Genomic DNA, 111902 nt, shown 5'->3' on the forward strand with positions numbered 1-111902 from the left:
ACGCTATCTCTGCGGCATCACAACCATCACAACAAGGAGACACGTGATGCAAACCCGCAAGCTTGGCAATGAACTTGACGTCTACCCGGTCGGCCTCGGCTGCATGGGGATGAGCTTTGCCTATGGTGGCCAGCCGGAGGCGGAGGCGATTGCCACGCTGCGCCATGCCGTCGAGATTGGGGTCAATTTCTTCGACACGGCCGAGGTCTATGGCCCTTTCGAGAACGAGATCCTGGTCGGCAAGGCGCTGAAGCCGGTGCGTGACAAGGTGACGATCGCAACCAAATTCGGCTTCAAAATCCTCGAAGAAGGCAGCGGCATGGAGCGCATGGCCGGTGTCGATAGCCGCCCGGAGCATGTCAAGGCCGTGGCCGAAGCGTCATTGAAGCGGTTGGATACGGAGGTGATCGATCTCTATTACCAGCACCGCGTCGACCCCAACGTGCCGATCGAGGATACGGTCGGCGCCATGGCCGAGCTGGTGCGCGAGGGCAAGGTGCGGGCGCTCGGCCTGTCGGAGGCAAGTGCGGCGACCATTCGTCGGGCGCATGCCGTGCATCCGATCGCCGCCGTGCAGAGCGAGTATTCACTGTGGAGCCGCGATCCGGAGGAGGAGGTGTTTGCTGTCTGCCGTGAGCTCGGCATCGGCTTTGTCCCCTATAGCCCGCTCGGCCGCGGCCTGCTCACCGGCACGATCGCCAAGCCCGATGTTCTCGGCGCCGACGACTGGCGCCGTGGGTTGCCGCGCTTCCAGGCCGACGCCATGGCGGCCAATGCGGCGGTCGTCGCCGTGCTGGAAAAGATGGCCGCCGGGAAGGGCGTGACGCCGGCGCAGCTGGCGCTCGCCTGGGTGCTGCATCAGGGCGACTTCATTGTGCCGATCCCTGGTGCGCGAAAAATGCGCCATCTGGAGCAGAATACGGCGGCAGCCGATATCGTGCTGAGCCAGCCCGAGGTGGCATCCATCGGCGACGCCCTGTCGCCGGAAAAGGTGGTCGGCAAGCGCTATACCGAGGAGCTGCTGGCGCTGGTTAACGGGTGAACGGCAATCGACGGCCTAATCGAAACGGGGCGTTTCGGCACCCCTTTTCGACTAATACGGTGCGATGCAAAGCGTTGTGAGACCTCGGCGCGAGGCACCCCCCTCTGTCCTGCCGGACATCTCCCCCTCAAGGGGGGAGATTGGCAGTTCCCGCGCCCTGCCCGCCCTTCCGGCGCCGGTGATTGGCGAAAGCCGAGGCGACATCCGATCTCCCCCCTTGAGGGGGAGATGCCCGGCAGGGCAGAGGGGGTGCCTCGCGCCGACATTTCCTACCAAGGCACGACACTGATCTCCGGCCAGTTCTCCCTGGCACGTGCGCCCTTCATCTCGTGCGTCTGCCGATTATCCAGTGCACGGTTCGGGGTAACGCGAAACGAGAAGATGTCGTCGAGCCCGAACGGCGCCACGATCGCGAGTTGCCCATCGGTGCCGAATCTAACGCCGACCGCATGGGTTTTCGAAGCGAAATAGGACAGCGCCTCGGCGGACGACGACAGTCTGGGATAGGAACCGCCAAAGCGCGCCTCAAACCACAGATGCACCCGCGCCTGGTTGCGCACTTCGACCGGCAGCGTCAGTCCTTCGAACTGCCTCGCCGCCCGGCGGATGACCGTGTCCTCGGCTTCATAGGACAGATCGCTCTCATCGAAATAGAAAAGGTCGACATCCCGGATGCCGTACCCCGAGGGCTTTCCGGTCAGATGATTCCAGACGCTGTTGTAAAGCGCGCCGGAAACGACCAGCCAGTCCGGCAGGCCTAGCACCCGTACCCGCGACAGCGTCTCACTGACCAGCGGATCGGCTGAGACGATATCGAGAAAGACTGCACGCTGTTCCTCGAAGGGCAGCCCTGAATAGCGCAAATGGTCCATCGCCCTTTGGACGGCGATTCGCCAGGCGCTCGCAACCCCTCAGCCGCGCAGCACGCCGCCGGTCTGCTTGCCGACATTCTCGACGATGCGCTTGGCCAGCGCCTCGAAATCCTCGTCGGTCAGCGTCTTTTCGACCGGCTGGATCGACACTTCGATGGCGATCGATTTCTTCGCCGCGCCGAGCGCTGCACCCTCGAAAACATCGAACACCGAGACGCCGGAAATCAGCTTTCGGTCGGCGGCAAGGGCGGCGCGAACGAGTGTGCCGGCTTCGACCGCCTTGTCGACGACGAAGGCGAAATCGCGCTTGATTGCCTGGAAGGCGGACAGATCCAGTCTCGGCTTTGTCCGCGTCGGCTTGGTCTTCGGCTCAGGCACGGCATCGATGAACACTTCGAAGCCGCAAAGCGGGCCGGAGACGTCAAGCCCCTCCAGCGTCTTCGGGTGGAACTCGCCAAACGTGCCAAGGATTACCTTCGGCCCGAGCTTGATCGTGCCGGAGCGGCCGGGGTGATACCAGGCCGGGCCGCCGGCCTCGATCTGCAGCCGCTCGACCGGCGCGCCGCAGGCTTCGAGTGCGGCGATCGCGTCGGCCTTGGCATCGAAGACGCCGACGGCGCCGGCGTTGCCGGCCCAATGGCGGCCGGAGCCTTCGAGCTTGGCGGTGCCGCGCCGCACGCCGGCGGCAACACGCCGCTGCTGGTCGGCGCCGTCGCCTTCATAGGTGCCCGACACTTCGAACAGCGCGACATCGCCGATGCCCCTGTCGGCATTGCGTTGCGCTGCCGCGATCAGCCCCGGCAGCAGCGACGGCCGCATGTCCGACATATCGGCGGCGATCGGGTTGGCAAGCTTCAGCGCCTGCTGGCCGCCGCCGAACAATTCGGCGTGTTTTGCCGGAATGAACGACCAGGTGACGGCCTCCATCATGCCGCGCACGGCAAGTGCCCGCTTGGCGGCGCGGGTGCGGATCTGCAGCACAGTCAGGATCCTGGCGTTGACCGCATCGTGCGAACCGAGCGGCTGCGGCGCGATGTTGTCGACGCCGTGGATGCGCATGACCTCCTCGACCAGGTCGGCCTTGCCGTCGACATCCGGCCGCCAGGACGGGACCGCCACATTGACGACATCGCCCGTGCCCTCCGGCCTGAAGCCGAGGCGGGCAAGAATGTCGAGGCTTGTCGAGCGCGGCACTTCGATGCCGGTCAGCCGCTTCACTTCCGACAATGGGAACGAGACGATCTTCGGCTGATGGCCGGCATAGCCGACGACTTCGGTTTGCGCCGGCGTACCGCCGCAGAAGTCGAGCACCAGCTTCGTTGCCAGCTCCAAGCCGGGAACCATCATTTCCGGGTCGACGCCGCGCTCGAAGCGGTAGCGTGCATCCGTAATGATGCCGAGCGTGCGGCCGGTGCGGGCGGTGGTGATCGGGTCCCAAAGCGCCGACTCGATCAGCACGTCGGTGGTGTTCTCGTCGCAGCCGGAATGCTCGCCGCCCATGATGCCGGCAATCGATTCGATGCCGTCCTGGTCGGCGATGACGCACATCTCCGGCGTCAGCGTGTATTCGCGGCCGTCGAGCGACAGCACCTTTTCGCCATCACGCGCCCGGCGCACGGCGAGATTGCCGGTGACCTTCGCAGCGTCGAAGACATGCAGCGGCCGGCCGCGGTCGAAGGTGACGTAATTGGTGATATCGACGAGCGCGCTGATCGGCCTCAAGCCGATGGCGAGAAGCCTTTGCTGCAGCCATTTCGGCGACGGTCCGTTCTTGACGCCGCGCACCAGGCGCAGCGCAAAGCCGGGACAGAGCTCCGGCGCTTCGATCGTCACCTTGACCGGCGTCTCGCCCTTGCCGGGGATCGGCTCTATCGGCGCGCTCTTCAGCCTGCCGAGCCCGCTCGCCGCCAGATCGCGGGCGATGCCATGGACACTGGTCGCATCCGGCCGGTTCGGCGTCAGATTGATCTCGATCAGCGGGTCGTCGAGATGGGCATAGGCGGCGAAGCTGGTACCGACCGGCGCATCGGCCGGAAGGTCGATGATGCCGTCATGCTCCTCGGACAATTCGAGCTCGCGCTCGGAGCACATCATGCCGTGGCTTTCAACGCCGCGGATCTTGCCGACGGTCAGCGTCACGTCGATGCCGGGAATATAGGTGCCCGGTGCTGCGAAGGCGCCGACCAAGCCCGCGCGGGCGTTCGGCGCTCCACACACGACCTGCACCGGCGGCTTGCCGTCGCCGGTGTCGACGGTCAGCACGCGAAGCCGGTCGGCGTCGGGATGCTGGACCGCCGTCACCACCTTGGCGATGACGAAGGGGGCCAGGCTCGCCCGGTCGTCGACATGCTCGACCTCGAGGCCGATCGAGGTGAGACGCTCGACGATTTCCGCCAGCGAGGCGTCTGTCTCGAGATGATCCTTGAGCCAGGAGAGGGTGAGTTTCATGACTGTGTTCCGTCTGGTCTGGGCACGTTGCACTTGAAGCTATGCGGCCGCGCGTCGGACATGTGCAGGAAGGCGAGCTGCCCGCGGATTTGCTGCGGCCCGGTCGTCACGCGCTCAAGCCCCCGAACAGCGTCGGCATGTCGAGCGGCCTAAAACCGTAATGCGACAGCCAGCGCACATCGGCGTCGAAGAAGGCGCGCAGATCCGGCATGCCGTATTTCAGCATGGCGATACGGTCGATGCCCATGCCCCAGGCGAAGCCCTGGTATTCGTCGGGATCGAGCCCACCGTAACGGAGCACATTGGGGTGGACCATGCCGCAGCCGAGGATCTCCATCCAGTCCGAGCCCTCGCCGAAGCGCACCTCGCCGGGCCGCGAACGGTCGCACTGGATGTCGACCTCGAGGCTGGGCTCGGTAAACGGGAAGAAAGACGGCCGGAAGCGCATCTTGACGCTCGGCACCTCGAAGAAGGCTTTGCAGAACTCCTCCAGCACCCATTTCATGTTGGCGACGTTGGCTGATTTGTCGATCACCAGCCCCTCGACCTGATGGAACATCGGCGAGTGGGTGGCATCGGAATCCTGCCGGTAGGTCTTGCCGGGGATGACGATGCGGATCGGCGGCTTCTGCATCTCCATGGTGCGGATCTGCACCGGCGAGGTGTGGGTGCGCAAAAGCTTGCGCTCGCCCTGCTCGTCCGGCTGGAAGAAGAACGTGTCGTGCATCTCGCGCGCCGGGTGGCCTTCCGGGAAGTTCAGCGAGGTGAAATTGTAATAGTCGGTCTCGATGTCCGGACCTTCGGCGATGGCAAAGCCGAGATCGCCGAAAATCGCCGCGATCTCGTCGATAACCTGGCTGATCGGATGGATGCGGCCGCGCTCGGCCGGCGATTGCCTGACCGGCAAGCTGACGTCGACGTTCTCGGCGGCAAGCCGTGCTGTGATCGCCACATCTTTCAGCTCGGCGCGGCGCGCCGAAAGTGCCTCGGTGACGCGGTTCTTGAGGCCGTTGATTGCCGGGCCTTTGACCTGTCGCTCCTCGGCGCTCATCGAGCCGAGTGTCTTCAGCATCTCGGAAACCGAGCCCTTCTTGCCAAGGGCAGAGACACGCACCGCCTCGATCGCCTGCTCGTCGGCGGCCGAGGCGATCTCGGCCATCAGGGAATTTTCGAGAGTTTCCATGTCACTCATGTTCCAGATCCGATCGGAAGCAAAGAAAAACCCGCGCCAGCCCTGCCAGCGCGGGTTTCCCAAATCAAGTATCGAATAGCTTGGGAAGCGCTGGTCTTAAGCGACAGCGCTTTCAAAAGCATTCGGCGTGGTGTTCTTCAGGTATTCGAGCGCGACTTTGGCCTTGGCCACGAGTGCGGCGAAGGCCTGCGGCTCGTGGATGGCCATGTCCGACAGGATCTTGCGATCGATCTCGATCCCGGCCTTGTTGAGACCGTCGATGAAACGGCCATAGGTCAGGCCATGCTCATGCGTCGCCGCATTGATGCGCTGGATCCACAGCGCGCGGAACGAGCGCTTGCGGTTCTTGCGGTCGCGATAGGCGTACTGCAGCGACTTTTCCACCGCCTGCTTGGCGATGCGGATGGTGTTCTTGCGGCGGCCGTAAAAACCCTTGGCGGCTTTCAGGACCTTCTTGTGCTTGGCGTGCGAGGTGACGCCTCTCTTTACGCGTGCCATGTCATAATCTCCTTAACGCTGTCCAGACCGAATGCTCAGAGGCCGTTCGGCAGAAAATTCTTGATGACCTTCTTGCCATCCGGTTCAGCCAGAACCATCGTGCCGCGGGCATTTCGAATGAACTTGTTGGACCGCTTGATCATGCCGTGACGCTTGCCGGCCGCAGCCGACAGAACTTTACCCGTACCTGTGATCTTGAACCGCTTCTTGGCGGCCGATTTGGTCTTCATCTTGGGCATTTTGCTACTCCGTTTATATGCGCACCAATGCGCTTTTTGTTCGCTTCAGGCCGACCAAAGCCCGAAAAGCAAATGAAACCGCCACGGCATGCCCTGCCGGGCGGTTTTTTGGGAACGGCGGTCCTATACGTCAAAGCGGGGGCGCGCGCAACACCCCGTGCCCAGCAACACTGTACTCAGCAACACCGTACTCAGGGGAAACGGAACAGCACCGGCAATATGCCGGACTGCTGGGCGCCGTCGATCAGTTCGAAAGCCGGCAAGGCAACCAGGAAGACCAGACCGTCGAGCAGCGTGGTTCGCAGCAGGCGCGGCTTGAAGCCGCCGGTGTCGCCTTCCTGATACAGCGACAGTTTCGGGAAGAAGCGCGGCACTTTCAACAGGTAGGCCTGGTATGGCGCGCCAAGAACCTGCCTGAGGAATTTCTCCTCGCGCAGGATAACGATGTAAAATGCACCCGCGCAGAGCGCTCCAAAGCCGATCGTGGCGGTGATGGAGCCGATCTGTGCGCCGACACCGGCGGCAGCTAAAGTAGAGAAGACATAGAGCGGGTTGCGGGTGATCGAATAGGGTCCGCCGGTCACCACTTCGGAGGATTTGCGTCCACCAATATAGAGCGTCGACCACAAGCGTCCGACAACGCCGAGAAAGATCAGCAGGACGCCGACCATTTCGATCGTTTCATGCACAGGCGTATCGGGCGGAAAAACCGACTGCCCGAACAAAAGCATCGCGAAAAGGACGACGACGACGACGGCAAGCACCATCCTGCGCGTGTGCTGGTAGCTGCCCAGCCCATATTTGGCTTCCGAATGCTTGACGTCATTGACCATGTCGGGAATCCGATCGTCGAGGGAACCAGAGCGTCTTTGCTCTCGCCGGCGATCGCAGCGTCTGGCCAAGAAACAGGCGCCCCGCCGATCGCCGGGACGCCTTGCAACATGATTCAGGCGGATTTAATGCACGTCGCCCAAAAGTGCGCAGCGGTTTTGCGACAACGACATGCACAAACAGAACTAAAGCGCACAACGCGCTTTAGCGGGGCGCCAGCACCATCATCATCTGGCGGCCTTCGAGCTTCGGTTCGGCTTCGACCTTGGCGATGGGCGCCACTTCCTCGCGAACCTTGTTCAGAAGCTGCATGCCGAGTTCCATATGCGCCATCTCGCGACCGCGGAAGCGCAATGTCAGCTTGACCTTGTCGCCTTCCTCGAAAAAGCGCCGGACGGCCTTCATCTTGGTCTCGTAGTCGTGGCTGTCGATGTTCGGGCGCATCTTGATCTCCTTGATCTCGATGACCTTCTGGTTCTTGCGCGCCTCGGCCGCCTTCTTCTGGTTGGCGTATTTCAGCTTGCCGAGATCGAGGATCTTTACGACGGGCGGCACTGCATTGGGCGATATCTCGACCAGATCGAGCCCAGCCTCTTCGGCGAGCAGCAATGCGTCGTTGATGGAGACATCGCCGCGGTTCTGGCCTTCGGCGTCGATTAGCTGGACCCGGGGAACCCGGATGTCACGGTTGGAGCGCGGGCCTTCCTTGGTGGGCGCCGCTGCTTTGAAAGGTCTGCGAATGGTCGTGGTCTCCTTGAGCCGTTTCGTTAAGGGGTTCTTCGGTTCAGAATTGCGAACGCGCAATGTGGTGAGCGCGCGGTCGGAGTCAATAGCACAGCATTCTCAGGAAATCACCTGCTCGATGGAATGCTCCTCTGCACCAAGCGAAGAAAGTGGCGGAGCACTTTTCGTTGAATGCCTTGCTGTGCCAAAAGACCGGCGTGAGGGAATACACCATGAGCACCACCCCGATCTTCCTGGACGTCGACGGGACGAGCATCGCCGTCAGGCATGCGGCAGGTGCCGAGCCCGGCATCGTCTGGCTTGGCGGCTACAAATCCGACATGCTGGGCACCAAGGCCGAAACCTTGTCGGAATGGGCGCTCGGGGAAGGCCGCGCCTTCCTGCGCCACGATTATTCCGGTCACGGCGAATCGGGCGGCGCCTTTGCCGACGGCACCATCTCGAAATGGCTGGGCGAGAGCCTGGCGGTTTTCCGCCGTTTCACCCAGGGCAGGCAAATCCTGGTCGGTTCGTCGATGGGCGCCTGGATCGCGCTGCGCATAGTGCAGGAGTTGCGCAAGGCGGGCGAGAACAGCGTCGCCGGCCTTGTGCTGCTGGCGCCGGCGCCCGATTTCACATTCGAACTGGTGGAGCCGGTGCTGACCGGGGCGCAGAAGCGCAACCTCAGGAAAAAGGGCTTTTTCGAGGAGCCGTCGGACTATTCAGCCGAACCGTACATCTACACGCGCGCACTGATCGAGGACGGCCGCAACAACCGGGTGATGACCGGGCCGATCGACACGCACTGTCCGGTCCATATCCTGCAAGGGCTGGCCGATCCCGACGTGCCGTCGAGCCATGCGCTGAAGCTGGTCAGCCTGCTGCCGGCCGACGACGTCACGCTGTCGCTCATTCCCGACGGCGACCACCGCCTGTCGCGGCCGCAGGATCTCGACATGCTGGTGCGGGCGGTGGACGCGATGGTGCGGCAGGCGGGATAGAGACATGCGCATTTCCATTCCGGTGTCCGCCTTCGTGGCGGCGATCGTCGGCTTCGGCGGTACGCTGGCCATCGTCATTGCCGCCGCCAAGGCGGTCGGCGCAACGCAGGTCGAGACCGCAAGCTGGGTGACGGCGCTTTGCCTGGCGATGGCGATCGAGAGCCTGTGGCTGTCCTGGCGTACGAAAATGCCGGTCATCACCGCCTGGTCGACGCCAGGCTTGGCGCTGATCGCCGCGTCGACCGGCTTTTCGATGGGTGAGGCGGTTGGTGCCTTCGTCGTCACCGCGGTCCTGCTGATCACCACAGGCCTGTTCGGGCCCTTGACCAAGCTGATCGCCAGAATACCGGCGTCCGTCGCGTCCGGAATGCTGGCCGGCATCGTCGTCACCTTCGCCATCAATGCGGTGAAAACCGTTCCCGTCGACCCCTGGCTGATCCTGCCGCTGGTTGCGGCGTTCTTCGTCATCCGCCTGTTCAACCCGGCCCTGTCGGTGCTGCTGGTGCTGATCGGCGGCGGTCTCGCCGCCTTCCTCACCGGCCGGGTCGGCGGTCTGCCGGCACCGGAACTCTCGAGCTTGACGCTGGTGATGCCGCAGTTCACCGCCACTGCGATCATCGGCCTCGCCTTGCCGCTCTACCTCGTCACCATGGCCTCGCAGAACCTGTCCGGCCTCGCCGTGCTGAGGGCAGCCGGCTATCATCCCGAACCCGGGCCGCTGATCGGCGTCACCGGCCTGTTTTCGCTGCTGACGGCGCCGTTCGGCGCTTCGACCACCAATCTGGCGGCAATCTCGGCGGCGATCTGCACCGGGCCCGACGTGCATCCCGATCCGGCCGAGCGCTGGAAGACCGGGCCGTTCTATGCGTTGGCCTATCTCGTCTTTGCCCTGTTCGGCGCCTCGCTGGTGGCGATCTTCGCCGTATTGCCGCAGAGCCTGATCGCGCTGGTCGCCGGCCTGGCGCTGATGGCGCCGCTCGCCAATGCACTGTCGATCGCCTTGAAAGACGAGGACGAGCGGATGGCCGCCACCGTCACCTTCGCCGTCACCGCATCGGGGCTGACGCTGTTCGGCGTCGGTGCGGCGTTCTGGGGCCTGATCGCCGGATTGGTCGTGCTTTTTCTTGAAATGCTCAAAAAGCGATAATCATTTCAGCCGCTTGTCCGGTTTTGGCGGTTGCTGTCTTGAATCGCCGTTTTCTTCATCCCATTTCGATTCCACGCAGCCGGATTTGGCTGTCTCCAACTGAAGGATTGGAAGAAATGAACACATCTGCATTGATCCGTCCGGCCTGGACGCCGGCGACCATCGCGTTGATGGTGATCGGGTTCATGGTGTTCTGGCCGCTCGGCTTCGCCATGCTCGCCTACATCATCTGGGGCGATCGGCTCGAGGGCTTCAAGCGCGACGTCAACCGCGCCACCGACGGCATCTTCGCCGGCTGCCGCCGCGGCTCCGACAGGGCCGCGCGCTGGGGCCATGGCTCCGCACGCACCGGCAACGTCGCTTTCGACGACTGGCGCGAAAAGGAACTCGAGCGGCTTGCCGAGGAACGCCGCAAGCTCGACGAGATGCTGAGCGAGTTCGATGAATATGCCCGCGAATTGCGCCGCGCCAAGGACCAGGAAGAGTTCGATCGCTTCATGGCCAACCGCAACAAGTCGACGTCGCCCACGACAGGTGGGTCAACTGGCTCGACGACGAATAACAAACGCGGCGGCAACTCCACGCCAGGCCTGCTCGACGAGTAAGGTCCCGTGCCCAGATAGATAATCCAACGGCGTCGCGTCAGCGGCGCCGTTTCTTTTTTGTTCTAGTCGTTTCCCTCGAATCACGTATCGTCCCGGAATGTCCTTCGGCTTCTTCCGCACCCCGACGAAACCCAAGCCCACGCCCGTCGTGGAGCGCGAGCATTGCGTTGCCGGCCGCACGCTGCCGCTCAAGATCGTCGAGAACGACCGGGCGCGGCGCCTGACGCTGCGCATCGATTCCGGCGGCCGTGGTCTGCGCATCACCGTGCCGCCGGGGCTGCGCCGCGGCGAGGTGGAAAAATTTCTCGACCGCCATCAGGACTGGCTGGAGCAAAGGCTGGCCAAAGTGCCCAACCGGCCGCAGGTGCGTCCCGGCATCAAGGTGCCGGTGCGCGGCGTGCCGCATCGCATCGTCCATGAACCGTCGAAACGCGGCACCGTCACGCTGTCGCGCGACGAGCGCGGGCCGCTGATGATCGTGCATGGCGAACGCGTGCATCTGCCGCGCCGCATCGCCGATTTCCTGAAGCGCGAAGCCAAGCGCGAGATCGAAGCGCTGGTGACCAAGCACAGTGCTGCGGTCGGCAAGCGCGCCAAGGCGATCCGCTTCAAGGATACGTCGAGCCGCTGGGGATCGTGCACGTCGGACGGCAATCTGTCGTTTTCCTGGCGCATCATGATGGCGCCGCGGCCGGTGATAAACTACCTCGTCGCGCATGAGGTGGCGCATCTCAAGGAGATGAACCACGGCCCGAAATTCTGGAAACTATGCGAGCAGCTTTGCCCGGATACCGAGCGCTGCAAGGACTGGCTCAAGCGCAATGGCGGCGCGCTGCAGGCGATCGCGTTCGAGTAGGATGCTTGTAGGGGAACGAAATGGAAACTGTAGCGATCCTTCGCGCCGGCCTCAATAGATTCTGCACTGCCGATCAATCGTCATTGGCCGCGTTCAACTCCTCCGGCCGCAACCCCTCATCGACATGGCGCGGCCAGGGCAGGAAATCCTTCTCGAAGGTCTCGTTGCTGAAATAAGCCAGCGCCCGGTGCGCCTCGGCGCCGTTGAAGGCTGCCTTGTCCATCAAATGAGCGATGACCTCATGGGCCTGCGCCAGCTTTTGCCTGAGTTCCGCGACGGTCTTTTCCGACATGATCTTTGTTCTCCCGCCTCTGTGCCTGAGCAAGTAGCGTTGCGCTTATATTAGCAAGGTAGCGCGTTCCGCTCTTACATTAGCAAGGTAGCGCGTTCCGCGCTGGCGGCAAACAGGATGCTTTTTCTCGACTCTTTGGCCGTTTCATGCCAATCCCGCGCCATGGCGCTGGACATCAAGATATGCGGGTTGAAGACCGACAAGGCACTGGCTGCGGCATTGGCCGGCGGCGCCAGCCATGTCGGCTTCATTTTCTTTGCCAAAAGCCCGCGCTATGTCGAGCCGGCGGAAGCCGGCCGCCTGCGCGAAGCGGCGCGCGGCAAGGCCAAGGCGGTTGCCGTGACGGTCGACGCCAGCGATGCGTTCCTGGATGACATCGTCGAAAAGATGCAGCCCGATATGCTGCAGCTTCACGGCGCCGAGCCTCCCGAGCGGGTGGCCGAGGTGAAGGCCCGCTACGGCTTGCCGGTGATGAAGGCGCTGCCGGTCAGCGAGGCCGCCGATCTCGGGCGAGTCAAGCCCTTCATCGGCATTGCCGACCGCTTCCTGTTCGATGCCAAGCCGCCTAAGGGTTCGGAATTGCCGGGCGGCAACGGTCTTGCCTTCGACTGGCGCATTCTGGCTGGCCTTGACGCCGGCGTCGATTACATGCTTTCCGGAGGGCTCAATGCCGGCAATATCGGCGACGCCTTTCGGCTGGCGAACCCGCCCGGAATAGATGTTTCCTCGGGCGTGGAGAGCGCGCCGGGCGTCAAGGAACCGGCGCTGATCGAACAATTTTTCCGCGCCGTCGGGGCAGCACGCGACAACCGCGCCGCCTGACCACGCTTCAAACCACAGACCAGGAGATCGGCGATGGACAAGCCGGCGATACCGAATTCCTTCCGCACCGGCCCCGACGAGCAGGGCATGTTCGGCATTTTTGGCGGTCGTTTCGTTGCCGAAACGCTGATGCCGCTGATCCTTGAGCTGGAGCGGCACTGGAACGAGGTCAAGAACGACCCGGATTTCAAGGCCGAACTGACCGATCTCTCGACGCATTACGCCGGGCGGCCGTCGAAGCTCTATTTCGCCGAAGGCCTGACCAGGCATCTTCGTGAGGTGTCCTCGGCGAAGGGCCTAGGCGGCGGCGCAAAGGTCTATTTCAAGCGCGAGGACCTGAACCACACCGGCTCGCACAAGATCAACAACTGCCTCGGCCAGATCCTGCTCGCCAAGCGCATGGGCAAGACGAGGATCATCGCAGAGACCGGTGCCGGCCAGCATGGCGTCGCTTCCGCCACGGTCGCGGCGCGCTTCGGGCTTCCTTGTATCGTCTATATGGGCGCGACCGATGTCGCCCGGCAAAGCCCCAACGTATTTCGCATGAAGCTTCTGGGCGCCGAGGTGCGGCCGGTGACGGCCGGCCACGGGACGCTGAAGGACGCCATGAACGAGGCCCTGCGCGACTGGGTGACCAATGTCGAGGATACCTATTATCTGATCGGCACCGCCGCCGGCCCGCACCCCTATCCGGAGCTGGTGCGCGACTTCCAGTCGGTGATCGGCACCGAGGCGCGCGCCCAGATCCTCGAGCAGGAAGGCCGGCTGCCGGACACCATCATCGCTTGTGTCGGCGGCGGTTCCAACGCTATCGGCCTGTTCCATCCCTTCCTCGACGACAGTGAGGTGCGCATCATCGGCGTCGAAGCCGGCGGCCGCGGGCTCGACGGCATCGAGCATTGCGCCTCGATGAGTGCCGGCGCGCCCGGCGTGCTGCATGGCAACCGTACCTACCTTCTGCAGAACGCCGACGGCCAGATCATGGACGGTCACTCGATCTCGGCGGGCCTCGACTATCCGGGCGTCGGTCCCGAGCACTCATGGCTGCGCGATTCCGGCCGCGTCGACTATGTGCCGATCCTCGACAGCGAGGCGCTGGAGGCGTTCCAGTTGACGACACGCGTCGAGGGCATCATTCCGGCGCTTGAATCGGCCCATGCCATCGCACAGGCGGTGAAGATCGTGCCTGACATGGACAAGGACCAGATCGTCATCGTCAACCTGTCCGGCCGCGGCGACAAGGACGTGCATACGGTGGCCAATATGCTGGGCATGGAGATCTGATCATGGCCACCCGTATCGACCGCCGCATGGCAAAGCTGAAGGCCGAGGGGCGACCGGCACTCGTCACCTATTTCATGGGCGGCGATCCGGACTACGACACGTCCCTGTCGATCATGAAGGCGCTGCCCCGCGCCGGCAGCGACATCATCGAGTTAGGCATGCCGTTTTCCGATCCAATGGCCGACGGCCCGGCGATCCAGGCGGCCGGCCTGCGGGCGCTGAAGGGCGGCCAGACCTTGGTCAAGACGCTGAAGATGGCCTCGGAATTCCGCGCCGGCGACAGTGAAACGCCGATCGTCTTGATGGGCTATTACAATCCGATCTACATCTACGGCGTCGAGCGCTTCCTGAGCGACGCGCTGGCCAGCGGCATAGACGGGCTGATCGTCGTCGACCTGCCGCCTGAGATGGACGAGGAGCTTTGCATCCCGGCACTCAAGGCCGGCATCAATTTCATCCGGCTGGCGACGCCGACCACCGACGACAAGCGCCTGCCCAAGGTGCTGCAGAACACGTCGGGTTTCGTCTACTACGTCTCGATGACCGGCATCACCGGTTCGGCGCTGGCCGACACCGGCAAGGTGGCGGCAGCGGTCAAGCGCATCAAGAGCCATACCGACCTGCCGGTCTGTGTCGGCTTCGGCGTCAAGACCGCCGAGCAGGCGCGCACCATCGGCGCGTCGGCCGACGGCGTCGTTGTAGGCACCGCGATTGTCAATGCAGTCGCCAACGTGCTGGGGCCGAAGGGCGAAAAGACCGCCGATCCGGCCGAGGCCGTCGCCACGCTGGTCAGCGGGCTTTCGCAAGGGGTTCGGGCGGCTCGCCTTGCTGCCGCCGAATAATCTTGATCTTCTGGTTGGCCATGATCTCCAGCGAAAACCGATTTCCACTTTTCGGGATCATGGTCTAACTCTTCGTAAGGACAGGAGCCGAAGCGATGAACTGGATCACCAATTACGTCCGTCCGAAGATCAATTCGATGCTCGGCCGCCGCACCGACATGCCGGAAAACCTGTGGATCAAGGATCCCGAGACCGGCGAAATGGTGTTCCATAAGGATCTGGAGCAGAACCAGTTCGTCATCCCGTCCTCCGGCCACCATATGAAGATATCAGCCAAGGAACGGCTGAAATTCTTCCTCGACGACGGCAAATACGAGACGCTGGAAAACCCCAAGGTCGTTCAGGATCCGCTCAAGTTCCGCGACGAGAAGCGCTACGCAGACCGGCTGAGGGATGCCAAGGCCAAGACCGGCATGGAAGACGCCATCATCAATGCGCTGGGCACGGTCGAGGGCGTGCCGGTGATGGTGACGGTGCAGGATTTTGCCTTCATGGGCGGCTCGCTCGGCATGGCGGCAGGTGACGCCATCGTGCATGGTTTCGAGGTCGCCTTGCAGCGCAAGCGGCCGCTGATCCTGTTTGCGGCCTCCGGCGGCGCCCGTATGCAGGAAGGCATCCTGTCGCTGATGCAGTTGCCACGGACCACGGTCGGCGTCGACAGGCTGAAGGAGGCCGGCCTGCCCTACATCGTCGTCCTGACCAACCCGACGACCGGCGGCGTCACCGCCTCCTATGCCATGCTGGGCGACGTGCATATTGCCGAGCCCGGCGCCCTGATCGGCTTTGCCGGCCCGCGCGTCATCGAGCAGACCATCAGGGAAAAGCTGCCTGACGGCTTCCAGCGCGCCGAATATCTGATGGAACACGGCATGGTCGACATGGTGGTGTCACGGCTGGAGATGCGCCAGACCATTGCACGGCTACTGAGAATGCTGCTCAAGCTGCCGGAGGAGCAAAAATCTCAGGAACCGGAAATCTTGCCGCCGTCGGTGATTCCGGCCGAAGCCCGGCCGCACGCCTGACGCATTCGCCACGAACTGCGATTGCGCGCCGTCCGTGGCGCGCCTAGGATTCGCCATGACCACGCTTGCCGCCGACCGCGAAATCGAAAGCCTGATGGCGCTTCATCCGAAGGGCTTCGACCTTTCGCTCGACCGCATTTCGCGGCTGCTCGAGCGGCTCGGCAATCCGCAGGACCAGCTGCCGCCGGTCATCCACATCGCCGGCACCAACGGCAAGGGCTCCTGTGCTGCTTTTTCACGGGCGCTGCTCGAAGCCGCCGGCTACCGCGTCCACGTCCACACCTCGCCACATCTGGTGAACTGGCACGAGCGCTACCGGCTGGCCGCGGATGGCGGCGGCAGGCTGGTGGACGACAAGGTCTTCGCCGAAGCCATCGCCCGCGTCGCCAAAGCCAATCAAGGCCAGAAGATCACCGTCTTCGAAATCCTCACCGCCGTCACCTTCCTGCTGTTTTCCGAACATCCGGCCGATGCCGTCATCCTCGAGGTTGGCCTTGGCGGCCGCTTCGACGCCACCAATGTCATCGCCGAGCCGGCCGTGTCGGTGATCATGCCGGTGTCGCTCGACCACGAAGCCTATCTCGGCGACCGCGTCGAGCTGATCGCCGCCGAAAAGGCCGGTATCATCAAGCGCGGATGCCCGGTCGTCATCGGCGCGCAGGAAAGCGAGACGGCCCAGCAGGTGCTCATCGAAACCGCCGAGCGGCTCGACTGCCCCGCCTTCGTCTATGGCCAGGATTTCCTTGCCTATGAGGAAAACGGGCGCATGGTCTATCAGGACGAAGACGGATTGATGGACCTGCCGCCGCCGCGCCTGCCGGGGCGCCATCAATTCGCCAATGCGGCGGCGGCGATCGCGGCGGTCAAGGCGGCGGGCTTCGAGATCAGCCACCGCGCTGCCGAGAAGGCGATGGCGAATGTTGCCTGGCCGGGCCGCATGCAAAAGCTGCCGCAAGGACGGCTGAGCGAACTGGCGCCGAAGGGCGCCGACATCTGGCTCGACGGCGGCCACAATCCCGGCGCTGGCGTGGTCGTCGCCGAGGCGCTGGCCGAGCAGGAGGAAAAGAACCCGCGTCCGCTGTTCCTGATCTCGGGTATGATCAACACCAAGGACCAGAGCGGCTATTTCCGCGCCTTCAAAGGGCTGGTCCGGCATGTCTACACCGTGCCGGTGAGCCTGAGCGACGCGGGCGTGCCGAACGACGAGCTGGCGACCCGCGCCATCGAGGCCGGCCTGTCGGCCGAACCGGTCAGTTCCGTCGCCAATGCGCTGATGCTGCTGCGCGACACGTGGGACGGACCGCCGCCGCGCATCCTGATCGGCGGGTCACTTTACCTGGCCGGCGCGGTGTTGGCCGAAAACGGCACGCCGCCGGTTTGAGGCGTGCTTCAGCCGGGCCACGGTGACGCCAAACTTGTCAGACCACCGCGAGGAGCCAATCATGATCAAGGTAAAGCAGCTCGCACACGTTTGCATTTTCGCGAATGACCTGGAGATGACGCGAAGCTTCTATCGGGACGTCCTCGGCATGGACACCCAGTTCAATTTCCTGCGCGACGGGAAGATTTTTGGCTTCTACCTCAATTGCGGCAGCCGTAGCCATGTCGAGGTGTTCCAGAAAGACGACGCCAGCTATGGCGACTTGAACCAGATCAACCACTTCTGCCTCGAAGTGGAAAACATCGACGCCGCGATCGCCCATCTGAGGTCAAAGGGGGTTGATGTCACTTCCAAGAAACGCGCGTGCGATGACACCTACCAGGCTTGGATCCGCGACCCCAACGGCGTGAGGATAGAACTGTTCGAATACACTGAAAAAAGCGCACAATTCGTCGGCGGCGATCGTGTCGCGGATTGGTGATCGCGCCTCGCCGGGACAATTGTAGCGGCGCAGCCGATGATTGGTGGACTACTTCAGCTCGACCTCGATGAAGGCGAATTCGCCATCGTTTGCACTGATGACGTCATGTTCGACGCCCTCGTTGCGGAAATACGGGGCGCCCTTCTTCATCTCGGCAAAGGATTCGCCATCCTTGGTCAGGAGCTTCACCTTGCCGTCGGTCAACGGCACGATCACATAGTCGTGGCCATGGCGGTGCCAGCCGGTGTTGTCGCCCGGGGCGAAGCGGTATTCGGTGACGATGACGCGCTCATTGTCGATGAAGACGGTGGCCTTGGCGGATCCGGTCATATCGCTTCTCCTTTGAATTCAGAAGAGAAGAATACCGGGCGGCAAGCCGCGAGTGCCAGAGCGGCCCACCAATGACGCCAGCAAAAGAAGGCCCGGCGCGAGGCCGGGCTTTTCTGCAAAATTTTGATCGGATCAGGCGAGGCTGCCGTTGATCCAGTGCGACAATGCCGTTTTCGGCGCAGCACCGACCTTCATGTCGGCGACTTCGCCGCCCTTGAAGATCATCAGCGTCGGGATCGAGCGCACGCCGAACTGCGCGGCCAGCTCAGGATTCTCGTCGATGTTGAGCTTGGCGATCTTTATCTTGCTGCCGAGTTCGATGGCGATGTCCTCGAGCGCCGGGGCGATCATCTTGCACGGGCCGCACCATTCCGCCCAGAAATCGACCACGACCGGCTCCTTGGCGTTGAGCACGTCGGCCTGGAAATTGCTCTTGTCGACCTTGACGGTGGCCATGCTGAGATCCTTTCGATTTATTCGTCCCACCAAATGTGGTGGTGATCGTGTCCGTCTTCAAGCAAGTGTTGTGTCACGCTCCCGTGAGTCTAGCAAGCGCGTCGTCCATGGCCGCTGCCGGCAGCTCGATCAGCCGCGGCGCTTCGGTGAACAGCAGCGCCGCCGAGACCTCGCGTCCCGGATAGAGCGGCTGAAGCAGCGCGCGATAAAGTGCGAGCTGCAGAACATAGGCTTGCGGCACTTCGGCGAGCGTAGCTGGCGCTGGCCGATTGGTCTTGTAGTCGACGATCGAAACCTTGTCCGGCGTTACTGCCAACCGGTCGATCTTGCCGGAAATCGAGCGCAGTTTGCCCCTCACCTCCAGGCTGCCCATGATGGCGACTTCGGCGCGCGAGTTTGGCGCAAACAGCGGCGCGAAGCGGCTGTCGGCAAGAATTCTGAAAACGCCAGCCAAGGCCTTGTCGTGCTCGTCGTCGGGCCATGCCGCGCCGGCTCTTGCCAGATAGCGTTCGGCGGCATCCCGGCGTGTTCCCTCGGCGATGCCGGGCAGCATCTGCAGCAATTTGTGCAGCGCCAGCCCGCGCACGACGGCAAGGCCGGGCTCGGCGTCGGCATCCAGCACCGGCGAACGCGTGTCGGCCACCGCTTGCCGCGCCTCGTCGATCAGCACCGAGGCGCCGGACGGCGAGAGCGGCCGCGGCAATTCTTCGAAGGGCGGCAGCGGCCGGAACAGGGTTTCAGGCAGTGGTGCAAAGCGTCCCGCCTGTCGTGCCTCATCCACTGACGCCGGTGGCATGGGCGGCAGTTTCGTCACCTGGAAACGATGCACGGTCTCGCCAGTGGCGGGATGCCGGCGTTCTTCGCTCTCTGCGGCACCGACCAGTGCGCGGCTGACGATCGAATGCCAGGTACCGATATTCGGCGCCCGCTTGCCGTGGTAGCCGCAGACGATCAGCCGATCCTCGGCGCGGGTCATGCCGACATAGAGCAGCCGGCGGTATTCGTCGTCGGCGAGCTCGCGGGCGCGGGCCGATGCGGCGCGTGAAAACCCATTTGCGACATCGCTGGCCGAACGCCAGAGATAGCCCTTGCCCTCCCAGCAGTCGCCCGAGCCTTCGAACGGCATCAATCTCGGCAGATGCTGGTCACTGAACGGCGCGGAGCCGCCATCGACAAGGAATACCACCGGCGCCTCCAGGCCTTTGGCGGCATGCACGGTCATGACGCGAACCTCGTCGCGGGTCTGGTCCATTTCGCGCTTGATCTCGGGGCCGGCGTTTTCCAACGTCGACAGGAAGGATTCCAGTCCCGGCAGGCCGGTCCGCTCCTCGGCCAGGCAGAAATTCAGGAATTCGTCGAGGACGTCGCCGGCCTCCGGCCCGAGCCGCGCGATCATCTTCTTGCGCAGGCCGTCGCGGGCGAGAGCTGCAGCATAGAATTCGAACACCGGCTTGAATGCGGCCTCGTTCGACCATGTGCCGAGCCGGCTGACGACGGCGGCCAACGCCTCGCTTTCGCCGGCATGCCGGCGCAGCGAGGCGATCAGCGAGACGCTCGATGGCCTCTCCGCAGCAAGCGCGAAAAGCTGCTCTTCCGAGACATCGAAGATCGGGCTGCGCAGCACGGCGGCCAGCGACAGATCGTCCTCGGGCTGGATGAGAAAGTGACCGAGTGCGATCAGGTCCTTCACCGCGATATGGCCAGGCAGGCTGAGCCGGTCGGCGCCGGCCACCGGGATGTGGCGGCGCTTCAACGCCCGTGTCAGCGCATGGACGAAGCGGTCGCGCTTGCGCACCAGCACCAGCACGTCGCCGGGCCGGAGTTTCTTGCCGCGGCCTTCGATGACCTCACCGTTGCCGATCCAGCCGGCAATCGTTGCGGCGACGTTTTCAGCGACGCGGACTGCCGGCGCGTGGGCATGGTCGACCGCTTGCGTCCAATCGTCTGGTTCGTCGACGACGTTGGCGCCGAGCGACGGCCAGACCTCGACATGACCCGGCGCATCGGTGCGGATCGCCTTGTGGTCGAGCGGATCGGGGTCGTGGCTGATGCCGCGCCGCACGTTCGGGTCGGCAAAGACCCGGTCGACGGCGGCAAGAACATCTTCGGTCGAGCGAAACGACCAGGTTAGCTTGAGATCGGCGAAGGCGGCGGCGGCGGATCTGACTTTGCCGGCAAACAAAAGCCGGCTGTCGGCAAAGGAGTCCGGGGCGGCGCCCTGGAAGGAATAGATCGACTGCTTTTCGTCGCCGACAGCAAAGATGGTGCGGTGGACGGCGTCGCGTGCGCCGAGCCCGGCAAAGAACTCCTCCGCCAGCCGCTTGACCACCTCCCACTGGTCGGGACTGGTGTCCTGCGCCTCGTCGAGGAGGATGTGGTCGATGCCCTGGTCGAGCTTGTACTGCACCCATGGACCGGCGTCGGGCCGCGCCAGTAGATGGACCGTGCGGGTGATCAGGTCGTTGAAGTCGAGGAAGCCCCGGGCGCGCTTCAATTGCTCGTAGCGGGCGATCAGCCAGTCGGCGATGGTCAGCGCCGCACGCGTGCCTTCCAGCATCCTGAACAAGGCCAGCCGGTCGGAGATTTCGAGAATGGCGTCGACCGCCGCCAGATATCGTTCGGCAAGATCTGGCAACCGGTCCAGCAATGCCCTCTTAAACGTCTTTGCCGGATCGTAAGGCTCGCCGTCGGCCCTCAGGAAAGCCTTGGAGAGCAAATTCAGGCGACGTACCGGATCCTCCTCGGCAAAGGCAAGGCGGGCGTATGGCAGCAGATTGTTCAGCACGATGCGCGCATCGGCGGCCTCGGCTGCCCGTGAAAAGGTGACGAGATAATCCGGCAGGAAGCCGGGCAGCGGCCAGACCGAGGCGGCTATACCTTCGGCCGTCTGGCCGGCGCGGAAATGGAACTCGTCGAACAGCGCCTGAAAACCATCGCCGCCGGCCGCGGCGATGAACGCACGCAAACCATCGCGCTTGCGCACGATCTCGGCCAGCAGTGCGTCGAGCCCATGCTCGCCGCCGCGCTCCAGCACGGTTGCGAAGGCCTCGGACAATGCCGCATCGCCTGCAACGCCGCCCGAAATCATGTCGCGGCGGGCGGCGGCGAACAGCGAAGCCTCCATTTGCGGATCGAGCATTTCGAAATGCGCAGGGATATTGGCTTCCAGCGGGAACTGATGCAGCACCGATTCGCAGAAGGCGTGGATGGTCTGGATCTTCAGCCCGCCCGGTGTTTCCAGCGCCTCGGCGAACAACCGCCGCGCCCGGCGCATGGTTTCGCGGTCGGGCTGGCGGCCGTCCAGCGCCTCTATCCGTGTCGAGAGCTCGGCATCGCCCAGGGCCGTCCATTGCGACAGCGTCGAAAACACCCGGTTCGACATGTTGGCGGCGGCGGCACGCGTATAGGTCAGGCACAGGATCTTGGACGGATCGGTGCCGCGCAGCAACAGCCGGATAACGCGCTGGGCGAGTACGTGGGTCTTGCCGGATCCGGCGTTGGCCGACACCCAGGCGGAATTGCGCGGATCGGACGCGCTTGCCTGGCTCGCGGCAGTGTCGCTTGGAATGGGGTAGGCCTTTTTCATGCCTCCCCTCCCTCGTCATCGGCGTCGCCGCCGGCGGACCATTCGTGCACGCGGGCGAGATGGTCGTAGTCGCCGTCGGTCTCGCCCTCGCGGAACGGCAGCGCCCGCGACAGATAGCCGGTCGCCGGGTCGGCGTAGTGGATCAGCAGTTTTTCCAGCCGCGCCCACGCTTCTTCGGCGAGATCGGCGGCGGTTCGCGGCTTGCGGTTGTATTCGAGGATGGATTCCTCGAACACTTCGCCATTCGGCCTCAGCCGCACGAAGGCCAGTTGCGACGGCTCGCATGCGCCAAGCTCCTTGAAAGCGCCGCGCCTGAGCAGCGCGCCCTCGAGTGCCAGTTGCGGCGCGAGCAGCGTGTGTGCCTGTGCTTTGGATGGCGAGGAGCCGGTCTTGTAATCGAGGATGTCGGCCATGCCGCCGGCCAGCAGATCGATGCGATCGGCATAGCCGGACAGGGTCACACCGGATCGGCCCACACCGGTCTTTTCGGCGCGTTCCTCGGCGTGCCGCCGTGCCACGGCTGCGGCCCGGCCGCGCTCCCATTCGATGATGCCGGCGGCAAGCTTTTCGAAGCGTGGCCACCACACCGCCTCGACATCGGCCGGCAGCGCCGCCTCGGCAAAGCAGGAGCGGCCTGCGGCGATGAGCCCGTCCAGCGCCTCCGGCGCGCGCGGGTCGGCCACCCTCGCCGAGAAGAGGTGCAGAATTGCGTGAAACAGCGTGCCACGCTCTGCAGCGCCCGGATCGCGAATGACCGGATCGAGCGGCATCAGGCCGAGTATCCTTCTGGCATAGACCGCATAGGGATCGCGGCGCAGCGTTTCGATCTCGGTGACCGAGAAGTGGTGCGGCCGCGCGGCGAGCGGCGGTTTCGGCTGCGGCCGCGGCGCAAAGTCCTGCTTTTCGCCGGCATCGAGCACACGCGCCCAGGCAAGCAGTTCGTCGCCGCGTCGGCGAAGTGCAGCAGCGTGGTCCTCGCCGACGAATGTAAGGATGCGCTGCAGCCAGCGCGAAGGTACCGACGGTGCATCGCCGGAGCGGCCGGAGCGAGCCAGCACCACTTTTTTGACGCCCATGGCCATCTGGAAATCATGGGCGGCAAGGCCGATGCGCCGCTCGGGCGGTTCAAGATCGATGCCGGTCTTCATCAGCCGCGACATGAAGCGGTCGCTCTCCGGCTTGCGCGGCCACACGCCTTCGTTGAGGCCGCCGACGACCAGCGTGTCGACATCCTGAAGCCGCGCTTCCAGCACACCCCAGATGGCGATGTTCCTGTCGGTGCCCTGCGCCGGCTTGACCGTCTCGGGCGCGATCAGCGCCTCCATCACGTCAGGCCATTCGTCAGCGGCGAAGGAGAACGACACCGAGGCCGCGACCAGCCCGCGCAAGAGCTCGGCGAGCTTTTCGCCGGCATCGCCCGCATAGAGTTCGCTCGGGCTGCCGTCAGCGGCGCGGCCGAGGCTTTCGAGCGCAACGACGCTGGCGCGCACAAGAGTGGCAAGATCGGCATTCTCGTCGCCGCGAAAAGCAACCAGCGGCGCCAGCACGGCCGTTAGCCGGATCAGCAGGTCGCGCGCCTGTTCGATGCGCCTGACCGAAAGCCGCGGCCACCAGAAGGGTGGGCGGCGATTGCCGCTGCCGTCGAATTCGAGGAGCCGGGTGTCGAAGAGCTGCGCCAGCGACGCCACGTCCGGACGCCCTGTGCCACCGCGCAGCGCCACAAGTTCGACGATTTCGGCCGCATGGCGCACGCTTGCCCGCTCCAGGCCGAGGCCAAGCAGGGGATGCTTGAGCAGCGACAGCAGGGCAACGGGGTCGCCCGGGCGGAAGGCTGCCTGAAGCGCCAGCCTGAGCAGGCTGGCGGCTGGTGTGTTGATCAGCGGCGTGCCGCCGGAATCGTCGGCGGCAACGCCGAAGCGCAGCAGCTCGACTGAGACGCGCCGCGCCAGAGCGCGGTCGCCGGTGACGAGTGCGGCGCGCTGGCCGGGCCGTTCGACAGCCTGTTTGAGCGCGACGGCGATCGCCACGGCTTCGTCGCGTTCGCTGGCGGCTTCGAGAAGCGTCACCTCGGCGAAGGCCTCGGCAATATCGCCGGCCCTAAAGCGGGCGCGCGTCTCGGCCCAGAGCTCGGTGGTCTCCGCCGGGCGCAGCGCTTCGCCGACAAGTGCGGCGCGCAGCGCAAGCGGTCGCGGCGCAACAGCAATCTCCTCGACATCGGCGAGCGGCACGCCGATCTTGCCGATCAACTTTGCCAGGCCGTATTGCGGGTGGCCAAGCACGGCTGGGCGCGCGCCCGGTGTGGTGATCGCGGCAAAGGATGGCTCGTCCAATGCCCGGTCGAGCCCGGGCAGCACAACGGCGCCATTGGGCAGACCGGCGATCACGGCAAGCAGCTCGGCCGTGGCGGGAATGGAGCCGGTGGAACCGGCGGCGATCACCGGTCCGGCTGGCGGATTACGCTTCAGCCGCGCCGCCTCCAGCCTTATCAGGGCATTACGATGCGCGGCCGGATTGGAACGATGGTGTTCCTCGAGCAGGTTCGGCCAGTTCTCCGTCACGATGGTCAGGAAGTCGAGTGTCACCTGCCACCAGCCTGCAAGATTGCCGGTTACAAGGTCGGCGAGCCTTGCCCAATCCGTGCCTTCGGTGTCGATCTCATCCATCAGGCGTGCAAGGTCGCGCGCCAGCCAGATGGCGTCGGCGGCGGAGGCCGGTATGACGATCTCCTCGTCGAACAATGCCGCGACATGTGCCGGCAGGCGGCGTTTCCACGCCCGCACCAGCGGCGCAAGCAGCAGAAGACGCTCGACCGCGGCGATCGGCGGCGCAAGGTCGATGGCGGCCGAACCTCCTGCCTCGAAGGCGGCTTCATCCTCATCGAACTCACCAAGCGGGCGGATGACCGGCAGGATCGCCGAGCGGCTTCCCGAGCGCGAGAGAGCATCGACGAAGACGCCGCGAAGCGCCCGCGCCGCACGGCGCGTCGGCACATAGATGGTAAGATCGGCCAGCGCCAGCGGATCGCCGTCATAGGCGAAGCCGGGAACCAAGCGCCCCGCAAGCAGCGCCTCGGCCAGCGTCGGCAGGAACGGCGCTCCGGGCGGGATCGAGAAAACGCGGCGGGAGCCGCTCATTTCGACTCGGGAAGAGCGCCGGGTGCCTCACCGACAGCATTGGGCGTGCCGGCAAAAGCGGCGGCGACCGCTGCTTCCGCCCGCGGGATCGCGTCAGGTGTGCCGACAGTAATCCAGTGACCCTGCATTTTCAGGCCGAACAGGCGGCCGGCGGCGATTGCCGCATCGAAATAGGCGTTGAGAGAGTGTGGACCGGCCGGCGCATCCTTGAAGATGCGCGGATGGACGATTGCGGCGCCGGCATAGATCAGGCCGGCCGGATCGTTGTTCGCACGCCGCAAGGCGCCGTCCGGCGCCATCAGGAAATCGGTGCCGCCGCTATGTCCGGTTGCCGACTGGAGATCCGCAAGCATCAGCAGAATGTCCATTGTCGCGCCCTCCCATGCAAGGGCAAGTCGCCTGAGACTGGAAACGCCGCTGTCGATCCAGAAGGTGTCGGCGTTGAGCACATAGAAGGGCGCCCCTAACCTGGGCAATGCCTTGACGATACCACCGCCGGAGTCAAGCAAGCCCCTACTCTCATCCGAGATGACGATTCTCGGCGCACTGCGGCGGGCTACATGGTCCACGATCTGTTGCGGGAGGTAATGGACGTTGACGACGGCCTTGGCGACGCCGGCTCCGGCTAGGCAGTCCAGCCCCCAGTCGAGCAATGTCTTGCCGGCGACCTTGACCAGCGGCTTCGGCATGGTGTCGGTGATCGGCCGCATGCGCTTGCCGAGCCCGGCGGCGAGCACCATGGCGGTCGTCGGCATCGGCTGCTCATCCGCCGCCTTCAGGCCCAAATCCTTAGCCGTCAAATCGAGCGTTCCTCCAGGAAGCCGTGGGCGATGTAGAAATCCTGCAGCCCGGCCAGCGCCGGATGCGCCAGTGCCCGGCGAAGATAGTCGCGGATGCGCGGCAGATGCTTCAGATAATAAGGCTTGCCGTCGCGTTTTTCGAGCCGCACGAAGATGCCGAGGATCTTGGAATTGCGCTGTGCGGCCATGATTGCATAGGTTTCGCGGAATTCGTTCTCATCGAAGGCACCGGCAGCACGTCGCGCGGCGATGTAGGCGGCGAGCGTGTGCTTTTCGATTTCAGGTGAGATGGTGACGCGCGCGTCCATGGCGAGCGAGGCGACGTCGTAGGCTGACGGACCGATCAGCGCATCCTGGACATCGACGACGCCGAGGCGGTCGTGACCGAAACGGTCAGCGCGCCAGATCAGGTTGGGCGAATGAAAGTCGCGCAGCATCAGCGTGTATTCGCGCCCCTCGAGCCGATCGACCACCGCACTCCATTCGCTGCGATAACCGGCGCGCAACGCCTCGCTTGGCGAAGCGCCTGATATCGCCGGGACATACCAGTCGACCAGCAATTCGGCCTCGATCATCATGGCGTCGCGGTCGAAAGGCGGCACGTCGTGGAAGACGCCGGGGCCGGCCTGCATGCGGGCCGGCCATGTTTTGCCGTGCATCATGGCAAGCAGTTCGGCCGCCGCCGCATAACGCGCGGCCACCGGCTGGCCGCGCTTGTCGAGGAAGCCTTGGGAACCGAGATGCTCCAGCAGAAGAAAACCCTGCTCGAGATCCTGGGCATGGATTTCCGGGACGCTGACGCCGCCGGCCCGCAAGGCCCGGTCGATGGCGACGAACGCCGAAACGGATTGCGCGGTGTGAGCGATCTCGGCATAGGGTTTGCCGTCGCGGACTGGCGGTCCGAGCACCAGCCTTGGCGAGTTCATCAGCACGCGCGGCGGAAATCCGGCGAGCGTGACGATCTCGTAGGAGCGAGCCGAGGCATCACCGATGAAATATCGTCGCTGCGCTTCGCCCCAACCGGCCTGCCCGAGAAAATCGCGCATTGCCAGCGATCGCGCCGCGCGCTCGAAGGCGGCGCCCTCTCCCGATAGTCTCGCCAGTCGGCCGTCGCCCTGCTGGAGAAGTTCGACCAGCACCGAGGTTTTCGGCAGATATGCCTCTGCCCGCTCCGGCCATTCGACCAGCGCGGCGCCTTGCGTCAGCGCCTCGTCGAAGCCCAGCTCGTCCAGCTCGGATGCCGTGCCCAAGCGGTAGAGATCGAAATGATGAACCGGCACACGCGCGTCGTAGCTCTGGACCAGCGTGAAGGTCGGGCTCGGCACGTCGAGCCCGGCATCGTCGGCCAGTGCCCTGATCAGCGCCCGTGCCAAGGTCGATTTGCCGGCGCCGAGATCGCCCTTGAGGGCGAGCACGTCGCCAATGCGCAGCGACATGGCGAGATCCTCGCCGAACCTTGCCGTCGCAGCCTCGTCGGCGAGAAAACGCTCCAGCACCAATACCGCCATCGAACGCGCTACTCGGCCGCCGCGCGGATGCCGGACGGCGTGTCGGGAAAGGCGCAAACAACCGTGGTGCCCTTATCCCTGCCGGTCTCGATGCGGACGCTGCCGCCATGCAGTTCGACAAAGCTCTTGACGATCGACAGGCCGAGCCCGGCGCCACGGCGGCGGCCGCCATTGGTGCGCGGCTCGAAGCGCCGGAACACTGAGTCAAGCAGGTCCGGCGGCATGCCGGGGCCGTCATCGTGAACGGAAAATTCCACGCCGTCGGCAAGTTGGCGGCAGGCGAGCGTTATGGTGCTCGCCTCCGGCGCGTAATTGGCGGCATTGCTGAGCAGATTGAAGAGGATCTGGCGGACGCGGATCTCGTCGCCGTGGAAGGTTTTCGGCGCGGCCGCCGCGTCGATCCTGAGCTTGATCGCATGTTCCTCCAGCCGGTCGGCGACCAGTTCGGCGGCAGCCGTAATGGTTCGATCGATGTGAACTTCGGAAATGTCGAGTTCCATGATGCCGGCATCCACCGTCGCCAGGTCGAGGATGTCGTTGACGATGGTGAGCAGGACCGAGGAGGACGAGCCGACATGCCCGATATATTCGCGTTGCTTCTGGTTCAGCGGACCAGTCGACGGCAGTGAAAGAAGCTCGGTAAAGCCGATGATGTTGGTGAGTGGCGAGCGCAGCTCATAGGAGACGTGCTGCACGAATTCGTTCTTGATCTGGTCGGACTTTTGCAGCGCCTCATTCTTGTCCTTCAGCGCCCGCTCGACATTGACGCTGTCGGTAACGTCGACGAAGGTCATCATCACCTGGCCGTTGGGCAAAGGGATGACGGCGTAGCGCAAAACGGTGCCGTTGTTCAATTCGGTTTGGCCGTGGCGGTCGCGGCGCTCGTCGTCGAAGCCGGTGATGGCGGCAACGAACCCGCCCCACGGACTGTCGACGGCACTGCGGTCGCAAAGGTCGCGGATCGTCGAGACATGGACGTTGGGTTTTGAGGCATCGGCATCCAGCCCCCACAATGCCGCGAACGCCGGGTTCGACAATCTCAGCCTGCCGTCGGGGCCGAACACAGCGACGCCTTCGGCGAGGTTGTCGAGCGTCTCGCCCTGGACCCGGACGGCGGTCTGGTAGCGGCTTTCAAGGTCCATCTTCTCGGTCAGGTTCTCGAACACCCAGGTGACGCCGCCCTTGGGCTGCGGATTGGCGACGACGCGAATGGTCTTGCCGTCCGGCAGATGCCACCAATGCTCCTGCGATTCAACCGCGCGGTAAGCGCCGAGCAGGCTCTCTTTCCAGCGCCGCCATTCGGGCTGCTCGGCGATCTTGCCTTCGCTGCGCAGGCGGTCGAGCAGCAAGGCGTTGTCCGGCGCGCTGTGCAGGAAGCCGCTGTCGAGGCCCCATAGTTTCTGGAACGCCTGATTGAAAAACCGCAATTTCTCGTCGGTGTCGAAAATCGCCACGGCGGTGTTGAGCTGATCGAGCGTGTCGGCGTGGCTCTGCATGGTCCGCTCGTATTCGGCGCGAATGGCCTCGATAGCGCTGATGTCGCAGGCAAGACCAGCCGAACCATCCGCCCCGGCAAAATCGGTCACGGCAAACATACGGCGGTCGCCTTCGATGACCGTGGAGAGCGTCTGTTCAAAGACCGCGCGCGACCTGTGCTGCGCAGCGATCGTGTCGCGCGCCTGGCCGCCGAGGAATTCCTTGCCATCGCGGACCGCCGCTTCGGCATTCTCGGCCTCGACCGCTTCGGCATAGGCGCGGTTGACCCATTTCAGCCGCCCGTCGACAGTACGCAGCCATGACGGCATCTTGAGCGCATCCAGAAGACCGATCAGCGTCTCATGGTCGGCGGCTAAGCGCTGGTTCTCGATCTTCAGCCTGGCCTGGCTTCGCTGTGTCTCCGAAAGCGAGACGAAGCGAACCAGCACATGCGCCGCACTCTTGCGGCCGTGAACCTCGAGCGGCTGGCCGGCCTGCGATTCGATGACCAGATCGAACGGCTTTGCCTTGTCCCGCAGTGCCGCGACGGCATGTTCGAGTGCAGCCGCCGAACGCGGCATCAGCCAGCGGCCGAAAGCCAGGAAGGCCGCCCGGTCCTCCGGCGCGCCGCTCTCGATCGGCAATGTCCCGACAAGCTCGGGCTTCTTGTTCTCGGCCGCCCATACCACCACGCGCTGATCGCGGGAATGGAGCAGCGCCTCCGAGCGCTGCAGCGCGGCATTGACGTCGGCGATACGGGTCCTGAGCTCGGCATTTTCCGCCGCGGTGCGCGCCCGTTCGCGGATCAGAAAGATGGCCGACAGCAATGCCGCCCCCATGACGCCGACGAACATGGCGAGTTGCATGACCTCGACCGTGCTGACCGACAGCCCGGCCTTTTGCGCCACGCGGGTTTGGGCATGTGCAGTAAAGCCAAGCAGCGGACCAACCAGCGCGGAAGAAGCAAGCAGCACCCCGACACGGCTGCCGGCGCGCCATAGAAGGCTGCCGCCTCTGGCAGCGGAGCCCGTGATCGAATCGTTATGGCCGCCGGAAACGGCCTGTCCCGCGCAAGGCGGGTTATCCCCCGGCATGTCTTGGTCCTCTTCGCCGCCTGAATGCAAGACCGCCCTGATGCGTGCGCCCGGGCCTCGTCCCCGGACCGCGAATCAGCACCATAGCGCTTGCGCGAATCGGCGTGAAGAATCAATCAGCGCAAAAATAAAGCCGGGCGAAAAGTCAATCGCCCGGCTTCAATATCTAGTGGCAAGTTTCGCCGTGGTTAATAGCGGTAGTGTTCCGGCTTGAACGGTCCCTGCGGAGTGACGCCGATATAGGCGGCCTGTTCGCCGGACAGTTCGGTCAGGCGGGCACCGAGCTTGTCGAGATGCAGGCGCGCGACCTTTTCGTCGAGATGCTTCGGCAGGACATAAACCTGGTTCTCGTACTGGCCGGGCTTGGTGTACAGCTCGATCTGGGCCAACACCTGGTTGGTGAAGGACGCCGACATGACGAAGCTCGGGTGGCCGGTAGCGTTGCCGAGGTTGAGCAGGCGGCCTTCCGACAAAAGGATCATCCGCTTGCCGTCCGGGAAGGTGATCATATCCACCTGAGGCTTGATGTTGGTCCATTTCAGGTTGCGCAGCGAGGCCACCTGGATCTCGTTGTCGAAGTGACCGATGTTGCCGACGATCACCATGTCCTTCATCAGGCGCATGTGGTCGAGGGTAACGACGTCCTTGTTGCCGGTGGTGGTGATGACGATGTCGGCCGTCGGCGCTGCGTCTTCCAGCGTGACCACCTCGAAACCGTCCATCGCCGCCTGCAGCGCGCAGATCGGATCGACCTCGGTGACCTTGACGCGGGCGCCGGCGCCCTTGAGCGAAGCCGACGAGCCCTTGCCGACGTCGCCATAGCCGCAGACAACCGCGACCTTGCCGGCCATCATCGTGTCGGTGCCGCGGCGAATGCCGTCGACAAGCGATTCCTTGCAGCCATATTTGTTGTCGAATTTCGACTTGGTGACGGAATCATTGACGTTGATCGCCGGGAACGGCAGCAGGCCTTTTTTCTGCAACTGATAGAGCCGGTTGACGCCGGTCGTCGTCTCTTCGGTGACGCCGCGGATCGCTTCCTTCTGCTTGGTGAAGAAGCCAGGCGACGCCTGCATGCGCTTCTTGATCTGGGCAAACAGGATCTCTTCCTCTTCGCTGCCCGGATTGGACAGCACATCCTCGCCGGCCTCGGCGCGGGCGCCGATCAGGATGTACATGGTGGCATCGCCACCGTCGTCGAGGATCATGTTGGACGTGCCGCCATCGGCCCACTGGAAGATCTTGTCGGTGTAGACCCAATAGTCCTCCAGCGTCTCGCCCTTGACGGCAAAGACCGGAATTCCGGCTTCGGCAATGGCCGCGGCAGCGTGGTCCTGGGTCGAGAAGATGTTGCAGGAAGCCCAGCGGATGTCGGCGCCGAGCGCTTTCAGCGTTTCGATCAGCACCGCCGTCTGGATGGTCATGTGCAGCGAACCGGTGATGCGCGCGCCGTTGAGCGGCTTCTTGTCGCCGAATTCCTCGCGGCAGGCCATCAGGCCGGGCATTTCGGTTTCGGCGATCTCGATCTCCTTGCGGCCCCAGCCGGCAAGCGCGATGTCAGCGACCACATAGTCCTTGCTACCCGTCATGGCAGTGCTCCGATGCGAATTGATTGCGGGACGCGCCCGCCCCGAAGGCATTTCGGAGGGCGCGAGTTGCCGGCCTGACTAGCAGATCGGGAGTGGGACGACAATGGGATATAAAGAAATCTTTATCCGTGCATGTCTTCAGCGGCGGCGGCCATGAGAGCGCGCAGAAGGGGTGCTGTCCAAGGTGGCCGTCCCTCAGACCTCAGATCGGCAACACTTTCAAAGCCGGAAACAAAAACCCGCCTCGGCGGGCGGGTCTTCGGGGCCAATTGCCACCATAACGAAATTAGTAGCATAGCTGCCGGCACAAAGCAAGAACAAAATACGCGACGGTCGCGCAAAAATGCGATTTCCTTCACCGCCGCAAGGTTGCGCCCGAACATGCCGTAGCAGGTGCCGTCGGCGAAGCCGTCAGCACTCCTCGCCGAAACGGGAAGCAACTAGTTGCTCCAGCGCATCGATGACCTCTTCGGCCTCCGGGCCGGTGGCGGTGACGCGTATCGAATAACCGGGGCTCGCCGCCAGCATCATCAGGCCCATGATCGAGGTGCCGCCGACCTTGACGCCGTCCTTCTCGACCTGGACCGTGGCGTTGAAGCCGCTGGCGACTTGAACGAACTTGGCCGAGGCGCGTGCGTGTAGGCCGCGCTGGTTGACGATCGGAAAGTCGCGAACGATCTTGTCCTTTTCCGGCAACAGCGCGCTCATTTGCTGCTCAGGAGTTGACTGGCGACATTGATGTATTTACGGCCGGCAGCCTGCGCCTCATCCAGCGCGGCCGTCATGTTGTCGCCCTTGCGAACGCTGGACAGCTTGATCAGCATCGGCAGGTTCATGCCGGCAATGACCTCGATACGCCCGGATTCCATCACGGAAATGGCGAGGTTAGAGGGCGTGCCGCCGAACATGTCGGTCAAAACGATGACGCCTGATCCCGTATCGACGCGGCCGACTGCCTCGATAATGTCGCGGCGGCGCTGTTCCATATCGTCGTCGGCACCGATCGCCACGGTCTCGAAATTGTCTTGTGGCCCAACGACATGTTCCACGGCATTGCGGAACTCGGCGGCCAGTTGACCGTGCGTTACAAGCACGAGTCCGATCATTCTTTGGTGGCTCCCGTCATCGCCGCTTCACAGGCGCATTTTATGCTCGCCGACCGTTCCAGGTGGCGGGAGCGCTATCTTGTCGACGCAAGGCCCGTTGACAAGCCCAAAATTGCGCCGGCCCAAGCCAATTTGACGCATTGCAGCAAAAAATCGAAATCGGATCACAGGAAAGGTGCAATCGACAGGCGCGACATCACTGCCGGCAAGCCCGCCGCTACATTGCGCCCGGCAAGATCGATGCGCGGCACTGGTACGCCGACAACGAGTTCGCTGCAGTCTTCCTGGAAGCGGGCCATTTTGCCGGCTGGCACCAGCCGGATAATGAGGTCGATCACGCAGCTTGGCTCGAACCGTATCGGTTTGGGGCCGAATCCCGGCACCTCGACGAGGCCGGCTATGCTGGCTGGTGCGCGGCAGACCAGCCGCCCGTCGCAATCTGCAGCATAGAGCTGGTCATCGCCGATCAGCCGGGAAAACAGCCCACGCTGGCTGCAATGATCGATCAGGGCGAGCGCCAGCGTCGTCTTGCCCAAACCGGACGGTCCGGTGATGAGAATGCCGCGATCACCTACCAGGATCGCGGTGCCGTGAATGTTTTCAGGCTGCACAATAGGACCAGGCGTGATTGGAATTCATCCGTCAGCCTTCCGCCGGCAGCGTCACCACGAAGCGCGCGCCCTTGATCTCGCCAGGCTTGGTGCCCGGGATGTTCTCGGCGCTCAGCGTGCCGCCATGGGCTTCAACGATCTGCCTGGATATCGACAGGCCAAGGCCCGAGTTCTGACCGAACGCCTCGCCGGCCGGCCGATCGGTATAGAACCGCTCGAAAATGCGATCGATGTTATCGGCCCGGATACCGGGTCCATTGTCGTCGATGGTGACGATGTTGAACTTGCCGGCGCGCGCCAGCGATATGGTGATGTGGCCACGTTCCTCGGGAACGAACGAGCGGGCATTCTCGATCAGGTTGGTGATCACCTGGCCGATCCTCAGATCATGACCGACGACGAAGTAGCCTTTCACGCCCTGTGGCAGTTTGGCGACCTTGAATTCGATCTCGACCGCCTTCTTGTTGCGCGTGGCCTCGCGCGAGACGGCGACCAGATCGGTGATGAACTTCTTGAGGTCGACGGTTCCCGCATCTTCCCGCGCCAGCTCGGCATCGAGACGGGAGGCATCGGAAATATCGGTGATGAGACGGTCAAGCCGCCTCACATCGTGCTGGATGATATCCATCAGCCGGCTGCGCGAATTGTCGTTCCTGGCCAGCGGCAATGTCTCCACCGCGCTGCGCAGCGAGGTAAGCGGGTTCTTCAACTCGTGCGAGACATCCGCGGCAAAACTTTCGATCGCCTCGATGCGGGCGTAGAGCGCGTTGGTCATGTCGCGCACGGCGATCGACAGATTGCCGATCTCGTCCTGGCGGTCGGAGAAGTCAGGGATTTCCTCGCGGTTCTTGACGCCGCGGCGAACCCTGACCGCCGCCGCGGAAAGCCGGCGCAGCGGGTTGGCGATGGTGGAGGCCAGCAGCATCGACAGGATGGCGGTAACCAGGGCGGCAATGCCGAACACGCGCAGGATCGCCTTGCGCTCGGCCGCGACGATCTTGTCGATGTCGCCGCCTTCGGTCGACAGCATCAGCACGCCGAGAACGGCACGGAAGCGCTGGATCGGTACCGCCACTGAAACGATCTGCTCGCCCTGCTCCGAGATCCGCACGATCGTCGACGGACTGCCGGTAAGCGCCTTGACCACTTCAGGAAACGCGGCGCCGTTGCCACCTGGCTGCTCGCGATAGACAGGCAGCTGCTTGTTGCGAAAGAAATCAAAGACGAATTTCTGGATGCGCTCCAGAAGGTCCGGCTGCTCCTCTTCGACCGGCGGCAGGTCGTAGCGAAGGATCTGGCCGCGCGAATAGAGATGGCGGGAATCGAGCAGCAGGTTGGCGTCGCGGTCGTAAATGCGGGCGCGTGTGCGCGTCGGCGAGATCAACCGCCTGAGCACCGGCGCCACGCGCTCCGGATTGATCGGGAAATCGAGGTTGTCGAGCTGATCGGAGCCCGGGCCGAGGCTTTCGCCGGCCTGCAACTCGAGCAGCTTCTCCGGATCGATGCTGATCGAATCGGTCTCGACCGTCGCCGAGGCGGCGATCGCCCCGGCGATGATCTCGCCTTGAGTCATCAGGCTCTCGACACGGGCGTCGATCAGCCCGTCGCGAAAGGTATTGAGATAGAGAATGCCGGTGACCAGGACGGCAAGGCCGGCAAGGTTGAGAAAGAGGATACGCCGCGTCAGGCTGGAAAAGATGTGATGGCCGAGAAACCGGCGCATCGGCACCGTAATTTTCGACACGAAGGCGGGCAGAATCCGCGGCGGGCGCCTGGCGGCGCCCGACCGTCTCACTCGCTCTACTTGCACTGCCATCGAATAGCAGCTCCCGCTCGACTCAAGCTTCGCGGAACCGATATCCGACTCCGTAAAGGGTTTCGATCATTTCGAAGTCATCATCAACGGCCTTGAACTTTTTGCGCAGCCGCTTGATGTGACTGTCGATGGTGCGGTCATCGACATAGACCTGCTCATCATAAGCCGAATCCATCAGCGCATCACGGCTTTTTACGACCCCCGGACGCTGTGCCAGCGAATGCAGGATGAGGAACTCGGTGACGGTAAGTGTCACCGGCTCGCCCTTCCAGGTGCAGGTGTGGCGCTCCTGGTCCATGACAAGCTGGCCGCGCTCAAGCGATCGGGCCTGCTGGTTGGGCGCCTTGGCCGCCGCCTCGCGGGTGCTGGCGCGGCGCAGCACGGCGCGGACGCGCTCCACCAGAAGACGCTGCGAGAAGGGTTTGCGGATGAAGTCGTCGGCGCCCATCTTGAGGCCGAACAGTTCATCGATCTCATCGTCCTTGGAGGTCAGGAAGATTACTGGCAGGTCGGATTTCTGACGCATCCGGCGCAGCAACTCCATGCCATCCATGCGCGGCATCTTGATGTCAAGGATGGCGAGGTTCGGCGGGCGCGCCGCCAGTCCCTCCAGCGCCGATGCCCCATCCGTGTAGGTTTCGACCCGATAACCCTCGGATTCGAGGGCGATCGAAACCGAAGTCAGAATGTTGCGATCGTCGTCGACAAGCGCGATTGTTGCCATTTCAAGCGGCTCCCTCATGAGCTGTCCCTTCTTTCGTCGAGAAGGGGCTTTTGCAGGACAAATTAGGTACAAAATGTGGCACAGGCTGTATCCGCTGTCACGCGCGGCATGTCGACGGCTACAATTGTACCTCGATATGGATTGGACGAATGAACATCGCCAATCCTTTGGGCAACCATCAGTGTTTTTGCACATATAAACGATTTAAACAACTTTCAAAATATTTAAATCGATTAATGATTTGATATCATTCGCCTTTTCTGGTTTTGACGTTTTTAGCTCCTGCAATGGGGGTTCCGGAATTCGCCGGTAAAGACGCGGTAAATCGAAGAAGGGACACCCATGTCGGAAGCCGGCAAACGCAATCCTGCATGTGCAATCGATCGCATCGACCTGAGAACCACGGGCGTGGTGCGCTATAATTTCGGCGCGGCCGCGCTCTACGAGGAGGCAATCCGCCGTGGCGAGGCCCGACTCACCGCGCATGGCGCGCTTGCCGCCGAGACCGGGCAGCACACCGGCCGCTCGCCCAGGGACAAATTCGTGGTGCGCGACGAAAGCACCGCGCCGCATATATGGTGGGACAACAACAAAGCGATTTCGCCGATCCAGTTCGATACGCTGCTTGCCGATTTTCGCGCCCACGCGGCTGGAAAGGACCTTTATGTGCAGGACCTGGTCGGCGGCGCCGACGAGGAACTGAAGCTGCCGACCAGGGTGATCACGGAGCTTGCCTGGCACTCCTTGTTCATCCGCAATCTGCTCATCCGACCGGCCGCCGCCGAACTCGAGCATTTCATGCCCGATTTGACGATCATCGACCTGCCGTCGTTCCGCGCCGATCCCGCCCGCCACGGCACGCGCGGCGAAACGGTGATTGCCGTCGATCTTTCGCACATGATCGTGTTGATCGGCGGTACCTCGTATGCCGGTGAGATGAAGAAGTCGGTGTTCACCGTGCTCAACTATCTGCTGCCGGCAAAGGGTGTGATGCCGATGCACTGCTCGGCCAATGAAGGGCCCGTCGGCGACGCGGCCGTTTTCTTCGGCCTTTCCGGGACCGGCAAGACGACGTTGTCGGCCGACCCGTCGCGCACGCTGGTCGGCGACGACGAGCATGGCTGGGGACCGCACGGCATCTTCAATTTCGAGGGCGGCTGCTATGCCAAGACGATCAAGCTTTCGGCCGAAGCCGAGCCGGAGATCTTCGCCACCACCCAGCGCTTCGGCACGGTGCTGGAGAATGTGGCGCTCGACGCAGGCCGCGTGCCGGATTTCGACGACGGCGGGCTGACCGAAAACACACGCTGCGCCTACCCGCTCCACTTCATCCCCAACGCCAGCAAGACGGGGCGCGCCAGCCACCCGAAGAACATCATCATGCTGACCGCCGACGCATTCGGTGTGATGCCGCCGATCGCGCGGCTGACCCCGGCGCAGGCCATGTACCATTTCCTCTCCGGCTATACCGCCAAGGTGGCGGGGACCGAGAAGGGTGTTACGGAACCCGAAGCGACATTTTCGACATGCTTCGGCGCACCGTTCATGCCGCGGCATCCGTCGGTATACGGCAATCTGTTGCGCGAGCTCATCGCCCGCCACGGCGTCGATTGCTGGCTGGTCAACACCGGCTGGACCGGCGGCGCCTACGGCACCGGCAAGCGAATGCCGATCAAAGCAACGCGGGCGCTGCTTGCGGCGGCGCTCGACGGCTCGCTGAAAGCGGCCGACTTCCGCACCGACGCCAATTTCGGTTTCGACGTTCCCGTGACGGTTGCCGGCGTCGACCGCGCCATTCTCGACCCTAGATCGACTTGGATCGACAAGCCCGCCTACGACCGGCAGGCGGCAAGGCTGGTCGGCATGTTCGTCGACAATTTCGAAAAATTCGAAGCCCATGTCGACGCCACCGTGCTCGGCGCCGCACCACGCATGCAGGTAGCGGCTGAATAGCCGTCGCCCCTGGTGATGCTTCAAGGCCCGGCTTCGATCGGGCCTTTTCTTTTTTCGCCTGCCGCGCCATGAGTGCGGCATGAACGCCGACGACAAGATCATCATTACCGACGATGCGGTGATTAATCCGGGCGACCTGCACGAGGACTTCATCCGTTCGTCCGGCCCGGGCGGCCAGAACGTCAACAAGGTGGCGACGGCAGTGCAATTGCGCTTCGATGCCGCCAATGCGGCTGGCCTGTCGGAGCGGGTGCGCGAACGGACCATCAAGCTTGCCGGCCAGCGCGCCACCAAGGACGGCGTCATCGTCATTGAAGCCGGACGCTTCCGCACCCAGGAGCAGAACCGGGCGGACGCCCGGGCGCGGCTGACGGCACTGGTCGCCAAGGCCGCCGAACCACCACCACCGCCGCGCAAGAAGACCAGGCCGTCCAAAGGCGCGGTCGAAAGACGGCTCAAGAGCAAGGCCGGGCGCGGCTCGATCAAGAAACTGCGCGGCCGGGTCGGGGATGAGTGACAGCCGAAGCGGCTTCGGATCTCAGATCGCCGGTTAAAGCGCGCAGCCACCGTCGGAGGCGGCTTTCGGGTCGCCGTTTTCATTTGACGGTGGCATTCTGATTTCTCCAGACCAACGGATCAAGCGACGCGATGCTCGTACTGCCCAAAGGCGTCCGCCATATGCCCGGCTACCTGTCGCGCGCCATGCAGGAAGTGCTGGTGGAAGATATCAGGCAGGTCGTGCAGAACGCGCCGCTGTTCGTGCCGGCGATGCCGCGTACCGGCAAGGAGATGAGCGTGCGCATGACCAATTGCGGTCCGCTGGGCTGGGTCACCGACAAGGAGCACGGCTATCGCTACCAGCCGACCCACCCGGTGACCGGAAGGCCTTGGCCGCCGATCCCGGAGATGCTGCTCGAACTGTGGCGGGATGTATCTGCCTATGCGCACCCGCCGGAAGCCTGCCTGGTCAATTTCTATTCGCAGGATGCCAAGATGGGTCTTCACCAGGACCGCGACGAGAGCGATTTCTCCGCGCCTGTCGTCTCGGTGTCGCTCGGCGACGATTGCCTGTTCCGGGTCGGCCAGACGACGCGCGACGGCGCCACCAAATCGTTCAGGCTGAGGAGCGGCGACGTCGTCGTGCTTGGCGGCGAAGGGCGGCTCTGCTTTCACGGCGTCGACCGTATCTACCCGTCGACCTCGGCATTGCTCAGGAGTGGCGGCCGCATCAATCTGACGCTGCGACGGGTGACGATGCCGAAATAGGCTGTTCGGGTGGCCGGTGGCCCGGGCGGACATAATCGTCGCGCAGATAGATGCGCTCGGTCTCGTCCTCGATAAGAATGCGGTAGTGCGCCAGGATGGCGTCAAAGCCAAAACGCTCCATCAGTTGGCTTGTCCACATCGTGTTGTTTTTCTTGAAGACGACGATATCCGGGCGCAGACGCACGAACTCTTCGCGTTTGCTTTCGACGTAGCGCGCCATGATGGCTCGGTAACGCATGGCTTCGGCGGTGTCACCCGAGAGAGCTGCCTGCCGGGACAGGGAAAGTGCGAACGCTCCGAGCCAATCGCTGACGTGGGTCGAAACGAACTGCCCATCGATCATACGATTCAACGGATGTCCCGAGGAAATATCCGAACTGACCAACGCTACGGTCGGCCGATCGGTGGCGGCGCGAATTGCAGCAACCAGCGCCGGCCCTGGTTTCTGGGTGCTCCAGTACGGCAAGAAAGCGATTGCCACCGCCGCCAATGCCCAAGCTCGCGAAGGAGCCGTCACGAACGTCAACAGCTTCGACGGCTGCTGCACGATCCTGGGCAGTGCCAACAGGCAGAAAATGGCTGCCACAGCGCAAAAGATCGCGGGATAGGCATGATAAGACCAGCCTTTGGCTTGGTAGAACAGGGGAAACATGCCGGCGATCGATGCAGCCAACGCTACCGCCGCCAGCTCTGGAAACTGTCTGGCAGGCCACAGCCACCAGATCAGGAAGACAAGGAAACACCACGAGAAACCGTAGCCGATCACAATCGGCCAAAAGATGCCGATCTTTGCATAAACGTCCGCCAAGAGGGGATAGATGTCGCGCACGAATTCCGGATGGATCAGCGTGACCGTGCCGAGATAGACAACGCAGATGCCGCCAATGACCCAGTGTTCCAGGGCGAAGATCGATTTCAGACTGCGCCGGCGCACTGCAACGACCAGCGCCGGCGCCAACACCATGATCGCATAGTAGGGCTTGACCAGCAGCAGAATGCTGCCCGACAGGCCGGCGAGTGCGGCGAGCCCGGGGTCTGGTTGGGCAGCTGCATCTCTGCGCGCGCGCCAGGCATGAAGCGCAAGCAGCGGCATGAAAAGTGCCATGCCGATATGCTCCCGCTCGCTGAAGGCATTTCCGGGGAAGACCACCAACATTGCGCAAAACGCTGGCCCCAGTGCAAACAATGATGCAGTTTCGGTGAAACCCGCACGCTTGACGATCACGCCCGAGAGCGAAAGTCCGATAAGCACGGCAAGGTATGTCCAGGCCTCAACCAGGATTTCCGGGGCGGTGCCCAGCAATCTGGCCGCAGCCACTGGCGGCAGATAGAGCCAGACGCTGAATGGGGGATTGGTCTCGTAGATTTGCGAGTAGAGCCGCTCACCGGACAGCATACGCTCGCAGACCGTGATCAGCCAGCTAGTGTCGGGAACAGTCCCCCAACGTCGCTGCCAGAAGATCGAGAAGACGGTGACTGCGGCAATGGCCAGGACATTGCGGCTAGGAAGCAGCGACGCCGCAATATCCCGGTCGCGCCAGCGGCTCAAGCCGCCAACGTCGTTCGAGACGCTCATGCTGTTGCACCGAGGCTCTCGAGATCGAGCCATATGTCGTCCAGCGGAGCGATTGGATCCAGCCGTGTCATGGGTTTCCGGGGGCTCCTGCTCTATCGGTTTGGAGCGGCGCAGGCGCCGTGTAACGCAGATAGACAGTGATTTCCCGCTCGGCGTGCAGCAGACGATAGTCGGCCAAGGCGACCTGGATCCGCTTGTCCTGCAGCATCAGGGCAGTCCACGCCGGCGAGCCTGACAGCACGATATCGGGCTTCTTCGCTGATATCTCGGCGGCGTTTTCGCCGATCACCCGATCGCGGATGCTTTCAAGTTCCGGTCTCCGTTCGAGATCGCCGGTGGCGCGGGCGAGCGCGTCCGCGTTGGAGACCGCCCAGGCGCTCGGATGGCGTGATATGAACCTGCCGCCGACCAGCCTGGCGAGGGGATGGGCAACCTGCATCTGGTCGGCAATCGACATGATGGTCGGGGTTTCGACCGTTGCGCGGATCGCGGCGACAGACCGGGCGGTCGGGCCGTTATCCGTCGTCAGCGCCGCGTACTGTGCCCTGACCGCTATTTGCAGCACCAGCACGCAGCCGAAGATCAGGGCGGCCTTGCGAACGAAGCCTGCACTGCCGAATGTGCCGAACCGCACAAGCTGCATGCCAAATGCAAGTGTCGCAACAACGACCATCGGCAGCGCGTGATTGGGCCAACCCTTGCCCATGACGATGAAGGCCGGAATGAACCCCAGGGCGGTCAGGAGCGGAATCCTGACGTCCCAGTTCGTGTTTCTCAGGCCGCCGGCCGCTAGCATGGTGGCGGCGGCCAGAAGCAGCACCACTTTCGGCCAGTTTGCCAGCATATCGGCGGCAGAGGCCCTCAACGGAAGATAGACCTCCCTGACCAAGGGCAGGACGTCGCTGACGTAAGCGCGGTCGAAGAGCGCGATGGACGCGATATAGGCGGCCACGATCGCAGCGCCCATCAGGTTCTCTGCGACGAAGAGCGGTCTCAGCGACCGCCTTTCAAGCGCAAGACAGAGCGACGGCAACATGAAGGCCAGCACAAAATAGGGCGGCTTGACCATGACCACGACCGCCGCGCAGAACCCGGCGACCATGTGCTCCAGGCGCGAGCCCGCGCTGAAATCCAGGTTCCGCTGACGTGTGCATTGCAACGCCACCCAAGGCAGAATGGCAATCAATGCGAAGTGCTCGCGTTGGCCGAATTGATCCGGCATGAAACACAGGATCAAAAACAGGGCCGCGGCTGCCGCCCACAGCGCATGGGGCTGCCGGTAGACCGGTTCGTCGCGCGCGAGAATACGGACGGAACCGAAAAGACTGGCCAGGCTCAGGCAAACGACGCCAAGCGTCAGCCAGAATTCCGCACGCATGCCAGTGAGCTTTTCCAGGAGCATGAACGGCATGTAGAGCCAGATCGAGAAAGGGGGGTTGGTCTCCACGATGTCGGTGTTGAGCCGCTCTCCGCCAAGCAGGCGATCGCAGACGACCAGAAGCCATGACACGTCAACATTGGTCGGAATTGCAACAGTCGATAGCCAGACGGCGTATGTGACGATCAGACTGGCCAGCAGCAACGGAGCACCCGCTACGCCCACAAAGGGCGAGAAGCGGTTGGCGCCGGGCAGCAGTTCACTGAGGGATCGCGCGCTAGAGACCACGAAACACCCACCGCCCGAGGACGACATAGTTGATGACCGGCACGGCAATGCAGGTGAGCAGGATCGGGATTGCGGCAGGGATGCCGAGCATCTGGGTCAAAAGCCCCGGCAGGGCGATCGCGACGGCGAGGCCGGAAGCGGTGAGCAGGAGGAAGCGGGGCAATTCCATAGCGTGGCTGCCGCCCGAGGTGAACGTGAAATATTTATGCCCGGTGTAGGAGAACAGCGCGGCGACGGCGTAGGCCGCAAACGATGTGAGCGCCGCCGGCAGGGCCGCCGTTGCCTGTCCACGCGACAGCAGAAAAGCGCAAACGGCGTAGATCAGCGTCGACGCGATGCCAATCAGCGCAAAGCGCGATAGTCGACGATACGAGCCGGTGCCCATGACGCGGTCAAGCTGCCAATTTCTCGTCGGGGCGAGCGGTTTCGACGGCGCTGTCCTTGCGGAATACCGCCAGCAACGAAACCCCGAAGGGCAAGCTTGCATTTGGTATGATGCGGCCTTCCGCCGAAAACACTGCCTTCATCGCCGCATTCAGTGGTTTTGGCGGCGTGGCATGGCCGGCTGGCAACGCCGACTTGCGCAACCTGTCCACCAGTCGTGCCAGCGCCGCTACCGGGAAGAGCGCGGCATTTGTGTAGCTCAGCCGGTCGATCGCGAAACCAGCCTTTTCAATTCGTTCACGCAGCAGATTGCGTGAATAGCGCCGCATGTGATGCAGCCCAACATCATGCGTGCTCCACAACCATTGGTGTGCTGGCACCGTGAGGACGACGCTGCCGCCCGGCTTCAGCATCTGGCGGATCGCGGCAAGCGACGCCTCGTCTTCGGCGACATGTTCCAGCACGTCGAACAGGCAGACGAGGTCGCAGCTTTGCGGCGCGACAGGAATGTTGTCCGGCAGATGTCCGGCGAGGAAGTCGCGGCCGGTCTTTTCCCAGGCAATCCTGCGCGCGAGATCGCTCATCTCGACTGCCGTCACTGCGCCGAACTGCTCCAGCATCCGGATGTTGCCGCCGGTGCCGGCGCCGATCTCGACGATGCGCGCGTTTTCAGGCAGGCCGATGCTGCGAATGACCGCCTCGGCGATGGCGCGACGCCCGCAGAACCACCAATGCTCATCTTCGGTGGCGGCCATCTGTCGGTAAGCGTCGATCTCCATCAGCTCATTCCCTCATATTTGCGGCGCACGATATAGATCGGACGCTGCTTGATCTCGGCGTAGACCCTGCCGAGGTATTGTCCGATGATGCCGATGCCGAGTAACTGGATGCCGCCAAGGAAAAGAACACTGACCAGCAGGGAGGCGTAGCCGGGCACATCAACGCCAAAGATCATTGTCTTGGCGACGATCAGCAGGCCGTAGAGGAACGACAGCGCGGAAATCGTCGCGCCGACATAGGTCCAGATTTCAAGCGGAGCGGTGGAGAAGCTGGTGATGCCTTCGAGCGCGAAGTTCCACAGCTTCCAGCCGGAGAATTTCGACTGGCCGGCGATGCGCTGATCGCGGACATATTCGACGCTTGCGGTACGGAACCCGACCCAGGCGAACAGGCCCTTCATGAAACGACGGCGTTCGGGCAAAGACCGCAGCGCCTGGATGACCTGGCGGTCGATCAAACGGAAGTCGCCGACATCGTGCGGGATCTTCTGCTGCGCGATCCAGTTGTGAACGCGGTAGAACATCGAGGCGGAGCGCTGCTTGAGAAAGCTGTCGCTCGACCGATTGGCTCGCTTGGCCAGAACAACCTCAAAACCCTCGCGCCACTTTTCCACAAGCAGCGGAATGACATGCGGCGGATCCTGCATATCGACATCCATCGGGATCGCTGCATCGGCATCGCAGCTGTCGAGCCCCGCGGTCATCGCGGCTTCCTTGCCGAAATTGCGTGAAAGGTCGATTACGTGGATGCGTGGATCGGTTTGTTGGGCTTCGATCAGCTTTTCGAGCGTCGTATCGCTGCTGCCGTCGTTGACGAAGATGAACTCGAGGGCAACGCCTTTGTCCTTCAGCGGCGCGGTGCTTTCGCATACCGCCTTCAGGAATGGAGCAATTGCGCCTTCCTCATTGTGGACAGGCACGATCAGGGCAATCGTTGCGCCGCCGCTGCCCGGACGTGCGATGCGGTCAGCTGCCGGCCGATCGATGTTTAGGAATGGCGCATTCATTTGTTTGCCGAGCCCGCAGATCAGGCCCGACAATAGAAAGACTGGGTTAAGATGACTTTAAGGAATGTCCCGGGATTTCACAGTTTCCTGAGCGCCACTTCCTCGACCAGATGGTTGGCGCCCTTGCGCAGGATGAGATCGGCTCGGGCGCGGGTCGGCAATATATTCTCGCGCAGATTCTTAAGGTTGATGTTGGTCCACAGACCCTCGGCGATGGCGCGGGCCGCATCCTCGGAAAGTTGCGAATAGCGGTGAAAGAAGGAGGCCGGGTCGCGGAAGGCGGTTTCGCGCAACCGCATGAAGCGGGCGATATACCAGTGATGGATCAGCGCCTCCTCGGCATCGATGTAGATGGCAAAGTCGAAGAAATCCGACAGGAAAGGCACGATCTTGCCGTCCTTCGGCAGCTTGCCCGGCTGCAGGACATTAATGCCTTCGAAGATCAGGATGTCGGGCCGGTCGATGGTCTGGAACTCGCCCGGAATGACGTCATAGGTCAGGTGCGAATAGACCGGCGCGCGGACGTTGCGCTGCGCCGATTTGATGCCGGACAGGAAGCGCAGAAGGGCGCCGACGTCGTAGCTGTCGGGAAAGCCCTTGCGCTCCATCAGGTTGTTGCGGCGCAGGACTTCGTTCGGCAGCAGGAAACCATCGGTGGTGACCAGGTCGACCTTGGGACTCGACGGCCAGCGCGCCAGCAGCTCCTTCAGCACGCGCGCCGTGGTCGATTTGCCGACCGCGACGGAACCGGCAATGCCGATGATGAACGGTGTCTTGGCCGCGTCCAGCGCGTTGAAGAAGGCCTGGCGCTGCCTGAACAGGAGTTGACTGGCTTCGACATGAGCCGACAACAGCCGCGACATCGAAAGATAGATGCGCTCGACCTCGTGGAGATCGACCGGATCGTTCAGCGACCGCAGACGACGGACCTCGTCCTCGGTGAGCGTCATCGGCGTATCGGCGCGGAACCGCGACCATTGCTCGGCCGAGAAGAAACGATAGGGTGAATACTTCTCGGTAGGAGCGAGCTGGTCCATCGAGTTCCTCCGCAGCGATCAGCCCCGGTCCAGCCGAGACGCCTTTTCGGCGATGCCCGAACGACCGGTGCGGCGTTCAAGCTCGTTGAGCACATCGCTCAGCGGAATGTCCGCTATGCCGAGAACGACAAGCCAATGATAGATGAGATCGGCGCTTTCCGAAACAAGCGCGTCCCGGTCGGCGCTGACGGCTGCGATCACCGTTTCGACTGCCTCTTCGCCGAGTTTCTGCGCTGCCTTGCTCATGCCACGCTGAAAGAGCTTGGCCGTCCACGAATCCGGATCGCCGGAACGTGCGCGTTCGCCAATAATCTTCTCCAGATCGGAGAGTGAGAACTCGGTCATGACGGCGTTTACAGCCTCTTCTTAGCCGGAAAGGCTCTAGGACCGATTACCCGGCGAGTCCAGCCGCATCGGCAGTCCGGCCTGAGCCATGTGCAGCTTGGCTTCGGCGATGCTGTAGGTGCCGAAATGGAAGATCGACGCCGCCAGCACCGCGCCGGCATGGCCGTCGCGAATGCCTTCGACAAGGTGGTCGAGCGTGCCGACGCCACCGGAAGCGATGACCGGCACGCGTACGGCATCGGCGACCGCGCGGGTAAGGGCTATATCATAGCCGGCCTTGGTGCCGTCGCGGTCCATCGATGTCAGCAGGATCTCGCCGGCGCCGAGGTCGACCACTCGCCGAGCGAACTCGACGGCGTCGATGCCGGTCTTCTCGCGGCCGCCATGGGTGAATATCTCCCAGCGATCAGCCTCGCTCGCAGCGGACACTTTCTTGGCATCGATGGCGACGACGATGCACTGGTTGCCGAATTTGTCGGCAGCCTCGGCGACAAAATTTGGGGTCTTCACCGCCGCCGTGTTGATCGACACCTTGTCGGCGCCGGCCAGTAGCAGCTTCCTGATGTCGGCGACCTGACGGACGCCACCGCCAACGGTCAGCGGCATGAAACATTGTTCGGCGGTACGGGCGATGACATCGAAAATGGTCTCGCGGTTTTCCGGCGAGGCGGTGATGTCGAGAAAGCAGAGCTCGTCGGCGCCGGCCGCGTCATAGGCTTTTGCCGCTTCGACGGGATCGCCGGCATCGACCAGGTCGACGAAATTGACGCCCTTGACGACACGGCCGTTCTTGACGTCGAGACAGGGGATGACGCGGGCTTTCAGCATCAGATCCTCTCGATCGCCGCAAGAACGTCGACAAGCAGCTGGCCGACGACGGGCGGAACTTCGGACTGGGAATCAAAGGCCGGGTCGTAGGCCGAGAGCGTCACGCCGACAATCGGGATTGACCTGGCCAGTCCGCAGGCAAGCTGCCGCAGCTGTTCCGGACTCGGGCCGCCCGGGTGCGCGTAGCGATTCACCTGCAACACATCCGGATCGAGAACATCCAGGTCGAGATGCAGATGCGCCCGCACAGTCCCTGCCGCCGTGAGCTTTCCGATCATATCGAGTGCACCGGCACATTCGGTGCGCACGATCGGCAAAGTTTCCAGCAGTCGCTTTTCGTCGGGATCGAGGTCGCGGGCATCGACCAGCATGCAGCGCGCCGGGTCTATCGGCCGGAACCCCGGAATTGCTGCCGCCATCGGATGCCAGCAGAGCCCGAGCGTCGCCGCCAGCGCCATGCCGTCGAGAAAGCCGTAGGCCGACGTCTCCGGCGTGTTGAGATCGCCATGCTGGTCGATCCAGATGATCGAATCCGCCGCTTCACCGGCAACCGCACCGGCGGCGGTCAGGCAATTTCCAGCAAGGATAATGGGGAAGCGTCCTCCATCGCGGGCGAGGTTAACCTTGGTCGCGACGGCGTTGCAGACGGCGAAGCCGGTTGCAATTTCGCGCCCCTGCTCGTCTCCGACCTTGCCGATATCTTCGACGGCGACGTCATGGCCAGCCACGGTCAGGGCTTCGACCAGCCCACCGCCGACGATGGCGTCCGGCCCCTGGCCGCACCCCTCGTGATAGTGCCCGCTGTCGTAGGGAGCAACGATAATCGAGACTTTCATGATGACGCCCCTGCCGTCGGCTTGCCGCGCAGGATCGCCAGCGCCTCGGCCGGATCGATGCGGCCGTCATAAAGCGCGCGGCCGGAGATCGCGCCTTCGAGCTTGCGGGCATCGGGCATGGTCATGCGCACGATGTCGGCGATCGAGGCGAGCCCGCCCGAGGCGATAACCGGGATCGACACCGCGTCGGCGAGATCGATAGTGGCGTCCCAGTTGATGCCAGTCAGCACACCGTCGCGGTCGATATCGGTGTAGATGATGGCGGCGACGCCGGCACCCTCGAATTTCCTCGCCAGTTCAATGACGCCGAGGCTCGAAGCCTCAGCCCAGCCTTCGACCGCGACCTTACCGCCCTTGGCGTCGATGCCGACAGCGATCTTGCCCGGGAATGCCTTGCAGGCCTGCCTGACCAGATCCGGATCGCGGACCGCCACGGTGCCAAGAATGACGCGGGCCAGCCCACGGTCGAGCCAGTCCTCGATCTGCGCCAGGGTGCGGATGCCGCCGCCGAGCTGCACCGGATTGCTCGTCGCCTTCAGGATGGCGCCGACCGCGGCGCTGTTGACGCTCTGGCCCTTGAAGGCGCCGTTGAGGTCGACGACGTGCAACCATTCGAAGCCCTGCTCTTCGAAGACGCGCGCCTGAGCGGCGGGATCGTCATTGTAGATGGTGGCGGTCGCCATGTCGCCATGCCTGAGGCGCACGCATTTGCCGTCCTTGAGGTCTATCGCCGGAAACAGAAACACCTTCAGGCGCCTTCGACGATGACAAAGTGGCCGGTCGAGCCGGCGAGCCTGTACTTCAACGCCTCCTGGTATTCAGGCGAGCCGTAGCATTCCAGCGCCTTTTCATAGGATTCGAATTCCACCAGCACGTGGCGATTGCCTGCCGGTCCTTCCGGGCTGGTGTACCGCCCGGCGCGCACCGGGAACTTCGCGCCGTATTTCGCGAAAGCCGCGGCATTGGCCTCGATATATCGCTTGTAGATCTCGGGATCGCGGACATCGACCATTGCCATCCAATAGCCCTTCTTGCTCATGGTTCAGGGCCTCCAGCCTAGGAAATTGGTGATCAGCGCCAGGCCCAGCGCCTGGCTCTTCTCGGGGTGGAATTGCGTTCCGGCGAGGTTGTCGCGAGCGACAGCGGCCGTTACCGGGCCGCCATAGTCGGCAACCGCCAGCACCTCATCCTCCTTCCGTGCATCGAGATGGTAGGAGTGGACGAAATAGGCGTGCAGTCCCTTGCCACCCGTCGCAATGCCGGAAAACAGCGGATGCTTGCGCTTCAGGTCAATCGTGTTCCAGCCGATCTGCGGGATCTTCAGTGTCGGATCGGCCGGCGTGATCTCCTTGACGTCGCCGGCGACCCAGCCAAAGCCCTTTGTGACGGTCTTTTCCAGGCCTCGCTCCGACATCAGCTGCATGCCGACGCAGATGCCGAGGAACGGCCGAGCCTTGGCGATCGCCACCTCCTCGACCGCTTCCCACATGCCGGCGACCGCACGCAGTCCAGCGGCGCAATCGGCATAGGCACCGACGCCGGGCAGGACGATGCGGTCGGCGGTCCTGACCCGCTCGGCATCGGCGGTGAGTTCGATCGCGGCGGCAATACCGGCTTCATGCGCGGCACGCTCGAAGGCCTTGGTGGCCGAGCGCAGATTGCCCGACCCGTAATCGATGATCGCTACCCTCATCTCAGGGCTTTCCCGGAATATGGTTCAGCCCCAGCGCCAGGCCCATCTGCGCCGACCGGGCATGTGCTGCGTCTGGGACGATGCGTTGCACCGTCGGTTGTTCATCCGACTGAGCATCGGCTTCCAATGCATAGCGGAGGTCTGCGTCGTCGAGCCTGTCGGCCTCGACCACGCCCCATTCATGCCAGCCGCGACGGCGCAGGGCTGCGATCCGCAAGCCCTGCCCTTCCAGTCCGACAAAGAGCATGACAAGCAGGGATAAAAGCGAGCCGGTTGTTTCCAGGTCCAGCCTTTCGCCTAGCATCGAGAGCAGGCCCATTGCGACAAACGCCAATGCCGCCTCGACCCACAGCCGGTGCCAGGCCAGCCACAGCGGCGGCACCAGGAAGCCGAGCCAGGCAAAGCCGTCACGGATAAAGGTAGTGTCCACGCTTTCGCTGCGGCCTGGCGGCTTCATCACGACATAGATGGCCATGACGCTATCCTTTCAGGGATCCCTTGGTGGAGGGAACCGCGTCCGGCTGGCGCGGGTCGCGCTCAAGCGCCGAACGCAACACACGCGCCACGGCCTTGAAGCAGGTCTCGGCGATGTGGTGGTTGTTGGCGCCGTAATGATTGGTGACATGAAGCGTGATGCCGGCATTCTGCGCCAGCGCGTGGAAGAATTCGCGCACCAGCTCGGTATCGAACGTACCGATCTTCGGCGACGAGAACGAAACATTCCAGACCAGAAAAGGCCGGCCGGAGACATCGATTGCCGCCCGCGTCAGTGTCTCGTCCATGGCGAGATCGATCGAGGCGTAGCGCATGATGCCGCGCCGCTCGCCCAACGCCTTGGCCAGCGCCTGGCCGAGCGCGATGCCCGTATCCTCGACCGAGTGGTGGTCGTCTATGTGCAGGTCGCCCTTGGCCTTCACGGTCATGTCGATCAGCGAATGGCGCGACAACTGGTCCAGCATATGGTCGAAGAAGCCGACGCCCGTCGAAATGTCGGATTTGCCCGAGCCGTCGACCTGAACCGACACGGCGATGTCGGTTTCCCTGGTCTTGCGGCTTATCTCGGCGGAACGGGGCGCCATGACCTCATCCTTGTCTCAGATTTGCACGGTTCAGGCGTTCACATGCCTGAAAACGAAAGCCTTCTAGCAGCATGATCCGGCGATTGCCAGTTACCGCTGCGGAGCACAGTCCGGCCCGGCGGATGGCCGGTTTGCAATCATCCGGCCTATGCATACATATGGCCGATCAAGTCACTCGTAACGCGCCGATCGCCTCGATGGGATCGGTGCTGATCGGAGCAGAAAATGTCGAATGAACTGACCATGCATGCCACGACCATCCTGACCGTGCGCAAGGGCGGCAAGGTGGTGATCGCCGGCGACGGCCAGGTCAGCCTCGGCCAGACCATCATGAAGGGCAACGCCAAGAAGGTGCGCCGCATCGGCAAAAGCGGCAACGTCATTGCCGGCTTCGCCGGGGCCACCGCCGATGCCTTCACGCTGCTGGAGCGGCTCGAAGCCAAGCTCGAACAATATCCCGACCAGCTAACACGTGCCTGCGTCGAGCTCGCCAAGGACTGGCGCACCGACCGTTATTTGCGCCGGCTGGAAGCAATGATGCTGGTGGCCGACAAGTCGGTGTCGCTGGCGCTGACCGGCACCGGCGACGTGCTGGAGCCCGAATTTGGCGTCATGGCCATCGGCTCCGGCGGCAATTACGCGCTGGCAGCGGCACGCGCTTTGATGGACAGCGACAAGGGCGCAGAGGACATCGCCCGCAAGGCGATGCAGATCGCGTCAGACATTTGCGTCTACACAAACAACAACTTCGTCGTCGAAACCCTCGATGCCGCCTGAGCGGAGCCTCCGCTATGGTTTTCGGCCGGTGATCCAGAGGGACCTGCCGATGATCGCCGGCTGGCTTGCCGAGCCGCATGTCGCCGAATGGTGGAACGACCCAGAGACCGAGATTGCGGAGATCCGCGAGCATATCGACAGCATTTCGGTCGAGCCGCTGATTATCGAGCTCGACGGAAAGCCCATCGGCTATTTGCAGAGCTACGATCCGCATCTGGAGGACGGCCATCCCTATAGCGACCAGCCGTTCGGCACGCTCGGCATCGATCTGTCGATCGGCGTGCCGGGGCTTGTCGGGGTCGGCCACGGCTCGGCGATCGTCCGGCAGTTCGTCGAGCAGCTTTTCGAGGAAGGTACGCCGCGCGTCATCATCGACCCGGACCCCGCCAATGCACGGGCTATCCGGGCCTATGAAAAGGCCGGTTTCAGGGCTATCGATCGCAGGAAGTCGGAATATGGCGATGCCGTGCTGATGGCGATTGATGCCCCAGAGGGCGACGCCGGACAGGGTGAGGCAAAAGAGGGGCAATAGCAGCATGAGCGTATCCAGCGACAAAACCGTCTCGGCCTACGAAGACAGCTGGCGAATGGGGCTTCTGCTGGTTCTCGGCCTGGTCATCTTCCAGGCCGGGGTCCTCTACGGCATGGGGCGGACGCCGATCTGTACCTGCGGCTATGTCAAGCTGTGGCACGGCATTGTGCAGAGCTCCGAGAATTCCCAGCATATTTCCGACTGGTACAGCTTCTCGCACATCATTCACGGCTTCCTGTTCTATGCGCTGGCGTGGTTCCTTTTCCCGCGCTCGCCGATCGGGCTCAGGCTGGCCTTTGCGGTGGTTATAGAGGGCGGCTGGGAGTTGCTCGAGAACAGCCCTTTCATCATCGACCGCTACCGCGCCGGCACAATCTCGCTCGACTATTATGGCGACAGCATCATCAATTCGGTGTCCGACACGCTGGCCATGGTGCTGGGGTTTGTCATGGCGCGAAGGCTTCCTATATGGGTGATCGTGACCCTCGCCCTCATCTTCGAATTCGGTGTCGGCTATCTCATCCGGGACAATCTGACACTCAACGTGATCATGCTGCTGCATCCGTTCGAGTCCATTCGGCAGTGGCAAAGTGGAATTTAGTGACATGAGCACCTTCTCTCCCCGCGAAATCGTTTCGGAACTCGACCGCTTCATCATCGGCCAGAAAGACGCCAAGCGTGCCGTGGCGATTGCCTTGCGCAACCGTTGGCGCCGCCAGCAGCTCGAGGGCCAGATGCGCGAAGAGGTGATGCCGAAGAACATCCTGATGATCGGCCCGACCGGTGTCGGCAAGACCGAGATTTCACGCCGCCTGGCACGCCTTGCCGGTGCGCCTTTCGTCAAGGTCGAAGCCACCAAGTTCACCGAGGTCGGTTATGTCGGCCGCGATGTCGAGCAGATCATCCGCGATCTGGTCGAGATCGCCATGGGGCTGGTGCGCGAGAAGATGCGCGAGGACGTCAAGGCGCGTGCCCACATCAACGCCGAGGAACGGGTGCTCGAAGCGCTCGTCGGCAAGACGGCGAGCCCGGCCACCCGCGACAGTTTCCGCAAGAAGCTGCGCGACGGCGAGCTCGACGACAAGGAGATCGAGATCGAAGTTGCCGATACCGGCAATGGCGGCATGCCTGGCTTCGAGATCCCCGGCATGCCAGGCGCCAATATCGGCGTGCTCAACATCAACGACATGCTGTCGAAGGCGATGGGCGGCAAGAAGACCAAGTTGCGCAAGACGACCGTCAAGGAGTCCTACGGGCTGTTGATCAGCGACGAGTCCGACAAGCTGCTCGATCAGGACGAAGTGGTGCGCAGGGCACTCGAATCGACCGAGAATGACGGCATCGTCTTCCTTGACGAGATCGACAAGATCGCCTCGCGCGAAGGCGGCATCGGTGCCGGTGTTTCGCGTGAAGGTGTGCAGCGCGACCTGCTGCCGCTGGTCGAAGGCACCACGGTTGCGACCAAATATGGACCGGTGAAGACCGACCACATCCTGTTCATCGCCTCGGGTGCGTTCCACGTCGCCAAGCCCTCCGACCTGCTGCCGGAATTGCAGGGCCGCCTGCCGATCCGCGTCGAGCTGCGGGCGCTGGAGAAGGACGATTTCGTCCGCATCCTCACCGAGACCGAAGCCAGCCTGATCAAGCAGTATATCGCGCTGATGAAGACCGAAGGCGTCGACCTGGTCTTCACCGATGACGCGATCGATTCGTTGGCCGGTATCGCCGTGGACCTTAACGCCAGCGTCGAGAATATCGGCGCCAGGCGGCTGCAGACGGTGATGGAACGGGTGCTGGACGATATCTCCTATGACGCGCCGGACCGCAACGGCACCTCGGTGACCATCGATGCCGCCTATGTCGAGAAGCATGTCGGCGACCTCTCCAGAAACACGGACTTGTCGCGTTTCATCTTGTAGGAGACGCTTCATTCTCGAAGAGGGTCGGGGAATTGCTCCCGGCCTCCCCAGTTTGGCCCAGCATTCCCGATGTGTGGCCAAATGGAAGCATCCGGCAAGCTTTCGTCCCGTCGGGTGCAGGCGTCTCTCGACTCCCGGTGGAGCATTACCTAGTTTGCCGGCGACTATTTGGGCGGCGGCGCATGAAAAAACTGATCCTCGTCATTTTGGGGCTGACGCTGGCGGCAGCCATGTTCGCCGCGCAAGCGGCAACGATGGTGCCGCCGGGCAACCGCAACACCGAGCAGCCCGACATACCGGGCGCTTCGAGCCGGCGCACCCAGGCGACCAACACCACCTTCCAGGCGAAATACCGCAAAGTCTTTGCGCTGCTCCAGAACGATGCCGAGTTGCGCGGCAAGATCAAGCAGGCAGCCGCGGCCTATGGCATCGACCCAATGCATATCGTCGGCGCCATCGTCGGCGAGCACACCTACAATGTCGATGCCTACGACCGGCTGCAGACCTACTACGTCAAGGCGATTTCGTATCTGTCGAGCAAGCTCTCCTTTGCCTATGATGGCGAGGATATCTCCGATTTCGTGCAGCGGCCGCAATTTGCGAAATGCGCAGGGAAGTCCGACAGCTACGATCTGTGGGAGTGCCGCGAACAGGTGTGGAACCGGTCGTTCCGCGGCAAGACCGTCGACGGCGAGAGCTTTCCCAACGACCGCTTAGGCGCCACTTTCTTCCAGCCTTATTATGCCGGGCAGACTTTTGGCCTTGGCCAGCTCAATCCGCTGACGGCACTGCAAATGAGCGACCTCGTGCACAAGGTTTCCGGCCTGCCGGAACTCGACGTCGGCGATCCCAACGCGGTCTACAAGACCATCATGGATCCTGACCTGACACTGCCTTATGTCGCAGCAACAATCCGGAAATCGATCGACGCCTATAGAAGCATTGCCGGCTTTGACATCTCAGGCAATCCCGGCATCACGTCGACGCTCTACAATGTCGGCAACCCCGAACAGCGCGCCTATGCGCTGAAGGCCGAGAACGACAAGCGCCGCGCTGCGGGCGAGCCGGAAAAACTGCCCGAGGAAAATTACTATGGCTGGCTGGTCAACGACAAGCTGCCGGAGCTGAAGGCGCTGTTTTAGCCGAACGCGCTCGGCCAATTATCCACGCGGCGGATCAAGCCGCCAGCAGCGACTTTAACTTGATGGTCTGCGAGCCTAGCGCTTCCGGCGCCGGCCTTGCCTGCTTCGCAATCAGCATCTCGGCCAGCCTTATGTCGCGGGCGACCGCGTTGCCGGCGCCGATGCCGCTTGCCGCAACCAGCCTGCCGTCCTCGGCGAGGTGGAACAGGATGAAGGCGCCGTCGCCGAGGTCGCGGCGCACGATGCTGCGGCCTTCGTCCGACAGGCCGGCGATCTGCAAGGTCAGGCCGTACTGATCCGACCAGAACCACGGCACCGCCGCATGGGCCTCGCCGGCGCCAAGCATATTCCTTGCGGCGAGCGCGCCCTGCTCCTGTGCATTACGCCAGGCTTCGAGCCGCACGCGCTTGTCGCCATAGATGGCGAGCGGAAACGAACAGCAATCGCCGGCGGCAAAGACATCCGGGTCGCTGGTGCGAAGCTCGGCGTCGACGGCAACACCATTGTCGACGGTCAGCCCCGCCTCCGCGGCAAGTCCGGTCACCGGCACGGCGCCGATGCCGATCACGGCAAGATCGGCGACAATGTCGTATCCACCGGCGAGCGCGATGCGCACTTCGGCGCCATCATCGGCAATGGCGGCGATGCCCTCACCGCACAGGATTTTCACGCCTTCCGCTTCATGCGCCTGATGGATAACCCCAGCGATCTCGGCTGGCACGCCGCGCATCAAGATGCGCGGCTGCGCCTCAATGATGGTGACCGCCGCACCCAGCCTGCGCGCCGCCGCGGCAAGCTCAAGCCCGATGAAGCCCCCGCCGACTATGGCGATGCGATTTCCGGCGCTGAGATGGGCGCGAATGGCCAGCGCGTCGTTGAAGGTCCGGAGGTAGACGCAGCGCCCGCCAAGGCCCGGCATCGGCAGCTTGCGCGGCACCGAACCGGTCGCCAGCAGGAGCTTGTCGTAGGCCAGGGCGGAACCGTCGGACAGGCGCACGACATGCGCCGTGCGGTCGATCGCCACAGCCAAAACCGAATGGATATGCCGGATAGAGCGCTCGGCCAGGATCGCGTCGCTGGCGATCGCCTTGATCAGGGGCGCGTCGGCAACCATCGCGTCTTTCGACAGCGGCGGGCGCTCATAGGGAAGATGCGGCTCGTCGCCGACCAGCGTCACCGGGCCATCATAGCCGAGCTCGCGCAGCGCAAGGGCGGCGCGCCCGCCGCATTCGCCGGCGCCGATGATGACCATTCCCTTCGTCATCATCAACCGATCCGGACAAGGACTTTGCCGGCGTCGACTTTGACCGGATAAGTCCTGAGATCGACGCAGACCGGCGCGCCCCTGGCAGCCCCTGTCTTGTAGTTGAAGCGGCCGTTATGCTTCGGGCATTCGATGATATCGTCCATCACCAGCCCGTCGGCCAGATGCACCTTCTCATGCGTGCAAAGCCCGTCGGTGGCGAAATACCCGTCGTCGGGGCTGCGATAGATGGCAAAGGTGCGGCCGCCATGGTCGAAGCGCATCACGTCCTCTTCGTCGATGTCCTCGGCGTCACAGGCCTCGACCCAGTCGCTCATTTACGGGTCCCTCGATATTTGGTGCGTTGGCATGGGCTTGTCATTCAGCAGCCACCGCAACAGCAGCGTTATCGCTGTGGAAATCCTCGCGATAGGGCCTCGCTGTCGGCGGCAGTTCGCGCTTGATGAAATAATCCTCATTGCGCAGCTGGCGCAGGAAAGCCGGTATCATCTCGCGGTAGCCGGCCAGGATGGATGGTGTCGGCGCCGGCAGATCGTGCTTGATCAGTTCGTGCAGCCTGGGCAGCGCGTGATAGGGCACCATGGGAAACATGTGATGCTCGACGTGGTAGTTCATGTTCCAGTAGATGAAGCGGCTTATCGGGTTCATGTAGACCGTGCGGCTGTTGAGCCGGTGATCGGTGACGTTTTCAGCCAGGCCGCCATGCTGCAGCAGGCCGACCATGACATGGTGCCACGCGCCGTAAAGCCTGGGCAGCCCGACCAGCATCAGCGGCAGGAACGAGCCCGTGTAGAGCGCCAGCGCAATGGTAGCGGCATAGATTGTCGTCCAGATGCGGGCAATGCGAATTGCCTTCGGCTGCTCCTGGTCGGGAATGAAGGTTCTTTCGGCCGGACTGACGATACCGGCTGCATTGCGCAGCATGTCGCTCATCGCATGCCAGGCGTCGAGAATGCCGACGAAGTTGAGCACCACGCGCAGCAGATCGGGCGGACGCATCACCGAGATCTCCGGATCGCGGCCGACTAGGATGGTATCGGTATGATGTCGCGTGTGGCTCCAGCGCCAGGTCACCGGGTTGCGCATGATCATGAAGCAGGCGACCTGATAGACCACGTCGTTCATCCACTGCGTCCTGAAAGCGGTGCCGTGGCCGCATTCGTGCCAGCGTGAGTCGGTGGAGGAACCGTAGAGGACGCCGTAGACGAAGAAGAACGGCACGCACCACCAGCTGCCCCAGAACCAGGCGGCGCCGGCGCCGCTGAGGATCATGGTGCCGAGCCAGATGATGGTGTCGCGGATCGCCGGGCCGTCGGAGCGCTGCATCAGCTCCTTCATCTGCTTGCGCGGCACGTCGGTGTGATACCACTCGGCCGCCGCCAGCCCGCTCTCGACGGCAAGCTTCGCGTCGCGGCCGATCAGGCTGTAGTCGCGTCGGGACGCTGCTGCGGAGCTCGTATTCCCGGTTCGGAGTCCAATATCCACCATAGCGGAGGCCTCGATCATATTCGGTAAGCGTTCAAAATAACGCCGAGCCCTGATAGGCTCAATATCACAAAGATAGTTTCTATCATTTTCCATCAGAATGGTGTAAAAGGGCCAAACAGTGGAATGAGGCAGCGATGGCGAAACGGCCGACGATCACCGACCTGGCGCGCATTTCGGGGGTCAGCGTTGCCACCGTCGATCGAGTGCTGAACAACCGCTTGCCGGTGCGCGAGGAAACCGCGCGCCGCGTCTATGAGGCCGCGACCAGCATCGGCTATCACGCAGCCGGATTGATCAAGCAGCGGATGCGCCATGAATTGCCCGAATACCGGCTCGGGTTCCTGCTGTTGAGGCGGGAGGACGTCTTCTACAGCGAATTTGCCCGCGAGCTTGAACTGGCGGTATCGCAGTCGCCGCGCTTTCGCGGCGTGGCCACCATCGACTTCGCCGCTTCGCTGGCGCCGGACGAGATCGTCGAGCGGATGCGCAAGCTGGCCGCCAAATCCAGGGCCGTCGCCCTGGTCGGGCCTGATCACCCGACGCTGACGGTCGCCGTCGAGGCTCTCAAAGCCAATGGCGTACCGGTGTTCTCCCTGCTTTCCGACTTTGCGTCCGGTATTCGCGAGGGCTATGTTGGCCTGGACAATCGCAAGGTCGGCCGCACCGCTGCCTGGATGATCTCGAAGGCCGCGAAGAGACCTGGCAAGGTTGCCCTCTTCGTCGGCAGCCATCGCTTCCATGGCCATGAGCTTCGCGAGATCGGTTTTCGCTCCTTCTTTCGCGAGCAGGCGCCGGAATTCACTCTCCTCGAGACGTTGGTCAATCTGGAAGCGAACCAGATCACGCATGATGCAATGATCGAGCTTCTGGCCCGGCACCCTGATCTCGCCGGTTGCTATGTCGCCGGTGGCGGCATGGAAGGCGCGATCTCGGCGCTGAGGGAGGCAAAGCCGGCTGAGATGCCGGCGGTCGTCTGCAACGAGATCACGCCCGACTCCCGCGCGGCGCTGGCGGATAATTTCCTGACCATGGTGATCTCGACGCCACTGGCGGCGCTTTGCCGCGAGCTTGTCGGGCTGATGGCGCATGCCATCGAGACCGGCGCTGCGAATGCGCCGGGCCAGACCTTTCTGCCCTTCGACATTTATCTGCCAGAAAACATCTGACGTCGCGGTCATCGGCGGCAGACATGATGTAATCTATCAGAATGCTTTCAGGCCTCGCTTGCCTGAGCGTCCGTCCAAAAGCGCTCGAAATGCCGAAAATCCATTCCTCATGGCGAAATCTCGCTTGACGCCCACGCGAAATGGAATAAATATTTCACCATCTGAGCATTTTGGTTCTTTCGTTCCGGAAGATCTGTTTCAGGCAAATGCCTCTGGAACCAAAAATGGCAATCGGGAGAGAATTCCCTGCGAGATCGGGGATTCCGGGTAGATCGGTGCAGCCGGACACCAATGTGGAGGAGAAATAAAATGAAAAAACTGCTTTTGGGCGTCGCGTTCGCGGCGCTAATGAGTTCGTCCGCCTTTGCCGCCAAGATCGGCGTGTCGATGGCGTTGTTCGACGACAATTTTCTCACCGTGCTGCGCAACGGCATGATTGAACAGGCCAAGGGCATGGACGGCGTCGAGCTGCAGGTGGAGGATGCGCAGAACGACGTCGCCAAGCAACTCGACCAGATCAAGAACTTCGCCGCCTCAGGCGTCGACGCCATCATCGTCAACCCGGTCGACACCTCGGCGACCCAGGCAATGTCGGACGCAGCCGCCGCTGCCAAGATTCCACTGGTCTATGTCAATCGCGAGCCGGTCAACGTCGACACGCTGCCCGAAAACCAGGCCTTCGTCGCCTCGAACGAAGCCGATTCCGGCACGCTCGAGACCAAGGAGGTCTGCCGCCTCTTCAAGGAGGCCGGCAAGACTGAAGCCAATGTCTATGTGATCATGGGCGAGCTGTCGAACCAGGCAGCGGTGCAGCGCACCAAGGACATTGATGACGTGATCGCCACACCGGAGTGCAGCTTCATCAAGATCATCGACAAGCAGACGTCGAACTGGAAGCGCGAAGAAGCGCAGAACCTGATGACCAACTGGCTGTCGACCGGCAAGCCGTTCGACGGCGTCATCGCCAATAATGACGAAAGCGCCATCGGCGCCATCCAGGCGATGAAGGCCGCCAACATCGACATGAAGTCGGTTGTCGTCGGCGGGGTCGACGCTACCCAGGATGCGCTTGCCGCGATGCAGGCGGGCGACCTCGATGCGACGGTGTTCCAGGACGCGGCCGGCCAGGGTGCCGGCGCGCTTGACGCAGCGCTCAAGCTGGCGAAGGGCGAGAAGGTCGAGCACAAGGTCTACATCCCGTTCCAGCTGGTCACGCCGGCAAATATCGACAAGTTCCTGAAGAAGAACTGAGGCGGACCTGTCCGATACGGAGCGGCGCGCCAAAGTAAGACAGCGCCGCTCCGCTTTTTCCCTCTCGGCCTGAACAGCGCCGAGTGGAGACCGTGGCTGACGGAGGAAGCACGATTGGCACAGACATCTCACGGCGTCGGCGGGCTCAGCTATGATGCGAAGCGGCGCGCATGGCCGGCCGAATTCAACGTCTTCCTGGCGCTCGTCATCCTGGTCGGCGCTTTCGAGCTGATCGGCCGGGTCTTCCTGGGCGACAGCTTCCTTTTCAATACCCGCGACAATATCGATGCGATCTTCAACGAAGCGCGGCTGCAGATCATCATCCTGCAGGTGTCGATCGTCGGCATTATTGCCATCGGCGTGACGCAGGTGATCATTACCGGCGGCATCGACCTGTCCTCAGGTTCGATCGTCGGCGCCACGGCGATGATAGCCATGAGCTTCGCCCAGGTAGCGACGGTCAACGGCAACCCGAACCCCAAGGCGATGTTCATCGCCCAGGGCTGGACCGACCTGCCGGTGATCGTGCCCGTGCTGGTCGCGATCGGCTGCGGCCTGCTGGCCGGCCTGGTCAACGGCGCTTTGATCGCCTACACGCGCATCCCACCGTTCATCGCCACGCTCGGCATGATGGTCACCGCGCGCGGCATCGCCAAATGGTGGTCAAAGGGGCAGCCGATCTCGTTTCCGACCGAGAGTTTCGCCGCCATCGGCAAGGGGCTGATGCCGGTCATCATTTTCATATCGCTCGCAGTGCTGTTCCAGCTGATCCTGAGTTACACCAAATATGGCAAGCACTGCTATGCGATCGGCTCCAATGAGGACGCCGCGCGCATGTCCGGCATCAACATCGCCAACCACAAGATCCTCGTCTACGTCATTGCCGGCGTCCTCGCCGCGCTCGCCGCCGTGGTGCTGAGCTCCAAGAATCTCACCGCCCAAGCCGGCATGGGTGTAATGTACGAGCTCGATGCGATCGCCATGGCGGTTATCGGCGGTGTCTCGCTGTCGGGCGGCCGCGGCTCGATCATCGGAACGGTGATCGGCTCGCTGATCTTCGGCGTGATCATCTCCGGCTTCACCTTTCTGCGCCTCGACGCCTATTATCAGGAGATGGTCAAAGGCGTGATCATCGTCGGCGCAGTCGTTCTCGACCAGTGGCGCCAACGCCTGCGGGCAATGAGGGCTTGATCATGTCGGACATCGTCCTGAAGACCGAAAACCTGACCAAGTATTATGGCGGCGTCCATGCGCTGGAGGGTGCCGACTTCGAGCTGCGCAAGGGCGAGCATGTCGCTATCATGGGCGACAACGGCGCGGGGAAATCGACCTTCGTACGCCAGATCACCGGCGTCGAGCAGCGCACCAGTGGCAGGATGTGGTTCGACGGCAAGGAAGTGAATTTTGCCGGCCCCATCGAAGCCCGCGAGGCAGGCATCGAGACGGTGTTCCAGAACCTGGCGCTCGCCGACGACCTCGACGTGCCGTCGAACCTGTTCCTCGGCCGCGAGCGGGTGCTGTTCAATCTCGGGCCCTTCTCGATCCTCGATCGCAAGTTCATGCGCAAGGCGACCGAGGCAGCCTTGGTCCGCACAGCGGTCAAGATCCCCAATCTTTCCAACACTATCCGCCACATGTCGGGCGGCCAGCGCCAGTGCGTAGCAATTGCCAGAACCGCGACCTTTGCTTCCAAGCTCATCATCATGGATGAGCCGACGGCGGCACTCGGCGTGCAGGAGACGATGCAGGTCGAAAACATCATCCGCACGCTGAAGGAGAATGGCGAACCGCTGATCCTGATCTCTCACAACATGCGCCAGGTGTTCGACCTGGTCGACCGCATCGTCGTTTTCCGGCGCGGCCGCATCGTCGCCAATTTGCGCAAGCAGGACACCGACGGCAACGATATCGTCTCCTACATCACCGGCGCCAAGACCGGGCAGGCGGAACTTGCGGCGTAACGGCCAACGCCGAGCCACAGGCGCTGACACGCCCTCCCTTCCGAACCATCCTCAAAGGAAAACTCTTCATGCCTCTTCGCTTTGCTCTTCTCGGTGCCGGCCGTATCGGCAAGGTCCATGCTCGCGCCGTCGGTTCCAATCCTGAGGCCAGGCTGGTCGCAGTTGCCGACGCCTTCGAGAAGGCGGCGACCGATCTGGCCTCTGCCTACGGCGCCGAAGTGCGCAGCATCGATGCCATCGAGAAGGCCGGCGATATCGATGCGGTCGTCATCTGCACGCCGACCGATACCCATGCCGATCTGATCGAACGCTTCGCCAAAGCGGGCAAGGCGATTTTCTGCGAAAAGCCGATCGATCTCGACGCCGGCAGAGTGGAAGAATGCCTGGCCATCGTCGACAAGGCCGGCGCCACCCTGATGGTCGGCTTCAACCGCCGCTTCGATCCGCATTTTGCCGCCGTGCGCAAGGCGATCGACGACGGCGCCATCGGCACTGTCGAAATGGTGACAATCACCTCGCGCGATCCCGGCCCGCCGCCGCTCGACTATATCGGCCGCTCGGGCGGCATCTTCCGCGACATGACCATTCATGATTTCGACATGGCGCGCTTCCTGCTCGGCGAGGAGCCGGTGGCGGTCAGCGCGCATGCTTCGGTGCTGGTCGACAAGAAGATCGGCGAGGCCGGCGACTTCGACAGCGTCAGCGTCATCCTCGAAACTGCTTCCGGCAAGCAATGCGTCATTTCCAACTCACGCCGCGCCACCTACGGTTACGACCAGCGCATCGAGGTGCATGGCTCGAAAGGCATGATTGCGGCCGAGAACCAGCGGCCGGTGTCGATCGAACTGGCCAATGAGAAGGGCTATACGCGGCCGCCGCTGCACGATTTCTTCATGACCCGTTATCTCGACGCTTATGCCAACGAGATCGCTGCCTTCATCGCGGCAGCGACGTCAGGCAAGAAGGCGACGCCGAGCGGCAAGGACGGGCTGGTGGCGCTCAGGCTGGCGGATGCGGCGCTGAAATCGGCCAAGGAAGGCAAGACCGTCCGCCTCGACAAAACAATCTGACTATCAAGCACAGGAGCAAGGCGATGAACGGTTCAGCCGGTCGCAATTCCGAAACACGCGCCATCGTCACCGGCGGCGCACAAGGCATCGGCTTTGCTGTCGCCGAAGCGCTGGCCGATGAGGGCTGCCGGGCGCTGGCGCTGATCGGCCGCTCGCAGGAGAAGGGCGACAAGGCTGTCGCCATCCTCAAGGGGGCAGGCGTCGATGCCATCTTCATCAGCGCCGACGTCTCAAAAGTGGCCGACTGCAAGCGTGCGGTCGAAACGGCGATTGGCCATTTTGGTTCCGTCAACGCGCTGGTCAACGCCGCTGCCACCTCGGCTCGCGGCTCGCTGGTCGAGACCTCCGAGGATCTGTTCGACCAGATATTCCAGACCAATGTGCGGGGCCCGTTTTTCCTGATGCAGGGCGTGGTGGCGCATTTGCTGGCGCGCCAGGCACCGGGCTCGATCGTCAACGTGCTGTCGATGTCGGCGCATTGCGGCCAGTCGTTCCTGGCGCCTTATTCGTCAAGCAAGGGAGCGCTGGCGACACTCACCAAGAATGTCGCCAATGCCTATCGCGGCAATCGCATCCGCTGCAATGCGGTGCTGCCCGGCTGGATGGACACCGAGGGCGAGGCGATCGTGCAGAAGAAATGGCACGACGCCCCGGACGACTGGCTGGAAAGGGCCGAGGCCGCGCAGCCGATGGGTCAATTGGTGAAGCCAGCACAGCTTGCCCGGTTGATCAGCTATATGATCAGCCCGCAGTCCGGCGTCATGACCGGGTCGCTGGTCGATTACGACCAGAGCGTCGCCGGGTCGTCGCCGGAATAACGCCGGCAAGTCTAGCGGAACGCTTCGTCATCTACGGGCGGAGCAAGGAGCGCAGCGACGCGGCGCAGACCCGAGGATGACGAAGTTCGGGGGGCTTCAGCCAATCGCGAATGGGCTGGAGTAAACCTCCTCCTCACCAGGCACGTGACAAGCGCATCCGCATCGACTATATCAGCCCTCATGATCAACCTGACCGCCACATATTGGTACTTTATGAGCTCGCTGGCGGCGGGAGGATTGCGCTCGATCTGAAGATTGCAGCAACAATATCCGAACAGCCGCCAGACCTGGCGGCTTTTTTGTTTCAGCCGGCAGGTCTCCCCAATCAGGAGCGTAAGCCGTGTTGACGACCACAGACGATCTTCGGGTCAAGGAAATCAGAGAACTGAGCACACCCGACGAGGTGATGCGGGAAATACCGCGCACGCTGACGGCGACGCGCACCGTTGCCGCATCACGCAATGCCATCCACGCCGTGCTGACCCGCGCCGACGACCGGCTGGTGGTTGTCGTCGGCCCCTGTTCGATCCACGACCCGGCCGCTGCCGTAGACTATGCCAGCCGTTTGGCATCGCTGCGTGAAAGCCTGTCGGACCGGCTGGAGATCGTGATGCGGGTTTATTTCGAGAAGCCGCGCACGACGGTCGGCTGGAAGGGCCTGATCAACGATCCCGACCTCGACGGCAGCTTCAACATTGACAAGGGCCTGAGGATGGCACGCAACGTGCTCTCCGCCGTCAACAATCTCGGCCTGCCGGCGGCGACGGAATTCCTCGACATGGCCACCCCGCAATATATTGCCGACCTCGTCGCCTGGGGCGCGATCGGCGCGCGCACGACCGAGAGCCAGATCCACCGCGAACTCGCATCGGGCCTGTCCTGCCCGGTCGGCTTCAAGAACGGCACCGACGGCAATTTGCGGATTGCCGCCGAGGCGGTGAAATCCGCCGCCCAGCCGCACCATTTCATGGCGGTGACGAAAGGTGGGCGCAGCGCCATCGCGACGACCACCGGCAACGAGGACTGCCACGTCATCCTGCGCGGCGGCATTGTGCCCAACTACGACGCGGCAAGCATAGCTGCTGCCTCCGCTGAGCTCGGCCGGATCGGCGTGGCACCTCGGCTGATGATCGATGTCAGTCATGCCAACAGCAACAAGAAGCCGGAAAACCAGCCGCTGGTGGCGGCTGACGTGGCGGGCCAGATCGCGGCAGGCGACGAGCGCATCATCGGCGTCATGATCGAGAGCAACCTTGTCGCCGGCCGGCAGGATGTCGTGCCCGGCAAGCCGCTCGTCTATGGCCAGAGCATCACCGACGGCTGTATCGACTGGGAAACCACCGAAACGGTGCTGCACGGCCTTGCCGACGCCGTCGAGCAGCGCCGGTCGGCGCGACGCGCCATGATCGCTGGCCGTCCGGGAGCCGCCTGAGGCAGCCAATGCCGGCCCTGACCCTTCTCCCCTTGTGGGAGAAGGTGGATCGGCGCGCAGCGCCGAGCCGGATGAGGGGTGCTGGAAGAAACTCGGCGCAAAATATTGAGGGATTTTAAGCGTTTATTTCTTCGCTGTAGCGATCCGTCCAACACCCCTCATCCGACCGAGCTTCGCTCGGTCTCCCCTTCTCCCACAAGGGGGGAAGGGGAGACCAGCGCGGGCTTACTACCGCACCTCCATCCAGCGCTGTTCCGCGAACGAGCGCGCCATCGCGTGCACCGTGCGCTCGATCTCCAGGCCTTCGTCGAAATCGATGATCCGCGCCGGCTTGCCGGCAAGTCGCGTCAACAGTTCCCGGCATTCGATAATCTTGAGGTCATTAAAGCCAAGGCCGTGGCCGGGCGCCGGCAGGAAGGCGTCATAAGGCTTATGATGCGGCGCCACCAGGATGGTGCGATAGCCTTGCTCGGTCGGCCGGTCGGCCGTCAGATAGAGTTGGAACTCATTCATCCGCTCCTGGTCGTACAGGATCGAGCCCTTCGAGCCAAAAATCTGGATGGCGATCCGGCCTTTGCGGCCCCAGGCCGAACGGTTGACCAGCAGCGTGCCGGCGATGCCGTTTTCGAGATGCATCAGGATGCTCGCAATGTCGTAGGTCTCGACCGCGCGGCGCCCGCCCGAGGCGACGCGGCGGTCGGCATAGGGTCTGGCCATGTCGCACATGACGCGGGCAACGCGGCCGAACAGTACGGCGATGAGCGACAGCGGATGCACGGCGAAATCGTCGAGCGCGCCGTAACCGGACGCCGCCTCGTGCTTCCAGAAGAACAGCGCCTCCGGATCGGCCATGAAGTCCTCGTCCATCTCGATACGCAGATGGTTGACCTCGCCGATGATCTTCTCGTCGAGCAGCGCGCCGATATGGCGGATCGCTGGATTCTGAATATAGTTATAGCCGAGCGCGGCCACCTTGCCGGACTTTTGGGCCGCCGCAGCCATTGCTTGCGCCTCCGCAAAACTTGGCGCCATCGGTTTTTCACACCACAGATGCTTGCCGGCTTCGAGGATGGCGATGGCCATTTCCGGGTGGAACTGGTTCGGCGTGGTCAGCGAGATGACATCGACATCCGGGTCGTCGACGACGGCGCGCCAGTCACCGGACGCCTTGGCGAAGCCGAATTCGCTGGCACGGCGTTTGGCAAGATCCTCGTTGACCTCGCCCAGATGGACCAGCCTTGGCTTGGCCACATCGGGAAAGACGGTGCCGACCGCGTTCCAGGCAATGGCGTGGCACTTGCCCATGAAACCCGTGCCGATAAGACCTACCCCGACCATCCGCTTGCCTCCCTGTGCGCAAAATTTGTGTGGATGAATTAGTCCATTTTGTCTGCAGATGGAACGCTTGTCTCATTTTTTATGGTGTTCTTGCACAGGCCCGCTATGATGGGCCACAGAGGGAACCAGACGATGAGCCTGGGCGGAGCGACGATGGACGAACGGGTGCCGCGCGATTTCGAGACGCTGCGGGCGACGATACTGGAGCGGCGTCAGAGCCTGCCGAAACGTATCGCCCAGATCGCCGCCTATGCGCTCGACAACCCAGACGATATCGCCTTCGGCACCGCTGCCAGCATCGCCGCTTCCGCCGGTGTCCAGCCTTCGACCCTGATCCGCTTTGCCCAGCAGCTTGGTTTTGATGGTTTCACCAGCCTGCAGTTGGTGTTTCGCGAGCGCCTGCGCGAGCGCAACTCATCCTATGATGAAAGGCTGGCGGCATTGCGCGCCAAGGCCGAGGAAGGCGCCGGCCACCGCGCGATTTTCGACGGTTTTGTTGCCGCAGCCAGTACCTCGCTCAACGACATTTCGCGCACGCTGAATGAAGACCATTTCGAAGATGCGATCACCGTGCTGGCCAAGGCCGAAACCATTTACGTGCTGGCCAAGCGGCGCTCCTACCCGGTCGCCTCCTATATCGCCTATGCATTGGGCAAGCTCAAGATCCGCAACCAGCTGATCGAATCGGCCGCCGGCCTCAATGCAGAGATGATCGGCTTTGCCTCTCCAAGGGACGCCGTGATCGCCATCAGCTTTTCGCCCTATGCCCCGGCCACCATCGAGGAGGCGCGCGTCATTTCGGAGCAAGGCGTGCCGATCGTGGCGATTACCGACAGCTCCTTTTCGCCACTCGCTCAATTCGCCAGGGTCTGGTTCGAGGTCGCCGAGGCCGATTTCGCCGGCTTCCGCTCGCTGTCGGCGACGATGGCTTTGGCTATGGCGCTGACCGTCGCGGTCGGCGAGAAGCGGCGCGATAGCGGCCGCAAGCGCAAGCCTTAGATCACCTCTATTGCCGTTTCGCCTTCTGCCGAAAGCCGCGCTGCGTCGCGTGCAGGCGGCGACCCGAACTGGCGGGCATACTCCCGGCTGAACTGGGAAGCACTCACATAGCCGACGGCGAAGGCGACACGTGCGACGTTGCCCGGCTGGGCAATCAGCAGATGGCGGGCTTCCAGCAAGCGGATTTGCTTTTGATACTGGATTGGGCTCATGGCCGTTGCCGCCTTGAAGTGACGATAAAACGCAGCACTGCTCATACGGGCAATCTCGGCCAGATCGCCGACCCGGACCGGCTGATGGGGATGCGAACGGATCCAGGCGATCGCCCGGCCAATCCGGGACAGATGGCCATCGGCGCGCGCAAGTTCACGAAGCTTTCCGCCTTGGGAGCCTTGCAGGAGCCGAAACAACATCTCTCGCTCGATCATGGTCGCGAGCACGGGAATCTCCGCTGGCCGGTCAAGCAGCCGCATCATTCGACGCAACGCGTCGAGCAGGTCGTCATCAGCGGGAGAGGTGGAGAAACTGTCGCCACTGAGGGCCGGCGCGTGCTCGACGAGGAGCGCGGCGACGGCCTGCAGGTCAAGGGTCAAGCCAATGGCCAGGTAAGGACGCGCCGCGCTCGCTTCGATTATCTGGCTGATGGTGGGCGTCTCGACAGTATAGATGAAATAGCTGGCCGGATTGTAACGAAGAGCCCGGTCGCCGATCAGAACCGTCTTCGCGCCCTGCAGTACGAATAAGATCCCCGACCCCCACACCCCTGGTATTGGCGCCGTGGCGACTTCGCTGCGGCCGATCGAAACGCGGGGAATCGCCGTTCTTGTTCTTCGCCCGCGCGCATGGCGGCCGGCGATCTCGATCAACTCCTGCAGCGCTTCGCTCATTGCGCCAGCATCGCGCATTCGCACCAGCTGCGCAACAGCGTGAGAGGATTAGGCAAGAACCGGAGAATTTCCGGCGCGCGGCGCACGCTGTCTCGCGCCATTTGTGGGTCTTCCACAGCAAACATGGAGACACCGATATGACGACATCGAAAAGCGCGCTGGTGACCGGCGCCAACAAGGGTATAGGCCGTGAAATCGCCCGGCAACTGGCGACCAAGGGCTTCAAGGTCTGGCTCGGCGCCAGGAGCGCCGAACGCGGCATGGCGGCGGCGCAGGCATTGCGCGCCGAAGGCCTCGACGTGGAGTGGCTTGAGCTGGACGTCACGCGGGATGACAGTGTGAAGGCGGCAGCCGAGGCATTCAGGCAGGCCAGCCCCTGCCTCGACGTGCTGGTGAACAACGCCGGCGTCGCCATCAATTACGACCTGCCGCCGAGCCAGCAGCGGATCGCCGACATCCAGGCCACCTACGACGTCAATGTCTTCGGCCCGATCCGCGTGACCCAGGCATTCCTGTCGCTGCTGCTAGCAGCACCTGCTGCCCGGATCGTGATGGTGAGCAGCTCCACCGGGTCCATCGGCCGGGCGCTCGATCCCGCCACTGCGAACCACGCCGTTAACATGATGGGCTACGGCAGCTCCAAGACAGCCTTGAACGCCATCACGGTGGCATTCGCCAGGGAGCTCGCGCCGCAAGGCATCAAGGTCAACGCCGCGGCGCCCGGCTACACTGCCACCGATCTCAACGGGTATAAAGGTCACCGCACGGTGCAGCAGGCGGCCGAGATCGTCATTCACCTGGCGACCCTGGACGCCGATGGCCCGACCGCCGGGTACTTCAACGATGATGGCCCGCTTCCTTGGTAAATCAGCTGGTTTCAGTGGTAGACACTTGACGTTCGTCTGACTTCAAAGTTTCTGAACGCGCGAGCCTTGCACAGCACTTTTCAGCCTTGGGAATGCTCGTTCCATATTGACTATGGATTGGAATTATTATTTCATATTGCCGGCGCCACGCTGCCGCTCGCGCGTGTTACCCAAGACAACAAAGCCGATGGGAGGTTCGAATGGGCGAAGCCGTGGAAGCGAGACATGCGCCGCTCGACATCATCACCATCGGCCGCGCTTCCGTCGATCTCTACGGCCAGCAGATCGGCTCGCGCCTCGAGGACATTACTTCCTTTGCCAAGTCGGTCGGCGGCTGTCCGGCCAATATCGCGGTCGGTACTGCCAGGCTCGGCCTGCGCTCGGCGCTGCTCACCCGCGTCGGCAATGAGCAGATGGGCCGCTTCATCCGCGAGCAGCTGACCCGCGAGGGCGTTTCGGTCCAAGGCCTCAAGACCGATCCGGAGCGGCTGACCGCCCTGGTGCTGCTGTCGGTCGAGGATGACGGGGTCTCGCCGATGATCTTCTATCGCAGCGATTGCGCCGACATGGCGCTTTCGGAAGACGATATCGACGAGGCGTTCATCGCTTCGGCACGCGCGATCGTCGTCACCGGCACGCATTTTTCGCGGCCCAACAGCGACGCCGCCCAACGCAAGGCGATCCGTGTCATGAAAGCCAAGGGTGGCAAGGTGGTGTTCGACATCGACTACCGCCCCAACCTCTGGGGTCTCGCCGGCCACGCCGAAGGCTTCGAGCGCTATGTGAAATCCGACCGCGTCTCGGCGCAGTTGAAGACGGTGCTGCCCGATTGCGATCTCATCGTCGGCACCGAAGAGGAAATCATGATCGCGTCGGGCGCAGACGATTGCCTGAGCGCGCTGAAAACCATCCGCTCGCTGTCGGCGGCAACCATCGTGCTGAAACGCGGCGCCATGGGCTGCATCGTCTATGACGGGCCGATCAGCGACGACCTCGAGGACGGTATCGTCGGCAAGGGATTTCCAATCGAGGTCTACAATGTGCTCGGCGCCGGCGACGCCTTCATGTCGGGCTTCCTGCGCGGCTGGCTCGGCGAGGAAGGCCTGGCGACGGCGGCGACCTGGGCCAATGCCTGCGGCGCCTTTGCCGTGTCGCGGCTCCTCTGCGCACCGGAATACCCGACTTTCGAGGAATTGCAGTTCTTCCTGAAAAACGGCAGCAAGCATCTGGCGCTGCGCAAGGACGAGGCGATCAATCACATCCATTGGGCGACCACGCGCCGGCGCGACATCCCCTCGCTGATGGCGTTCGCCTGCGACCACCGCGTCCAGCTGGAGGATGTCGCGGCAAAAGCCGGCGCCGATCCGTCGCGAATCCCGGCTTTCAAGGTGCTGACGGTCAAGGCTGCGGCCAAGGTTGCGGCTGGCCGCGCCGGCTACGGGATGCTGCTCGACGAAAAATACGGACGCGAGGCGATGTTCGAATTCGCCCACCATTCCTTCGCCTGGCTCGGCCGGCCGGTCGAGTTGCCGGGTTCGCGGCCGCTTCGCTTCGAGTTCTCGCAAGACATAGGTTCGCAACTGACCGAATGGCCGGTCGACCACTGCATCAAGTGCCTGTGCTTCTATCATCCCGACGATCCCGCGGCGCTGAAGAGCGAACAGCAGCAGAAACTGCGCGCTTTGTTCGAGGCCGCGCGGAAAGTGGGTAGAGAACTTCTCATCGAGATCATCGCCGGCAAGCACGGCAAGCTCGACGACATGACGATCCCGCGGGCGCTGGAGGAACTCTATGCGCTCGGCATCAAGCCCGACTGGTGGAAGCTCGAGCCGCAGGCTTCGGCCGGCGCATGGGCAAAGATCGAAGCGGTGATCCTGAAGCACGATCCGTGGTGCCGCGGGATTGTGCTGCTTGGCCTGGAAGCGCCGCAGGACGAGCTGGAAGCGGCCTTCGCCGCCACCGCCAAGGCGCCTATCGTCAAAGGCTTCGCTGTCGGCCGCACCATCTTCATTAACGCGGCCGAACAATGGCTTGCCGGCAAGATGTCGGACGAGGAGGCGGTGGCCGACATGGCATCGCGTTTCGAAAAACTGACCGAGGCATGGCTTGCGGCGCGCGGCCGCAAAGCAGCATAAGAAGGCGCGGCATAAGGACTGCGGAGGAACCGACATGACCAAGACAATCCGCCTGACGATGGCGCAGGCGCTGACCCGCTTTCTTGCCCGACAGATGACCGAGATGGACGAGAAGAAGGTGCCGATCTTCGGCGGCGTCTGGGCGATCTTCGGCCACGGCAATGTCGCCGGGGTCGGCGAGGCGCTCTACCAGGTTCGCGACGAACTGCCGACCTTCCGTGCCCATAACGAGCAGGCAATGGCGCATGCGGCGATCGCCTACGCCAAGGCCAATTTCCGCCGCCGCTTCATGGCCGCGACCAGTTCGATCGGCCCCGGCGCGCTCAACATGGTGACCGCTGCGGCACTTGCGCATGTAAACAGGTTGCCTGTCCTGTTTCTGCCCGGCGACGTCTTCGCCAATCGCATTCCCGATCCCGTCCTGCAGCAGGCCGAGGATTTTTCCGACGGCACGGCGACGGTCAATGACTGCCTCCGCCCGGTGTCGCGCTATTTCGACCGCATCACGCGGCCGGAGCAGATCATGCCGGCGCTCAACCGCGCCATGCAGGTGCTGACCGATCCCGCCGAATGCGGCCCGGTGACGCTGGCGCTGTGCCAGGACGTGCAGGCCGAGGCCTATGACTACCCCGAGAGTTTCTTTGCCGAGCGACTCTGGACGCCGCGACGGCAGCGCCCGGACCGCAACGAACTGGCGGCCGCAGTCGCGGTACTCAAAGCGGCGAAAGAGCCGCTGGTGATCGCGGGCGGCGGCGTACTCTATTCGCAGGCGTCCGAGGAGCTGGCAAAACTGGTGCACGGCGCCGGCATTCCAGTTTGTGAGACGCAAGGCGGCAAATCCTCGCTCCCGGACGATCATCCGTTGAACATGGGCGCGGTCGGCGTTACCGGCACTTCGGCGGCCAACAGGCTGGCCGAAGAGGCCGATGTCGTGCTTGCCGTCGGCACCAGACTGCAGGATTTCACCACCGGCTCCTGGGCATTGTTCAAGCATGCCGGCAGGACCATCATCGGGCTCAACGTGCAGCCTTTTGACGCCGGAAAGCACCAGGCGCTGCCGCTGGTCGCCGATGCGGCGGAAGGGCTCGCCGAACTCGCTGCGGCGCTGAAAGGCTGGAAAGCCCCTTCAGGCTGGACCGACAATGCGATCGCGGGCAAGAAGAACTGGCAAGCGGATGCCGACAAGGTGACGGCGTCGACCAATGCCGCCTATCCGTCCGACGCGCAAGTGATCGGCGCAGTACAGCGCGCCATGGGCTCCGGCGTGGTACTGCTTCATGCCGCCGGCGGCTTGCCCGGCGAATTGCACAAGCTATGGCAGGCGGGTGCCCCCGGCTCCTACCACGCAGAATACGGCTTCTCGACCATGGGCTATGAAATCGCCGGCGGGCTTGGCGTCAAGATGGCCAAGCCGGACGAAGAGGTCGTGGTGATGATCGGCGACGGCTCTTACCTGATGCTCAATTCCGAGATCGCGACCTCGGTGATGCTCGGCCTCAAGCTGACCATCGTGCTGCTCGACAACCGCGGCTATGGCTGCATCAACCGGTTGCAGATGGCGACCGGCGGCGCCAACTTCAACAATCTGCTGAAGGACGCCCGTCACGAAACCTTGCCCGAGATCGACTTCGCCGCGCATGCTGCGAGCATGGGTGCGATTGCCGAAAAAGTGCCGTCGGTCGCCGGGCTGGAAACGGCGCTGGCGCAAGCGAAGAAGAACACGCGAACGACGGTGCTGGTCATCGACACCGACCCGCTGGTTTCGACCGAGGCCGGTGGAAGCTGGTGGGATGTCGCAGTGCCGGAAGTCTCGGCACGGCCGCAAGTGAATGCGGCGCGCAAGAAATATGAGGAAGCGCTGAGCGGGCGGGTTCTTTAGCCATCCGCGAACGCGCCTCGAATGTCTGAAACTGGAGTGACGACTTGAAAGCCAAACTGGGCATGTCCCCCATTGCATGGTGGAACGACGATCTTGCCGAACTCAGCGATGATGTGTCGCTGGAGGAGTGCCTGCGCCAGTCGCGCTCGGCCGGCTTTACCGGAATGGAAATGGGCCGCCGCTTTCCCAACGATCCGCAAATCATGCTGCCGATCCTGAAAGAGGCCGACGTGACGCTTTGCGGCGGCTGGTTCTCGGGGACGCTGGTCGACGAAGACATGGCGAAGAACAAGGATCGTATCCAGCCGATGATCGACCTGTTCAAGGCGGTGAACGCGCCATGCATCGTCTATGGTGAAGTCGGCCGCTCCATCCAGGGCGACCGCTCGAAGCCGCTCGCCAGCAAGCCCAGGCTTTCGGACGAGGAAATGAAAGCCTACGCCCGGCGGCTCACGCAGTTCGGCGAATGGTGTGCAGAGCAAGGCATGCCGCTCTCCTACCATCATCATATGGCGGCAGTAGTTGAGACCGAGCCAGAGCTAGATGCCTTCATGCGCTATTCGGGAGAAGGCATTCCATTGCTGCTCGACGCGGGTCACCTGGCCTTTGCCGGCGGCGATGTGCTGCGCGCTATTGATAACCACCACCGGCGCATCAACCACGTGCATGTGAAAGACGTACGCATGGAGGTGATCAACAAGCTGGATCGTAGCAGGCAATCCTTTCTCGATGCGGTGGCGCTTGGTGCCTTCACCGTGCCGGGAGATGGCTCCTTGGACTTTGGCGCCATCGTCCAGAGGCTCGCCGACCATGGCTATGAGGGCTGGTTCGTGGTCGAGGCCGAGCAGGATCCGAAGAAGAACCCGCCGCTCAAGATGGCGCAGGTCGGCTACAAGGAATTGATGCGGGCTATGACGGCGGCCGGCTATACGGTGGAGACACAGGGCTTTCCCAATGCTTGAGAGTTCGCGAGGAAAGGTGTTGATCCGATGAAAGACTCCGAGCACCCGTTTTTCCGGCCGCTGTGGCGGCGCGTCGCCGTTGTCGCGGTCTGCCTGGTCTGGTCGGTAATCGAATTCGCCACCGGCACGCCGTTCTGGGGCGTGATCGCGCTCGGCTTCGCCGGCTATGCCGTCTGGCAGTTTTTCTACCTCTACAAGCCGGCTGACGAGGACGAGCCATCGGCAGACGCCAAACCGAAGGAATGACCATGTCTAAGCTGCTCGTCAAAGCCAATAAGGGCCACGGCCACATCGCTCATGTGACGCCGCAAAACGCCGGCTGGACCTATGTCGGCTTCGATCTGCATCGGCTCAGGCCCGGCGAGAGCGCTTCCGGGCAAACCGCGGATCGTGAGGTCTGCCTGGTGTTCGTCACCGGCAAGGGCAAGGCCAAGGCCGGCGGCAAGGATCTCGGCTTGCTGGGCGAACGCATGTCGCCGTTCGAAGGCAAGCCTTGGTCGGTCTATGTGCCGCAGGGGTCGGAGTGGTCGGTGAGCGCCGATACCGATCTCGAACTTGCCATCTGTTCGGCGCCAGGACTGGGCGGCGGTCTGCCGGTCCGTGTCATCGCGCCCGACGATCTCGGCCAGGAGGTTCGCGGCAAAGGCACCAACACGCGCTACGTCACCAACATCCTGCCGGAAGGCAAGCCGGCCGATTCCTTGCTGGTGGTCGAGGTCATCACACCCGGCGGCCACACATCGAGCTATCCGCCGCACAAGCACGACCAGGACAATCTGCCGGCTGAATCCTATCTCGAGGAGACCTATTACCACCGTCTCAACCCGCCACAGGGCTTTGCTTTCCAGCGCGTCTACACCGATGCCGACCAGAACGGTGCTCGTTCGCTCGACGAGGCGATGGCGATCGAGGACGGCGACGTCGTGCTGGTCCCCAAGGGTTATCACCCCTGCGCCGCCTGCCACGGCTATGATCTCTATTATCTCAACGTCATGGCCGGACCGAAGCGGACGTGGAAATTCCACAACGCGCCCGAGCACGAATGGCTGATGAAGGCCTAACCACTTCCCCTTCGCCCCAACCGCTGGTCCAAGCGAAAAATCGTCGGCTAACGACCCGGCTGTGTGGTTTTGTTACCGAAAACGCCACAAAGCTTCGTCAATTCGTCATGGAAATCACCTATGGCAGCGGGGCTGACGAGGACTTTCGATGCGCTACGCGATCTATTTCACCCCCCGACAGGACGAACCGCTGGCACGGATCGCTGCCGACTGGCTCGGCCGCGACCCATTCGGTGCCGCCACAAAGCCGGTCGAGGCTGCGGGCGAGTTGTCGGCGGCAGAAGTTGCCTTCCATACCGCCTCGGCGCGCCGCTATGGCTTTCATGCGACACTGAAGGCGCCCTTCAGACTGGCCTCCAACGAGACGGAAACCTCGCTTCGTGCAGCACTCGACGATTTTGCCGAGGCGACGCCGGTCGTTACGATCCCGCGCCTCGTCGTCAGCCAGATCGACGGCTTCTTCGCGCTGTTGCCGGAAATACCGCTGCCGGCGCTCAACCGCTTCGCCGACGACGTGGTGCGCGACTTCGACCGCTTCCGCGCGCCGTTGACGGAAACCGAGATCGAACGGCGCAGCCCCGATTCGCTGAAGCCCGACGAGTTCCGCAATCTCTGCCAGTGGGGCTATCCCTATGTCTTCGAGACGTTTCGCTTCCATATGACGCTGTCCGGCCGGGTGTCGTCACAGGAAAGCCCTCGTCTTCGCCTAGCAATCGACAGCCTGTTTACGGACGTGCTGCAACGGCCGGTGGCGGTGGACGCGCTGACGCTGTTTGTGGAAACTGAACCGGGTGCGCCGTTCATGGTGCTGTCCCATCACGCGCTCGGGCGCCGCCCGGCCAGAAGAACTGCCTGATCAGAAGAACTGCCTAAATGACTATTTGTTCTAACCGCATTTGTACGACGCCAATTGGTTCCAGTTGGCTGCAAAATCCTGCAAGGACTGCTTGAAATGACCGCCGAGACTGTTCTTGACAACGCCCGGATCGTGCTCGCCGACCAGATCGTCGAAGGGTCGATCGTGCTGCGCGACGGCATGATCGCCGCCATCGATGCCGGACCCGGCCGCAGCGGCGAGGACATGGGCGGCGACTTCATCATCCCTGGCCTGGTCGAGCTCCACACCGACCATCTGGAAGGCCATTACGCGCCGCGGCCGAAAGTGCGCTGGAACCCGATCGCCGCGGTTCTCGCGCATGACGCGCAGGTGGCGACGGCCGGCATCACCACCGTGCTCGACGCCTTGCGCGTCGGCATGGACGAGGACGCCGACCTGACGGCCGCCGACATACGCAAACTGGCCGACGCGATCGAGGACAGCGTGCAGCAGGACCGGCTCAGGGCCGACCATTTCATCCATTTGCGCTGCGAGGTTTCGGCGCCGGACTGCCTCACAGCCTTCGCCAATTTCGAAGGCGACGAGCGGGTCAGGCTGGCGTCGCTGATGGACCATGCGCCGGGACAGCGCCAATTCGTCGATCTCGAAACCTATGCCTATTATTACCAGCGCAAGCTGAAGCTGACCGATCGCGATTTCCAGAAATTCTGCGAAAAGCGGATGGCGGAATCGGCGAGGAATTCGAGCCCGAACCGCAGCTTCATCGCCGCTGCCTGCCAAGAGCGCGGCATCGTGCTCGCCAGCCATGACGACGCAACCGTCGGCCATGTCGACGAAGCGATCGAGCAAGGTGTGCGCGTCGCCGAGTTCCCGACCACCGAGGAGGCAGCACGGGCTTCGAAAAAGGCAGGGCTCGGCGTATTGATGGGCGCGCCGAACGTCATGCGCGGCGCGTCGCATTCGGGCAATGTCTCGGCCCGCACGCTGGCCGGCGATGGCCTGCTCGATATCCTGTCGTCGGACTACATTCCCTTCAGTCTGATCCAGTCAGCCTTCTTCCTCGGCGACGTGGTCGAGGGCATTTCCTTGCCACAGGCGGTGGCGATGGTCTCGAAGAACCCGGCCGAGGCGGTCGGCCTCACCGATCGCGGTGTCATCGAGCCCGGCCGGCGCGCCGATCTGGTTCGCGTGCGCGTCGACGACCATGTCCCGGTCGTCCGCACGGTCTGGCGGCAGGGACGCCGGGTCGCATGATGGTGTCGGCATCGGTCGAGCGTGAATTGTCCGCCGCGAGATTTCCGATCCGCGACGGTGTCTTCGTCGCCGTCGTCGGGCCGAGCGGTGCCGGCAAGGACACGGTGATCGGCTATGCGCGCGCCGTGTTTGCCGACGAGAGCCGGCTGGAGTTCGTGCGCCGGGTGATCACCCGGCCGAGCGATGCGGCCACCGAGGATCACGACACGCTCGCCGACGTTGCCTTCGTCGAGGCCGAAGCGGATGGCGCCTTCGCGATTTCCTGGGAGGCGCATGGCCTGCGCTATGGCATCCCGGCCGAAGTCGACTGGTCGGTCTCAAACGGCCGTGTCGCGATCGCCAACGTCTCGCGCGCGATCATCCCGGCGCTGCGGGAGCGCTACGCCAATCTGGCGGTCGTCGAGATCACGGCTACACCGGATATCCTGGCCGAGCGGCTGGCATTGCGGGGTCGCGAATCGCGCGGCGAAGTGCTGGCACGGCTGGCGCGCAGTGCCAATGTGGCGCTGTCCGGACCGGGTGTCACCTCGATCGACAATAGCGGCCCTCGTGAAGCCGCCGGCGAGCGCTTCGCCGAGGTGCTGCGCAAGGCCATGGCCTTCTCCGACATGTCGGGCCTTATCTAAAGTAGAGCCCATCCGATGCATTCGGTATGGGCGCTACTTGTCTAACCGATATCTTTTTGGAAATCGGTATCCAGTTTTCGGGATTATGGCCTCATGCGGCGTGCCGGTCCCGACCAGCGTGACGAGTATCCGTGGCAGTGGTTGTCGAAGGCTTCGCTGGCGCATCCGCTGGTGTATCCAGAACTGCAACGTGGTGCCGATACACCATCTCCCAGCCCTTCCAGCCGGTGAACAGCAGTATGCAGACCACTATGAACGACAAGAGCGCACCCCATGGGCGGACCGCGGCTTCGGCGCCTTGCGCATAGCGAAGGTAGAAATTGATCAGTGCCACAACGACCGCGGTCAAGTTGCCCAGCATGTGGTACCAGGCGTCGGACAAGGCGCGAATGCGCGGCTCGTTGAGGAAGTCGATAAAACCGGCTGTCGCAGCGAGAAGGGCCATTACGATGGCTGCCCCGATCAGCCACATCGATGCCCGTGCCCAGAAGGCATCGGCAGTCCCCCAGAAAACCAGGTCGGTGACAAACGCACCGACAAGAAACGCGACAGGAAAAGGTATCAGCATCGGGTGGAGGGGGTGAGTTCCTACTTTGGCGGTACTAACTGGATTCGTGGGCATGGGACGCCTCCGCGCAGCAAAGCTTAAATAAACGCTCAGATACGGGTTTCGTTCCAAATAGAGACCGACCTGAACTGCTGTCGCGAAGCTCCGGCTGACTCTCTCACGCCACCTGCCATGGCAGTCGGCGTATTTCATCCAGCTATTTTTGCGTCACTCAGCGGCAGCACCCGCCACGCCCTTGCGTGTGGCTTCCAGCATCCGCCGCCGCGCCCTGAATACGCCCCATTGCTGGTCGACCAGCACGCCGATGAGGATCACCCCGCCCATGACGGCGAAGTTGAGCGAGGACGGGATGCCGAGCAGGTTGACGAGGTTCTGCAGCTCCTGCAGCAGCACGGTGCCGAGCAGGACGCCGATCAGCGAGCCTTCGCCGCCTCGCAGCGAGAAGCCGCCGAGCACCGCGGCCGCGATGGCATAGAGCTCGTAGAACTGGCCGTGGCTCGCCGGCGAGATCGAGCGTGTGTACATGGCGAAATAGATAGCTGACAGCGCCGTCAGCACGCCGCAGATGACATAGGCGGCCATGACGATGCGGCCGGTGCGGATGCCGGAATATTTTGCCGCTTCCTCGTTCTTGCCGATGGCATAGAGATAGCGCCCGAACACCGACCGGTGCAGCACCACCCACATGACGACGGCGATGACGATCAGCGCGATGAAGCTGTTCGGCACGCCCCAGGACCGCCCCGCCGTCAGGAACTCGAGTTCCGGGAAGTTCTGTCCGAAGGCAAAGCCGGCGGTGCCGTCAGCGGTGTAGAAGCGCGCCACGCCGCGATAGATCAACAGGCCGCACAAAGTCACCACGAAAGGCTGCAATTTGAGCCGGGTGATCAGCCAGCCATGCGCCAGCCCGATGATGCCGCCGAGCACCAGGATCAGCGGCAGGGCGACCGGCCAGGCCATGCCGCGCGTGGCGATGAAGTCGATGAACAGCACGCCGAGCAGCGCAACCACCGAGCCGACCGACAATTCGATGCCACCGGTGATGATGACGAAGGCTTGGCCAATCGACAGGATGCCGAACAACCCGATCAGGTTCGAGGTGTTGGCGAGATTGATCGGCAGCAGGAAGCGTGGGTTGATGATTGCCACCACCGCGCCGACCACCAGGATCAGGATCAGCAGGCCGAGATCTTTCTTGCTCATCGTCTTCTCCCAGTGCCTGCGAACTACTTCGGCTGCTTGCCGACCGCCAGCAGCAGCACGTTTTCCTGGCTGAACCGGTCCTTGTCGAGAATGCCCGAGATCTGGCCTTCATGCATGACGGCAATGCGGTCGGAAACGCCGATCACCTCCTCCATGTCGCTGGAGATCATCAGCACGGCGACGCCGGCATCGGCCAGCGCCCGCATCAGCCCGTAGATCTCGGCCTTGGCGCCGATGTCGATACCGCGGGTCGGTTCGTCGAGAATCATCACCTTCGGCTTCATCGCCAGCCATTTGGCCAGCACGACCTTTTGCTGGTTGCCGCCGGACAGCGTGCCGGTGCGCGTCTGCACGGAGGGCGCCCTGATGCCGAGATCGGTCTTCTGCTTCTCGGCGGTGGCGGCCTCGGCGCCGGCCGAGACCAGCGAGCGCCGCGAATGCGCCGGCAGATTGGGCAGCGAGATGTTTTGGGCGATCGAAAGGTCGAGCAGGATGCCGGTCAGCTTGCGATCCTCGGGGACGAGGAAAATACCGTTGGCCACTGCGTCCGCGGCCGAACCAAGAACCAGATCTTTTCCGTCAAGCTGGAACGAGCCGCCAAAGCTCTTGTCGATGCCGAACAGGACGCGCGCCAGCTCCGTCCGGCCGGAGCCGACGAGACCGGCGAGGCCGAGGATCTCGCCATGCCTGACATCGAGGTCGACGGGCCGGTCGGGATAGGCAGCGGTGCGAATGGCCTTGACCGACAGCGCGACAGAGCCCGGCGGGCGCGCCGATTCCGCGGCCTTCTCGCGCTCCTTCAGCATGCGGCCGATCATCAGCTTGACCATCTGGTCGTGATTGATCGCGCTCTTCGGCAAGGTTCCGGCGAGCATTCCGTCCCTGAGCACGACGACGCGGTCGGCGACGCGCTCGACCTCGTGAAGGCGGTGCGAGATGAAAATGACACTGATGCCGTCTGCCTTCAGCGCCTTGATGACGCCGAGCAGCTTGTCGGTTTCGGCGATCGGCAGGCTCGAGGTCGGTTCGTCGAGGATAACCAGCCTTGCCTCGATCGACAGCGCCTTGGCGATCTCGACCATTTGCTGCTGGGCCAGCGACAGCGCCGACACCGGCGTATCGGCCGAGAAATTGGCGCCCACGCGTTTGAGCAGCGGCGCCGCCTGCGCTCGCAGCCTGGCGCGGTCGACGAGCTTGAGCGGCCCGGCGCGCAGCGGTTCGCGGCCAAAGAAGATATTGGCGGCCACGTCGAGGTTTTCGAACAGGTTGAGTTCCTGGTGGACGAAGGCGATGCCCGAGCCGATGCTCGCCTCGACAGTCAGCCCGTCATGGGCGGCGCCATCGACGGTGATGGTGCCGGTGTCCGGCCTGGTCACGCCCCCGAGGATCTTCATCAGCGTCGATTTGCCGGCGCCGTTTTCGCCGACCAGGCCGATGACCTCGCCGGGCCTTACGTCCATCGAGAATCCGTCCAGCGCGACGACACCGGGATAGGTCTTGCGCACACCGTCGAGGCTCAGGAACGGAGCGTCCGTGGATGCAACGATGGATGGGTCGGAATAATTCATCACGCCTGACAGCAGCCGGTGAGCCGTTTGGTCTCAGACTGACGGGCCTCGCGAGGCCCGTCAATAGAACGCCGGCTCAAGGCGAACCTTGAGCCGGCGCAACCTAATTTGCTCAGTTTCCAGACATCGCCTTGAGGCTGGCGGCGTAGGCGTCGACATCGTCCTTGCCGATGATCTTGGTCGGGATGATGATCAGGCCATCGGCGGGAATGCCCGACTTATCGCCCTCGAGATAGGCAGCCATCAGCTTCATGCCCTGATAGGCCCATTCGAAGGGCTGCTGCACGACGGTGGCGGCGACGGTGCCTTCCTTGACGCCGCCCAGCGTGATCGGATCGTCGTCGAAGCCGACGACGGTGATCTGGCCGAGCTTGCCGGCATCGCGCAGCGCTTCATAGATGCGCGGCGTGTTGTAGGAATAGAAGCCGACCATGCAGGTGACGTCGGGGCTGGCGACCAGCGCGTCCTCGACGTTCTTCTTGGCGCGAGCCTGATCGATGTCGTCGCCACGCACGTCGACCAATTCGATCTTGGTGCCGGCGAGACCTTCCTTCATGCCCTGGATACGTTCCTTGGCGTTGTCGGCGCCGAGCAGGCCGACGAAGCCGAGGCACTTGCCGCCGTCAGGCATGGCCTTCTTGGCGATCTCTGCCGCCTGCTTGCCGGCATCGACATTGGACGAGCCAATATAGGCGACACGCTTGGTCTGCGGTGCGTCGCTATCGGTGGTGAACAACGCCGTTTCCGAGGCGATCTTGTTCAGCCCGTCGGTCGACGTCTTGGGATCGACGGCCGAGACCATGATCGCCTTCACGCCGGCCGTCACCAGATCGTCCATCAGGCGCTGCTGGATGGCGACCGAGGACTGCTCCGGATATTTGAGCTCCAGATTGTATTTGGGCAGTTCGCCTTGAGCCTTCTTGACGCCGGCTTCGGCCGCCTTCCAGAAATCGGAAGCGCCGTTGACGACGAAGGCCAGAGTCGGCTTGTCGTCGGCCCGCGCAATTGCGCTGGCGGAAAGGCCGAGCAGCAGGGCCGCAGCGGCGACGGACGCATTTCGTATTACAGATTTCATATTCAACCTCCCATTTGACTCAGTAATTTTCGCTGATGATGAACGTGCCGGCGCGGCTTGGACGCCCTCCTCCTCAAGGGTTTCCGGCAGCGAAGAACGACGCCATTCCAGCCGCTATCGTCGACTTTAGAGACTCATTCGCCGTTCGTAAATAGTCCGATTTGTCTGACATTTCCCGGAGCGGCAGGCAAGCTTCGACTGACGGGAACCGTCCGATACCAGGCTGACTTGCGTTCCGAACATGCGCGGTCCGACGTCGTCCGGGCATGATGGATTGACGTTATAGGGATGCCAGATATTAGTAAAGAGTATTAGTTTGGTCGGGATTCTCGCCCACAAACAAGTGAGGCCTCCCCAGTCGCAACCGTTTTGGATCGGGGACTAAATCGCCTAAGAGAGTCGATTATATCTATTAGTATCGCTTCGCCCTATAAATGCGAGATTCGCGGGACCAATGACATGAACGAACCACTGCGTGATCCCGTCCTTGAGGGTACCAGGCGGCGCAAGCTGTCCGGGAAAAACCCCAAGGGCCGCGTTACCATGACCGACATCGCCAGGGCGGCAGGCTGTTCGCAGGCGACGGTTTCGTTCGTCCTCAACAACACGCCGGGCATCAGGCTGTCGCAGCAAACCCGCGAGCGGGTGATCGAGACGGCGCGAACGCTGGGCTATTCGCCGCCGGTGTTTTCTGCCTTGCGAGCCCCGGTTGCCGCATTCGACGGGCTGGATGGCGTGATCGGCTTCGTCGTCGACCAGTTGGCGACCAGCCCGGAGGCGGTCGTCGCCATTGAAGGGGCGCGGCAAGCCTCGTGGAACGCCGGCAATGTGCTTTTGGTGGCGCAGACCATGGGCGACGAGGTGATGGAGCCCCGTGCCATCGCGGCTCTGACCAAGCGGGGCATTTCGGCGCTGATCTACATGACCATTTTCACCCGCGAGATCGTCGCGCCGGACTATCTCTACGGCCTCGACATTCCGGTCATCCTGCTCAACTGCTACACCGCCGACTATGCCTTCCCCGCCGTGGTGCCGAGCGAGATCGCCGGCGGCCAGAGCTCGACCCGGCACCTGATCAGCCATGGCCACCGGCGCATCGCTACCATCACCGGCGAGCCCTGGATGCAAGCGGCGCAGGACAGGCTGAAGGGTTACCGCCGGGCGCTGGCGACAGCCGACATCCCGTTCGACCCGGCGCTGGTCGTCGAAGGCGATTGGTCGGCGAGCGCCGGCTATGCCGCGACCGTCAAGCTCTTGGCGCTGAAGGACCGGCCGACCGCCATCTTCTGCCAGAACGACCGCACCGCGATCGGCTGCTACGAGGCGCTAAAGGAGGCCGGCCTGCACATCCCCCGGGATATTTCGGTGATCGGTTATGACGACGAGGAGATCGCGCGGCATCTGTTCCCGCCGCTGACGACGTCGATCCTGCCGCATATGGCGATGGGACAATGGGCGATCGAGCAGCTCGAAGTCCCCGCTGCTCCCGGTCGTGGCCGCTATCCCATCACCAAGCTCGAATGCCCGCTGGTGGAACGGGAGTCGGTTGGCGCTCTGGCGGGCTGAGGCGAGAGCGCCGACGATCGACAATGGCACAGGCTTGACATCGGGCCCGGCATATACCCGATTGATTTCATGAGATTGCAAAGCTGCTACAATTTTCAGGACTTCCGCCGGCTGGCAAAACAGCGCCTGCCAGGTCCGATCTTCAATTATATCGATGGCGGCGCGGACGACGAGACGACGCTGCGGCGCAACACGGCGGCGTTCGAGGACTGCGATCTCGTCCCCAACGTCCTTGCCGGCGTCGGACAGGTCGACATGTCGGTCACCGTCATGGGCCAGAAGCTGGCGATGCCGGTCTATTGTTCGCCGACGGCTCTCCAGCGACTGTTTCACCATAGCGGCGAGCGCGCCGTCGCCGCGGCGGCGGAGAAGTTCGGCACGATGTTCGGCGTCTCGTCGCTCGGCACGGTCAGCCTGGAGGAAGTCCGCAAGCACAGAACGCCGCAGGTCTATCAGTTCTATTTTCACAGGGATCGCGGCCTGAACCGCGCCATGATGGAGCGCGCCAAGGCGTCCGGCGTCGACGTAATGATGCTGACGGTCGACAGCGTCACCGGCGGAAACCGCGAGCGTGACCTGCGGACCGGCTTTTCAATCCCCTTTCGGCTTACGCTCGGCGGCATGATGCAGTTCGCGATCAAACCGAGATGGGCTATCGACTATTTGACGCACGAAAAGTTCAGCCTGCCGCAGTTGGACGGCCATATCGATCTCGGCGGCGGAGCGCTTTCCATCAGCCGCTATTTCACCGAGATCCTCGATCCATCGCTGGATTGGAAGGACGTCGAAGACATGGTCCGCTTCTGGAACGGCCAGTTCTGCCTGAAGGGGATCATGAGCGTCGCCGATGCCAGAAAAGCCGTCGACATCGGCTGCACCGGTATCGTTCTGTCAAATCATGGCGGCAGGCAGCTGGACGGCTCGCGCAGCCCCTTCGACCAGCTGTCGGAGATCGTTGACGCGGTGGGCGACAAGATAGACGTCATCATCGACAGCGGCGTCCAGCGCGGCACGCATGTGCTGAAAGCCCTGTCGTTGGGCGCCAAGGCCGTCGGCGTCGGGCGCTACTATCTCTTCCCGCTGGCAGCCGCCGGACAGGCCGGCGTCGAACGGGCACTCGGCCTGATGCGAACCGAGATCGAACGCGACATGCGGCTGATGGGATGCAGGTCGGTGGCAGAGCTTTCCAGGGGGAATGTGCGGTTTAGGTGATGGAGCCGGGAAGTGGCGCACGGCATAAGCTTTTCGAAGTGCGAAGCTATACCGACCTGCCGCTGCTCCTGCCGTCCGTTTCGAAGACAGCCTCGCCGGAAACAGCATCCGTATATCCGCCCTCAAGCTGCTGCAACGTATGCCGGAACCGATCAGGATTGCCTAGCATTTTGGGCCTGGCATCGACCATGTGCTGGAACGTGTCACACTCTCCAATCGAGAAGAAGGCGCCGTCTCCCGATTTGATGAGAGCCATTTTCGCAATCCCTCGAAGTTGCGCGGAGCGCTGCCGAATAGTTCAACGAATTCGTCTTCACTACCCGGCTTGACCCGGAAGCGGACGCTGTTGAATGCCGTCATCTACGTTCCCTCGTGAAAGAACTGAAGAACCTCGAATTTGCGAAAGCGCTAAGGCACCTCAAACCCTTCGAACAGGTGTACAGGAAAATCGGAAGGTTGGCTTCAGTCACCTCTGGCCGAAAGCCCCGTTTCTGGCGCTATTTTGCCAGGAAGAGGACGACGCTCGATCTCAATCGGTACGCCCTTCCGACCGGCAATGAAACGCGCTGTTAACGCCGTTCGCGGGTGACAGGATGTTGGCCGCAGTTCGAAGGTATAATCTGCGTCTCGCTGTCAGTTGCGGAGGCGAAAGTGAATTTGCTTCGGATTGCGCTCTTGTGCACGGCCATGATCGACCTTGGAATGCCGGCCGTTCGCGCTGAGGATCGGCCTGTGCCGCAGAACAATAAAGCCGCAACAGCGCAGCCGCCCGTTCATTGTGAAGGCCAAAATTGTCTGCCGCCGGCGAAGGATCCGGTGCAGGAATGCACCGGCCAGGATTGCACGCCAGGCCCGCCGACTGAACCGGGCCCGGAGATTAAGCAGGCCGACTGAGTAGCATCAGCGGACCATCCGCTCTTTGCAAGGACGGCGCTCACTCAAGGCAACCTTCCGGCCAGTGGCGGCAGATTCTGTTACCTATGTCCCCGGGCCGTGCATTGAGTTTAATGGCGCGCCCGAAGAGATTCGAACTCCTGACCCCCAGATTCGTAGTCTGGTGCTCTATCCAGCTGAGCTACGGGCGCGCAACAGGCCATGCTTGCATAGCCCCGCGATCCGATCCTGGCGACCGGCCGCGAATGTGAGCTGTTCCCTAGCGACTGAATTTGCGAAAAGCAAGCCGATCCTGGCCAAAAGTTTTGCCGTCATGTTTTGCCGTCATGCGCCGGCCGGCGAAGGCAAGATCGAGTCACGCGGCGGCCGAGCCGATAGGTCGTCGTCTTGGATCAGTCATTTGCCAATCGGAACGGCCCGTAACGGAACACGCCGTTGCACGGCGGCCGAGCCGATGGCTCGTAGTCTCGGACCAAACATTTGCGAATTGAAACGGTCCGTAACGAAACGGTTCGTTACGCCGGGCGGCGCAGACCGTTGCGGGCCTGGTCGAGCCGAACCGGCTGGTCGGGAATGGTGACGGCGAATGTGGTGCGACCGCCGATCGATTCGACCAGCTCCACCGTGCCGCCATGGGCGCGGATCAATTCATGGGCGATCGCCAGGCCAAGGCCGGTGCCACCGCTGCGGGCCGAGCCGCGAAATGCCGCGAACAGGTTTTCGCGCGCCTTTGGCGGCAGGCCGGGGCCGGTGTCGGTGACGACGATGCGGCTGACGCTGCCGATGCGCTCGGCCGATATGGTCAGGCGGCGCACCACGGCGCTCTCGGTGTCCGCCGCCATCGCCTGCACGGCGTTGCGGCTAAGATTGGTGAGCACGCGGAACAGCTGGTCGGAATCGGCATCGACCTCGAGCACCGGGTCGACGGCGTTGACGAATTCGATGCCGCATTCGATGTCGAGCAGGCCCTGGACGTCTTCGACCAGCTGGCGCAGCCGCAGTCTGCGGCGCGACGGCGGCGGCTCCTGGGTGCGGCCATAGGCCAGCACGCCCTCCGAGTAGGACACCGCACGGTCAAGCGCGCGCAGCAGTTTTGGCGCGAACGCCTGCACGGTCGGGTCCTTGACCTGGCGCAGGCGGTCCGACATGAGCTGCGCGGAGGCGAGGATGTTGCGCATGTCGTGGTTGATCTTCGACACGGCCAGGCCGAGATCGGCCAGGTGCTTCTGCTCGGTCAGCATCTTCTGCAGCCGCTCCTGCATCTGCGACAGCTCGCGTTCGGCGACGCCGATCTCGTCGGCCCGGGCGGCGGGGTGAATGATGCGGCCGGGATCGTCGGGCGCCTCGGAAAAGGACAGCATCGAGCGTGTCATCGTCCTGATCGGGCCGATCATGATCAGGTCTATCGCGGCATAGACCAGCATGGCGGTGAACAGCGAGATCAGCAGCGAGACGAAGGCGACGTTGCGCGAATAGATCAGCATGGCATTGCGCAGGCGGTGGTCGGGCATGATCAGCTCGAATTCTTTGTCGCTGTCGCCGACCGGCCCGAAAACGCGCAGCATCCGCTTGCCGCCGAAAAACAGCGTGTCCAGCGCGCCGGTCATGCCCTTGATCATGCCGACATTGGCGATATCGATATGCTCGTCGACCTGCGGCGGCATTTCGGCCACGACCAGAAGCCGCGAGACGCCGCCGTCGCGCACGGCGATCGCCTTGGCGCCGATCGCCATCAGTACGTCGTTCTGGGCGGCACGCGACAGCGAGGCAGGTTCGCCCTGTACCAGGACGATCGACACCGCGGCGGCGGTGCTCAGCCTCTCCTTCAGCCAGCTCAGCCTGTAGCTGGCGATCCAGGGCACGAAGATGAGGATTTCGGCCAACAGCACGAAGACGATGGTGAGCAGCAGCAACTTGGTCGACAGGCCGCGCGCCAGCGGCACCCTGCGGGTGGCGGCCTTCGCCTGGGCGATGCTTTCGTCGGTTGCTGGGACTTCACTCATGCTCGTCGTCACGGCTGCCTGTCATCACGGCTGCTTGTCTTAGGGACTGCTCGTCTTCACGATCGCTTGATCGGGCAAGATTAGGCGATTGCGGCTTTTTTGCCAAATTCATCCTTGGTCGAAGCCGGACAAAGGGCCGCAAGGACTTCCCTGCCGGTCCGACAACGCCGGCCCGACACGCTGGATTGACTTCCAAAACCCTTCTTTCTATAAGCCCGCTCACGCTCGGGCCATTCGTCCCGGCGCGGTTTCGATCGCGCCAAAACCGGCCCGGCAAAGCTCCTGTTACAAAGTGACAGAATCAAGAAGGGCCGCACCCCGCGGTATTTAAACAAATGAAGCGTACTTACCAGCCGTCCAAACTCGTCCGCAAACGCAGGCACGGTTTCCGCGCCCGCATGGCCACCAAAGGTGGCCGCGGCGTCGTCGCAGCCCGCCGCAACCGCGGCCGCAAGCGTCTCAGCGCCTGAGCACCAAGCGAGAGACAAGATCGTTGCCCGCAACCGGCAAGCCAACGGGTGCCCATCCCAAGCGGCTTCTGAAGCGCGCGGAATTCCTGGCTGTCCGCCGCGGCGAAAAGCGCCGCGGGCGGCTTTTCCTCGTCGAGGTCCTGGGCCGCGGCGACAGCGAGGCGCCGCGCGTCGGCTACACCGTCACCAGGAAGGTCGGCAACGCCGTCGTTCGCAACCGCATCCGGCGGCGGCTCAGAGAGGCCGTGCGCACGCATGCCGCCGATGACATGGCGCCCGGCAATGATTATGTCATCGTCGGGCGCGAAGACGTGCTTACCACTCCGTTCGGCCAGTTGAAGGCCGAACTCTCCCGCAGATTGCGTGGAACACGATAGGCCAAGGGCTTCGATGGAAAACAACCGCAACTTCTTCATCACCATCGCACTGTCGGTGCTGATCCTGGCGCTTTGGCAATATTTCTATGTGATGCCGCGCAGCGAGATGCAGCGCGAAGCCGCCCGCATCGAAGAGCAGCGCGTGGCGGAGCAGAAGAAGGCCGCCCAAGGCACCAGCCCGGGCGCCAGCGAAACACCGGTGCAGCCGGGCGCCATTCCGAACGCGCCTGGCGGCAACGCGGTGACGCCGGCCGGCCGCGAGCAGGCGATTGCCTCGACCCGCCGCGTCAAGATCGACACGCCGAGCCTCGAAGGCTCGATCAACCTCACCGGCGCGCGTCTCGATGATCTCAAGCTCAAGCACTACACCGAGACGGTCGACAAAAACTCACCCAAGATCGCGCTGCTCAATCCGGAGTCGCTGCCGAACGGATATTTCGCCGAGATCGGCTTTGTTGGCGAAGACAAGGTGGGAACGCTACCGGGACCCAAGACCGTTTGGAACGTCGACGGCAATCCGACGCTAACGCCGGCTACACCAGTGACGCTCACCTTCACCAACGATAAGGGCCTGACTTTCAAACGCACATTCTCGGTCGACAACGACTACATGTTCACCGTTTCCGACATCGTGCAGAATTCCGGCAGCAGCCCTGTCTCGCTGTTCAATTATGGCCGCATCACCCGCTTCGACAAGCCGGCGGTCGCCAGCACCTATGTGTTGCACGAAGGCCTGATCGGCGTCACCGGCAGCGAAGGCCTGCAGGAACACAAATACGCCGATCTCGAGAAAAACAAGCAGTACACACCGAGCAAGTCCAAGGACGGTTGGCTGGGCATCACCGACAAATACTGGGCGGCGACGCTGGTGCCGACAGAAGCGCAGGAGTTTCAGCCAAACTTCGCTTATTACGAGGACGGCCGTCATCGCTATCAAGCCGACTTCCGCACGGACGCGATTGCGCTGCAGCCCGGCGAATCCAAGACCATTGAATCGGAGATCTTTGCCGGCGCAAAGGAAGTCAACAAGATCAATGCTTACGAGAAAGATCGCAAGATAAGGCTTTTCGAAAAGCTGATCGATTGGGGCTGGTTCTGGTTCATAACTCAGCCGATGTTCTCGCTGATCGACACGCTTTACAAATTCTTCGGCAATTTCGGTCTGGCGATCCTCGCCACCACCGTCATCGTCAAGGCGCTGTTCTTCCCGCTCGCCAACAAGTCCTATGCGTCGATGGCGAACATGAAGAAGGTGCAGCCCAAGATGCTCGAGATCCGCGAGAAATACGCGGACGACAAGATGAAGCAGCAGCAGGCGATGATGGAGCTCTACAAGACCGAGAAGATCAATCCGCTCGCCGGCTGCTGGCCGGTGGCATTGCAGATCCCGGTGTTCTTCTCGCTCTACAAGGTGCTCTACATCACCATCGAGATGCGGCACGCGCCGTTCTTCGGCTGGATCCAGGATCTGGCGGCGCCGGACCCGACATCGATTTTCAACCTGTTCGGGCTGATCCCCGTTACCTTGCCGCACATGCTGATGATCGGCGTCTGGCCGCTGATCATGGGCGTGACGATGTTCCTGCAGATGCGCATGAACCCGACGCCGCCGGACCCGACGCAGGCGGCGATCTTCACGTGGATGCCCGTGATCTTCACCTTCATGATGGCGGGTTTTCCGGCCGGCCTCGTCATCTACTGGGCCTGGAACAACACGCTGTCGATCCTGCAGCAGGGCGTGATCATGAAGCGGCAGGGCGCCAAGATCGAATTGTGGGACAATCTGGTCGCGCTGTTCCGCAAGAAACCGTCGCCGGCGGAATAGCCGGCGCTCCGATAGTGCGAAACCAGAAAGCCCCGGTTCGTCCGGGGCTTTTTGCACAGGCTGCCGGCCTGGATTAAGCGATTGGTACTGCCGGACGGATCGCGCTATTTTGACCTGGCTGGCAGTTGCCCGACGGAGCTCGATATGACCGGACCCAATCCATCGATCAAGCATCCGATCCCGTTGCACACGCGCGTCGGCTTTCTGAAGCCGCTGGTGACGGCGCCGAATATCGAGATCGGCGACTTCACCTATTATGACGACCCTGACGGACCCGACAAATTCGCCGAAAAATGCGTGCTGCATCATTATCCGTTCATCGGCGACAGGCTGATCATCGGCAAGTTCTGCGCCATTGCCGAGGGTGCGCGCTTCATCATGAACGGCGCCAATCACGCCATGTCCGGCTTTTCGACCTATCCGTTCAACATCTTCGGCCATGGCTGGGAAGAAGGTTTCGACCCGGCGACATGGTCGAAGGAGGTGCGCGGCGATACAATCGTCGGCAATGACGTCTGGATCGGCATGGAAGCGGTGATGCTGCCGGGCGTGAAAATCGGCGACGGCGCTATCGTCGCGGCAAAGTCGGTGGTGACGCACGATGTGCCAGCCTATGCGATTGTCGCCGGTAATCCGGCCAAGGTGGTGAAGATGCGCTTCGATGACAGGACCATCCGGCGGCTGCTGGCGCTGGCGTGGTGGCACTGGCCGGTGGAAAAGATCAGCCGCAATCTCGATGCCATTCGTGGCAGCAACATTTTTCTTCTGGAGGCAGCGGTTTGAACGCGTTGAACAAGACCACGATCGGCATCGAATTGTTCACGCGAGCCTGGATCTTCATCCGCGGCGTGCCGGCGATGAAATTCCTGCCGCCGGAGGGTCCACCCGAGATCGCCTTTGCCGGCCGCTCCAATGTCGGCAAATCGTCGCTGATCAACGCGCTGGTCAACCAGAAGGGGCTGGCGCGCACCTCCAACACGCCGGGCCGCACGCAAGAACTCAACTATTTCGTGCCGGGCGGATTTTCGGGAGAGGGCGCCGATCTGCCGCCGATGGCCCTGGTCGACATGCCGGGCTATGGCTACGCCACGGCGCCGAAGGAAAAGGTCGACGAGTGGACGAAGCTCGTGTTCGACTATCTGAAGGGCCGGGTGACGCTGAAGCGCGTCTACGTGCTGATCGATGCCCGCCATGGCATCAAGGCCAAGGACGACGAGGTGCTGTCGCTGCTCGACAAGGCGGCGGTGTCGTATCAGATCGTGCTGACCAAGACCGACAAGATCAAAGCGGCGGGGGTACCGCGGCTGATCGAGGAAACGCTCCAGAAGATCAAGAAACGCCCGGCGGCATTTCCCTTCGTGCTCGCCACGTCGTCGGAAAAGAGCGAGGGCCTCGAGGAATTGCGTGCGGCGATCGTGCTCGCCGCCAACGGCGGATAGGCAACGGACTCCGACGGCTGGTCAGGCGGGGCTGGAGGCCCGTTCCTGCTCTGCAAGCTGTTCGGTGCCGTAGGCCTTCAGGAACACATCGACGCCCGACCTGACGATGTGTTCGATCTCGGCCGCACTTGGCGCCTTGGTGCGATAGGCGAAAATGCACTGGCGGAAAAGACCGGCCAGACACAGCTCGGTGAACTGATAGGCGGCAAGCTCGACGTCGTCGATCTTCAGCAGGCCGCGTTCGATAGCCATGTTGAGGAAAACGACGACCCTGTCATGGCCACGCTTCGGGCCGCGTTCGTAGAACCGGGCACCAAGCTCCGGGATGCGTTCCGACGCGCCGATCACCGTCCGCTGCGCCAGGATGACCCTCGCGGAAGTGATCTTCATGGACAGCACGATGCCGAACTTCACCAACGTCTGGCGAAGGTCGCCGATCTGGTCGAGCACCTCATACATGTTCTTGAAAATCGTGCCGCGCTCTTCCTCGATCAGCGCTTCGAAGAGCTCTTCCTTGTTGGCGAAGTAGACATAGATGGTGCCCTTGGACACGCCGGCCTCGCGCGTAATGTCGTTCATCGACGCGGCTTCGAAGCCCTTTTCGATGAAGACACGGCGCGCACCGTCGATGATCTGGCTGCGCTTGACCGGGTCTTGACCCGCGGCCGGGCGGCCGCGCGGCAGGCTGTCCAGCAGATCGCACTGGTCCTTGCCAGCGCCGGGCAATGGGCCTGAATCAGGCAAAGGAGCGGCCTTGGGGGCTTCGGCCATAATGTCACACCTCGTAAAATAATTCGAACCATCCGGTTCGATTGCTCTTGATATGGGCCTCCTTAAGCGCTAAGTCAACGTCGAGATCGAACCGAACGGTTCAGTCTGACAAAATTCAGCGCCAGTTAATTTAGAGAGATATCATGTCCTCGAACGCGCCCACCAGTGCCGAAGTCCGCCCCTTCCCCAGTGCCAAGGTCCAGCCTGCGATCGAAGCGCCGGAAACCCCTCTCAAGCCCGCCGACGTCACCCCGCTGGCTCCCGCCAAGAAGAAGCGCTCGATGCGCTCGATGTTGTTGCCCATCATCGGCCTGGCCCTGCTGGGCGCCGGCGCCTGGTATGGCTATGATTACTGGACCGACGGGCGCTTCATGATCACGACTGACGATGCCTATGTCCAGGCCGACACCGCGTTCATCTCGCCAAAAATCTCGGGTTATGTCGATCAGGTCAAAGTGACCGAGAACCAGCAGGTGAAGGCCGGCGACCCGCTGCTGATCGTCGATGACGGTGACTACAAGATAGCCGTTGCTCAGGCCGAGGCGCAGATCGCCACGTTGAGCAAGACGCTCGACCGCATCGATGCCCAGACCGAGGCGGCGCGCGCCTCGCTCAAGCAGGCGCAGGCGCAGAAGACCGCCGACCAGGCCGCGGCCGATAATGCGAAGCGAGCTCAGGTTCGTGCCGCCCAGTTGCTCAAGACCCGCGTCGGTACCCAGGCCCAGTTGGACGATGCCCAGACGGCGGTCGAGCAAGCCAATGCCGCACTAGCCGGCGCCGACGCGCAGATCGCGGCGGCTCAGGCGAATATCGGCGTGCTCCAGGCGCAGCGGGCGGAATCGGCAAGCACGCTGGCCTCGCTGCAGCTTGCCCACGACAAGGCGGTGCGGGATCTGTCCTTCACCGTGCTGCGCGCACCCTATGACGGCGTGGTCGGCAACCGCTCGGTCGAGCAGGGCGACCTGATCAGCCCCGGACAGAAGCTCGCCGTCATCGTGCCAATGGACAAGCTCTACATCGTCGCCAACTTCAAGGAGACCCAGCTTGCCCGGCTGGTGCCTGGTGAAAAGGTCAGAGTGTCGGTCGACGCGATCGACGGTCAGGACATCGAGGGTACCGTGTCGTCGCTGGCCCCGGCTTCGGGAGCAGTGTTCTCGCTGCTGCCGCCGGAAAACGCCACAGGCAATTTCACCAAGGTGGTGCAGCGCGTTCCGGTTCGCATAGACGTGCCCGCGGATGTGCTGAAGACGGGCAAGCTGCGCGCCGGCCTGAGCGTCGTCGTCGCCGTCGACAGCCGCACCGCGCCTTCGGCATCGAAGTAAAGCGGAACCGGGAGCAAGGGTCATGGCGACCGCAACCCTAACTGCAGGATCGGCGCCGGCGCCAGCCATGCCGGTGCCGGTCGACCACATCTCGACGCGCCGCGTCATCGCCTTCCTGGCAATGGTGTTCGGCATGTTCATGGCCATCCTGGACATCCAGATCGTCTCGGCCTCGCTGGCCGAGATCCAGGCGGGCCTGAGCGCCAGTTCGGACGAGATTCCGTGGGTGCAGACGGCGTATCTGATTGCCGAGGTGGTGATGATCCCGCTGTCGGGCTTCCTCAGCCGGATGCTGTCGACGCGGGTGCTGTTCACAATCTCGGCGGCAGGTTTCACCGCGGCCAGCGCGCTGGCGGCGACCGCAACCAATATCGACCAGATGATCGTCTACCGCGCCGTGCAGGGCTTCATCGGCGGCGGCATGATCCCGAGCGTCTTTGCAGCCGCCTTCACCATCTTCCCGCCGTCGCGTCGCGCCATCGTCTCGCCGATGATCGGCCTGGTGGCGACGCTGGCGCCAACCATCGGCCCGACCGTCGGCGGCTATATCAGCCATGCCATGTTCTGGCACTGGCTGTTCCTGGTCAACGTCGTGCCCGGCATTCTGGTGACGACGGCCGCCTGGTCGCTGATCGACTTCGACAAACCCAATCTCAAGCTGTTCAGCAAGTTCGACTGGTGGGGGCTTGCCGGCATGGCCGCCTTCCTGGGCTGCATGGAATATGTGCTGGAGGAAGGTCCCAATAACGACTGGCTGCAGGATCAGGCGGTGTTCATCTGCGCCGTCATCATGACCTTCGGCGCGGTGCTGTTCTTCTGGCGCGTGTTCACCGCCGAGGAGCCGATTGTCGATCTGAGGGCTTTCAGCAATATCAATTTTGCCTTCGGCTCGCTGTTCTCCTTCGTCGTCGGCATCGGCCTCTACGGTCTGACCTATCTTTATCCGGTGTTCCTGGGGCGGATCCGCGGCTACGATTCGATGATGATCGGCGAGGCGCTGTTCGTCAGCGGCCTAGCCATGTTCTTCACTGCGCCGATCTCCGGCATCCTGTCGAACAAGATGGACCCGCGCATCATGATGATGATCGGCTTCTTCGGCTTCGCCACGGGGACCTGGTGGATGACGCATCTCACCGCCGACTGGGATTTCTATGAACTGCTGATCCCGCAGATCCTGCGCGGCTGCTCGATGATGCTTTGCATGGTGCCGATCAACAACATTGCGCTCGGAACCTTGCCGCCGGAGCGGCTGAAGAATGCGTCTGGCCTGTTCAACCTGACCCGCAATCTCGGCGGCGCCGTCGGCCTGGCAGTCATCAACACCGTGCTGATCGACCGCAATGCCTTCCACTACGCCAGGCTCTCCGAGCACGTGCAATGGGGAAGTGCCGCTGCGCAGCAGAAGCTGCAGAACATGACGCTCAACTTCGAGCAGACCGCCGGGCTCGACGCCTCCAAGGCGGCCATCTCCAAACTGTCAGGCATGGTCCAGCAGCAGGCGTCGCTGCTGTCGTTCATGGACGTATTCTTCATGCTGACGGTTTTGTTCGCGACGCTTGGGCTCTTCACCCTGGTGATCCGCAAGCCAGCCGCTCAAGGCGGCGGTGGCGGAGGCCATTGAGGCGCGCTGGATCCCCCGCCTGGCGCCCTCGCGCATGACCCCGAAAAGCGATTTTCGGGGTCATGCGCAAAATCAACCATTACGAAGTCCTCTCGCGCTCCGACAAAGTCAGGGTCGCAGCCGTCCTCACGCCGTCGCCGGCTTGAAGGTCAAGGCAACGCCATTGATGCAGTGTCGCAACCCGGTCGGCGGCGGACCGTCGTCGAATACGTGGCCGAGATGGCCGCCGCAGCGGCGACAATGGACCTCCGTGCGGGTCATGCCCAAAGACCTGTCCACGGTCTTGCCGACGGACTTCGGGATTTCCTGCCAGAAGCTCGGCCAGCCTGTGCCGGAATCGAACTTGGTCTCTGACGAATAGACCGGCAGGCCGCAGCCGGCGCAAGCGAAGATGCCTTTGCGGTGCTCGTTGAGCAGCGGACTGGTGCCTGGGTATTCCGTGCCCTCCTTGCGCAGCACATTGAAGGCCGCGTCGGACAGGATGGCGCGCCACTCGGCTTCGGTCTTGGTAACCTCGAAAGTCTCAGCCGCGCGTGCATCCTGGGCTCCGCCCATGCGCAGCGCGGTGGCGCCTGCGACAACGCCAATGGCTGCCGCACCACTCAAAAGAAGCTCGCGACGGTTCATGGCCATTCCTCCTGTCATTGCTTGTGCCAAATTCGACCGCCACACGGAAATCAAAAGCCGGTGACGATCGCTGTCCTCAAAGCGGGACTCCGCGCCTATCCACATCTTGCGTGAACGGCGCGGAGTGTGCGCAGGGAGGCCCTTAGCGATATCTTCGCCGGCAGCGTGCGTTTGTTACATCTTCGGCAGGAGAACCTTGTCGACGACGTGGATGACGCCGTTGGACTGCTCGACATCGGCGATCGTCACATTGGCGACGTTGCCGTTCTCGTCGGTCACGGTGACCTTGCCGCCGTCGGCCTTGAGCGACAGTTCGCAACCACCGACCGTCTTGACCTTGTGGGTGCCGCCGTCGTTCTTGACCATCTTGGCGACGTCGGCGGCCATCGCTTTGGCGCCGATGACATGGCAAGTCAGGATCTTGACGAGCTTGTCCTTGTTTTCAGGCCTGAGCAGCGTCTCCACCGTGCCGGCTGGAAGTGCCGCAAAGGCCTCGTTGGTCGGCGCGAACACAGTGAAGGGGCCAGCGCTTTGCAGCGTATCGACCAGGCCGCCTGCCTTGACGGCAGCGACCAGCGTCGTGTGGTCCTTCGAGTTGACAGCATTTTCGACGATGTTTTTCTGGGCATACATGGCGGCGCCGCCGACCATCGGATTTTGAGCATAGGCAATGGTGGCGAGCGCGGAAATGGCGACCGTGCCGGCAAGCAAAAGGGTGGCGAATTTACGCATGATTTCAATCTCCTCTGGTTATCGTTCCCCTCATTTGGGAACGCAAGGAGATACGCGATAGAAATGCTGGAGTTTCGCCCTCTCCGCAAAAAAATATTTGTCGCTGCAATTTGCCCGGCGCGGATCGACAGCCGCTAACAAGCTTTGCAGGCGTTTAAATCGCGGGAGATAGATTTCAGGTCTGCTTCCGGAGATGAGAAGCGGTCAGATGCTCTTCAGATCGCCCGCTGCGACCACCGGTCCAGTCGGCTGGCCGGTCGGTGAACCGCCGGCAGGCTCAACGCTGACCGCAAGCACGGCGCCTTGCGCCAATTTCTCCTGGACGGCGGGCGGGATGGGCAAATGCGCGGTCGCACCGGCCGGGATGACGCCCATCGACACCGGCGCCTTCTTGCCTTCGATCATCCACAGTTCGAAGTCCTTGCCGGCGGCCCGCTCGCCGGAAACGTGAGAAAGACCGACCTCTTGACGGGCGGCATCGTAGACGACGAGATATTTGACGTCGCTGCCTTCGGCCGCCAGCGAGGCGACAAGCCGCGCCTGCGGCGGTTCCGTGGACGGGCGGAAGTAAGGCACGGCGATGTAGATCGCCAGCGCCGCAATGGCGGCGGCGGCAAGACCGCGCCAGAAGCCAAGGCTCGACCACAGGCCGGCGCGCGGCTCTGCAGCGAAAAGCCGGCGGTCCAATGCTTCCTTGACCCTGATCGGAGGCTCTGTCTCCGGATAGGCGGCGGCCATCGGCGAAAGATGCGCCTCCCAGGCATCGACAAGGCGCGCGAAGGCGGCGTCCGCATCGATGCGGCGCGACGCGATCTCGCGTTCATCGGCGGCCAGAACGCCAAGAACGTATTCGGCGGCGAACAGGTCGTCGCCCCCACGTTCCGGTCCATTGTCGTCAGCCAGCGTCATCTCTCCAGGCATTCTCTCAGTTTCAACAGGCTGCGCCGCAGCCAGGTCCGCATCGTGTTCAGCGGTACGCCATAGCGCTCCGCCAGTTCGGCATAGCTTTTGCCATCCAGATAGGCGCCCCGAACGGCCGCCGCCCGGTCCTTCTCCAATTCCTCGAGACAATGGTAGATGCGTTCGGACTCACCGCCCGCCACGGCCATGGCCTCCGGCCCCGGCGCCGGATCGGCCACGTCGAGCGCGGCATCGATATAGGCGGCAGGCTCTCGCCGCGCCCTGATCCGATCGATCGCATGATTGCGCGCAATGGCCACCAGCCAGGAGATCGGGCTCAGATCCGAAACGGCGAAACGGTCCGCCTTCGTCCATATCTTGACGAAGACCTCTTGAAGCGCTTCTTCAGCATCTCCCCGATCCTTCAATACACGAAGGCAGACGCCGAAAAGTTTCGCGCTGGTCTGCCGGTAGAGCAGATCGAACGCAGCCCGGTCCTTCATCGAAGTCCGGACAATCAGGTTGCTGATGTCCTGCGGCGTCATCCGCCGCCAAATTAGGCGATTGCAATGCATTTGCAACGACTGAAATGGTCTTGCGCACCGGCAGCGCCAGCCTCGATTGCCAATGAAATCGCCGCCCGCTAGCTTGCAATGAGCGGGAGGGCGACCATGTCGATCGAGCGGGTTCTGTGGGAGCATGACGCAACCGGCCAGGCCGCACTCGTGCACAAGGGAGAGATCACACCGCAAGATCTCGTCGATGCGGCGATCGCCCGGGCCGAGGCCACCCTGCCGGAGATCAACGCCATCGCCGAACCGCTTTTTGAGGCGGCGCGGGCGCGAGCGAAAACCGTCGACCACAAGCTGCCGCTTGCCGGAGTGCCCTTTGCGCTGAAGGACCTCGGCATCGCCATGAAAGGCGTGCCGACGCATGGCGGCAGCCGCATCCCAGCTTTCACCCCCGATTTCAGCTCGGTGATGACGGAACGCTATCTGGCCGCCGGCCTGATCCCGATCGCCACCAGCACCGCACCCGAACACGGGCTGAGGCTGGTGACCGAGTCGGTGGCTTACGGCGTCACCCGCAATCCATGGAACACCGCGCACACGTCCGGCGGTTCCTCGGGCGGTGCGGCTGCGCTGGTCGCGGCCGGCGTCGTGCCGGTGGCGCATGCCTCGGATGGCGGCGGCTCGATCAGGGTGCCTGCCGCTTGCACCGGGCTGGTCGGGCTGAAAACCTCGCGCGGCCGCGTACCCTTGACGCCGCTCGTCACGGAAAGCTGGTACGGCTTCGTCGTCGACCATGCGTTGGCCCGCTCGGTGCGCGATACGGCCCTGCTGCTCGACCTGACCCACGGGCCCGACCCGCTGTCGCCCTACGCGGCACCCTCGCCGAACGGCAGTTTCACTGCGGCCGCCGGGCGCGATCCGGGCAAGCTCAAGCTCGCCTTCTATCGAAAATCGCCGCTCGGCTTGCCGATATCGGAAGAGACGTTGAAAGCTCTGGATGCGGCGATTGCGCTGGCGCGCGAAGGCGGGCACAGCGTCGAGGAGATCGACCTGCCCTATATCGATCGTGATTTCATCGCCGATTTCGCCAGAACCGTCGCCGCGGCGGTGGCCGGCACGATGCGTGGCGAGGCCTTGCGCGTCGGCCGCTCCATCTCAGGCGACATCGAACGCGCCACGCGCGTGATGAGCCGGTTCGGTGAAATCCTCTCGGCCGGCGAAATCTATGCCGGCCTGCAGCGGCTGCACGCAACCTCGCGCCGGCTTATCACCGAAACCGCGCACTATGATGCAGTGCTGATGCCTGTCATCGCGCACCCGCCGCTCGCCTGCGGCACCATGGACCCGAAAGGCGCCGACGAATTCATCGAGAATGTCCTGGACAGACTGCGCCTCGCCGGCCTGCTGAAGTTCAAGCCGCTATTCGGCCAGCTGATGGACAAGAGCCTGTGGTTCACCCACTGGCCGGCGATCCAGAACGTCAGCGGGCAACCGTCGATCACGCTCCCGGTTTACGTCACCGATGCCGGCCTGCCGCTCGGCGTCCAGGCCGCCGGCCGCCCCGGCGACGAGGAAACGCTTTTGTCGTTCGCCGCGCAGATGGAAAGGATCTCGGGCTGGCTGGGCCGACGGGCGCCGCTGCAGCGGCCGGCATAGGCGGTGATTTGATCGATCGTGACCGCAAAGCCGTTTGCCCCCTCGTCCAATTCCCGCTAAGACGCCGCCGTTCATGCTGGGAACCACGCCGATGACGGATGTCGCCGCCACCGCCGAAATGCAGGCCGCGCTGCTTTCAAGGGCGCTGCCCTATATGCAGCGCTACGAGAACAAGACGGTCGTGGTGAAATATGGCGGCCACGCGATGGGCGACATCGCGCTCGGCAAGGCTTTCGCCCGCGACATCGCACTTTTGAAACAATCCGGCGTCAACCCGATCGTCGTGCATGGCGGCGGGCCGCAGATCGGCGCCATGCTCAGCAAGATGGGCATCGAATCCAAATTCGAGGGCGGCTTGCGCGTCACCGACCAGAAGACCGTCGAGATTGTCGAGATGGTGCTGGCCGGGTCGATCAACAAGGAGATCGTCGCGCTGATCAATGCCGAGGGCGAGTGGGCGATCGGCCTGTGCGGCAAGGACGGCAACATGGTGTTTGCCGAAAAGGCGCGAAAGACCATGATCGATCCGGATTCCAACATCGAACGGGTGCTCGACCTGGGCTTCGTTGGTGAGCCTGTCGAGGTCGACCGCACATTGCTCGACCTCCTGGCGCGGTCCGAAATGATCCCGGTGCTGGCGCCGGTGGCACCCGGCCGCGACGGCCATACCTACAACATCAACGCCGACACTTTTGCCGGCGCCATCGCCGGCGCCTGCCAGGCGACGCGCCTGCTGTTCCTTACCGACGTGCCCGGCGTGCTCGACAAGGACAAGAAGCTGATCGACGAGTTGACCGTGGCCGAGGCCAAGGCCCTGATCAAGGACGGCACTGTCTCGGGCGGCATGATCCCCAAAGTCGAGACCTGCATCGAGGCAATCGAGCGCGGCGTCGCAGGCGTCGTCATCCTCAACGGCAAGACGCCGCATGCGGTGCTGCTCGAGCTGTTCACCGAACACGGCGCCGGCACGCTGATCGTGCCGTGAGGCCGGGTGTCTGAGAGGCTCAAGCGTTTGGCGAAATAGCGGTCACGGACTTACGCGGCAGGCGTTCGACAACCATCGATTCCTCTTCCTCGTCTTGCGGCGCGCCCCAGAATTCGGCGAGCGTCGGGCCATTTTTGAGGCGGCGGTCGCGGACCAGAAAGCCCCAGACTTCGCGAAACCAGACGCGGCGGCCCATTCTGGTGTACCAGCGCATCGAATGCCGTTGCTCCGGATCCTTGTGGAACAGGATGCGCGCCAAGGCCTTGGGCCGCGACTGCACCGCCAGTTCGATCAGCTTGACGGCGAAGAACAGCATCCACGGCTTGAGGCGGGTCATCCGCAGGACCTGATGCTTGTAGTCCCACAGGCGGGCGTCCAGCTGGATCACCTTGCGGTCCCTGGCAATCCTGAAGAACGGCGTCCAGCGATGCGGCGTCACATAGAGCGCCTGGATCTGGTCGGGGTCATAAGCGATCAGCTGGCGGAAGCCGCGCCAGAGGTCGCGCAAACTTTCGTCCTCGAAACCGGCCACCCAGGTCGCCATCGACAAGATGCCGTTGAGGCGCAGCAGCCGTATCGCCTCGCGGTCGGACGAGGTGCTGCCGCCCTTGCGGATCAATGCAAGCGTCCGCTCGTCGGTGTTTTCCATGCCAAGCAGCCAGCGGATGACGCCGGCCCGGCGATAGAGATGCAGGCTGTCGGCGTCGCGGACGATGTCGTCGGCGCGGGTGGAGCCGACGATCAGCACCGGCACATTCTCGGCGATCATCGCATCGAGAAAGGCGCGCCAGGCTTTTTTGGACGACGTCGGGTTCTCGTCGGCAAGGTTGATCAGCTCGACGCCATGCTCGCGGTACAGCCAGGCAATCTCCCGCGCGAACTTCCCGGGGTCGCGGTGCCGCCAGCGCGTCCAGAAGCCGCGCTGGCCGCAATAATTGCACAGATGCGGACAGCCTCGCGAGAACTGCATGACCACCGCGCGCTTGCCTCCCCAATAGCTGTAGCGACTGAAATCGATCAGTTCCCAGCCGATGCGGTAGTCGTCCAGGTTGGTGATCGTTCTTGTTGGCCGGGTTGCAAAGGGCCGGCGCAAAACGTCAGGAAAGGCGATGCCCGCCACATCCGACAGCGGCTTGCGGTTTTCAAGCGCTTCGACCAGCGCGACGATGGTCGCCTCGCCCTCGCCGCGCACGATGAAGTCGAAGACATTCGTTTCAGCCAGTATGTCGCGCCAATGATAGGTCGGAAACACGCCGCCATAGATCAGGATTGTCGCTGGCTGGATGTCCTTGACCATGCCGGCGATCAGCAGGGCTGTCGGATGCGCAGAGGTCGAGCCGGAATGGCCGATCAGAATGCAGTGGGGATGATCGCTCAAGGCGTCCCGGACCAGCGTGGCAAGCGCCATCGGCCCGAATTCGGCGTCCACAAGCCGCACTTGATGTCCCGCGTCGATCAGCGGACCGCCCAGTGCCAGCAAACCGAGCGGTGGCAGATGGTCGTCCGGCACACGGCTGCCGACGGCGGTATGCGGCGGGTTGATCAGGACGATTTTCATGGCGGACCTTATGCAATGGCGGTCCGCATGTCGTAGTCGGCGATCTAGCTCTGGAGATTGGCTCGCTTCAGCAGTTTGTGTGCAGCTTTTCCGCAGAAATGCCTATCGTCTGAGATGTGCCAGCGGCACATGGCCGGGCCCCTTGATGTTCTGCAGCACTAGCTGCGTGTGTACGTCGCGCACGCCTTCGAGCCGCATCAGCCGGTGCATGACGAAGGCATTGAGTTCGTCGACCGACGGCACCATGACATGCAGCAGGAAATCGTAGTCTCCAGTCATCGTCCAGCACGACGACACCTCGTCCATGCGCTGCACGGCGGCGATAAAGTTTTCGGGCGAGCCGTCGCTGTGAGTTACGAGACGCACCTGGATGAAGACCTCGACCATCAGACCGACGGCGCGGCGGCTGAGCACCGCGGCGAAGCCCTTGATGATGCCCGCCTGCTGAAGAGCCTCGAAGCGCCGCGCGCAAGGTGTCGTCGACAGGCCGATCTCCTGCGCCAATTCGGAGACCGGCTTGCGACCGTCGCGCTGCAGGATGTCGAGCATCTTGATCTCGAATTCGTCAAACTGAGGCATTTTCACTCTCCCAAAGCTCGATCGTGGAGCCTTTTACCTCCAACCCTGCGTTTGAGCCACCATCAAAGCTGATTTGCCTCGCGCTATCCGGCTAGAGTTTCCGGCAATCCGCTGATCATGATTTCCAGGGAGAGCAAGCCATGACAATGAACGTTGCCGACTATGCCCGCGAATGCGCGGCGCGAGGTCTTCGCGGCGATTATTCGGTCTGCCGTGCCGATTTCACCGTGGCGCAGGGCTACAATTATAGCGACGAAGAACAGGCGGTGTGGCGCACGCTGTGCGACCGCCAGACGAAGCTGACCAGGAAGCTCGCCCACCATTCCTATCTCGATGGCGTTGCGGCGCTCGGCCTTCTCGACAAGATCCCGGATTTCGGTGCGGTCAGCGAGAAGCTGCGCAAGCTCACCGGCTGGGAGATCGTCGCTGTGCCGGGGCTCATCCCCGCCCAGCCGTTCTTCGACCACCTCGCCAACCGCCGCTTCCCGGTCACCAACTGGCTGCGAACCCAAAAGGAGCTCGACTACATCGTCGAGCCCGACATGTTCCACGATTTCTTCGGTCACGTGCCGATCCTGACGCAGCCGGTCTTTGCCGACTTCATGCAGATGTATGGCAAAAAGGCCGATAGCGTGATTGCGCTCGGCGGCGACGAGATGATCACCAGGCTTTACTGGTACACCGTCGAATACGGGCTGATACGCGAGCCGGGCCAGCCGCTGAAGGCTTTCGGCGCCGGGCTGATGTCATCCTTCACGGAGCTTCAGTTCGCGGTCGAAGGCGGCGAGGCGCACCATGTCCCCTTCGACCTGGAAACCGTAATGCGCACCGGCTACGAGATCGACAAGTTCCAGCGTGCCTATTTCGTGCTGCCGTCGTTCAACGCCCTGCGTGATGCTTTCGAGACCGCCGATCTTGCGGCGATCGTGGCGCGCCGCAAAGGCGAGCCAGCGCTCGACCCGGCGAGCCTATAGGCTGTCGGTTATTCCAACGCCTCGGCCTTCAGCCGGGCCAGCTGGTCGCGCTGAAGGTCGAGGGACGCCGTAACGAAGCGCAGGATCGTGGCGAGCTCAGTGTCGCTGAATGTGGCGATCACCTTTTCCCCCTCCTGCGCGATCGCGCCATAATAGCGCGTCGATAGTTCTCGTGTGAGTTCCGTCGCCTCTATGACCACCTTGCGCCTGTCCTCAAGGCTGCGCGTTCGTGTCAGCAGGCCGCGTGCCTCCAGCCGGTCGATCAGCGCGGTGACCGCGGCCGGCGTCAACCCTGTTGCGGCCGCGACCTCGCCAGCCGATCGCGGGCCGCCATAGAGCAGCGCCAGGCAATGGCGTTCCGCCATACTCAGCCCAAGCCTATCGCCCACTGCCTCGTCATAAGCCTGCGTCGCGTCCTGCCAGCCCATAATGGCAAGGCTGATGGCGGTCTTCATGTCGGCCCGATTCATGCTTGACGAATTTATTTCGATCATCTAACTATCAAACTGCCTAACATTATGGCTATTATAGTAATATGCTGCATCAGGCGCAAGGCAAGGCCTGTCGCAGCCTGCAAGGAGTGAAACATGAATCAGACCCCGACGCGCGGCCCACTCACACCGGCCGAGGAGTTCAAATATGCCAAGCTGGCGATGGAGTGGTATGGCTGGGGCTCTCCCATTGGCCTTGGCATCGCTCTGGTGGCGGTGGCGGCGGCCGCCCTGCTGTTCCGCATCGCCATCTTCGGATTTTGACAGTCTGGCAGTGGCGCGGTTGAATGCAGCAGAAGGCTTAGGGCCGAGCTCAGGCGGCTTCGGAAATATCGCGGTCGATGATCGACAGATTACGGCCGCGATGCTTGGCCTCGTAGAGCCGCTGGTCGGCGGCGCGCATTAGCTCCGACACTGCGGCGTCTCTGCCGCAGGTGATGCCGCCAATACTGACTGTCAGCGGAACCGTTCGTTCGTCGACGGGCCGGAAACGGATACGCTCGACTTCACGGCGGATGCGCTCGGCGATGCGCCTGGCCTCGTGTTCGGTGGCACCAATCAGAAGGGCGCAGAATTCCTCGCCGCCGATGCGGCCAAGCACGTCGCCGCTGCGCACGCCACGCTCTATCGCGTTTGCAATCAGGAGCAGCGCATCGTCGCCGATCAGATGGCCGTAGCTGTCGTTGATGGTCTTGAAATGGTCGGCATCGACGATCAGCAATGCCCCGCGATCGGATTTGCGCCGGGAGCCGTCGAGAGCGGCAAAGAAACTTTCGCGGTTGAGCATGCCGGTCATGTCGTCGCGGCTCGCCTTTTCCGCCAAGCGCCTGTGCGCGGCGGCGAGTTGGGCATGGGCGCGGGCGAGCTCGCGATGCGCGGTCTGCAACCTTTCGCCCTGCCAGAACGTATAGGCGCCGACGCTCCAGGCCAGCGCGAGCGGGCACACGGTGGATGTCAGCCAGATGGTGCGATTGATCGGAAACCCCATTGCCGGCACGACGATCAGCGTCAGCAAAAGCGAGACCGCGACGGAGGCGAAAGCGATGGCGGCAGACTTTAGAAATATGCGATTCATCGCTTGCTCCCACTGGTCCGTCTTGGTTCCAGCAAAGCGCTGAATGTCACCTTTCGGCGATGCTTAAGATTTTAATCATGGCGCCATTTTTACCACCCAGGGCGCGCATAGGTTGTGGATAAACCTCCTGTTAGAAAGATCGTTTCGTGCCATAAGGACGTATGACGACACTTCCCGACCCCGCCCGCTTTGCCCATGTCACCGACTGGGTGTTCGATCTCGACAACACGCTTTATCCGCATCATTCGAATCTGTTCTCGCAGATCGATGTGAAGATGACCGCCTACGTCGGAGAATTGCTGACGCTGCCGCGCGAGGAAGCACGCAAGCTGCAAAAGGAGCTCTACCGCGAATATGGCACGACGCTGAACGGATTGATGACGCGCCACGGCATCGACCCCGACGATTTTCTCGAGAAAGTGCACGATATCGATTATTCCTGGCTGGTGCCCGATCCCGTCCTCGGCACCGCCATTCGCCAGCTTCCCGGCCGTAAATTCATCTTCACCAACGGGGATCGCCGGCATGCCGAACGCACCGCGCGGCAGCTGGGCATTCTCGAGCATTTCGATGATATTTTCGATATCGTCGCAGCCGGACTGAACCCGAAGCCGGCGCGGCAATCCTATGAGAAATTTGCCGAACTCCACGCCGTTGCCGGGCAAAATGCGGTGATGTTCGAAGATCTTGCCCGCAACCTGTCGGTGCCGAAATCGCTGGGCATGACCACGGTGTTGGTGGTGCCGCGCAATTTCGAGCCGACCTTCTCGGAAATCTGGGAACGCGACCCGGCCAACGAGGACGATGTGGACTTCGTCACCGACGACCTCGCCAGCTTTCTCACGGCGATCGTGGAAGTCCCTGCTTGAGGCAGCCGGCGCGCTTCAAGTCCTTGCTTGCATGTCAAAGTTTATAGAAGCGGCTGACGATCCCCCAGGCCTCGTCAGCGGTATCGACGAAATCGATGATATCCTGATCGCCGGGTGTGATCGTGCCTTGCTCGGCGAGGAAATCGAGGTCGATCGCCTTTGCCCAGAAAGCCTTGCCGAACAGAATGACCGGCACGCGTTCCATGCGGCCGGTCTGGATCAGGGTCAGCGTCTCGAAGAACTCGTCCATCGTGCCGAAGCCGCCTGGAAACACCGCAACGGCCTTGGCACGCATGACGAAATGCATCTTGCGGACCGCGAAATAGTGGAAGTTGAAGCAGAGTTCCGGCGTCACGTAGGCGTTTGGCGCCTGCTCGTGTGGCAGCACGATATTGAGACCGATCGACGGCGCGCCAACATCGTCGGCGCCACGATTGCCGGCCTCCATGACACCCGGCCCGCCGCCGGTCACCACGACGAATTCGCGATAGTACGAGGTGGCCGACTGCTGTGAGCAGAGGCGGGCGAATTTGCGCGCCTCCTCGTAATATTTGCTGTTTTGCTCGAGGTTCTTCTTCTGCGTCTCGTTCTTGGCCGCCCAGGCTTCGCCGCCGGGCTCGGGAATGCGGGCGCCGCCGAACAGGATGACGGTCGATTGGATGCCGCGCTCGGCCAGGATCATCTCCGGTTTAAGCAGTTCGAGCTGCAGTCTGACCGCACGCAACTCGCGCCGCGTCATGAAATCGGGATCGTTCCAGGCCAGCCGATATGTCTCCGCGCGCGTTTGCGGCGTGTCCGGCACGCTTCTCGACCGCTCCAGATCCTCGTCCGAATGCGGCAGCGGCGTCCATCCCGCCTTTTCCATGGGAGTCATATTTGCTTTACCCGTCCAATCATTCACCTGCGCCGTCCCGTGACGCTGCCGCGATTGACCCTCCCCAAGCCTTCACATAGGGTCCGCGCGACTTTCAAACAGGTTAAGGCGCCGGCCCTTAACAGCTTGGTAATGGAGCGAATTCATGTCGAAGCCCGATCTCGCGAGCCTCGAGGAGATTATCGAGAACGCCTTCGAGGAACGCGACACGATTTCGACCGCAACCCGCGGCGAGACGCGCGAGGCCATCCAATCGGCGCTCGACCTGCTCGACCGGGGCGTCGCACGCGTCGCCGAGCGGCAGGCCGACGGCAAATGGCACGTCAACCAGTGGCTGAAAAAAGCGGTGCTGCTGTCGTTCCGGCTCACCCCGATGGAGATCATAGAGGGCGGTCCCGGTCAGGCGGTATGGTGGGACAAGGTGCCCTCAAAATTCGACGGCTGGAGCGCCGTCGATTTCGAGAAGGCGGGCTTCCGCGCCGTGCCGTCGTCGATCGTGCGCCGCTCCGCCTACGTCGCGCCCGGCGCCGTGCTGATGCCGTCCTTCGTCAATGTCGGCGCCTATGTCGACAGCGGCACCATGGTCGACACCTGGGCTTCGGTCGGCTCCTGTGCCCAGATCGGCAAGAATGTGCATCTGTCAGGCGGCGTCGGCATCGGCGGTGTGCTGGAGCCGATGCAGGCCGGCCCAACCATCATCGAGGACAATTGCTTCATCGGCGCCCGTTCCGAAGTGGTCGAAGGCTGCATCGTTCGCGAAGGCTCGGTGCTCGGCATGGGCGTCTTCATCGGCCAGTCGACCAAGATCGTCGACCGTGCCACCGGCGAGATCTTCTACGGCGAGGTGCCGCCTAATTCCGTCGTCGTCGCCGGCTCGCTGCCGGGCAAGCCTTTTCCAAACAACGAGCCCGGCCCCAGCCTCTACTGCGCCGTCATCGTCAAGCGGGTCGACGCCAGGACCCGGTCCAAGACCTCGATCAACGAATTGCTTCGCGATTGATCTTTCTCAACGAACACGGACGGAATTCGCTTGCCTGAAAGATCCGACCTCATCTGGCTTTTCTTCAAAGCTTCGGGCCGCGTCAGCCGCGCGGCCTATTTTCTTGGAGGACTGCTGGTGGCCATCATACAGGCCTTCCCGCTCTACCGTTTCACGCTGGTGCCGGAGGGCACCACCGAGAGCAACATGTGGTCGTTCATTTTCTTCATCGCCTTCATTGCCTCGCTTTGGTCGAACGTGGTGCTGGCGGTCAAGCGGTTGCACGACCTCGACAAGCCGGGCGTTGCGGCGCTGGTGCTGTTCGTGCCGGTTGTCTCGATCATCGCTTTCCTCGTGCTTTGCCTGTTTCCAGGGCAACCCGGCCCCAACCGCTACGGCAAGCGCACCAACGCCCCGGCCGAACCCTGAGCACCGATCGGACATTTCGTCATGCGCTACCGCTCGCTTGATCCGAAACTGATCCTCGAAACCGCCGAACGGCTGGAAGGGCGCGTCGCCGAGCGCTTTCCCGATGCAGGCTTGCGCGGCGTCGCCGCCGAGCTCGTGTCGCTGTCGCGCGATCTGGCAAAGGCAGCCAAGGCGCTGGAGGCGCCGATCTGGTGGCTGCGCGGCCTCATCATCGCCGCCTTCGTCGTCGGAGCGCTGATGTTCCTGTTCGTCGGCACAATCCTGCCGCTCGGCCGCATCTCGGGAAACCACGATGCCTTCCAGTCGGTGCAAGGCATCGAAGCCTCCCTCAACATGATCATCCTCGCGGTGCTGGGCTTCCTGGCCCTGATTCGCTCCGAGGAGCGGATCAAGCGCAAGCGGGTGTTTCGCCAGCTTCACGGGCTGCGGTCGCTGATCCACGTCATCGACATGCACCAGCTGACCAAGGATCCGGCAACGCTTTCAGCCAGTTTCAAGCCGACTGCGCATTCGCCAGCCCGCATCACCAACGCCGCCGACCTTGCCCGCTATCTCGACTACTGCTCCGAAATGCTGTCGATCACCGGCAAGATCGCCGCGCTGTTCGCGCAATCGGTGAATGACGCCGTGGTCATCGACGGCGTCAATGACATCGAGAACCTGGCTTCGAACCTCTCGCGAAAGATCTGGCAGAAGATCACGCTGATCGAAACCCCTCATGGGCAGCCGGCACGTGCGGCGAAGACCGATCCCGAGCCGGGTCCGCCGCGTCGGCCTGCAGTCCGCAGACGACCGGGGCCGGCAAGCTAAAACCGGCGACCCGGCGGCAGATCGGCTAGAACGGTTCATCGTTTCGCAGAAACGCCGAACCGCTGTATCTTTTTGTTTTGACGCAATTCCGGACGGAAAACCGCTTCACACTTTTCCTGGAATTGCTCCAGAGCGGCGGAACGGGGAGTTCCGAAAGCCCGGTTTTGCGCCGGATGCTCTAAGCGAATGTTAATCACCCTGGCCCAGCATGCCGGCGAAGACTGTGTCGACCGGCACGGAGCGCTCGACTGGCAAGCGACCTATCCCTGATCACCAAGGAGCCGCGCAAAACGTGGAGCGCCGCCGCTCGCCTGTTTGCCTGGTTCTCTTCGCCGATGAAATTGGAACCGGAAGCTGTCCGCGCCCGGCTTCTCGACACCACCTTCGACCGCAAATTCGCAGTCCTGTTCGGCACCATCAGCGTTCTGTTGGTTGCAGTCAGCGCCGCTCTTGCCACCGGGGATTGGTGGCCCTACGCCTGGATTGCCGCCGACGTGATGCTTTTCACCGTCCGCGTGCGGCTGATGCGGGAATGCGAGCAGGCCCGCAGGCGCGGCTCGAAAGGGCCGCTGGCGGGCCTGATGGCAGCCAGCGGCGTCTGGTCGGTCGTTTTCGGCCTCGGCTGCTATGGCTGTGTTGCCAGCGGGAATATGGCGCTTTCCGTACTTGCCGCCTTGAATGTCGCAGGCGTCGTCGGCGTGGTGTCGTCACGCAATGCGGCGACCCCGCGCTTCGCCATATTCGTCATGTTGGCCGTAAGTCTGCCTTACGTGGTCGGTGCATTGTTTTCTGCGGCGCCCGGAATGCCGATCGTCGGAATTCAAACGCCGTTCTATGTGGCCGGCGTCATCATCGTGCTGCTTCAGAACCACGCAATCAATGCCCGCATGATTCGCGCCGAACTGGACAATCGCGACCTGGCCATCAAGGACGCGCTGACCGGCCTGCCAAACCGCATCTTCCTGCAGGAGAAATTGCGCGACATGTGCCGCGACCTTGCGGCGCCGGCCGCTAATGGCGGCAAGCCGTTTGCAGTGCTCAGCATGGATCTCGACGGTTTCAAACAGGTCAACGACCGTTTTGGCCACGCTGTCGGCGACGTGCTGCTGCGCAAGGTGGCCGAACGATTGAAGCGCGGCTTCCGTCCGGGGGACGTGGTCTTCCGCATTGGTGGCGATGAATTTGTCATCCTTTTGCCCGCAACCTCGGAGATCGAGGCCACCTACCTGGCAAAGCGGGCCATCGAAAAGGTCTCGGTGCCTTTCGACCTCGGGGTCGGTTCCGCCATCCATGTCGGCTTGAGCGTCGGCAGCGCCTTCGCACCTGCCGACGGCGGCGATCCGGAAATCCTGCTCACCTGTTCCGACCATGCGCTGTACGAAGCCAAGCGCACCGGCAAGGGCCGTTACTGGGCGCCTGTGCGGGCTACGATCTGACGGACGCGACAACGGCTTCCGGCGACAGGCAGGGCGATCCGCCTCTTTCCTGCTCGACCGCGCGCACCAATGCCGTCACGCGCTTCAGCAACGGCGCCGGCGTGCCGGCCTTTTCGGCCAAACGCAAGGCCGCGCCTTGCAGTTCGCCGATCTCCGAGGGCCGGCGGCGCTGAAGGTCATCCCACATCGACGAACGCGCGGCCGGATCGATGGCAAGCATCCGACGCGCCAAGAACTTGAACAGCCAGTCGGGCAGGCGAAGCACTTTCGGCAGCAGCGCGGGACGCAGGCCGGCGATGCGAGCGGGTTCGATGCCTGTCGCCATCATTGCCCCCAATGCTTCGTCGATCTGGCCGGCCAGGATCAGCCGCCAGCGGCGATCGGCAAGCTCTGCCGCCAGCGGCAGGCCGGAAAGCGCCACCAGCGCGTTGTTGAGGTTGAGCAGCAGCTTGCCCCATAGCACCGCTTCGATGTCACCATGTGTGGCGACGGCAAAGCCCTCGACGTCGAGCAGTTCGTCAAGGCCTGTCGCGCCCTGTTCGATCATCACCTTGCCGCCGCTGGCGCGGTGCAGGCGAAG

The 111902-nt window shown here is 62.9% G+C and carries 112 protein-coding genes and 1 tRNA gene (1 of these 113 only partly in view); 55 read left to right on the forward strand and 58 right to left on the reverse strand.

The window, feature by feature from the left end; all coding sequences use genetic code 11:
* The first annotated feature begins 46 nt into the window (after window positions 1-46).
* A complete protein-coding gene (locus NKH99_RS02045) occupies window positions 47-1042 on the forward strand; it encodes an aldo/keto reductase (protein ID WP_352813947.1) in 996 nt (331 codons plus the stop codon).
* A 269-nt stretch (window positions 1043-1311) separates the two neighbouring features.
* Here the strand turns inward: NKH99_RS02045 and NKH99_RS02050 are convergent, their stop codons facing one another.
* The 7 genes from NKH99_RS02050 to infC all read right to left on the reverse strand — a co-directional run bounded on the left by NKH99_RS02050 (window position 1312) and on the right by infC (window position 7863).
* Entirely contained in the window at window positions 1312-1914 is a 603-nt protein-coding gene (locus NKH99_RS02050; RefSeq protein WP_353012280.1) for a nucleotidyltransferase family protein, read from the reverse strand.
* 39 nt (window positions 1915-1953) lie between these two features.
* Complete coding sequence (gene pheT / locus NKH99_RS02055; protein WP_353012283.1) at window positions 1954-4362, reverse strand: phenylalanine--tRNA ligase subunit beta; 2409 nt, start codon at window positions 4360-4362, stop codon at window positions 1954-1956.
* 106 nt (window positions 4363-4468) lie between these two features.
* On the reverse strand, window positions 4469-5554 hold the full coding sequence (gene pheS / locus NKH99_RS02060; RefSeq protein WP_353012286.1) for a phenylalanine--tRNA ligase subunit alpha: 1086 nt from the start codon (window positions 5552-5554) through the stop codon (window positions 4469-4471).
* Between the two features lie 96 nt (window positions 5555-5650).
* The gene (gene rplT / locus NKH99_RS02065; RefSeq protein WP_006201247.1) at window positions 5651-6052 is read right to left on the reverse strand and encodes a 50S ribosomal protein L20; all 402 of its coding nucleotides are present in this window, start codon (window positions 6050-6052) and stop codon (window positions 5651-5653) included.
* Between the two features lie 35 nt (window positions 6053-6087).
* Window positions 6088-6291, reverse strand: a complete 204-nt coding sequence (rpmI, locus tag NKH99_RS02070; RefSeq protein ID WP_006201248.1) for a 50S ribosomal protein L35 — start codon at window positions 6289-6291, stop codon at window positions 6088-6090.
* A 191-nt stretch (window positions 6292-6482) separates the two neighbouring features.
* Window positions 6483-7124: a methyltransferase family protein gene (locus NKH99_RS02075; RefSeq protein WP_352451636.1), complete on the reverse strand. Its 642-nt coding sequence runs from the start codon at window positions 7122-7124 to the stop codon at window positions 6483-6485.
* 202 nt (window positions 7125-7326) lie between these two features.
* Complete coding sequence (infC, locus tag NKH99_RS02080) at window positions 7327-7863, reverse strand: translation initiation factor IF-3 (RefSeq protein ID WP_023677573.1); 537 nt, start codon at window positions 7861-7863, stop codon at window positions 7327-7329.
* 215 nt (window positions 7864-8078) lie between these two features.
* On the opposite strand from infC, the gene NKH99_RS02085 reads away from it, so the two are divergent.
* From NKH99_RS02085 to NKH99_RS02100, 4 genes are all read left to right on the forward strand, one after another.
* Entirely contained in the window at window positions 8079-8846 is a 768-nt protein-coding gene (locus tag NKH99_RS02085) for an alpha/beta hydrolase (RefSeq protein ID WP_352819519.1), read from the forward strand.
* A gap of 4 nt (window positions 8847-8850) precedes the next feature.
* Window positions 8851-9993: a benzoate/H(+) symporter BenE family transporter gene (locus NKH99_RS02090; RefSeq protein WP_352819521.1), complete on the forward strand. Its 1143-nt coding sequence runs from the start codon at window positions 8851-8853 to the stop codon at window positions 9991-9993.
* A gap of 116 nt (window positions 9994-10109) precedes the next feature.
* The gene (locus NKH99_RS02095; protein ID WP_352616779.1) at window positions 10110-10598 is read left to right on the forward strand and encodes a DUF2852 domain-containing protein; all 489 of its coding nucleotides are present in this window, start codon (window positions 10110-10112) and stop codon (window positions 10596-10598) included.
* A 97-nt stretch (window positions 10599-10695) separates the two neighbouring features.
* Window positions 10696-11454 (forward strand): M48 family metallopeptidase, encoded by a 759-nt coding sequence (locus NKH99_RS02100; protein WP_352451640.1) that lies wholly within the window; start codon window positions 10696-10698, stop codon window positions 11452-11454.
* 73 nt (window positions 11455-11527) lie between these two features.
* Here NKH99_RS02100 and NKH99_RS02105 read toward each other — a convergent pair whose 3' ends face one another.
* Window positions 11528-11746, reverse strand: a complete 219-nt coding sequence (locus NKH99_RS02105; protein ID WP_352819523.1) for a hypothetical protein — start codon at window positions 11744-11746, stop codon at window positions 11528-11530.
* 162 nt (window positions 11747-11908) lie between these two features.
* Between NKH99_RS02105 and NKH99_RS02110 the strand changes: the two genes are divergently transcribed.
* The 6 genes from NKH99_RS02110 (at window position 11909) to NKH99_RS02135 (ending at window position 17578) form a co-directional block, all read left to right on the forward strand.
* Entirely contained in the window at window positions 11909-12568 is a 660-nt protein-coding gene (locus NKH99_RS02110; protein WP_352616834.1) for a phosphoribosylanthranilate isomerase, read from the forward strand.
* A 33-nt stretch (window positions 12569-12601) separates the two neighbouring features.
* Window positions 12602-13852 (forward strand): tryptophan synthase subunit beta, encoded by a 1251-nt coding sequence (gene trpB / locus NKH99_RS02115; RefSeq protein WP_352505958.1) that lies wholly within the window; start codon window positions 12602-12604, stop codon window positions 13850-13852.
* A gap of 2 nt (window positions 13853-13854) precedes the next feature.
* On the forward strand, window positions 13855-14694 hold the full coding sequence (gene trpA / locus NKH99_RS02120) for a tryptophan synthase subunit alpha (protein ID WP_352819524.1): 840 nt from the start codon (window positions 13855-13857) through the stop codon (window positions 14692-14694).
* A gap of 95 nt (window positions 14695-14789) precedes the next feature.
* Window positions 14790-15716: an acetyl-CoA carboxylase, carboxyltransferase subunit beta gene (gene accD, locus NKH99_RS02125; RefSeq protein WP_352819525.1), complete on the forward strand. Its 927-nt coding sequence runs from the start codon at window positions 14790-14792 to the stop codon at window positions 15714-15716.
* 55 nt (window positions 15717-15771) lie between these two features.
* On the forward strand, window positions 15772-17097 hold the full coding sequence (locus NKH99_RS02130; protein WP_352472565.1) for a bifunctional folylpolyglutamate synthase/dihydrofolate synthase: 1326 nt from the start codon (window positions 15772-15774) through the stop codon (window positions 17095-17097).
* Window positions 17098-17158: 61 nt separating this feature from the next.
* Window positions 17159-17578, forward strand: coding sequence for a VOC family protein (locus NKH99_RS02135; RefSeq protein ID WP_352819526.1), 420 nt, complete (start codon window positions 17159-17161; stop codon window positions 17576-17578).
* A gap of 48 nt (window positions 17579-17626) precedes the next feature.
* On the opposite strand, the gene NKH99_RS02140 is transcribed toward NKH99_RS02135, so the two are convergent.
* The 13 genes from NKH99_RS02140 to NKH99_RS02200 form a co-directional block, all read right to left on the reverse strand.
* Window positions 17627-17908, reverse strand: coding sequence for a cupin domain-containing protein (locus tag NKH99_RS02140; protein WP_023718287.1), 282 nt, complete (start codon window positions 17906-17908; stop codon window positions 17627-17629).
* 132 nt (window positions 17909-18040) lie between these two features.
* The gene (gene trxA, locus NKH99_RS02145; RefSeq protein ID WP_023677558.1) at window positions 18041-18364 is read right to left on the reverse strand and encodes a thioredoxin; all 324 of its coding nucleotides are present in this window, start codon (window positions 18362-18364) and stop codon (window positions 18041-18043) included.
* 73 nt (window positions 18365-18437) lie between these two features.
* The gene (gene addA, locus NKH99_RS02150; RefSeq protein WP_353012289.1) at window positions 18438-21950 is read right to left on the reverse strand and encodes a double-strand break repair helicase AddA; all 3513 of its coding nucleotides are present in this window, start codon (window positions 21948-21950) and stop codon (window positions 18438-18440) included.
* Window positions 21947-25084, reverse strand: a complete 3138-nt coding sequence (addB, locus tag NKH99_RS02155; protein WP_353012292.1) for a double-strand break repair protein AddB — start codon at window positions 25082-25084, stop codon at window positions 21947-21949. Before addB ends, addA begins: the two co-directional genes overlap by 4 nt.
* A complete protein-coding gene (locus tag NKH99_RS02160; RefSeq protein WP_353012467.1) occupies window positions 25081-25824 on the reverse strand; it encodes a nucleotidyltransferase family protein in 744 nt (247 codons plus the stop codon). The genes addB and NKH99_RS02160 overlap by 4 nt, the downstream gene beginning before the upstream one ends.
* 56 nt (window positions 25825-25880) lie before the next feature.
* Window positions 25881-27392, reverse strand: a complete 1512-nt coding sequence (tsaE, locus tag NKH99_RS02165) for a tRNA (adenosine(37)-N6)-threonylcarbamoyltransferase complex ATPase subunit type 1 TsaE (protein ID WP_353012295.1) — start codon at window positions 27390-27392, stop codon at window positions 25881-25883.
* 8 nt (window positions 27393-27400) lie between these two features.
* Window positions 27401-29962, reverse strand: a complete 2562-nt coding sequence (locus tag NKH99_RS02170) for a sensor histidine kinase (RefSeq protein ID WP_353012298.1) — start codon at window positions 29960-29962, stop codon at window positions 27401-27403.
* Window positions 29963-30150: 188 nt separating this feature from the next.
* Window positions 30151-31551: an adenosylhomocysteinase gene (gene ahcY / locus NKH99_RS02175; RefSeq protein WP_353012300.1), complete on the reverse strand. Its 1401-nt coding sequence runs from the start codon at window positions 31549-31551 to the stop codon at window positions 30151-30153.
* A 411-nt stretch (window positions 31552-31962) separates the two neighbouring features.
* Window positions 31963-32259 (reverse strand): HPr family phosphocarrier protein, encoded by a 297-nt coding sequence (locus tag NKH99_RS02180; RefSeq protein WP_352736768.1) that lies wholly within the window; start codon window positions 32257-32259, stop codon window positions 31963-31965.
* The gene (locus NKH99_RS02185; RefSeq protein WP_023677550.1) at window positions 32256-32657 is read right to left on the reverse strand and encodes a PTS sugar transporter subunit IIA; all 402 of its coding nucleotides are present in this window, start codon (window positions 32655-32657) and stop codon (window positions 32256-32258) included. Before NKH99_RS02185 ends, NKH99_RS02180 begins: the two co-directional genes overlap by 4 nt.
* A gap of 164 nt (window positions 32658-32821) precedes the next feature.
* Window positions 32822-33268 (reverse strand): HPr kinase/phosphorylase, encoded by a 447-nt coding sequence (locus NKH99_RS02190; protein ID WP_353012303.1) that lies wholly within the window; start codon window positions 33266-33268, stop codon window positions 32822-32824.
* 31 nt (window positions 33269-33299) lie between these two features.
* Complete coding sequence (locus tag NKH99_RS02195; protein WP_023677548.1) at window positions 33300-35084, reverse strand: sensor histidine kinase; 1785 nt, start codon at window positions 35082-35084, stop codon at window positions 33300-33302.
* A 22-nt stretch (window positions 35085-35106) separates the two neighbouring features.
* A complete protein-coding gene (locus NKH99_RS02200; RefSeq protein ID WP_023677547.1) occupies window positions 35107-35808 on the reverse strand; it encodes a response regulator transcription factor in 702 nt (233 codons plus the stop codon).
* A 342-nt stretch (window positions 35809-36150) separates the two neighbouring features.
* Here NKH99_RS02200 and NKH99_RS02205 point away from each other — a divergent pair, with 342 nt between their 5' ends.
* The 3 genes from NKH99_RS02205 (at window position 36151) to NKH99_RS02215 (ending at window position 39027) form a co-directional block, all read left to right on the forward strand.
* Window positions 36151-37761, forward strand: a complete 1611-nt coding sequence (locus NKH99_RS02205) for a phosphoenolpyruvate carboxykinase (protein ID WP_353012306.1) — start codon at window positions 36151-36153, stop codon at window positions 37759-37761.
* A 79-nt stretch (window positions 37762-37840) separates the two neighbouring features.
* Window positions 37841-38278: an alternative ribosome rescue aminoacyl-tRNA hydrolase ArfB gene (gene arfB, locus NKH99_RS02210; RefSeq protein ID WP_023677545.1), complete on the forward strand. Its 438-nt coding sequence runs from the start codon at window positions 37841-37843 to the stop codon at window positions 38276-38278.
* Window positions 38279-38409: 131 nt separating this feature from the next.
* Window positions 38410-39027, forward strand: coding sequence for an alpha-ketoglutarate-dependent dioxygenase AlkB family protein (locus NKH99_RS02215; RefSeq protein ID WP_352454809.1), 618 nt, complete (start codon window positions 38410-38412; stop codon window positions 39025-39027).
* On the opposite strand, the gene NKH99_RS02220 is transcribed toward NKH99_RS02215, so the two are convergent.
* The 14 genes from NKH99_RS02220 to hisB form a co-directional block, all read right to left on the reverse strand.
* Window positions 38990-40603 (reverse strand): hypothetical protein, encoded by a 1614-nt coding sequence (locus tag NKH99_RS02220; RefSeq protein WP_353012309.1) that lies wholly within the window; start codon window positions 40601-40603, stop codon window positions 38990-38992. The genes NKH99_RS02215 and NKH99_RS02220 overlap by 38 nt on opposite strands.
* Before the next feature lie 67 nt (window positions 40604-40670).
* On the reverse strand, window positions 40671-42113 hold the full coding sequence (locus tag NKH99_RS02225) for a hypothetical protein (protein WP_353012312.1): 1443 nt from the start codon (window positions 42111-42113) through the stop codon (window positions 40671-40673).
* Window positions 42114-42258: 145 nt separating this feature from the next.
* The gene (locus NKH99_RS02230) at window positions 42259-42654 is read right to left on the reverse strand and encodes a GtrA family protein (RefSeq protein ID WP_352682232.1); all 396 of its coding nucleotides are present in this window, start codon (window positions 42652-42654) and stop codon (window positions 42259-42261) included.
* A gap of 7 nt (window positions 42655-42661) precedes the next feature.
* Window positions 42662-43432, reverse strand: a complete 771-nt coding sequence (locus NKH99_RS02235; RefSeq protein ID WP_352539984.1) for a class I SAM-dependent methyltransferase — start codon at window positions 43430-43432, stop codon at window positions 42662-42664.
* Window positions 43432-44439 (reverse strand): glycosyltransferase family 2 protein, encoded by a 1008-nt coding sequence (locus NKH99_RS02240; protein WP_352454814.1) that lies wholly within the window; start codon window positions 44437-44439, stop codon window positions 43432-43434. Before NKH99_RS02240 ends, NKH99_RS02235 begins: the two co-directional genes overlap by 1 nt.
* A 77-nt stretch (window positions 44440-44516) precedes the next feature.
* Window positions 44517-45476 carry a type I pantothenate kinase gene (gene coaA, locus NKH99_RS02245; protein WP_352451662.1) on the reverse strand — a complete coding sequence of 320 codons (960 nt, stop codon included), beginning with the start codon at window positions 45474-45476 and terminating at the stop codon, window positions 44517-44519.
* An 18-nt stretch (window positions 45477-45494) separates the two neighbouring features.
* Window positions 45495-45821 carry a phosphoribosyl-ATP diphosphatase gene (locus NKH99_RS02250; protein ID WP_254815934.1) on the reverse strand — a complete coding sequence of 109 codons (327 nt, stop codon included), beginning with the start codon at window positions 45819-45821 and terminating at the stop codon, window positions 45495-45497.
* A gap of 36 nt (window positions 45822-45857) precedes the next feature.
* Window positions 45858-46652: an imidazole glycerol phosphate synthase subunit HisF gene (gene hisF / locus NKH99_RS02255; RefSeq protein WP_353012470.1), complete on the reverse strand. Its 795-nt coding sequence runs from the start codon at window positions 46650-46652 to the stop codon at window positions 45858-45860.
* A complete protein-coding gene (locus tag NKH99_RS02260; protein WP_353012317.1) occupies window positions 46649-47485 on the reverse strand; it encodes an arginase family protein in 837 nt (278 codons plus the stop codon). The genes hisF and NKH99_RS02260 overlap by 4 nt, the downstream gene beginning before the upstream one ends.
* A complete protein-coding gene (hisA, locus tag NKH99_RS02265; RefSeq protein WP_353012320.1) occupies window positions 47482-48231 on the reverse strand; it encodes a 1-(5-phosphoribosyl)-5-[(5-phosphoribosylamino)methylideneamino]imidazole-4-carboxamide isomerase in 750 nt (249 codons plus the stop codon). Before hisA ends, NKH99_RS02260 begins: the two co-directional genes overlap by 4 nt.
* A gap of 2 nt (window positions 48232-48233) precedes the next feature.
* Window positions 48234-48524 (reverse strand): DUF1330 domain-containing protein, encoded by a 291-nt coding sequence (locus NKH99_RS02270; protein ID WP_352472581.1) that lies wholly within the window; start codon window positions 48522-48524, stop codon window positions 48234-48236.
* 3 nt (window positions 48525-48527) lie between these two features.
* Entirely contained in the window at window positions 48528-49178 is a 651-nt protein-coding gene (gene hisH / locus NKH99_RS02275; RefSeq protein WP_023677533.1) for an imidazole glycerol phosphate synthase subunit HisH, read from the reverse strand.
* A gap of 1 nt (window position 49179) precedes the next feature.
* On the reverse strand, window positions 49180-49653 hold the full coding sequence (locus NKH99_RS02280) for a DUF2628 domain-containing protein (RefSeq protein WP_352451667.1): 474 nt from the start codon (window positions 49651-49653) through the stop codon (window positions 49180-49182).
* Window positions 49654-49657: 4 nt separating this feature from the next.
* A complete protein-coding gene (hisB, locus tag NKH99_RS02285; RefSeq protein WP_352472583.1) occupies window positions 49658-50257 on the reverse strand; it encodes an imidazoleglycerol-phosphate dehydratase HisB in 600 nt (199 codons plus the stop codon).
* 225 nt (window positions 50258-50482) lie between these two features.
* Between hisB and hslV the strand changes: the two genes are divergently transcribed.
* The 5 genes from hslV (at window position 50483) to NKH99_RS02310 (ending at window position 54627) form a co-directional block, all read left to right on the forward strand.
* Window positions 50483-51034, forward strand: a complete 552-nt coding sequence (hslV, locus tag NKH99_RS02290) for an ATP-dependent protease subunit HslV (RefSeq protein WP_352616829.1) — start codon at window positions 50483-50485, stop codon at window positions 51032-51034.
* Complete coding sequence (locus tag NKH99_RS02295) at window positions 51024-51566, forward strand: GNAT family N-acetyltransferase (RefSeq protein WP_352472585.1); 543 nt, start codon at window positions 51024-51026, stop codon at window positions 51564-51566. The genes hslV and NKH99_RS02295 overlap by 11 nt, the downstream gene beginning before the upstream one ends.
* A 4-nt stretch (window positions 51567-51570) precedes the next feature.
* Window positions 51571-52167: a DUF2585 domain-containing protein gene (locus NKH99_RS02300; RefSeq protein ID WP_254815925.1), complete on the forward strand. Its 597-nt coding sequence runs from the start codon at window positions 51571-51573 to the stop codon at window positions 52165-52167.
* 4 nt (window positions 52168-52171) lie between these two features.
* Window positions 52172-53485 (forward strand): ATP-dependent protease ATPase subunit HslU, encoded by a 1314-nt coding sequence (gene hslU / locus NKH99_RS02305; RefSeq protein ID WP_353012324.1) that lies wholly within the window; start codon window positions 52172-52174, stop codon window positions 53483-53485.
* Window positions 53486-53667: 182 nt separating this feature from the next.
* Window positions 53668-54627: a DUF1402 family protein gene (locus NKH99_RS02310; RefSeq protein ID WP_023677526.1), complete on the forward strand. Its 960-nt coding sequence runs from the start codon at window positions 53668-53670 to the stop codon at window positions 54625-54627.
* 34 nt (window positions 54628-54661) lie between these two features.
* On the opposite strand, the gene NKH99_RS02315 is transcribed toward NKH99_RS02310, so the two are convergent.
* The 3 genes from NKH99_RS02315 to NKH99_RS02325 are packed head-to-tail and all read right to left on the reverse strand — an operon-like array spanning window position 54662 to window position 57379.
* Window positions 54662-55891 (reverse strand): NAD(P)/FAD-dependent oxidoreductase, encoded by a 1230-nt coding sequence (locus tag NKH99_RS02315; RefSeq protein ID WP_353012473.1) that lies wholly within the window; start codon window positions 55889-55891, stop codon window positions 54662-54664.
* A 2-nt stretch (window positions 55892-55893) separates the two neighbouring features.
* Entirely contained in the window at window positions 55894-56208 is a 315-nt protein-coding gene (locus tag NKH99_RS02320) for a MocE family 2Fe-2S type ferredoxin (protein ID WP_352454826.1), read from the reverse strand.
* A 40-nt stretch (window positions 56209-56248) separates the two neighbouring features.
* The gene (locus NKH99_RS02325) at window positions 56249-57379 is read right to left on the reverse strand and encodes a fatty acid desaturase family protein (protein ID WP_353012476.1); all 1131 of its coding nucleotides are present in this window, start codon (window positions 57377-57379) and stop codon (window positions 56249-56251) included.
* Between the two features lie 134 nt (window positions 57380-57513).
* Here NKH99_RS02325 and NKH99_RS02330 point away from each other — a divergent pair, with 134 nt between their 5' ends.
* The 8 genes from NKH99_RS02330 to NKH99_RS02365 all read left to right on the forward strand — a co-directional run bounded on the left by NKH99_RS02330 (window position 57514) and on the right by NKH99_RS02365 (window position 65077).
* Window positions 57514-58545 (forward strand): LacI family DNA-binding transcriptional regulator, encoded by a 1032-nt coding sequence (locus NKH99_RS02330; RefSeq protein ID WP_023677522.1) that lies wholly within the window; start codon window positions 57514-57516, stop codon window positions 58543-58545.
* A gap of 309 nt (window positions 58546-58854) precedes the next feature.
* On the forward strand, window positions 58855-59796 hold the full coding sequence (locus tag NKH99_RS02335; RefSeq protein WP_352451673.1) for a sugar ABC transporter substrate-binding protein: 942 nt from the start codon (window positions 58855-58857) through the stop codon (window positions 59794-59796).
* Between the two features lie 114 nt (window positions 59797-59910).
* Complete coding sequence (locus NKH99_RS02340; RefSeq protein ID WP_292655972.1) at window positions 59911-60987, forward strand: ABC transporter permease; 1077 nt, start codon at window positions 59911-59913, stop codon at window positions 60985-60987.
* 2 nt (window positions 60988-60989) lie between these two features.
* Window positions 60990-61757: an ATP-binding cassette domain-containing protein gene (locus NKH99_RS02345; RefSeq protein WP_023677519.1), complete on the forward strand. Its 768-nt coding sequence runs from the start codon at window positions 60990-60992 to the stop codon at window positions 61755-61757.
* Window positions 61758-61825: 68 nt separating this feature from the next.
* Window positions 61826-62827 (forward strand): inositol 2-dehydrogenase, encoded by a 1002-nt coding sequence (iolG, locus tag NKH99_RS02350; protein ID WP_353012327.1) that lies wholly within the window; start codon window positions 61826-61828, stop codon window positions 62825-62827.
* 23 nt (window positions 62828-62850) lie between these two features.
* Complete coding sequence (locus NKH99_RS02355) at window positions 62851-63645, forward strand: SDR family oxidoreductase (protein WP_352614971.1); 795 nt, start codon at window positions 62851-62853, stop codon at window positions 63643-63645.
* A 110-nt stretch (window positions 63646-63755) separates the two neighbouring features.
* Window positions 63756-63992 (forward strand): hypothetical protein, encoded by a 237-nt coding sequence (locus NKH99_RS02360; RefSeq protein WP_352614973.1) that lies wholly within the window; start codon window positions 63756-63758, stop codon window positions 63990-63992.
* The gene (locus tag NKH99_RS02365) at window positions 63986-65077 is read left to right on the forward strand and encodes a 3-deoxy-7-phosphoheptulonate synthase (protein WP_353012330.1); all 1092 of its coding nucleotides are present in this window, start codon (window positions 63986-63988) and stop codon (window positions 65075-65077) included. The genes NKH99_RS02360 and NKH99_RS02365 overlap by 7 nt, the downstream gene beginning before the upstream one ends.
* A 228-nt stretch (window positions 65078-65305) precedes the next feature.
* On the opposite strand, the gene NKH99_RS02370 is transcribed toward NKH99_RS02365, so the two are convergent.
* Window positions 65306-66415 carry a Gfo/Idh/MocA family protein gene (locus NKH99_RS02370; protein WP_352682256.1) on the reverse strand — a complete coding sequence of 370 codons (1110 nt, stop codon included), beginning with the start codon at window positions 66413-66415 and terminating at the stop codon, window positions 65306-65308.
* A 153-nt stretch (window positions 66416-66568) separates the two neighbouring features.
* Between NKH99_RS02370 and NKH99_RS02375 the strand changes: the two genes are divergently transcribed.
* The gene (locus NKH99_RS02375; RefSeq protein ID WP_352540037.1) at window positions 66569-67414 is read left to right on the forward strand and encodes a MurR/RpiR family transcriptional regulator; all 846 of its coding nucleotides are present in this window, start codon (window positions 66569-66571) and stop codon (window positions 67412-67414) included.
* Here the strand turns inward: NKH99_RS02375 and NKH99_RS02380 are convergent.
* Entirely contained in the window at window positions 67411-68301 is an 891-nt protein-coding gene (locus NKH99_RS02380; RefSeq protein WP_352539974.1) for an AraC family transcriptional regulator, read from the reverse strand. The two genes, NKH99_RS02375 and NKH99_RS02380, sit on opposite strands and share 4 nt — an antisense overlap.
* A gap of 137 nt (window positions 68302-68438) precedes the next feature.
* On the opposite strand from NKH99_RS02380, the gene NKH99_RS02385 reads away from it, so the two are divergent.
* The 9 genes from NKH99_RS02385 to phnN all read left to right on the forward strand — a co-directional run bounded on the left by NKH99_RS02385 (window position 68439) and on the right by phnN (window position 77922).
* Window positions 68439-69167 carry an SDR family oxidoreductase gene (locus tag NKH99_RS02385; protein ID WP_352472328.1) on the forward strand — a complete coding sequence of 243 codons (729 nt, stop codon included), beginning with the start codon at window positions 68439-68441 and terminating at the stop codon, window positions 69165-69167.
* A 200-nt stretch (window positions 69168-69367) separates the two neighbouring features.
* Window positions 69368-71302: a bifunctional 5-dehydro-2-deoxygluconokinase/5-dehydro-2-deoxyphosphogluconate aldolase gene (locus tag NKH99_RS02390; RefSeq protein ID WP_353012337.1), complete on the forward strand. Its 1935-nt coding sequence runs from the start codon at window positions 69368-69370 to the stop codon at window positions 71300-71302.
* A 34-nt stretch (window positions 71303-71336) separates the two neighbouring features.
* Window positions 71337-73181 carry a 3D-(3,5/4)-trihydroxycyclohexane-1,2-dione acylhydrolase (decyclizing) gene (gene iolD, locus NKH99_RS02395; RefSeq protein ID WP_353012340.1) on the forward strand — a complete coding sequence of 615 codons (1845 nt, stop codon included), beginning with the start codon at window positions 71337-71339 and terminating at the stop codon, window positions 73179-73181.
* 44 nt (window positions 73182-73225) lie between these two features.
* On the forward strand, window positions 73226-74143 hold the full coding sequence (gene iolE, locus NKH99_RS02400; protein ID WP_353012343.1) for a myo-inosose-2 dehydratase: 918 nt from the start codon (window positions 73226-73228) through the stop codon (window positions 74141-74143).
* A 27-nt stretch (window positions 74144-74170) separates the two neighbouring features.
* On the forward strand, window positions 74171-74389 hold the full coding sequence (locus NKH99_RS02405) for a hypothetical protein (protein WP_023677508.1): 219 nt from the start codon (window positions 74171-74173) through the stop codon (window positions 74387-74389).
* Between the two features lie 2 nt (window positions 74390-74391).
* The gene (gene iolB, locus NKH99_RS02410; protein ID WP_352819566.1) at window positions 74392-75204 is read left to right on the forward strand and encodes a 5-deoxy-glucuronate isomerase; all 813 of its coding nucleotides are present in this window, start codon (window positions 74392-74394) and stop codon (window positions 75202-75204) included.
* A 148-nt stretch (window positions 75205-75352) separates the two neighbouring features.
* Entirely contained in the window at window positions 75353-76060 is a 708-nt protein-coding gene (locus NKH99_RS02415; protein ID WP_352819567.1) for a DUF1045 domain-containing protein, read from the forward strand.
* A 96-nt stretch (window positions 76061-76156) separates the two neighbouring features.
* The gene (locus NKH99_RS02420) at window positions 76157-77296 is read left to right on the forward strand and encodes an alpha-D-ribose 1-methylphosphonate 5-triphosphate diphosphatase (RefSeq protein WP_352819568.1); all 1140 of its coding nucleotides are present in this window, start codon (window positions 76157-76159) and stop codon (window positions 77294-77296) included.
* Entirely contained in the window at window positions 77293-77922 is a 630-nt protein-coding gene (phnN, locus tag NKH99_RS02425; RefSeq protein ID WP_352472335.1) for a phosphonate metabolism protein/1,5-bisphosphokinase (PRPP-forming) PhnN, read from the forward strand. The genes NKH99_RS02420 and phnN overlap by 4 nt, the downstream gene beginning before the upstream one ends.
* A gap of 91 nt (window positions 77923-78013) precedes the next feature.
* Here phnN and NKH99_RS02430 read toward each other — a convergent pair whose 3' ends face one another.
* The 4 genes from NKH99_RS02430 to NKH99_RS02445 form a co-directional block, all read right to left on the reverse strand.
* Entirely contained in the window at window positions 78014-78544 is a 531-nt protein-coding gene (locus NKH99_RS02430) for a DUF2231 domain-containing protein (protein WP_352472336.1), read from the reverse strand.
* Between the two features lie 153 nt (window positions 78545-78697).
* On the reverse strand, window positions 78698-79693 hold the full coding sequence (locus NKH99_RS02435) for an ABC transporter permease (protein ID WP_023677502.1): 996 nt from the start codon (window positions 79691-79693) through the stop codon (window positions 78698-78700).
* Between the two features lie 23 nt (window positions 79694-79716).
* Entirely contained in the window at window positions 79717-81261 is a 1545-nt protein-coding gene (locus NKH99_RS02440; RefSeq protein ID WP_352769527.1) for a sugar ABC transporter ATP-binding protein, read from the reverse strand.
* 112 nt (window positions 81262-81373) lie between these two features.
* Window positions 81374-82336 carry a sugar-binding protein gene (locus NKH99_RS02445; RefSeq protein ID WP_353012346.1) on the reverse strand — a complete coding sequence of 321 codons (963 nt, stop codon included), beginning with the start codon at window positions 82334-82336 and terminating at the stop codon, window positions 81374-81376.
* 543 nt (window positions 82337-82879) lie between these two features.
* On the opposite strand from NKH99_RS02445, the gene NKH99_RS02450 reads away from it, so the two are divergent.
* Both NKH99_RS02450 and NKH99_RS02455 read left to right on the forward strand, forming a co-directional pair.
* The gene (locus NKH99_RS02450; protein ID WP_502899992.1) at window positions 82880-83902 is read left to right on the forward strand and encodes a LacI family DNA-binding transcriptional regulator; all 1023 of its coding nucleotides are present in this window, start codon (window positions 82880-82882) and stop codon (window positions 83900-83902) included.
* 69 nt (window positions 83903-83971) lie between these two features.
* Window positions 83972-85114 (forward strand): alpha-hydroxy acid oxidase, encoded by a 1143-nt coding sequence (locus NKH99_RS02455; protein WP_353012352.1) that lies wholly within the window; start codon window positions 83972-83974, stop codon window positions 85112-85114.
* A 46-nt stretch (window positions 85115-85160) separates the two neighbouring features.
* Here NKH99_RS02455 and NKH99_RS02460 read toward each other — a convergent pair whose 3' ends face one another.
* The 3 genes from NKH99_RS02460 to NKH99_RS02470 form a co-directional block, all read right to left on the reverse strand.
* Entirely contained in the window at window positions 85161-85370 is a 210-nt protein-coding gene (locus NKH99_RS02460; protein ID WP_353012355.1) for a hypothetical protein, read from the reverse strand.
* 752 nt (window positions 85371-86122) lie between these two features.
* Window positions 86123-86199 (reverse strand) — tRNA-Arg (locus NKH99_RS02465).
* A 324-nt stretch (window positions 86200-86523) separates the two neighbouring features.
* On the reverse strand, window positions 86524-88011 hold the full coding sequence (locus NKH99_RS02470) for an ATP-binding protein (protein ID WP_023677495.1): 1488 nt from the start codon (window positions 88009-88011) through the stop codon (window positions 86524-86526).
* A gap of 335 nt (window positions 88012-88346) precedes the next feature.
* Between NKH99_RS02470 and rpmH the strand changes: the two genes are divergently transcribed.
* The 5 genes from rpmH (at window position 88347) to yihA (ending at window position 92122) form a co-directional block, all read left to right on the forward strand.
* Complete coding sequence (gene rpmH / locus NKH99_RS02475) at window positions 88347-88481, forward strand: 50S ribosomal protein L34 (protein ID WP_008833937.1); 135 nt, start codon at window positions 88347-88349, stop codon at window positions 88479-88481.
* Between the two features lie 23 nt (window positions 88482-88504).
* Window positions 88505-88858: a ribonuclease P protein component gene (gene rnpA, locus NKH99_RS02480; RefSeq protein ID WP_352539960.1), complete on the forward strand. Its 354-nt coding sequence runs from the start codon at window positions 88505-88507 to the stop codon at window positions 88856-88858.
* 13 nt (window positions 88859-88871) lie between these two features.
* A complete protein-coding gene (gene yidC, locus NKH99_RS02485) occupies window positions 88872-90683 on the forward strand; it encodes a membrane protein insertase YidC (protein ID WP_353012358.1) in 1812 nt (603 codons plus the stop codon).
* Window positions 90684-90827: 144 nt separating this feature from the next.
* Window positions 90828-91466 carry a CatB-related O-acetyltransferase gene (locus NKH99_RS02490; protein WP_023677492.1) on the forward strand — a complete coding sequence of 213 codons (639 nt, stop codon included), beginning with the start codon at window positions 90828-90830 and terminating at the stop codon, window positions 91464-91466.
* A complete protein-coding gene (gene yihA / locus NKH99_RS02495; RefSeq protein WP_031193748.1) occupies window positions 91463-92122 on the forward strand; it encodes a ribosome biogenesis GTP-binding protein YihA/YsxC in 660 nt (219 codons plus the stop codon). Before NKH99_RS02490 ends, yihA begins: the two co-directional genes overlap by 4 nt.
* Before the next feature lie 21 nt (window positions 92123-92143).
* Here the strand turns inward: yihA and NKH99_RS02500 are convergent, their stop codons facing one another.
* Window positions 92144-92893 (reverse strand): TetR/AcrR family transcriptional regulator, encoded by a 750-nt coding sequence (locus NKH99_RS02500; RefSeq protein ID WP_353012361.1) that lies wholly within the window; start codon window positions 92891-92893, stop codon window positions 92144-92146.
* A 143-nt stretch (window positions 92894-93036) separates the two neighbouring features.
* Here NKH99_RS02500 and NKH99_RS02505 point away from each other — a divergent pair, with 143 nt between their 5' ends.
* Complete coding sequence (locus NKH99_RS02505) at window positions 93037-94215, forward strand: HlyD family secretion protein (protein WP_023677489.1); 1179 nt, start codon at window positions 93037-93039, stop codon at window positions 94213-94215.
* Between the two features lie 67 nt (window positions 94216-94282).
* Window positions 94283-95836, forward strand: coding sequence for a DHA2 family efflux MFS transporter permease subunit (locus NKH99_RS02510; RefSeq protein WP_353012479.1), 1554 nt, complete (start codon window positions 94283-94285; stop codon window positions 95834-95836).
* 126 nt (window positions 95837-95962) lie between these two features.
* Here the strand turns inward: NKH99_RS02510 and msrB are convergent, their stop codons facing one another.
* The 4 genes from msrB to NKH99_RS02530 all read right to left on the reverse strand — a co-directional run bounded on the left by msrB (window position 95963) and on the right by NKH99_RS02530 (window position 98640).
* Window positions 95963-96463 (reverse strand): peptide-methionine (R)-S-oxide reductase MsrB, encoded by a 501-nt coding sequence (msrB, locus tag NKH99_RS02515; RefSeq protein WP_352682583.1) that lies wholly within the window; start codon window positions 96461-96463, stop codon window positions 95963-95965.
* Window positions 96464-96637: 174 nt separating this feature from the next.
* Entirely contained in the window at window positions 96638-97195 is a 558-nt protein-coding gene (locus NKH99_RS02520) for a fasciclin domain-containing protein (protein WP_023677486.1), read from the reverse strand.
* Between the two features lie 204 nt (window positions 97196-97399).
* On the reverse strand, window positions 97400-98104 hold the full coding sequence (locus NKH99_RS02525; RefSeq protein ID WP_353012365.1) for an anti-sigma factor: 705 nt from the start codon (window positions 98102-98104) through the stop codon (window positions 97400-97402).
* Window positions 98101-98640 (reverse strand): sigma-70 family RNA polymerase sigma factor, encoded by a 540-nt coding sequence (locus tag NKH99_RS02530; protein WP_352501141.1) that lies wholly within the window; start codon window positions 98638-98640, stop codon window positions 98101-98103. Before NKH99_RS02530 ends, NKH99_RS02525 begins: the two co-directional genes overlap by 4 nt.
* A gap of 108 nt (window positions 98641-98748) precedes the next feature.
* Here NKH99_RS02530 and NKH99_RS02535 point away from each other — a divergent pair, with 108 nt between their 5' ends.
* Together NKH99_RS02535 and argB are read left to right on the forward strand one after the other, a co-directional pair.
* Complete coding sequence (locus NKH99_RS02535; protein WP_353012369.1) at window positions 98749-100263, forward strand: amidase; 1515 nt, start codon at window positions 98749-98751, stop codon at window positions 100261-100263.
* A 91-nt stretch (window positions 100264-100354) separates the two neighbouring features.
* Window positions 100355-101248, forward strand: coding sequence for an acetylglutamate kinase (gene argB, locus NKH99_RS02540; protein ID WP_023677482.1), 894 nt, complete (start codon window positions 100355-100357; stop codon window positions 101246-101248).
* A 19-nt stretch (window positions 101249-101267) separates the two neighbouring features.
* On the opposite strand, the gene bchE is transcribed toward argB, so the two are convergent.
* Window positions 101268-102806, reverse strand: a complete 1539-nt coding sequence (gene bchE / locus NKH99_RS02545; RefSeq protein WP_353012372.1) for a magnesium-protoporphyrin IX monomethyl ester anaerobic oxidative cyclase — start codon at window positions 102804-102806, stop codon at window positions 101268-101270.
* A gap of 102 nt (window positions 102807-102908) precedes the next feature.
* Window positions 102909-103385 carry an Lrp/AsnC family transcriptional regulator gene (locus NKH99_RS02550; protein ID WP_352455982.1) on the reverse strand — a complete coding sequence of 159 codons (477 nt, stop codon included), beginning with the start codon at window positions 103383-103385 and terminating at the stop codon, window positions 102909-102911.
* Between the two features lie 140 nt (window positions 103386-103525).
* On the opposite strand from NKH99_RS02550, the gene phhA reads away from it, so the two are divergent.
* Window positions 103526-104359 (forward strand): phenylalanine 4-monooxygenase, encoded by an 834-nt coding sequence (gene phhA / locus NKH99_RS02555; RefSeq protein ID WP_353012375.1) that lies wholly within the window; start codon window positions 103526-103528, stop codon window positions 104357-104359.
* An 8-nt stretch (window positions 104360-104367) separates the two neighbouring features.
* Here phhA and NKH99_RS02560 read toward each other — a convergent pair whose 3' ends face one another.
* The gene (locus NKH99_RS02560; RefSeq protein ID WP_352455980.1) at window positions 104368-104853 is read right to left on the reverse strand and encodes a MarR family winged helix-turn-helix transcriptional regulator; all 486 of its coding nucleotides are present in this window, start codon (window positions 104851-104853) and stop codon (window positions 104368-104370) included.
* A 93-nt stretch (window positions 104854-104946) separates the two neighbouring features.
* Between NKH99_RS02560 and NKH99_RS02565 the strand changes: the two genes are divergently transcribed.
* Window positions 104947-105114, forward strand: coding sequence for a hypothetical protein (locus tag NKH99_RS02565; RefSeq protein WP_352455979.1), 168 nt, complete (start codon window positions 104947-104949; stop codon window positions 105112-105114).
* A gap of 49 nt (window positions 105115-105163) precedes the next feature.
* On the opposite strand, the gene NKH99_RS02570 is transcribed toward NKH99_RS02565, so the two are convergent.
* A complete protein-coding gene (locus NKH99_RS02570; RefSeq protein ID WP_023677477.1) occupies window positions 105164-105925 on the reverse strand; it encodes a GGDEF domain-containing protein in 762 nt (253 codons plus the stop codon).
* Between the two features lie 161 nt (window positions 105926-106086).
* Here NKH99_RS02570 and NKH99_RS02575 point away from each other — a divergent pair, with 161 nt between their 5' ends.
* Window positions 106087-106794, forward strand: coding sequence for a pyrimidine 5'-nucleotidase (locus NKH99_RS02575; protein WP_353012378.1), 708 nt, complete (start codon window positions 106087-106089; stop codon window positions 106792-106794).
* A 34-nt stretch (window positions 106795-106828) separates the two neighbouring features.
* Here NKH99_RS02575 and NKH99_RS02580 read toward each other — a convergent pair whose 3' ends face one another.
* Entirely contained in the window at window positions 106829-107668 is an 840-nt protein-coding gene (locus NKH99_RS02580) for an LOG family protein (protein WP_352455976.1), read from the reverse strand.
* A gap of 145 nt (window positions 107669-107813) precedes the next feature.
* Here NKH99_RS02580 and dapD point away from each other — a divergent pair, with 145 nt between their 5' ends.
* From dapD to NKH99_RS02600, 4 genes are all read left to right on the forward strand, one after another.
* The gene (dapD, locus tag NKH99_RS02585) at window positions 107814-108668 is read left to right on the forward strand and encodes a 2,3,4,5-tetrahydropyridine-2,6-dicarboxylate N-succinyltransferase (protein WP_352455975.1); all 855 of its coding nucleotides are present in this window, start codon (window positions 107814-107816) and stop codon (window positions 108666-108668) included.
* 30 nt (window positions 108669-108698) lie between these two features.
* On the forward strand, window positions 108699-109076 hold the full coding sequence (locus NKH99_RS02590; RefSeq protein WP_352539950.1) for a DUF805 domain-containing protein: 378 nt from the start codon (window positions 108699-108701) through the stop codon (window positions 109074-109076).
* A gap of 21 nt (window positions 109077-109097) precedes the next feature.
* Window positions 109098-109886: a hypothetical protein gene (locus NKH99_RS02595; protein WP_352455973.1), complete on the forward strand. Its 789-nt coding sequence runs from the start codon at window positions 109098-109100 to the stop codon at window positions 109884-109886.
* Window positions 109887-110221: 335 nt separating this feature from the next.
* Window positions 110222-111322: a GGDEF domain-containing protein gene (locus NKH99_RS02600; RefSeq protein ID WP_353012381.1), complete on the forward strand. Its 1101-nt coding sequence runs from the start codon at window positions 110222-110224 to the stop codon at window positions 111320-111322.
* On the opposite strand, the gene NKH99_RS02605 is transcribed toward NKH99_RS02600, so the two are convergent.
* A protein-coding gene (locus tag NKH99_RS02605) for a 2-dehydropantoate 2-reductase (protein ID WP_353012384.1) crosses the window boundary here: on the reverse strand, window positions 111312-111902 show its 3' portion. It continues 441 nt past the right edge of the window; the window shows 591 of its 1032 coding nt (coding positions 442-1032); the start codon falls outside the window, past its right edge; the stop codon is at window positions 111312-111314. The two genes, NKH99_RS02600 and NKH99_RS02605, sit on opposite strands and share 11 nt — an antisense overlap.

This window comes from Mesorhizobium sp. M0854 (genome assembly GCF_040319815.1).
In the GTDB taxonomy this organism is placed as follows: domain Bacteria; phylum Pseudomonadota; class Alphaproteobacteria; order Rhizobiales; family Rhizobiaceae; genus Mesorhizobium.

Coding starts and splice junctions, on each gene's coding strand:
- NKH99_RS02045 (WP_352813947.1), top strand. CDS start 47: ATGCAAACCCGCAAGCTTGGCAATGAACTTGACGTCTACCCGGTCGGC.
- NKH99_RS02050 (WP_353012280.1), bottom strand. CDS start 1,914: ATGGACCATTTGCGCTATTCAGGGCTGCCCTTCGAGGAACAGCGTGCA.
- pheT (WP_353012283.1), bottom strand. CDS start 4,362: ATGAAACTCACCCTCTCCTGGCTCAAGGATCATCTCGAGACAGACGCC.
- pheS (WP_353012286.1), bottom strand. CDS start 5,554: ATGAGTGACATGGAAACTCTCGAAAATTCCCTGATGGCCGAGATCGCC.
- rplT (WP_006201247.1), bottom strand. CDS start 6,052: ATGGCACGCGTAAAGAGAGGCGTCACCTCGCACGCCAAGCACAAGAAG.
- rpmI (WP_006201248.1), bottom strand. CDS start 6,291: ATGCCCAAGATGAAGACCAAATCGGCCGCCAAGAAGCGGTTCAAGATC.
- NKH99_RS02075 (WP_352451636.1), bottom strand. CDS start 7,124: ATGGTCAATGACGTCAAGCATTCGGAAGCCAAATATGGGCTGGGCAGC.
- NKH99_RS02085 (WP_352819519.1), top strand. CDS start 8,079: ATGAGCACCACCCCGATCTTCCTGGACGTCGACGGGACGAGCATCGCC.
- NKH99_RS02090 (WP_352819521.1), top strand. CDS start 8,851: ATGCGCATTTCCATTCCGGTGTCCGCCTTCGTGGCGGCGATCGTCGGC.
- NKH99_RS02095 (WP_352616779.1), top strand. CDS start 10,110: ATGAACACATCTGCATTGATCCGTCCGGCCTGGACGCCGGCGACCATC.
- NKH99_RS02100 (WP_352451640.1), top strand. CDS start 10,696: ATGTCCTTCGGCTTCTTCCGCACCCCGACGAAACCCAAGCCCACGCCC.
- NKH99_RS02105 (WP_352819523.1), bottom strand. CDS start 11,746: ATGTCGGAAAAGACCGTCGCGGAACTCAGGCAAAAGCTGGCGCAGGCC.
- NKH99_RS02110 (WP_352616834.1), top strand. CDS start 11,909: ATGGCGCTGGACATCAAGATATGCGGGTTGAAGACCGACAAGGCACTG.
- trpB (WP_352505958.1), top strand. CDS start 12,602: ATGGACAAGCCGGCGATACCGAATTCCTTCCGCACCGGCCCCGACGAG.
- trpA (WP_352819524.1), top strand. CDS start 13,855: ATGGCCACCCGTATCGACCGCCGCATGGCAAAGCTGAAGGCCGAGGGG.
- accD (WP_352819525.1), top strand. CDS start 14,790: ATGAACTGGATCACCAATTACGTCCGTCCGAAGATCAATTCGATGCTC.
- NKH99_RS02130 (WP_352472565.1), top strand. CDS start 15,772: ATGACCACGCTTGCCGCCGACCGCGAAATCGAAAGCCTGATGGCGCTT.
- NKH99_RS02135 (WP_352819526.1), top strand. CDS start 17,159: ATGATCAAGGTAAAGCAGCTCGCACACGTTTGCATTTTCGCGAATGAC.
- NKH99_RS02140 (WP_023718287.1), bottom strand. CDS start 17,908: ATGACCGGATCCGCCAAGGCCACCGTCTTCATCGACAATGAGCGCGTC.
- trxA (WP_023677558.1), bottom strand. CDS start 18,364: ATGGCCACCGTCAAGGTCGACAAGAGCAATTTCCAGGCCGACGTGCTC.
- addA (WP_353012289.1), bottom strand. CDS start 21,950: ATGAAAAAGGCCTACCCCATTCCAAGCGACACTGCCGCGAGCCAGGCA.
- addB (WP_353012292.1), bottom strand. CDS start 25,084: ATGAGCGGCTCCCGCCGCGTTTTCTCGATCCCGCCCGGAGCGCCGTTC.
- NKH99_RS02160 (WP_353012467.1), bottom strand. CDS start 25,824: ATGGTGCTCGCCGCCGGGCTCGGCAAGCGCATGCGGCCGATCACCGAC.
- tsaE (WP_353012295.1), bottom strand. CDS start 27,392: ATGGCGGTATTGGTGCTGGAGCGTTTTCTCGCCGACGAGGCTGCGACG.
- NKH99_RS02170 (WP_353012298.1), bottom strand. CDS start 29,962: ATGCCGGGGGATAACCCGCCTTGCGCGGGACAGGCCGTTTCCGGCGGC.
- ahcY (WP_353012300.1), bottom strand. CDS start 31,551: ATGACGGGTAGCAAGGACTATGTGGTCGCTGACATCGCGCTTGCCGGC.
- NKH99_RS02180 (WP_352736768.1), bottom strand. CDS start 32,259: ATGAGCGCGCTGTTGCCGGAAAAGGACAAGATCGTTCGCGACTTTCCG.
- NKH99_RS02185 (WP_023677550.1), bottom strand. CDS start 32,657: ATGATCGGACTCGTGCTTGTAACGCACGGTCAACTGGCCGCCGAGTTC.
- NKH99_RS02195 (WP_023677548.1), bottom strand. CDS start 35,084: ATGGCAGTGCAAGTAGAGCGAGTGAGACGGTCGGGCGCCGCCAGGCGC.
- NKH99_RS02200 (WP_023677547.1), bottom strand. CDS start 35,808: ATGGCAACAATCGCGCTTGTCGACGACGATCGCAACATTCTGACTTCG.
- NKH99_RS02205 (WP_353012306.1), top strand. CDS start 36,151: ATGTCGGAAGCCGGCAAACGCAATCCTGCATGTGCAATCGATCGCATC.
- arfB (WP_023677545.1), top strand. CDS start 37,841: ATGAACGCCGACGACAAGATCATCATTACCGACGATGCGGTGATTAAT.
- NKH99_RS02215 (WP_352454809.1), top strand. CDS start 38,410: ATGCTCGTACTGCCCAAAGGCGTCCGCCATATGCCCGGCTACCTGTCG.
- NKH99_RS02220 (WP_353012309.1), bottom strand. CDS start 40,603: ATGAGCGTCTCGAACGACGTTGGCGGCTTGAGCCGCTGGCGCGACCGG.
- NKH99_RS02230 (WP_352682232.1), bottom strand. CDS start 42,654: ATGGGCACCGGCTCGTATCGTCGACTATCGCGCTTTGCGCTGATTGGC.
- NKH99_RS02235 (WP_352539984.1), bottom strand. CDS start 43,432: ATGGAGATCGACGCTTACCGACAGATGGCCGCCACCGAAGATGAGCAT.
- NKH99_RS02240 (WP_352454814.1), bottom strand. CDS start 44,439: ATGAATGCGCCATTCCTAAACATCGATCGGCCGGCAGCTGACCGCATC.
- coaA (WP_352451662.1), bottom strand. CDS start 45,476: ATGGACCAGCTCGCTCCTACCGAGAAGTATTCACCCTATCGTTTCTTC.
- NKH99_RS02250 (WP_254815934.1), bottom strand. CDS start 45,821: ATGACCGAGTTCTCACTCTCCGATCTGGAGAAGATTATTGGCGAACGC.
- NKH99_RS02260 (WP_353012317.1), bottom strand. CDS start 47,485: ATGAAAGTCTCGATTATCGTTGCTCCCTACGACAGCGGGCACTATCAC.
- NKH99_RS02270 (WP_352472581.1), bottom strand. CDS start 48,524: ATGAGCAAGAAGGGCTATTGGATGGCAATGGTCGATGTCCGCGATCCC.
- hisH (WP_023677533.1), bottom strand. CDS start 49,178: ATGAGGGTAGCGATCATCGATTACGGGTCGGGCAATCTGCGCTCGGCC.
- NKH99_RS02280 (WP_352451667.1), bottom strand. CDS start 49,653: ATGGCCATCTATGTCGTGATGAAGCCGCCAGGCCGCAGCGAAAGCGTG.
- hisB (WP_352472583.1), bottom strand. CDS start 50,257: ATGGCGCCCCGTTCCGCCGAGATAAGCCGCAAGACCAGGGAAACCGAC.
- hslV (WP_352616829.1), top strand. CDS start 50,483: ATGTCGAATGAACTGACCATGCATGCCACGACCATCCTGACCGTGCGC.
- NKH99_RS02295 (WP_352472585.1), top strand. CDS start 51,024: ATGCCGCCTGAGCGGAGCCTCCGCTATGGTTTTCGGCCGGTGATCCAG.
- NKH99_RS02300 (WP_254815925.1), top strand. CDS start 51,571: ATGAGCGTATCCAGCGACAAAACCGTCTCGGCCTACGAAGACAGCTGG.
- hslU (WP_353012324.1), top strand. CDS start 52,172: ATGAGCACCTTCTCTCCCCGCGAAATCGTTTCGGAACTCGACCGCTTC.
- NKH99_RS02310 (WP_023677526.1), top strand. CDS start 53,668: ATGAAAAAACTGATCCTCGTCATTTTGGGGCTGACGCTGGCGGCAGCC.
- NKH99_RS02315 (WP_353012473.1), bottom strand. CDS start 55,891: ATGACGAAGGGAATGGTCATCATCGGCGCCGGCGAATGCGGCGGGCGC.
- NKH99_RS02320 (WP_352454826.1), bottom strand. CDS start 56,208: ATGAGCGACTGGGTCGAGGCCTGTGACGCCGAGGACATCGACGAAGAG.
- NKH99_RS02325 (WP_353012476.1), bottom strand. CDS start 57,379: ATGGTGGATATTGGACTCCGAACCGGGAATACGAGCTCCGCAGCAGCG.
- NKH99_RS02330 (WP_023677522.1), top strand. CDS start 57,514: ATGGCGAAACGGCCGACGATCACCGACCTGGCGCGCATTTCGGGGGTC.
- NKH99_RS02335 (WP_352451673.1), top strand. CDS start 58,855: ATGAAAAAACTGCTTTTGGGCGTCGCGTTCGCGGCGCTAATGAGTTCG.
- NKH99_RS02345 (WP_023677519.1), top strand. CDS start 60,990: ATGTCGGACATCGTCCTGAAGACCGAAAACCTGACCAAGTATTATGGC.
- iolG (WP_353012327.1), top strand. CDS start 61,826: ATGCCTCTTCGCTTTGCTCTTCTCGGTGCCGGCCGTATCGGCAAGGTC.
- NKH99_RS02355 (WP_352614971.1), top strand. CDS start 62,851: ATGAACGGTTCAGCCGGTCGCAATTCCGAAACACGCGCCATCGTCACC.
- NKH99_RS02360 (WP_352614973.1), top strand. CDS start 63,756: ATGGGCTGGAGTAAACCTCCTCCTCACCAGGCACGTGACAAGCGCATC.
- NKH99_RS02370 (WP_352682256.1), bottom strand. CDS start 66,415: ATGGTCGGGGTAGGTCTTATCGGCACGGGTTTCATGGGCAAGTGCCAC.
- NKH99_RS02375 (WP_352540037.1), top strand. CDS start 66,569: ATGGACGAACGGGTGCCGCGCGATTTCGAGACGCTGCGGGCGACGATA.
- NKH99_RS02380 (WP_352539974.1), bottom strand. CDS start 68,301: ATGAGCGAAGCGCTGCAGGAGTTGATCGAGATCGCCGGCCGCCATGCG.
- NKH99_RS02385 (WP_352472328.1), top strand. CDS start 68,439: ATGACGACATCGAAAAGCGCGCTGGTGACCGGCGCCAACAAGGGTATA.
- NKH99_RS02390 (WP_353012337.1), top strand. CDS start 69,368: ATGGGCGAAGCCGTGGAAGCGAGACATGCGCCGCTCGACATCATCACC.
- iolD (WP_353012340.1), top strand. CDS start 71,337: ATGACCAAGACAATCCGCCTGACGATGGCGCAGGCGCTGACCCGCTTT.
- NKH99_RS02405 (WP_023677508.1), top strand. CDS start 74,171: ATGAAAGACTCCGAGCACCCGTTTTTCCGGCCGCTGTGGCGGCGCGTC.
- iolB (WP_352819566.1), top strand. CDS start 74,392: ATGTCTAAGCTGCTCGTCAAAGCCAATAAGGGCCACGGCCACATCGCT.
- NKH99_RS02415 (WP_352819567.1), top strand. CDS start 75,353: ATGCGCTACGCGATCTATTTCACCCCCCGACAGGACGAACCGCTGGCA.
- NKH99_RS02420 (WP_352819568.1), top strand. CDS start 76,157: ATGACCGCCGAGACTGTTCTTGACAACGCCCGGATCGTGCTCGCCGAC.
- phnN (WP_352472335.1), top strand. CDS start 77,293: ATGATGGTGTCGGCATCGGTCGAGCGTGAATTGTCCGCCGCGAGATTT.
- NKH99_RS02430 (WP_352472336.1), bottom strand. CDS start 78,544: ATGCCCACGAATCCAGTTAGTACCGCCAAAGTAGGAACTCACCCCCTC.
- NKH99_RS02435 (WP_023677502.1), bottom strand. CDS start 79,693: ATGAGCAAGAAAGATCTCGGCCTGCTGATCCTGATCCTGGTGGTCGGC.
- NKH99_RS02440 (WP_352769527.1), bottom strand. CDS start 81,261: ATGAATTATTCCGACCCATCCATCGTTGCATCCACGGACGCTCCGTTC.
- NKH99_RS02445 (WP_353012346.1), bottom strand. CDS start 82,336: ATGAAATCTGTAATACGAAATGCGTCCGTCGCCGCTGCGGCCCTGCTG.
- NKH99_RS02450 (WP_502899992.1), top strand. CDS start 82,880: ATGACCGACATCGCCAGGGCGGCAGGCTGTTCGCAGGCGACGGTTTCG.
- NKH99_RS02455 (WP_353012352.1), top strand. CDS start 83,972: ATGAGATTGCAAAGCTGCTACAATTTTCAGGACTTCCGCCGGCTGGCA.
- NKH99_RS02460 (WP_353012355.1), bottom strand. CDS start 85,370: ATGGCTCTCATCAAATCGGGAGACGGCGCCTTCTTCTCGATTGGAGAG.
- NKH99_RS02470 (WP_023677495.1), bottom strand. CDS start 88,011: ATGAGTGAAGTCCCAGCAACCGACGAAAGCATCGCCCAGGCGAAGGCC.
- rpmH (WP_008833937.1), top strand. CDS start 88,347: ATGAAGCGTACTTACCAGCCGTCCAAACTCGTCCGCAAACGCAGGCAC.
- yidC (WP_353012358.1), top strand. CDS start 88,872: ATGGAAAACAACCGCAACTTCTTCATCACCATCGCACTGTCGGTGCTG.
- NKH99_RS02490 (WP_023677492.1), top strand. CDS start 90,828: ATGACCGGACCCAATCCATCGATCAAGCATCCGATCCCGTTGCACACG.
- NKH99_RS02500 (WP_353012361.1), bottom strand. CDS start 92,893: ATGGCCGAAGCCCCCAAGGCCGCTCCTTTGCCTGATTCAGGCCCATTG.
- NKH99_RS02505 (WP_023677489.1), top strand. CDS start 93,037: ATGTCCTCGAACGCGCCCACCAGTGCCGAAGTCCGCCCCTTCCCCAGT.
- NKH99_RS02510 (WP_353012479.1), top strand. CDS start 94,283: ATGCCGGTGCCGGTCGACCACATCTCGACGCGCCGCGTCATCGCCTTC.
- msrB (WP_352682583.1), bottom strand. CDS start 96,463: ATGAACCGTCGCGAGCTTCTTTTGAGTGGTGCGGCAGCCATTGGCGTT.
- NKH99_RS02520 (WP_023677486.1), bottom strand. CDS start 97,195: ATGCGTAAATTCGCCACCCTTTTGCTTGCCGGCACGGTCGCCATTTCC.
- NKH99_RS02525 (WP_353012365.1), bottom strand. CDS start 98,104: ATGACGCTGGCTGACGACAATGGACCGGAACGTGGGGGCGACGACCTG.
- NKH99_RS02530 (WP_352501141.1), bottom strand. CDS start 98,640: ATGACGCCGCAGGACATCAGCAACCTGATTGTCCGGACTTCGATGAAG.
- NKH99_RS02535 (WP_353012369.1), top strand. CDS start 98,749: ATGAGCGGGAGGGCGACCATGTCGATCGAGCGGGTTCTGTGGGAGCAT.
- argB (WP_023677482.1), top strand. CDS start 100,355: ATGACGGATGTCGCCGCCACCGCCGAAATGCAGGCCGCGCTGCTTTCA.
- bchE (WP_353012372.1), bottom strand. CDS start 102,806: ATGAAAATCGTCCTGATCAACCCGCCGCATACCGCCGTCGGCAGCCGT.
- NKH99_RS02550 (WP_352455982.1), bottom strand. CDS start 103,385: ATGCCTCAGTTTGACGAATTCGAGATCAAGATGCTCGACATCCTGCAG.
- phhA (WP_353012375.1), top strand. CDS start 103,526: ATGACAATGAACGTTGCCGACTATGCCCGCGAATGCGCGGCGCGAGGT.
- NKH99_RS02560 (WP_352455980.1), bottom strand. CDS start 104,853: ATGATCGAAATAAATTCGTCAAGCATGAATCGGGCCGACATGAAGACC.
- NKH99_RS02565 (WP_352455979.1), top strand. CDS start 104,947: ATGAATCAGACCCCGACGCGCGGCCCACTCACACCGGCCGAGGAGTTC.
- NKH99_RS02570 (WP_023677477.1), bottom strand. CDS start 105,925: ATGAATCGCATATTTCTAAAGTCTGCCGCCATCGCTTTCGCCTCCGTC.
- NKH99_RS02575 (WP_353012378.1), top strand. CDS start 106,087: ATGACGACACTTCCCGACCCCGCCCGCTTTGCCCATGTCACCGACTGG.
- NKH99_RS02580 (WP_352455976.1), bottom strand. CDS start 107,668: ATGACTCCCATGGAAAAGGCGGGATGGACGCCGCTGCCGCATTCGGAC.
- dapD (WP_352455975.1), top strand. CDS start 107,814: ATGTCGAAGCCCGATCTCGCGAGCCTCGAGGAGATTATCGAGAACGCC.
- NKH99_RS02595 (WP_352455973.1), top strand. CDS start 109,098: ATGCGCTACCGCTCGCTTGATCCGAAACTGATCCTCGAAACCGCCGAA.
- NKH99_RS02600 (WP_353012381.1), top strand. CDS start 110,222: ATGAAATTGGAACCGGAAGCTGTCCGCGCCCGGCTTCTCGACACCACC.